Annotated in this window: 95 protein-coding genes, 1 tRNA gene and 2 pseudogenes; 54 read left to right on the top strand and 44 right to left on the bottom strand. The window is 67.3% G+C overall.

Annotated features, from left to right (window positions below; all coding sequences use genetic code 11):
* The 4 genes and pseudogenes from EVS83_RS08120 to EVS83_RS08135 form a co-directional block, all read right to left on the bottom strand.
* The coding region (locus EVS83_RS08120) for a thiol:disulfide interchange protein DsbA/DsbL (RefSeq protein WP_133500546.1) at positions 1-806 on the bottom strand (806 nt) is incomplete at its 3' end.
* A gap of 100 nt (positions 807-906) precedes the next feature.
* Positions 907-1,593, bottom strand: a complete 687-nt coding sequence (locus EVS83_RS08125) for a thiol:disulfide interchange protein DsbA/DsbL (RefSeq protein ID WP_133500547.1) — start codon at positions 1,591-1,593, stop codon at positions 907-909.
* Between the two features lie 27 nt (positions 1,594-1,620).
* Complete coding sequence (locus tag EVS83_RS08130) at positions 1,621-2,265, bottom strand: thiol:disulfide interchange protein DsbA/DsbL (protein WP_133500548.1); 645 nt, start codon at positions 2,263-2,265, stop codon at positions 1,621-1,623.
* Between the two features lie 245 nt (positions 2,266-2,510).
* Positions 2,511-3,296, bottom strand: a pseudogene (locus tag EVS83_RS08135) (c-type cytochrome); the annotation flags it as partial.
* A gap of 133 nt (positions 3,297-3,429) precedes the next feature.
* On the opposite strand from EVS83_RS08135, the gene yihA reads away from it, so the two are divergent.
* Complete coding sequence (gene yihA / locus EVS83_RS08140; RefSeq protein ID WP_133500550.1) at positions 3,430-4,074, top strand: ribosome biogenesis GTP-binding protein YihA/YsxC; 645 nt, start codon at positions 3,430-3,432, stop codon at positions 4,072-4,074.
* On the opposite strand, the gene EVS83_RS08145 is transcribed toward yihA, so the two are convergent.
* From EVS83_RS08145 to EVS83_RS08155, 3 genes are all read right to left on the bottom strand, one after another.
* On the bottom strand, positions 4,066-4,992 hold the full coding sequence (locus tag EVS83_RS08145; protein ID WP_133500551.1) for an ABC transporter permease subunit: 927 nt from the start codon (positions 4,990-4,992) through the stop codon (positions 4,066-4,068). The two genes, yihA and EVS83_RS08145, sit on opposite strands and share 9 nt — an antisense overlap.
* A 148-nt stretch (positions 4,993-5,140) precedes the next feature.
* Positions 5,141-5,836, bottom strand: a complete 696-nt coding sequence (locus EVS83_RS08150) for a VIT1/CCC1 transporter family protein (protein WP_133500552.1) — start codon at positions 5,834-5,836, stop codon at positions 5,141-5,143.
* 2 nt (positions 5,837-5,838) lie between these two features.
* A complete protein-coding gene (locus EVS83_RS08155; protein ID WP_166636840.1) occupies positions 5,839-7,506 on the bottom strand; it encodes a peptide ABC transporter substrate-binding protein in 1,668 nt (555 codons plus the stop codon).
* Between the two features lie 132 nt (positions 7,507-7,638).
* Between EVS83_RS08155 and EVS83_RS08160 the strand changes: the two genes are divergently transcribed.
* Positions 7,639-9,003 (top strand): glutamate--cysteine ligase, encoded by a 1,365-nt coding sequence (locus tag EVS83_RS08160; RefSeq protein WP_133500554.1) that lies wholly within the window; start codon positions 7,639-7,641, stop codon positions 9,001-9,003.
* Between the two features lie 10 nt (positions 9,004-9,013).
* Here EVS83_RS08160 and EVS83_RS08165 read toward each other — a convergent pair whose 3' ends face one another.
* From EVS83_RS08165 to EVS83_RS08205, 9 genes and pseudogenes are all read right to left on the bottom strand, one after another.
* A complete protein-coding gene (locus tag EVS83_RS08165) occupies positions 9,014-9,763 on the bottom strand; it encodes a tetratricopeptide repeat protein (protein ID WP_133500555.1) in 750 nt (249 codons plus the stop codon).
* 67 nt (positions 9,764-9,830) lie between these two features.
* Positions 9,831-10,811 (bottom strand): alpha/beta hydrolase, encoded by a 981-nt coding sequence (locus tag EVS83_RS08170; RefSeq protein ID WP_133500556.1) that lies wholly within the window; start codon positions 10,809-10,811, stop codon positions 9,831-9,833.
* Between the two features lie 122 nt (positions 10,812-10,933).
* Positions 10,934-11,320: a VOC family protein gene (locus tag EVS83_RS08175; RefSeq protein WP_133500557.1), complete on the bottom strand. Its 387-nt coding sequence runs from the start codon at positions 11,318-11,320 to the stop codon at positions 10,934-10,936.
* A gap of 198 nt (positions 11,321-11,518) precedes the next feature.
* Entirely contained in the window at positions 11,519-12,958 is a 1,440-nt protein-coding gene (locus tag EVS83_RS08180; RefSeq protein ID WP_133500558.1) for a dihydrolipoamide acetyltransferase family protein, read from the bottom strand.
* A 27-nt stretch (positions 12,959-12,985) separates the two neighbouring features.
* Positions 12,986-13,363, bottom strand: a complete 378-nt coding sequence (locus tag EVS83_RS08185; protein ID WP_133500634.1) for a cupin domain-containing protein — start codon at positions 13,361-13,363, stop codon at positions 12,986-12,988.
* A pseudogene (locus tag EVS83_RS08190) lies at positions 13,361-13,693 on the bottom strand (SH3 domain-containing protein); the annotation flags it as partial. The pseudogene EVS83_RS08190 and the gene EVS83_RS08185, both read right to left, overlap by 3 nt.
* On the bottom strand, positions 13,693-14,697 hold the full coding sequence (locus tag EVS83_RS08195; RefSeq protein WP_133500559.1) for an alpha-ketoacid dehydrogenase subunit beta: 1,005 nt from the start codon (positions 14,695-14,697) through the stop codon (positions 13,693-13,695). The gene EVS83_RS08195 and the pseudogene EVS83_RS08190, both read right to left, overlap by 1 nt.
* Positions 14,694-15,767, bottom strand: a complete 1,074-nt coding sequence (gene pdhA, locus EVS83_RS08200; RefSeq protein ID WP_133500560.1) for a pyruvate dehydrogenase (acetyl-transferring) E1 component subunit alpha — start codon at positions 15,765-15,767, stop codon at positions 14,694-14,696. The genes EVS83_RS08195 and pdhA overlap by 4 nt, the downstream gene beginning before the upstream one ends.
* Before the next feature lie 136 nt (positions 15,768-15,903).
* Complete coding sequence (locus tag EVS83_RS08205; RefSeq protein ID WP_133500561.1) at positions 15,904-19,449, bottom strand: lamin tail domain-containing protein; 3,546 nt, start codon at positions 19,447-19,449, stop codon at positions 15,904-15,906.
* A gap of 172 nt (positions 19,450-19,621) precedes the next feature.
* Here EVS83_RS08205 and EVS83_RS08210 point away from each other — a divergent pair, with 172 nt between their 5' ends.
* Together EVS83_RS08210 and EVS83_RS08215 are read left to right on the top strand one after the other, a co-directional pair.
* A complete protein-coding gene (locus EVS83_RS08210; RefSeq protein ID WP_133500562.1) occupies positions 19,622-20,491 on the top strand; it encodes a tryptophan 2,3-dioxygenase in 870 nt (289 codons plus the stop codon).
* 180 nt (positions 20,492-20,671) lie between these two features.
* Positions 20,672-22,183, top strand: coding sequence for a peptide MFS transporter (locus tag EVS83_RS08215; protein WP_133500635.1), 1,512 nt, complete (start codon positions 20,672-20,674; stop codon positions 22,181-22,183).
* 66 nt (positions 22,184-22,249) lie between these two features.
* Here the strand turns inward: EVS83_RS08215 and EVS83_RS08220 are convergent, their stop codons facing one another.
* On the bottom strand, positions 22,250-22,720 hold the full coding sequence (locus EVS83_RS08220; RefSeq protein WP_133500563.1) for a MarR family winged helix-turn-helix transcriptional regulator: 471 nt from the start codon (positions 22,718-22,720) through the stop codon (positions 22,250-22,252).
* Positions 22,721-22,821: 101 nt separating this feature from the next.
* Here EVS83_RS08220 and hppD point away from each other — a divergent pair, with 101 nt between their 5' ends.
* The 6 genes from hppD to EVS83_RS08250 all read left to right on the top strand — a co-directional run bounded on the left by hppD (position 22,822) and on the right by EVS83_RS08250 (position 29,146).
* Positions 22,822-23,895: a 4-hydroxyphenylpyruvate dioxygenase gene (gene hppD / locus EVS83_RS08225; protein ID WP_166636842.1), complete on the top strand. Its 1,074-nt coding sequence runs from the start codon at positions 22,822-22,824 to the stop codon at positions 23,893-23,895.
* 55 nt (positions 23,896-23,950) lie between these two features.
* A complete protein-coding gene (gene hmgA, locus EVS83_RS08230) occupies positions 23,951-25,261 on the top strand; it encodes a homogentisate 1,2-dioxygenase (protein ID WP_133500564.1) in 1,311 nt (436 codons plus the stop codon).
* Positions 25,262-25,324: 63 nt separating this feature from the next.
* Positions 25,325-26,053, top strand: a complete 729-nt coding sequence (locus EVS83_RS08235) for a lectin (protein ID WP_246022822.1) — start codon at positions 25,325-25,327, stop codon at positions 26,051-26,053.
* 9 nt (positions 26,054-26,062) lie between these two features.
* Positions 26,063-27,028, top strand: coding sequence for a sodium:calcium antiporter (locus tag EVS83_RS08240; RefSeq protein WP_133500565.1), 966 nt, complete (start codon positions 26,063-26,065; stop codon positions 27,026-27,028).
* A gap of 31 nt (positions 27,029-27,059) precedes the next feature.
* Entirely contained in the window at positions 27,060-28,283 is a 1,224-nt protein-coding gene (nhaA, locus tag EVS83_RS08245) for a Na+/H+ antiporter NhaA (RefSeq protein WP_133500566.1), read from the top strand.
* Entirely contained in the window at positions 28,283-29,146 is an 864-nt protein-coding gene (locus tag EVS83_RS08250; protein WP_133500567.1) for an NAD-dependent epimerase/dehydratase family protein, read from the top strand. Before nhaA ends, EVS83_RS08250 begins: the two co-directional genes overlap by 1 nt.
* On the opposite strand, the gene EVS83_RS08255 is transcribed toward EVS83_RS08250, so the two are convergent.
* The 3 genes from EVS83_RS08255 to EVS83_RS08265 form a co-directional block, all read right to left on the bottom strand.
* Positions 29,143-30,054, bottom strand: coding sequence for a DMT family transporter (locus tag EVS83_RS08255; RefSeq protein ID WP_166636843.1), 912 nt, complete (start codon positions 30,052-30,054; stop codon positions 29,143-29,145). The genes EVS83_RS08250 and EVS83_RS08255 overlap by 4 nt on opposite strands.
* Positions 30,051-30,527 carry an Mpo1 family 2-hydroxy fatty acid dioxygenase gene (locus tag EVS83_RS08260; RefSeq protein WP_133500569.1) on the bottom strand — a complete coding sequence of 159 codons (477 nt, stop codon included), beginning with the start codon at positions 30,525-30,527 and terminating at the stop codon, positions 30,051-30,053. Before EVS83_RS08260 ends, EVS83_RS08255 begins: the two co-directional genes overlap by 4 nt.
* A gap of 89 nt (positions 30,528-30,616) precedes the next feature.
* Entirely contained in the window at positions 30,617-31,546 is a 930-nt protein-coding gene (locus EVS83_RS08265; protein ID WP_133500570.1) for a phosphoribosylaminoimidazolesuccinocarboxamide synthase, read from the bottom strand.
* Positions 31,547-31,656: 110 nt separating this feature from the next.
* On the opposite strand from EVS83_RS08265, the gene EVS83_RS08270 reads away from it, so the two are divergent.
* The 8 genes from EVS83_RS08270 to EVS83_RS08300 all read left to right on the top strand — a co-directional run bounded on the left by EVS83_RS08270 (position 31,657) and on the right by EVS83_RS08300 (position 37,536).
* Positions 31,657-31,998, top strand: a complete 342-nt coding sequence (locus tag EVS83_RS08270) for a J domain-containing protein (protein ID WP_133500571.1) — start codon at positions 31,657-31,659, stop codon at positions 31,996-31,998.
* 11 nt (positions 31,999-32,009) lie between these two features.
* Entirely contained in the window at positions 32,010-32,162 is a 153-nt protein-coding gene (locus EVS83_RS15645) for a hypothetical protein (RefSeq protein ID WP_166636844.1), read from the top strand.
* Positions 32,162-32,839 (top strand): ribulose-phosphate 3-epimerase, encoded by a 678-nt coding sequence (rpe, locus tag EVS83_RS08275; RefSeq protein WP_133500638.1) that lies wholly within the window; start codon positions 32,162-32,164, stop codon positions 32,837-32,839. Before EVS83_RS15645 ends, rpe begins: the two co-directional genes overlap by 1 nt.
* A 302-nt stretch (positions 32,840-33,141) precedes the next feature.
* Positions 33,142-34,623, top strand: a complete 1,482-nt coding sequence (gene trpE / locus EVS83_RS08280) for an anthranilate synthase component I (protein WP_133500572.1) — start codon at positions 33,142-33,144, stop codon at positions 34,621-34,623.
* 117 nt (positions 34,624-34,740) lie between these two features.
* Complete coding sequence (locus EVS83_RS08285; protein ID WP_133500573.1) at positions 34,741-34,992, top strand: hypothetical protein; 252 nt, start codon at positions 34,741-34,743, stop codon at positions 34,990-34,992.
* Entirely contained in the window at positions 34,989-35,411 is a 423-nt protein-coding gene (locus EVS83_RS15650) for a hypothetical protein (protein WP_166636838.1), read from the top strand. The genes EVS83_RS08285 and EVS83_RS15650 overlap by 4 nt, the downstream gene beginning before the upstream one ends.
* A 103-nt stretch (positions 35,412-35,514) precedes the next feature.
* Positions 35,515-36,189, top strand: a complete 675-nt coding sequence (locus EVS83_RS08295; protein WP_133500574.1) for a winged helix-turn-helix domain-containing protein — start codon at positions 35,515-35,517, stop codon at positions 36,187-36,189.
* A gap of 3 nt (positions 36,190-36,192) precedes the next feature.
* Positions 36,193-37,536 (top strand): sensor histidine kinase, encoded by a 1,344-nt coding sequence (locus tag EVS83_RS08300; protein WP_133500575.1) that lies wholly within the window; start codon positions 36,193-36,195, stop codon positions 37,534-37,536.
* Between the two features lie 12 nt (positions 37,537-37,548).
* On the opposite strand, the gene fdhD is transcribed toward EVS83_RS08300, so the two are convergent.
* On the bottom strand, positions 37,549-38,346 hold the full coding sequence (gene fdhD, locus EVS83_RS08305; protein WP_133500576.1) for a formate dehydrogenase accessory sulfurtransferase FdhD: 798 nt from the start codon (positions 38,344-38,346) through the stop codon (positions 37,549-37,551).
* Positions 38,343-40,592: an FdhF/YdeP family oxidoreductase gene (locus EVS83_RS08310; RefSeq protein ID WP_133500577.1), complete on the bottom strand. Its 2,250-nt coding sequence runs from the start codon at positions 40,590-40,592 to the stop codon at positions 38,343-38,345. Before EVS83_RS08310 ends, fdhD begins: the two co-directional genes overlap by 4 nt.
* 406 nt (positions 40,593-40,998) lie before the next feature.
* Between EVS83_RS08310 and EVS83_RS08315 the strand changes: the two genes are divergently transcribed.
* Genes EVS83_RS08315 through EVS83_RS08335 form a run of 5 tightly spaced genes read left to right on the top strand, consistent with a single transcriptional unit; the run spans position 40,999 to position 44,465 of the window.
* Positions 40,999-41,577, top strand: a complete 579-nt coding sequence (locus tag EVS83_RS08315) for an anthranilate synthase component II (RefSeq protein ID WP_133500578.1) — start codon at positions 40,999-41,001, stop codon at positions 41,575-41,577.
* Positions 41,578-41,579: 2 nt separating this feature from the next.
* On the top strand, positions 41,580-42,611 hold the full coding sequence (gene trpD / locus EVS83_RS08320; RefSeq protein WP_133500579.1) for an anthranilate phosphoribosyltransferase: 1,032 nt from the start codon (positions 41,580-41,582) through the stop codon (positions 42,609-42,611).
* The gene (locus EVS83_RS08325) at positions 42,608-42,949 is read left to right on the top strand and encodes an antibiotic biosynthesis monooxygenase family protein (protein ID WP_133500580.1); all 342 of its coding nucleotides are present in this window, start codon (positions 42,608-42,610) and stop codon (positions 42,947-42,949) included. The genes trpD and EVS83_RS08325 overlap by 4 nt, the downstream gene beginning before the upstream one ends.
* Positions 42,946-43,734, top strand: coding sequence for an indole-3-glycerol phosphate synthase TrpC (trpC, locus tag EVS83_RS08330; protein ID WP_133500581.1), 789 nt, complete (start codon positions 42,946-42,948; stop codon positions 43,732-43,734). The genes EVS83_RS08325 and trpC overlap by 4 nt, the downstream gene beginning before the upstream one ends.
* A complete protein-coding gene (locus EVS83_RS08335; RefSeq protein WP_133500582.1) occupies positions 43,731-44,465 on the top strand; it encodes a haloacid dehalogenase-like hydrolase in 735 nt (244 codons plus the stop codon). Before trpC ends, EVS83_RS08335 begins: the two co-directional genes overlap by 4 nt.
* Positions 44,466-44,474: 9 nt before the next feature.
* Here the strand turns inward: EVS83_RS08335 and EVS83_RS08340 are convergent, their stop codons facing one another.
* The 3 genes from EVS83_RS08340 to crp are packed head-to-tail and all read right to left on the bottom strand — an operon-like array spanning position 44,475 to position 45,966.
* Positions 44,475-44,819, bottom strand: a complete 345-nt coding sequence (locus EVS83_RS08340) for a GFA family protein (protein WP_133500583.1) — start codon at positions 44,817-44,819, stop codon at positions 44,475-44,477.
* 52 nt (positions 44,820-44,871) lie between these two features.
* Positions 44,872-45,330, bottom strand: a complete 459-nt coding sequence (locus tag EVS83_RS08345; RefSeq protein WP_133500584.1) for a GNAT family N-acetyltransferase — start codon at positions 45,328-45,330, stop codon at positions 44,872-44,874.
* Positions 45,331-45,333: 3 nt separating this feature from the next.
* Positions 45,334-45,966 carry a cAMP-activated global transcriptional regulator CRP gene (gene crp, locus EVS83_RS08350; RefSeq protein WP_246022826.1) on the bottom strand — a complete coding sequence of 211 codons (633 nt, stop codon included), beginning with the start codon at positions 45,964-45,966 and terminating at the stop codon, positions 45,334-45,336.
* Between the two features lie 238 nt (positions 45,967-46,204).
* On the opposite strand from crp, the gene speD reads away from it, so the two are divergent.
* Positions 46,205-46,999 (top strand): adenosylmethionine decarboxylase, encoded by a 795-nt coding sequence (gene speD / locus EVS83_RS08355; RefSeq protein WP_133500586.1) that lies wholly within the window; start codon positions 46,205-46,207, stop codon positions 46,997-46,999.
* Between the two features lie 66 nt (positions 47,000-47,065).
* Here speD and coq7 read toward each other — a convergent pair whose 3' ends face one another.
* Both coq7 and EVS83_RS08365 read right to left on the bottom strand, forming a co-directional pair.
* On the bottom strand, positions 47,066-47,707 hold the full coding sequence (coq7, locus tag EVS83_RS08360; protein WP_133500587.1) for a 2-polyprenyl-3-methyl-6-methoxy-1,4-benzoquinone monooxygenase: 642 nt from the start codon (positions 47,705-47,707) through the stop codon (positions 47,066-47,068).
* Positions 47,708-47,716: 9 nt separating this feature from the next.
* Complete coding sequence (locus EVS83_RS08365; protein ID WP_133500588.1) at positions 47,717-48,883, bottom strand: (Fe-S)-binding protein; 1,167 nt, start codon at positions 48,881-48,883, stop codon at positions 47,717-47,719.
* A 169-nt stretch (positions 48,884-49,052) separates the two neighbouring features.
* Between EVS83_RS08365 and rplM the strand changes: the two genes are divergently transcribed.
* The 6 genes from rplM to maiA all read left to right on the top strand — a co-directional run bounded on the left by rplM (position 49,053) and on the right by maiA (position 52,667).
* Positions 49,053-49,481, top strand: a complete 429-nt coding sequence (gene rplM, locus EVS83_RS08370) for a 50S ribosomal protein L13 (protein WP_133500589.1) — start codon at positions 49,053-49,055, stop codon at positions 49,479-49,481.
* A gap of 12 nt (positions 49,482-49,493) precedes the next feature.
* Positions 49,494-49,886: a 30S ribosomal protein S9 gene (gene rpsI, locus EVS83_RS08375; RefSeq protein ID WP_133500590.1), complete on the top strand. Its 393-nt coding sequence runs from the start codon at positions 49,494-49,496 to the stop codon at positions 49,884-49,886.
* 63 nt (positions 49,887-49,949) lie between these two features.
* Positions 49,950-50,024, top strand: a tRNA-Gln gene (locus tag EVS83_RS08380).
* A gap of 74 nt (positions 50,025-50,098) precedes the next feature.
* Positions 50,099-50,845, top strand: a complete 747-nt coding sequence (locus EVS83_RS08385; protein ID WP_133500591.1) for a 2OG-Fe dioxygenase family protein — start codon at positions 50,099-50,101, stop codon at positions 50,843-50,845.
* 77 nt (positions 50,846-50,922) lie between these two features.
* Positions 50,923-51,909, top strand: coding sequence for a fumarylacetoacetate hydrolase family protein (locus EVS83_RS08390; RefSeq protein ID WP_133500592.1), 987 nt, complete (start codon positions 50,923-50,925; stop codon positions 51,907-51,909).
* A gap of 83 nt (positions 51,910-51,992) precedes the next feature.
* Positions 51,993-52,667 carry a maleylacetoacetate isomerase gene (gene maiA, locus EVS83_RS08395; protein ID WP_133500593.1) on the top strand — a complete coding sequence of 225 codons (675 nt, stop codon included), beginning with the start codon at positions 51,993-51,995 and terminating at the stop codon, positions 52,665-52,667.
* A 69-nt stretch (positions 52,668-52,736) separates the two neighbouring features.
* Here the strand turns inward: maiA and EVS83_RS08400 are convergent, their stop codons facing one another.
* Positions 52,737-53,846, bottom strand: a complete 1,110-nt coding sequence (locus tag EVS83_RS08400; RefSeq protein WP_133500594.1) for a PilT/PilU family type 4a pilus ATPase — start codon at positions 53,844-53,846, stop codon at positions 52,737-52,739.
* Positions 53,847-54,016: 170 nt separating this feature from the next.
* Here EVS83_RS08400 and EVS83_RS08405 point away from each other — a divergent pair, with 170 nt between their 5' ends.
* The 13 genes from EVS83_RS08405 (at position 54,017) to EVS83_RS08465 (ending at position 69,874) form a co-directional block, all read left to right on the top strand.
* Positions 54,017-55,213 carry an OmpA family protein gene (locus tag EVS83_RS08405; RefSeq protein ID WP_246022823.1) on the top strand — a complete coding sequence of 399 codons (1,197 nt, stop codon included), beginning with the start codon at positions 54,017-54,019 and terminating at the stop codon, positions 55,211-55,213.
* Positions 55,214-55,458: 245 nt separating this feature from the next.
* Entirely contained in the window at positions 55,459-55,677 is a 219-nt protein-coding gene (locus tag EVS83_RS08410) for an HP1242/YdcH family protein (RefSeq protein WP_133500596.1), read from the top strand.
* Positions 55,678-55,776: 99 nt separating this feature from the next.
* The gene (locus EVS83_RS08415) at positions 55,777-57,153 is read left to right on the top strand and encodes a pyridoxal-phosphate dependent enzyme (protein ID WP_133500597.1); all 1,377 of its coding nucleotides are present in this window, start codon (positions 55,777-55,779) and stop codon (positions 57,151-57,153) included.
* Positions 57,154-57,285: 132 nt separating this feature from the next.
* On the top strand, positions 57,286-58,449 hold the full coding sequence (locus tag EVS83_RS08420) for a cystathionine gamma-synthase (RefSeq protein WP_133500598.1): 1,164 nt from the start codon (positions 57,286-57,288) through the stop codon (positions 58,447-58,449).
* A gap of 83 nt (positions 58,450-58,532) precedes the next feature.
* Positions 58,533-59,297 carry an ABC transporter permease gene (locus tag EVS83_RS08425; protein WP_246022824.1) on the top strand — a complete coding sequence of 255 codons (765 nt, stop codon included), beginning with the start codon at positions 58,533-58,535 and terminating at the stop codon, positions 59,295-59,297.
* The gene (locus EVS83_RS08430) at positions 59,287-60,618 is read left to right on the top strand and encodes an ABC transporter ATP-binding protein (protein ID WP_133500600.1); all 1,332 of its coding nucleotides are present in this window, start codon (positions 59,287-59,289) and stop codon (positions 60,616-60,618) included. Before EVS83_RS08425 ends, EVS83_RS08430 begins: the two co-directional genes overlap by 11 nt.
* Before the next feature lie 19 nt (positions 60,619-60,637).
* Entirely contained in the window at positions 60,638-61,231 is a 594-nt protein-coding gene (locus tag EVS83_RS08435) for a class I SAM-dependent methyltransferase (protein ID WP_133500601.1), read from the top strand.
* Positions 61,228-62,736, top strand: a complete 1,509-nt coding sequence (locus tag EVS83_RS15890; RefSeq protein WP_208108722.1) for a class I SAM-dependent methyltransferase — start codon at positions 61,228-61,230, stop codon at positions 62,734-62,736. Before EVS83_RS08435 ends, EVS83_RS15890 begins: the two co-directional genes overlap by 4 nt.
* A gap of 2 nt (positions 62,737-62,738) precedes the next feature.
* On the top strand, positions 62,739-66,197 hold the full coding sequence (locus EVS83_RS08445) for a glycoside hydrolase family 99-like domain-containing protein (RefSeq protein ID WP_133500602.1): 3,459 nt from the start codon (positions 62,739-62,741) through the stop codon (positions 66,195-66,197).
* Complete coding sequence (locus tag EVS83_RS08450) at positions 66,197-67,375, top strand: acyltransferase family protein (RefSeq protein WP_133500603.1); 1,179 nt, start codon at positions 66,197-66,199, stop codon at positions 67,373-67,375. Before EVS83_RS08445 ends, EVS83_RS08450 begins: the two co-directional genes overlap by 1 nt.
* 242 nt (positions 67,376-67,617) lie before the next feature.
* On the top strand, positions 67,618-67,962 hold the full coding sequence (locus tag EVS83_RS08455) for a hypothetical protein (protein WP_133500604.1): 345 nt from the start codon (positions 67,618-67,620) through the stop codon (positions 67,960-67,962).
* 70 nt (positions 67,963-68,032) lie between these two features.
* Positions 68,033-68,890, top strand: a complete 858-nt coding sequence (locus tag EVS83_RS08460; protein ID WP_166636846.1) for a class I SAM-dependent methyltransferase — start codon at positions 68,033-68,035, stop codon at positions 68,888-68,890.
* 3 nt (positions 68,891-68,893) lie between these two features.
* A complete protein-coding gene (locus EVS83_RS08465) occupies positions 68,894-69,874 on the top strand; it encodes a phytanoyl-CoA dioxygenase family protein (protein WP_133500606.1) in 981 nt (326 codons plus the stop codon).
* A 523-nt stretch (positions 69,875-70,397) separates the two neighbouring features.
* Here EVS83_RS08465 and EVS83_RS08470 read toward each other — a convergent pair.
* A complete protein-coding gene (locus tag EVS83_RS08470; RefSeq protein WP_133500607.1) occupies positions 70,398-71,336 on the bottom strand; it encodes an electron transfer flavoprotein subunit alpha/FixB family protein in 939 nt (312 codons plus the stop codon).
* 81 nt (positions 71,337-71,417) lie between these two features.
* On the bottom strand, positions 71,418-72,167 hold the full coding sequence (locus EVS83_RS08475; protein WP_133500608.1) for an electron transfer flavoprotein subunit beta/FixA family protein: 750 nt from the start codon (positions 72,165-72,167) through the stop codon (positions 71,418-71,420).
* Positions 72,168-72,303: 136 nt separating this feature from the next.
* On the opposite strand from EVS83_RS08475, the gene EVS83_RS08480 reads away from it, so the two are divergent.
* From EVS83_RS08480 to EVS83_RS08495, 4 genes are all read left to right on the top strand, one after another.
* Entirely contained in the window at positions 72,304-73,716 is a 1,413-nt protein-coding gene (locus tag EVS83_RS08480; protein ID WP_133500609.1) for a mannose-1-phosphate guanylyltransferase/mannose-6-phosphate isomerase, read from the top strand.
* 79 nt (positions 73,717-73,795) lie between these two features.
* Positions 73,796-74,503 carry a CoA transferase subunit A gene (locus EVS83_RS08485; RefSeq protein WP_133500610.1) on the top strand — a complete coding sequence of 236 codons (708 nt, stop codon included), beginning with the start codon at positions 73,796-73,798 and terminating at the stop codon, positions 74,501-74,503.
* Positions 74,504-74,564: 61 nt separating this feature from the next.
* On the top strand, positions 74,565-75,203 hold the full coding sequence (locus EVS83_RS08490; protein ID WP_133500611.1) for a CoA transferase subunit B: 639 nt from the start codon (positions 74,565-74,567) through the stop codon (positions 75,201-75,203).
* Positions 75,204-75,508: 305 nt separating this feature from the next.
* Positions 75,509-77,704 (top strand): FG-GAP-like repeat-containing protein, encoded by a 2,196-nt coding sequence (locus tag EVS83_RS08495; RefSeq protein ID WP_166636847.1) that lies wholly within the window; start codon positions 75,509-75,511, stop codon positions 77,702-77,704.
* Between the two features lie 83 nt (positions 77,705-77,787).
* Here the strand turns inward: EVS83_RS08495 and EVS83_RS08500 are convergent, their stop codons facing one another.
* Positions 77,788-79,407 carry an electron transfer flavoprotein-ubiquinone oxidoreductase gene (locus tag EVS83_RS08500; protein ID WP_133500613.1) on the bottom strand — a complete coding sequence of 540 codons (1,620 nt, stop codon included), beginning with the start codon at positions 79,405-79,407 and terminating at the stop codon, positions 77,788-77,790.
* Between the two features lie 88 nt (positions 79,408-79,495).
* On the opposite strand from EVS83_RS08500, the gene EVS83_RS08505 reads away from it, so the two are divergent.
* Entirely contained in the window at positions 79,496-80,080 is a 585-nt protein-coding gene (locus EVS83_RS08505; protein WP_133500614.1) for an alpha-ketoglutarate-dependent dioxygenase AlkB family protein, read from the top strand.
* A 55-nt stretch (positions 80,081-80,135) separates the two neighbouring features.
* On the opposite strand, the gene EVS83_RS08510 is transcribed toward EVS83_RS08505, so the two are convergent.
* From EVS83_RS08510 to EVS83_RS08530, 5 genes are read right to left on the bottom strand one after another with little or no spacing between them, the layout of a single operon-like run.
* Complete coding sequence (locus EVS83_RS08510; RefSeq protein WP_133500615.1) at positions 80,136-80,477, bottom strand: antibiotic biosynthesis monooxygenase family protein; 342 nt, start codon at positions 80,475-80,477, stop codon at positions 80,136-80,138.
* A gap of 51 nt (positions 80,478-80,528) precedes the next feature.
* Positions 80,529-81,146 (bottom strand): ABC-type transport auxiliary lipoprotein family protein, encoded by a 618-nt coding sequence (locus EVS83_RS08515; protein ID WP_133500616.1) that lies wholly within the window; start codon positions 81,144-81,146, stop codon positions 80,529-80,531.
* A gap of 14 nt (positions 81,147-81,160) precedes the next feature.
* On the bottom strand, positions 81,161-82,087 hold the full coding sequence (locus EVS83_RS08520) for an MlaD family protein (protein ID WP_133500617.1): 927 nt from the start codon (positions 82,085-82,087) through the stop codon (positions 81,161-81,163).
* A 21-nt stretch (positions 82,088-82,108) separates the two neighbouring features.
* The gene (locus EVS83_RS08525) at positions 82,109-82,918 is read right to left on the bottom strand and encodes an ABC transporter ATP-binding protein (protein WP_133500618.1); all 810 of its coding nucleotides are present in this window, start codon (positions 82,916-82,918) and stop codon (positions 82,109-82,111) included.
* On the bottom strand, positions 82,918-84,033 hold the full coding sequence (locus EVS83_RS08530; protein WP_133500619.1) for an MlaE family ABC transporter permease: 1,116 nt from the start codon (positions 84,031-84,033) through the stop codon (positions 82,918-82,920). Before EVS83_RS08530 ends, EVS83_RS08525 begins: the two co-directional genes overlap by 1 nt.
* A gap of 57 nt (positions 84,034-84,090) precedes the next feature.
* On the opposite strand from EVS83_RS08530, the gene EVS83_RS08535 reads away from it, so the two are divergent.
* Entirely contained in the window at positions 84,091-85,335 is a 1,245-nt protein-coding gene (locus EVS83_RS08535; RefSeq protein WP_133500620.1) for a threonine/serine exporter family protein, read from the top strand.
* 1 nt (position 85,336) lies between these two features.
* On the opposite strand, the gene EVS83_RS08540 is transcribed toward EVS83_RS08535, so the two are convergent.
* From EVS83_RS08540 to EVS83_RS08555, 4 genes are all read right to left on the bottom strand, one after another.
* Complete coding sequence (locus EVS83_RS08540) at positions 85,337-85,732, bottom strand: YkvA family protein (RefSeq protein ID WP_133500621.1); 396 nt, start codon at positions 85,730-85,732, stop codon at positions 85,337-85,339.
* 85 nt (positions 85,733-85,817) lie between these two features.
* Positions 85,818-86,210: an H-NS histone family protein gene (locus tag EVS83_RS08545; RefSeq protein ID WP_133500622.1), complete on the bottom strand. Its 393-nt coding sequence runs from the start codon at positions 86,208-86,210 to the stop codon at positions 85,818-85,820.
* Positions 86,211-86,306: 96 nt separating this feature from the next.
* A complete protein-coding gene (locus EVS83_RS08550) occupies positions 86,307-88,022 on the bottom strand; it encodes a proline--tRNA ligase (protein ID WP_133500623.1) in 1,716 nt (571 codons plus the stop codon).
* 100 nt (positions 88,023-88,122) lie between these two features.
* Positions 88,123-88,536, bottom strand: coding sequence for a DUF4124 domain-containing protein (locus tag EVS83_RS08555; RefSeq protein ID WP_166636848.1), 414 nt, complete (start codon positions 88,534-88,536; stop codon positions 88,123-88,125).
* A gap of 82 nt (positions 88,537-88,618) precedes the next feature.
* Here EVS83_RS08555 and pssA point away from each other — a divergent pair, with 82 nt between their 5' ends.
* The 3 genes from pssA to rimI are packed head-to-tail and all read left to right on the top strand — an operon-like array spanning position 88,619 to position 90,155.
* On the top strand, positions 88,619-89,395 hold the full coding sequence (pssA, locus tag EVS83_RS08560) for a CDP-diacylglycerol--serine O-phosphatidyltransferase (protein WP_425456082.1): 777 nt from the start codon (positions 88,619-88,621) through the stop codon (positions 89,393-89,395).
* The gene (locus EVS83_RS08565; protein ID WP_133500626.1) at positions 89,392-89,676 is read left to right on the top strand and encodes a hypothetical protein; all 285 of its coding nucleotides are present in this window, start codon (positions 89,392-89,394) and stop codon (positions 89,674-89,676) included. Before pssA ends, EVS83_RS08565 begins: the two co-directional genes overlap by 4 nt.
* Positions 89,673-90,155, top strand: coding sequence for a ribosomal protein S18-alanine N-acetyltransferase (gene rimI / locus EVS83_RS08570; protein ID WP_133500627.1), 483 nt, complete (start codon positions 89,673-89,675; stop codon positions 90,153-90,155). The genes EVS83_RS08565 and rimI overlap by 4 nt, the downstream gene beginning before the upstream one ends.
* Before the next feature lie 6 nt (positions 90,156-90,161).
* On the opposite strand, the gene EVS83_RS08575 is transcribed toward rimI, so the two are convergent.
* The 4 genes from EVS83_RS08575 to EVS83_RS08590 all read right to left on the bottom strand — a co-directional run bounded on the left by EVS83_RS08575 (position 90,162) and on the right by EVS83_RS08590 (position 95,658).
* Positions 90,162-90,647, bottom strand: coding sequence for a YcxB family protein (locus EVS83_RS08575; protein ID WP_133500628.1), 486 nt, complete (start codon positions 90,645-90,647; stop codon positions 90,162-90,164).
* A gap of 3 nt (positions 90,648-90,650) precedes the next feature.
* Positions 90,651-93,566, bottom strand: a complete 2,916-nt coding sequence (locus EVS83_RS08580; RefSeq protein WP_133500629.1) for a valine--tRNA ligase — start codon at positions 93,564-93,566, stop codon at positions 90,651-90,653.
* A gap of 162 nt (positions 93,567-93,728) precedes the next feature.
* The gene (locus EVS83_RS08585) at positions 93,729-94,154 is read right to left on the bottom strand and encodes a DNA polymerase III subunit chi (RefSeq protein ID WP_133500630.1); all 426 of its coding nucleotides are present in this window, start codon (positions 94,152-94,154) and stop codon (positions 93,729-93,731) included.
* Positions 94,155-94,173: 19 nt separating this feature from the next.
* Positions 94,174-95,658, bottom strand: a complete 1,485-nt coding sequence (locus EVS83_RS08590) for a leucyl aminopeptidase (protein ID WP_133500631.1) — start codon at positions 95,656-95,658, stop codon at positions 94,174-94,176.
* A 154-nt stretch (positions 95,659-95,812) separates the two neighbouring features.
* Here EVS83_RS08590 and lptF point away from each other — a divergent pair, with 154 nt between their 5' ends.
* Positions 95,813-96,904: an LPS export ABC transporter permease LptF gene (lptF, locus tag EVS83_RS08595; RefSeq protein WP_133500632.1), complete on the top strand. Its 1,092-nt coding sequence runs from the start codon at positions 95,813-95,815 to the stop codon at positions 96,902-96,904.
* Positions 96,901-98,004 (top strand): LPS export ABC transporter permease LptG, encoded by a 1,104-nt coding sequence (gene lptG / locus EVS83_RS08600; protein WP_133500633.1) that lies wholly within the window; start codon positions 96,901-96,903, stop codon positions 98,002-98,004. Before lptF ends, lptG begins: the two co-directional genes overlap by 4 nt.
* Positions 98,005-98,096 lie beyond the last annotated feature (92 nt).

A 98,096-nucleotide genomic window follows, 5' to 3' on the forward strand; every position in this document is an offset into this window, starting at 1 on the left:
CCCTGCATCGCCGCGCGCTCCATCGCGATCAGGTGATCGGCGATGCGCAGCACGTCCTCATAGCTCTTGCCGCCGGTGACGCGGTACTTGCCGTCGACCACGATCGTCGGCGTGCCGGTCACGCCCGCCTTCGTCATCCATTGGCGTCCCTGGTTGACCTTCGTGGCCACGGCGAAGCTGTGCATCATGTCGAGGAACTGCTGCGCGTTCGCACCATACTGCGCGTAGAAGTTCGCGATCTTCTGCTCATCCGGCGGATCGCCCTCACCCGGCATCGTGTCCTTGACGTGGATCGCGTCGATCAGCGCCATGTGCGTCTTGTCGACCAGCCCGAGCTGCTCGGACACGTAGTACGCCTTCGCGTACGGATCCCACTCGGGGCCGAACGGCGCCGGCACGTAGTGGAAGTTCACGTCGGCCGGAAGCTTCATGTGCCACGGCTCGACGGTCGGCGCGAAGCGCGCGCAGGCCGGGCAGACGTAGCCGAACACCTCGACCACCTCGATCTTGCCCGGCTCCGGCTGCCACGGCTGGCCGCCGGCGATCTCTTCGTAGTCGGTGCCCAGTACCGGCGGCGGACCCTGCGGCGGCACGATCGGACCCGGCTGACGGGTCGCCGCGGGCGTCGTGGCGGCAGCCGGCGTCGCCGCGGCGTTCGCAGGCGCGGCGGCGGTCGAGGCCGGTGTCGACGACGCGGCGGGCGCGGCGGTGTCGGTGCCCTTGCCGCAGGCGGTGGCCATCAGCGCGACGGCGAGCACCAGCGGATAACGCAGCACCGCGAGGCGCGGGAACGAACGGGTCAGCATCGGGACGATCTCCTTGCGGAAGCGGCGGGCGTGCGGCCCGCCGGTCGATGGGAACAGCATAGCCGCGGGGTTCGCGGCGATTGATTACGCGATGTCGACGTCAGTGCGCCGCGCGTTCGCGCGCGACGAGGGCGTCGACGATCCGCAGCGTGTCTTCGGGCGACGCGCCGGTCACGCGGTATTTGCCGTCGACAATCATCGTCGGTGTGCCGTCGGTGCCGGTACGTTCGATGAATGCATTGGCGCGCTGCAGCTTCATCTGCACAGGAGCACTTTCCATACGCCGGGCGAACTCGGTCGCGTCGGCGCCAAAGCGTGCGTAGAACTGCGCGATCTGCTGATCGGTCGCGGTGTTCGGCGCGCCCGGCAGGCTGCGGTCGACGTGGATCGCGTTGAACATCGCGGTATGCGTCTTGTCGGCGAGGTCGAGTTCCTGTGCGGCGTAGTACGCCTTGGCGTACGGCATCCACCAGTTGCCGAACGGCGCGGGTACGGCAACGAACTTGACGTCGTCCTTCTGCTTTCCGCGCCACGCCTCGACCAGCGGCTCGAAGTGCGCGCAATGCGGGCACGTGTAGCCGAAGACTTCGGCGACTTCGATCTTGCCCGGCGCGGCTTCGAACGGCGTGCCGTCCTTGATTGCGACGTAGTCGCGGCCTTCCTCGACGTTCGCCATCAGCCATTGAGGCGCAGGCGTCGGGGTCGGCTTGGGCTTTTCGACCTTCTCGCAGCCGACGAGCGCCGCGGCTCCGACGAGCGCGAAGATGAGGATCGAACGACGAATCATGCGAAGGCTCCGAAACGAAGGCAGTGATTATCGACGTGCGGCGGACGCGATCTCGCGCTGCACCAGCCACAACGCAGTGGCGAGCTGGCCGTCGCGCGTATCCGACGTCACCTTGTAGCGCCCGGCGACGATCAGCGTCGGCGTGCCGTCGACCTGGCTGCGCACGATGAAGTCGTGCGCGCGCTTCATCTGCGCGTCGACGGCGGGCGCGTTGTACGCGGCGATGAACTTGGCCGGCGCAATGCCGTAGCGCTGGTAGAACGTCGCGATCTCGTCCGGCGCCGCGCCGCTCAGCGGCAGCGTCTCGTCGGTATGCAGCGCGGCGTACATCGCCGCATGCGTGCGCTGCGCCACGCCGAGGTTCTGCGCGGCGAAGTAGGCACGCGCGTAGGGGATCCAGTCGCTGCGGAAGTCCGCCGGCACGGCGACGAAGCGCGCCTGCTTCGGCAGCGTGCGCACCCAGCTTTCGAGCACCGGCTCGAAATGCGCGCAGTGCGGGCAGGGATAGCCGAACACTTCGGCGACTTCGACGGTGCCCTTCACCGGCTGGTAGGGCGCGGCGGTCTCGAGGACTTCGTAATCCTCGCCCTGCACCGGCGTACGCGGTGCGGCGACGGTGGCGAGCGGCAGTGCGAGCAGGGCGACGGCGGCGAAGCGGATCAGGAAGTTCATCGGGAACCCGGGAAGCGGATACGAAAACGCCGGCCGCGCATGGCACGGCCGGCGTCGAGGGTACGGTCAGCCGGTCACATCGGACCAGCCGGCCGGCGCGAAGTTCAGCCCTGCTTCGGTGTCGCGGCCGGCGTGGCGGCCTTCGAAGCCGGCTGCACCGGCGCGGTCGTCTGCGCCGGGATGCTGGTCGGCGCGACCATCGTCGGTGCCGGAGCAGCTGCGGCGGGCGTCGAGACCGTGGCCGTCGGCGCGGCGGCGGCCGAAGCCTGCGCGCCGGCGTCGTTCGCGCGGTTGTGCAGGCCCTGGATGTAGCTGGCCAGCGAACCGATCTCCTCGTCCGTCAGCTTGGACGCGATCGACGCCATGATGTGGAAGTTCTTGTAGGTCGGCGGCGCGCCGGTGCCCGTGCGGTATTCCTCGAGGCGACGCTTGGCGTAGTCGGCCTGCTGGCCGGACAGCGCCGGATACGCCGGGCCCGGGTTGCCCTGGCCGGCCGCGCCGTGGCACGCCATGCACGCCGGGATGCCGCGCGCCTTGTCGCCGCCGCGGAACAGCGTCTCGCCGACCTGGTAGTACTTCTTGCCCGCGTTCGGGCCCGCCGCGATCGCGGTGTCGTCGGCGATGCCGGCGCCGGCCTTCTGCGTCTGGAACCACGCGCCGAGGTCGCGCATGTCCTGCGCCGACAGCACGGCCGCGATCGGATACATCACCGACGCCATGCCCGTGGTGCGCTGCTGCGCCGTGAACAGCTCGAGCTGCTGGGCGACGTAGCGCTCCGGCATGCCGGCGAGGCGCGGGTAGGTCGCGACGCTCGGGTTGCCGTCGAGGCCGTGGCAGGCGGCGCAGGCGCCGGCCTTCTGCTGGCCTTTCTTCGGATCGCCCCACGTCGCGTGCTCCGCGGCGAGCGGCGCGACCTGCACCGGCGCCTTGTCCGGGACCGGGGTCACCGTGGTCTGGGCGACGGCGACGGCGGCGGCGGCGACCGCGAGGGCGGCGAGGCCGACAAGGCCGTAGACGCGGGCATGGCGCATGCGAGGAAGCTCCGGAGAAACGCAAGGGTGGCGCCGCGAACGGGCGCCGGAACCGCGGAATTATCCGCGGCGGCTGGGTAGTGGGTCAACGCGGCGACGCGGGTCCGGGCGGCCGGCATGCGATCCTTGTCGCATGTCGAACCCTTTCCAGCGCGCCCGGTACATGCTGTCGGCGCACAACATCGGCCAGCTGCCGCCCGACGGCGGCTTCGAGGTCGCCTTCGCGGGCCGCTCCAACGCGGGCAAGTCCACCGCGCTCAACGCCATCTGCCAGCAGGGCTCGCTCGCCCGCGTCTCCAAGACGCCCGGCCGCACCCAGCAGCTCGTCTTCTTCGACTTCGAGCCCAAGCGCGACGAGCCGCCGTCGAATCGCTACCTGGTCGACCTCCCCGGCTACGGCTACGCCAAGGTGCCCAAGGACCTGCAGGCGCACTGGCAGGCCTTCATCGACCGCTACTTCACGACCCGCGAGGCGCTGAAGGGGCTGATGGTCATCATGGACATCCGCCATCCGCTCAAGGACTACGACCTGCAGATGCTCGGCTACGCGGTGAACCGCGGCCTGCCGGCGCATGCGCTGCTGACCAAGGCCGACAAACTGGGACGCGGCCAGCAGACGCAGGCGCTGATGGCGGTGCGCAAGGAGCTGTCGAGCCGCTTCGGGGACACCGTCGGCGCCCAGGTGTTTTCGGGCGAGTCGAAGCAGGGTGTCGACGAGGCGCGTGGAGTCATCGCGAACTGGCTGCAGTTCGATGCGGCGCAGCCGACCTCAGGCTGACGTGGCCAGGCGCGGGTCGATCCACGCGCGCAGCGCATCGACCACCGCGTTGATCAGCACGATCGCCGCACCGACCACGAGCACGACGCCCAACACCAGCGTGTAGTCGCGATTCAGCGCGCCCTGCACGAAGTAGCGGCCCATGCCGGGGATGCCGAACACCTGTTCGACCACCGCCGAGCCGGTGACGATGTTGATGAGTGCGGGCGAGAGCCACGCGATCACCGGTAAGAGTGCCGGCGGCATCGCATGCGCGAGCAGCACGCGTATCGGCGACAGCCCGCGCGAACGTGCCGCGCGCAGATAGTCGGCCGACAGCGTTTCGAGCAGCGACGCCCGCATCAGGCGTGCGCAGTAGGCGATGTTCGGCAACGCGAGCGCGATTACCGGCAGCACGACGTTGCGCGCATCGCCCCAGCCACCGGCCGGCAACCAGTGCAGGGTGACGGCGAACAACAGAACGAGCATTGGCGCGACGACGAACTTCGGCACCGCGAGTCCGAGCCCGGCGACGGCCATGACCACGCGATCGATCGCACCGCCCGCGCGAGTCGCCGCAATTGCGCCCAACGGAATACCAAGCGCCAACGCGAGCAGCAGCGCGAGACCGCCATTGAGCGCGGACACCGGTAGCGCCTGCGCGACGAGTTGCGAGACGCGGTAGTCGGGGTACTGGAACGACGGGCCGAGGTCGCCGCGCGCGACATCGCCGAGCCACGCGCCGTACTGCGCGATCGCAGGACGATCGAGACGGTACTGCGCGGCGAGCGCGGCCTGGACTTCGGGCGGCGCGGCCTTTTCCGTGTCGAACGGCCCACCGGGCGCCGCGTGCAGCAGCACGAAGCACAGCGTCGCGAGCAGCCACAGCGTGAGCAGGGCTTCGACGAATGCGGAGACGAGGCGAGGGGCGCGGGTCATCGTGTCGTCGCCCGCGTACGCACGTAGGCGGTCGTTCGCCAATCCGCGACGGACGGCGCAAAGCAGCCCATGGCGTCCGGTTGCGATGCTGCCCCATGCATCTTTGTGCGCACCGTTTCGATGCCACCGCTGCCTGTCAGCGACACGCTCACAACGCGACGCCCGCCGCGCGCCCGATCAGCGACGCCGCGATCATCGCGGCCGCACCCCAGCCCACCACGCGCAACGCACCGCGGAGCATCGGCGCGCCGCCCGCCCACGCAGCGAGCGCGCCGGACGCCGTCAGTGCAAGCAACGTCACCGAGATCGTGACCACTTCCACACGCGATGCCGGTGCGAGCAATGTCGCGACGATCGGCAGGACGGCACCGCTGATGAACGCCGCGCCGGACGCGAGCGCCGCCTGCAGTGGCCGCGCGCGCAGCGTCTCGGTGATACCGAGTTCGTCGCGCGCATGGCTCGCAAGCGCGTCGTGCGCGGTGAGTTGTTCTGCGACCTGCTTCGCGAGTTCGCCGTCGAGGCCGCGTCGCTCCCAGATCATCGCGAGTTCGCGCAGTTCGCTCTCCGGCTCCTCCGCGAGCTCACGGCGTTCCTTTGCGAGGTCGGCCGCCTCGGTGTCGGCCTGCGACTGCACGGACACGTATTCGCCCGCCGCCATCGACATCGCGCCGGCCACCACGCCGGCGATGCCGCTCGCCAGCACGGCAGCGGGCGATGCGCCGCTCGCCGCGACACCGACCACCAGCCCCGACACCGAGACGATGCCGTCGTTCGCACCCAGCACGGCGGCGCGGAGCCAGCCCGCGCGATGACTGCGATGGACTTCGCGATGGCGGCCGCGCATGGTCACTCCGTCAGATGCATCCAGCGGCTGGCGTGATGATCGAGCGCGTTGGCCTCGAAGCCGCGCACGCGCGCATCGACCAGATGCTTGGAACTGTAGAAATACAGCGGAACCACCGCATCGCCCTGCAGCAGGCGCGTTTCCGCGGCATGCAGCCATGCATTGCGCGCGACCTCGTTCTTCGCGGCATCCGCGCGATGCAGACGATCGACGACGCCCTTGTCCTGCCAGCCGGTCCAGTTCAACGGACCATCGCTTTCGAATGCGGTGAGGAAGTTGCGCGCGTCCGGCACGTCGGCAATCCAGCCGCCGCGGAACACCTGTGTGATCACACGCTGCTTGCGGTTGCCCACGAACACCTTCCAGTCCTCATTGCGCAGGCGCACGTGCGCCCCGAGCACTTGGCGCCACATCGCGGCCACGGCGAGCGCGAGGCGTCGATGCGGCGTCGACGTGTTGTAGCGCAGCTCGATCTCCAGGGGACGCGCGTCGCTGTAACCGGCAGCGCGATAGAGCAGGCGAGCCTGCTTTTCCCGCTCGGCCTGCGACACGCGCGACCAGGTCGTCGACGCCGGCGTGTAACCCGCGATGCCCGGCGGCACGATGCCGTACGCCGCGCGCTCCCCGAGCCCGGTCACGCGGCTCACCAGCAGCTCGCGATCGATCGCCATCGACAGTGCGCGACGCAGCGCGTGGCCACGATCGAGGCAACCGTCGCGCAGGGGCGATAGGCCCCGCGATGCATCGACGCCGCGCGGTGCCGCAACGCGGGCGCAGTCACCATCCTTGAACGGCGCATGCGTGGTGTTGATGCCGAGCCAGAACGACCCGAGGTACGGCGACAGGCGCAGTCGCGATCCGAAGCGCGCGCGCAACGACGCCAGCGGCTGCGGCGGCACGACCTCGGTGAGGTGCAGGTCGCCTGCGGCGAAGCGCTGCAGTTCGGCAGCGGCATCCTCCGTCACCTGGAAGCGGACGCGGTCGATGGCGACGTTCGCGGCGTCGTGGAAGCGCGCATTGCGTTCGACGACGAGATTCGCCTGCGGCGTCCACGCAGCGAGCCGATACGCGCCGTTGCTGACGAGCGTGCCCGGTCGCGTGTGCTGCGCGCCGAACGTTTCGACCGCCGGCAGGTACACGGGAAACGCGATCGGCAACGTCAGCAGCGCGGGCAGCGGTGCGCTTCGATCGAGATGAAAGGCGACGGTGCGCGCATCCGGCGCGTCGACGCCGAGCGCGCTCGGCGGCAGGTCGCCCGCCTGCACGGCCTTCGCGTTGTGGAGCGCCTCGAACAGTTCGCCGAACGGCGCGGCCGTCATCGGCGCGAACGCGCGACGAAAGCTCGCGACGATCTGCGGCGCATCCAGCGGCTCGCCGTTGCTCCAGCGCAGGCCGTCGCGCAGCACGAAGGTCCATGTGCGGCCATCGGGCGAGGTCGACCATGTCCGGGCCATGCCCGGCACCAGCCGGCCCCCGGCGTCTTCGGTCACCAGGCCTTCGTAGAGATCGCGCAGCACATTGCCGCAGGCGACCTCCTGGCATTTGTGCGCGTCGAGCGTCGACGGCTCCGGCCCGTTGCCGCGTTCGAGCGTCGCCGCCTGCGCGCCGGTCGCGAGCAGCATGGCGAGCGCGAGGGCGGGCCACGGGCGGGAAGGTCGGAATCGGGGCATCGCGGCCATTCTAGGCGGGCGCACCGCCGCTTCATGCGCGCAACGCTGACGCCCTGCGGGCGCGACGTCCGCCGTCGCCGCCGACCGCTAGACTGGCCGCCCTCCCGCGCCGCGGGACGCGTCGAGGTGCATGTGTCCGGACCCAGCCAGGTGGCCGATGTCGAGATCGAATCGCGGGCGCAGCTCGTCGATTACCTCGCCTCCGGCGTGCGCCCGCGCGAGGACTGGCGGATCGGCACCGAGCACGAGAAGTTCGGCTTCCGCACCGACGACCTGCGTCCGCCTACCTTCGACGGCGATCGCGGCATCGAGGCGCTGCTCAAGGGCCTGACGCGCTTCGGCTGGGCGCCGGTGGAGGAGAAGGGCCGCGTGATCGCGCTGAGCCGAGACGGCGCGTCGGTCTCGCTCGAACCTGCCGGCCAGCTCGAACTCTCCGGCGCCGCTCTCGTCGACCTCCACGAGACCTGCCGCGAAACGGGCACGCACCTGCGCGAAGTGCGCGAGGTCGCCGAGCCGATGGGCCTGGGTTTCCTCGGCATGGGCTTCCAGCCCAAGTGGCGTCGCGACGAGATGCCGTGGATGCCGAAGGGCCGCTACAAGATCATGCGCGAGTACATGCCGAAGGTCGGATCGCTCGGCCTCGACATGATGACGCGCACGTGCACGGTGCAGGTCAACCTCGATGTCGGCAGCGAAGCCGACATGGTCAAGAAGTTCCGCGTGTCGCTCGCGCTGCAGCCGATCGCGACCGCACTGTTCGCCGACTCGCCGTTCACCGAAGGCAAGCCGAACGGGTATCTCTCGTACCGCTCGCACATCTGGACCGATACCGACGCCGACCGCACCGGCCTGCTCGATTTCGTGTTCGACGACAGCTTCGGCTACGAGCGTTACGTCGACTACCTGCTCGACGTGCCGATGTACTTCGTCTACCGCGATGGCACGTACATCGATGCGAGCGGCCAGTCGTTCCGCGACTACCTCGACGGCCGCCTGCCGGCGTGCCCGGGCAACCGCCCGACGCTGAAGGACTGGGCCGATCACTCGACGACCGCGTTCCCGGAAGTGCGCCTAAAGAAGTACCTCGAGATGCGTGGCGCCGATTCCGGCCCGTGGAATCGCATCTGCGCGCTTCCGGCGTTCTGGGTCGGCCTGCTGTATGACGATGCCTCGCTCGATGCCGCCTGGGATCTCGTCAAGGATTTCACGATCGAGGAGCAGCACGCGCTGCGCGACGGCGTGCCGCGCCACGCGTTGAAACTGCCGTTCCGCAACGGCACCGCGCTGGATCTGGCGCGCGAAGCGGTGAAGATCGCCGCCGCGGGCCTGCAGCGTCGTGCGCGCCTCAATGGCAACGGCGCGGACGAATCCATCTTCCTCGCGCCGCTGGTCGAGATCGTCGAATCAGGCGTCACCGCCGCCGAACGCAAGCTCGAGCTGTTCGACAGCGCGTGGGGCGGCAGCGTCGACCCGGTGTTCCGCGAGTTTGCGTACTGACGCGACCGCGTCAGCGCGTTTCCGCCAGCAGCTTCTTCATGCGTGACGTGGCGTCGCGATACAGGCGGCGCTGATACGCGGGCATGCGCTTGATGCGACGCAGCGCCTGCTCGCAGATCTCGCGCGCATGCGTCTCGTCACCCCAGCCGACCAGCGTGCTCGCGTATTCGGCATGGACGTCGAGGTCGCCGCTGTAGCTCGTCAGCGTGTCGAACTCGTGGCGCGCCTTGTCGCGATCGCCCTCGGCAGCAACCGCGCGCGCATAGGCGAGGTGGCCGCGCGGCGAGCGGTACTCGGGATGCTTGCGGATCACCTCGTCGAGCTGCTCACGCGCTTCGCGTGCGCGTCCGCAGGCGAGCCAGGCTTCCGCGAGGCGCACGCGGATGTCCGGGTCGTCCGCATGCACGCCCGTCGCCGCGCGTTCGAGATGCGCGGCGGCTTCTTCGGCGCGTCCCTTTGCGAGGAGCGCGCTGCCGAGACGCACGCGATGCGCGGTGGTCGGCGAGGCGTCGAAATCTTCCTGCGCGAACCGCAGTTCGCGATCGGGGTCGAGGATGCGCTGCACGCCCTTGGTCGCGGCGCGCACTTCGGGTGCATGACGCGCCTGCGGCAGCCAGATCGTCAGCGCGTACACGAGGCTGCCGAGCCCCGGAAACGCGAACAGGATCATCAGCCAGTAGCGGTCCTGTCCGGTGCGGACGGCATGCGTGGCGAAATACAGCGCGATGAGCACGTGCAGGCCGAGGCCGAGAAACGGCATGGCGGTGTCCCCGAATTGTCCCCCGGGCAAGGATAGGCAGGTCGGGTGGCGCTGCCAATCTCGCGCGCTAGAGGGATGCCAGCCACTGCACGGAACGATCGAGTGCGTCCCGACCGGCGGCCGTGCCGAGTGCGGACTGGTATTCGTGCGGCAGCGGCGGCTGGTAGTCGACAGGGAAGAACAGCGGTGTCACCGGCACACCGTGCCGCGTCAGCGCGTCCGCCATCGCCACCGACTGCGGCCCCAGCGGATCGGCATTGCCGGCGCTGATGAACGTGCGCGGGAAGGCGGGCGTGAGTTGCGGGGCGATGGACATCGACGCCAGGCGATCCTTGCTTCGCCCGTCGCGTTCGCCGCTGTACGCCCATGTGGTCGAACGCACGAACCAGCGCAGCAGTGCGTTGCCGCCGCGCATCGATGTGACGTCGTACACGCCGCAGTAGAGCAGGGCGCCGGCGAGGCGCCCGGGCCGTGTGCCCGGCGCGATGCCGAGCGCTCGCGCGTAAGCGGGATTGGTGACGACCGCCGCCGTCTGCGCGGCGATCTGTGCGCCGGCGCTGTCGCCGGCGAGCACGAGCTTGTTCGTGTTGATGCCGAGTCGCGCACCGTTCGCATCGAGGTAGGCGAGTGCACGGTTTGCCTGGCGGATCGGTGTCGGATACGTCGCTTCGGGCGCAATGGTGTAGTCGACGTTGACCACGGTGAATCCGCGGCCGGCGAGGATCTTGAGGTAGTTCGCGACGTCCGACCGGCGCCCCGAGACGAAGCCGCCGCCGTGGAACCAGACGATGGTGGGGCGGTCCGATCGCGACGTTGCACCGCGGTAGATGTCCAGACGCGCATCGCGGTCCGTCGTGTCGTAGACGAGGCCGGACGTAACGCGGACGTCATGCGGTACGTACGGCGCGAGCGCAGTGGACGCCTGCTCGGCGCCGCGGTCGAACACGGCGCGGATGACGAGCACGCTCGGCCATGGGCTCACGTAGGTCGCGATGACGACAACCGCGAGAACAAGGACGGCGAGAAGTGCGAGAACCTTCTTCAGCATGGCGGGTTACTCCGCAGGCTGGTTTCGGTTGCGATGTGAGCGGTCGCGTGCTGTGCGTCGTCGTCGGTACGCGTCCCGTTGCGAATCGGCCGCGTCACCGACAGCCAAACGAGCGCAGCGGCTTACGGCCACTCCTTCGCCGGATGCCGCCCCGGCTCGTCGCGCATCCGCACCACGCAGAAGCGCTGGCCCGTCGGCGATTCCATTACCCACCAGCGCTTCACGAACGCGATCTTCTTCGCGCCGAGCGCTTCGAGTCTCGCGGCTTCGGCGTCGACGTCGTCGGACTCGATGTCGAGATGCACGCGCGAGGGGTGGTCGACCTTCTGCACTTCGATGTGCAGCGCGCCGGGCGTGTCATTGAAATTGACGTATTCAGCGGTGGCGTCGCCGGCCGGTTCGGGGTCGACCGTGCAGCCGAGCGCGGCACTCCAGAAGCGCGCCGCGGTGTCGAGGTCGGGCGTGTTGCAGTCGATGATGAAACCAGCGAGACGGCTGCGATGGGCCACGGCGAATCTCCAAGTGGGGAATTCGCAGCGTAGTCCGACGGCATCGCGATGCGCGCGTCGTTCGTCGTCCTGCACGGCCGCGATACGACATACGGTCCGGCGATACGTACGCATCGCTCTCCAGCTATTGCGACGTTCCATTACCGCGAACGAAAACGGGCGCCCGAAGGCGCCCGTCCGTATTTGCCCCGTGATGCGTTACTGCGGCAGCGACAGGTCGTCGAGCAGCGCCTTGAGGAAACGGGCCGCTTCGCCGCCCGTGCAGGCCCGGTGGTCGAACGTCAGCGAGATCGGCATGCGGCGGTGCACTTCGATGCCGCCCATCACCGCGACCACGTCGTGGCAGAGCTTGCCCGCGCCGATGATCGCGACGCACGGCGGCACGACGACCGGCGTCGCGTAGCGGCCGGCGAACATGCCGAAGTTCGACAGCGAGATGGTGTAACCCGACAGCTCGCTCGGCGGGATCGAACGATCGCCGACCTGCGCACGCAGGCGCTGGATCGCCTGGCGCACGCCGTTGCCGTCGAGCATGTCGGCATTGCGCAGCGCCGGCACGAACAGGCCATCGTCGGTGTCGACGGCGATGCCGATGTCGACGTGCGGGTGCATCGTGCGCGTCAGGCTGTCGCCGTCGAACCATGCGTTGAGCGCCGGCACCGCCTTGCAGGCAGCGACGATCGAACGCACGAGGCGCGCGGTGATGTCCTGCTTGCCGATCCAGGCGTGCAGGTCGGCGTCGTCGACGAGCGTCGTCGGCACGACCTTGCTGTGCGCGTCGGCCATGACGCGCGCCATGTTGCGGCGCACGCCCTTGAGCTGTTCCGGCTGGCCGCTGGCGGTGACACCCGGCGGCTGCGTGCGCATGGGCTTGCCCGACTGCGACATGGTGCTGCGCTGCGCGGCCTGTGGCGCCTGTTGCACCGGCGCGGCCGCCATCGCGGCGCGATCGGCCGCGCGCGGCGCACCACCGCCCGCACCCGCACGCGCGGAACCATCCGCCGCGGCGCGCTTCACGTCCTCCATCGTCACCACGCCGTCGGCGCCGCTCGGACGCACGCGCGTGATATCGACGCCCATCTTGCGCGCGAGCGCGCGCACCGCCGGCATCGCCTTGACGCCGCCGACCGCGACCGCCGCTTCGCTGCGCACCGCATCCGACGACTGCATGGCACCGACGACGGTGCCCGCGTCGGCACGTTCGCCGGCCGGCTCGCCCTTCGGTGCCGGCTTCGCGTCGTCACGAAGCACGCCGCCTTCGTCGGACGCGATGACCTTGTGGCCCGGGCCCGGCGCCGCGGTTTCGGTGCCTGCGCCGCCGTGAGTTTCGGCCGCATGTCCGCCGCCGTGGTGATGGCCGGTGTCCTGGCCCTCGGCGCGCTGCGGCATCGACGGATCGATCTCGAACATCGCGAGCATCGTGCCGGTGACGACCACATCGCCCGCGCCGCCGGCGAGCTTCAGCACCTTGCCGGAGACCGGCGACGGCACGTCGACCACGGCCTTCGCGGTTTCCATCGACACGAGGTTGTCGTCGAGTCGGATCGTGTCGCCTTCCTTCACGTACCACTCGACGATGGTCGCGTCCGGCAGGCCTTCGCCGAGGTCGGGGAGCAGGAAGGTCTTCTGGTTGCTCATGTCGGAACTCGTTTCCCTGGTAATGGTTCAGACCCAGACGTCGTTGGCCGCCGTCAGGTCGCTGTCCGCGTCGCCGGTGTTGACGACGCCGCGCGGCTCGATGATGAGCGCGTGGCATTCGTCGGCGGCACGGGTGATGTGTTCGACGCCGCGCGGAATGACGACCATCTCGCCCTCGCGCAACGTCACTTCGTGGTCGCGGTACGCGACCTGCATTTCGCCGCGCACGACGAGGAAGGTTTCGTCCGTCGTGTCGTGCGCGTGCCAGACGAATTCGCCGTGCAGCTTGACCAGCTTGAACTGCACGTCGTTCATCTCGGCAATGACGCGCGGCGACCAGTGCTCGTCGATGCCGGCGAGCTTCACCGCGAGCGACAGCTTCTCGCCCTTCGGTGTGGGCGGCATGCGCAACGCGTTCTCCGGGAGCCAGCCTTCGGCGCCGTGCGCGTCGCGCGCCCAGCACCAGCCGCCGTATTCGTCGAGCAGCTCGACGTCGTCGCCGTTGTCGGCGTCGAGTTCGCGGGCGCTGTAGTCGCGCAGCGCTTCCGCGCTGCCGTCGCCGAGCGGGCGCAGCCATTCGACCGGCGCCCACCCCGCGTTGCCGTCGTTCGTCGTGGTCCACGCGAATGCGGGCCATTCGGTGTCGCAGGCGCCGAGCTGCACGACGTCGCCGCGACGGAACCCGATCGGGTTCGCGTAGCGCGTGCGGACGTCGCGCAGCAGGCGGGCCCGCATCAGCCGGCCGCCATCGCGCGCTTGGCCGCGGCGACGATGCGATCGACGCTCGGCAGGTACTTCATCTCGAGGCGGAACAGCGGGATGTGCGTGTCGTAACCGGTCACGCGCTCGACCGGTGCGAGCAGGTCGAACATCGACTCTTCCGCGAGGCGCGCCGCGATTTCCGCGCCGAAGCCGGCGGTCTTCGGCGCCTCGTGCACGATCACGCAGCGGCCGGTCTTGGCGACGGATTCGGCGATCGTCGCGAAGTCGAGCGGGCGCAGCGTGGCGACGTCGATGACTTCGCAGCTGATGCCTTCGCCCGCGAGCTTCTCCGCGGCTTCCAGCGTTTCCTTGACCTGCGCGCCCCACGTCACGAGCGTGAGGTCGGTGCCGTCGCGCAGCACGTAGCAGACGTCGAGCGGCAGCGCTTCGCCGTCGTCGGCGACCACTTCCTTGTACTGGCGGTAGATGCGCTTGGGCTCGAAGAAGATCACCGGATCCGGGTCGCGGATCGCGGCCAGCAACATGCCGTAGGCGCGCTGCGGCGACGAAGGCATGACCACGCGCAGGCCGGGCACGTTGGTGAAGATCGCTTCGTTCGCTTCGGAGTGATGCTCCGGCGCACGGATGCCACCGCCCCACGGCACGCGCAGCACCATCGGGCAGGTGAGGCGGCCGCGCGTGCGATAGCGCATGCGCGCGGCGTGGCAGACGATGAAGTCCACCATCGGATACATGAAGCCGTCGAACTGCGCTTCGGCGACCGGCTTCATGCCCTGCGACGCGAGGCCGACGGTGAGGCCGGCGATCGTCGTTTCGTCGAGCGGCGTATCGATGACGCGCATCGAACCGAACTGCGCGTGCAGGCCGGCGGTGGCGCGGAACACACCGCCGTTGACGCCGACGTCCTCGCCGAGCACGAGCACGCTCTCGTCGTTGCGCATCTCGTACGCGAGCGCCTGCGTGATCGCTTCGATCAGCGTGATCGCGTTCTCGGCGGGCTTGACCTGTGCGTTCATCGACGGCCCTCCAGGCTCAGCGCGTACTCGCGTTGCGCGCGGAGATCCTCCGGCATGTCGGCGTAGAGATAGTCGAACATCGCTTCAACCGGTTGCACCGGCGTTTCGAGGTAGGCGTTGATCTCGACGTCCACCACCTTGCCGCACTCCTCGATCCAGGCTTTTTCCATGTCGTCGTTCCACACCTTCTGGTCGACGAGGTACTTGCGCAGGCGGATGAAGGGCTCGCGCGTCCAGGCGTCCTTCACTTCCTGCTCGCCGCGGTAGCGACGCGCGTCGTCGGCCGTGGTGTGGTCGTGCAGGCGGTAGGTCATGAACTCGATGACGCTGCCACCCTGGCCGCTGCGCGCACGCTCGGTGGCGCGACGCATGGCCTCGAGCACGGCGATCAGATCGTTGCCGTCGACCTGCAGGCAGTACAGGCCGCCGGCGAGGCCCTTCTGCGCGAGCGTCTTCGCACCGGTCTGCGCACCGCGCGGCACGCTGATCGCCCAGCCGTTGTTGATGACGCAGAGCACGAGCGGCGAGGTGAACGCGCCCGACGCGTTGAGGCCGGCGTAGAAGTCGGTCTTCGACGAGCCGCCGTCGCCGCAGCAGGCCACCGCCACACGCGGTTCGTTGCGCAGCTTGAACGCGAGCGCCGCGCCGGAGGCCATCAGGCACTGCGTCGAGATCGGCACGCACCACGGATAGTCGTTCTTAGGGCCTTCGAAGGCGTTGCCACGTTCGTCGCCGCCCCAGTACATCAGGACGTCGCGCGGTTTGACGCCGCGCATGAACTGCGCACCGTATTCGCGATAGCTCGGCGCGAACACGTCCTCGGGGCGCATCGACGCGCCGATGCCGACGTGCGTGGCCTCGTGGCCGAGGCAGGCGGCGTACGTGCCGAGCTTGCCGGTGCGCTGCAGCGCGATCGCCGTGGTGTCGAACGTGCGCACGAACAGCATCTGCTTGAACAGCGGGAGCAGCTGGGAAGCGTCCCGGAAGGCCTCGGGAATTTCCGCGACGGGCGTGCCGTCGGGTCCGAGGTACTGCAGGTATTCGATTTCGAAACTCGCGGCGAGCGTCATCCGTGGGGTCCGGTGCGTCGGAAAGCGCACGATTCTACCGGGGGGGTCGTTAAGCGGCATTGCGCGCTGCGGCACGCAGATGCGCGAAAGGCGCGGCCGGAGCCGCGCCTTTCGACATTTCAACGCGTTGCGGCGGTCAGTGCGGCGAGCCGACCACCTTCACCGTCGCGGTCGACGCGTCGTTGGCCTTCGCCGGGTCGAGGCTGGCGGCGGTCACCTCCGCACGCAACACCAGCTGCGTCTGGTCCGCACGCATCGGCGCGACCAGGCGCAGGCCGAAGCCGCGCAGGGAACGGGCGGCCTGCGTAGCCGACGAGCACGTCGCACGGAAGCCCGTGGCGACGTCAGCCACGTTGCAGGTCCAGCCGGCGGCAGGCGTCATCGTCGCGGCGGCGGCCGGCACGTTGCCGGTCACCGTCAGCGTCGGCACCACCGCCGTGTCCGGGCCGAGGTTGGCGACGCTGATCGCGTACAGCACCGGGCGACCGCCGACGGCGACCGGCAGGCCGGCCAGCGTGGTGGCGAGGTCCGCCTTCTGCGTGATCGACAGCTGCGCAGCGGCCGCGTTGTTCGACGTGTCCGGATCGAGCGAACGCGCATCGGCCGACGCGACCAGCAGCAGCGGGCGGCCTCGCAGGGCGGTCGTCGGCTGCGCGCTGAGCGCGAACGCGGCATCGGCGTTGGCGGCGAGTGCGTCGGCGCGGCAGTCGACCGAGGTGTGGCCCGCGGTGACGACGCTCGCATCGCAGTTCCAGCCGGCCGGCGCGGTGACGGCCAGATCCGGCAGTTCCGCGTCGAGTTCGAAACCGATTTCCGGGAAGTCCGCCTGTTCCGGGCCGTTGTCGTGCAGCGTGACGTCGAAGCGCATCGGCTGGCCCGGCACGAATGCCGCGGCCTGCGCCGTCACCACGAGATCCGCGCGACGGCGCGGCACGAAGTAGGCGACGACCGGATCGTGGTCGGACAGGCGCGACGGCGAGTTCGCATCGTTGCGGTTGGTTTCCGGGAAGTCCGCATTGATGCGCGCGTGGTCGACCTGGATGTCGCGCGTGGCGACGACGAGGTCTTCGTTGACCAGCACGTGGTCGAGGCTCTGCGCGTTGCCGTCGAACGAGAACGAATAGCGCTCGTCCTGCGGTTCGACCGTCGTGAGGTTGACGAGGTTCGGTTCGACGAGGTCGTCGCCGTCGCCGTACACCGCGGTTTCCTCGTCGCGCGGCGGCGCACCGATCGTGGTGCCCATCGAGTCGGTGAAACCGTCGTTGAACTCGAACGCGTTGAAGTCGCCGAGCACGACGAGGCGGGTATCCGGCGCTTCGTGCTGGCGCGCGTCGAGGTAAGCCGCGAGGAACTCCGCCTGGCGCTGGCGCTTGCTGCGGATGCGGTCGCCGTCCGGCGTCGCGGCTTCCGCGCCGCTGAGCGAACGCTGGTGCGCGATGACGACGTTGATCGGGAACGTGCGGCCGTCGGCGTAATGCACCACCGCCTTCAGCGCGAGCGGCGGACGATCGTTGAGCAGCGACGTCGAGCCGTCCGGCGCAATGAATGTCGTGTCCTTGCCGATCTGCTGCACGTCGACGACTTCGACGCGCGGCGTGCCGGCGGCGGCCTCGCCCGTCTTCACCAGGAAGCCGACGTCGATGCCGCCCACGTCGTTACCTTCGACGAGGTAGGGCACGTAGTTCGGATTCGGCTGGCCCGCGGCGACGGCATCGTTGTTGACGCGATCGGCGACGCGCTGCAGCACCGACAGGTTTTCCATCTCGACCACGCCGAGGATGTCGGGCGTGCGCAGCGAGTCGCGAATGCCGAGCGACGCCTTCGACAGGCGACGCTCCAGCGCGGCGGCGGTGAGCTTGACGTCGCTCTTGCCGGCGTCGTCGACGTCGTCGAAGAAGCGCTCCATGTTGTAGCCGGCGACCGACACCGCATCGGCCGGCGCTTCCTTCGCCGCGCGCGGCGCGGGGCCCGGCGTCACCGCACCGATCGAGTCGGGCAGGATCTGCCAGCGGCGGAAGCTGTAGTTCAGCGGACCGGCGACGTCGGCGACATGCGCGCCGGCGGCGAGGTCGAGCTGCGTGCCGCCGAGCGCATCGCTGTCGACGGACATCACTTCCGGATTGAAGTCCCACTGCGGAATCGGCGGGATCGTGCCGGCGGGCGGCGCGTCCGGCGCCTGGATGCCGGGCTCGCGGAACGGACGCGGCACGCCGGCGACGGTGCCGTAGAACAGGCCGTTGCTGCTGCCCGTCGCCTGCGCTTCGTTGATGAAGCCGTCGGACGGCGCGGTCGCGACGAAGTCGTGCACGATCACGCGCATCGACTCGACGCGTTCCATCTGCTCGAGGCCGCCGTTCGGCGACGGGAACATCGTCGTCAGTTCGACCGGCGTCGGCAGCGGATACGTCGCGTCGTCGACCGGCGCGACCACGATGGCACCGCCGATTTCCGTGTAGGGCTGCTGGCCCGGATCGGTCGACGGCACGTATTCCTGCACCGTGCCGCGCGCGACCACCCAATGCCCGACTGCGGCGGAGGCCGGCGGCGCGCTGTTGGTGAACACGAACACGCCTTCCGAGGTGTTCGGATCGGTGTCCGCATCGACGTCGCGGCTCTGCAGGAAGAAGCCCTTCGACGTGCGACCGGTCACGATGCCGCGGGTCGCGACGACCTGGCCCACGAGCGGCGACTGCGCGCCTGCGCCCTGCACCTGCGAAATCGGAATGATCTGGAAGTCGTCGTTGACGATCGTGCCGAGGCCGTCGACATCGCCGGCGGTCGCGCCGGTCAGGCCGGACAGCACGACGTGCAGCGTCTCGTCGTTCTCGATCGCGTCGTCGCCATCGACGGTGACGCTGAGCGTGGTGCGATCGCTGCCGGCCGGAATCGTCGCCGCGGCATTCGACACGGCGACGTAGTCGCTGCCCGCGCTCGCGGTGCCGTCGGCGGTCGACCACGTGAACTGCACGCCGCTCGCGCCCGCCGCCTGGCTCAGCTTGACGGTGAACACCAGCGTGCGAGTGCCGGCGTTGCCTTCATTGACGGAGGCGTCGTCGATGCTGGCGAGGATCTGCGTGCCGCCGCAGAGATGCGACGCGCTCGCACGATTGCGCGGGTTCGGCGCACCGGTGGCGAAGTCGGTCGCGTTGTTGTTGCCGTCGACGCAGTCGTCGGTGCGGATCACCGACAGCGTGTTGCTCGGCGCGGGCGTGGGGCCGCTGCCTTCGGCGCAGGTGCTGCCGCTGCCGAACGCGACGACGTCGGCGGCGCCGACCGGGCAACCCGCGGGCAGCACGGCGTTATTGGTGACGAGGGCGACTTTGCCGGCGGTGCCGGACATCGCGATCGTGCCGGTCGCATCCGGGGTCGGCAGCGCGGGCTGCGTGCCGGCGCCGTCGGCTTCCTTCACCAGGTAGTACGCGCCGGCCGGGATGGAGCCCGACAGGTTCGTCTTCTGCCAGCTGGTGCCGGTGCTGGACGCGTACTGCACCGACCACGTCGAGACGTCGACCGCGGACGCGCCGGTGTTGTGCAGCTCGATGAAGTCGCTCTTGTACGGCGCGCCGGAATTGCCGCCGCCGCCGTAGACCTGGCTGATGACAACCTGCGCGTTGGCAGGCCCGACGATGAGCGCGGCGAGGCCGAAGCCCAGCGCCGCGAGGCGTCGCGATGACCGTTCCATGATGTCTCCCCAAATCGCCGGAGGGCGTGCCCTCCGCGTCCCCGCGCCAACGTCGCGGCCCCGTCCGCACGGGCGCCTGCCCGCGAAGCGGCCGGAATTGTGACCCGATTCCGTTGCGAAAGCGTGACGGCCGTCGCCTGCGCTACGCTGCCGGCCGTCACCGGGATCGCGCATGAGCATCGAGAACAACGAACGCCCGCTGGAGAGCGGGGTCCACACCGACCTGGCCGGTCGACTGACCTACGGCGGCTACCTCCGGCTGGACCGCCTGCTGTCCGCGCAGGAGCCCCTGTCGAACCCGCCGCAGCACGACGAGCTGCTCTTCATCACCCAGCACCAGGTCAGCGAGCTGTGGATGAAGCTGATGATCCACGAGCTGCGCGCGGCGGTCGGTTTCCTGCAGGCCGACGACGTCGACGCCTGCCAGAAGGTGTTCGCGCGGGTGAAGGGCATCCTTCGCCAGCTCACCGACATGTGGGCCGTGCTGGAGACGCTCACGCCGGCGGATTACATGAAGTTCCGCGACATCCTCGGGCCGTCGTCCGGCTTCCAGTCCCTGCAGTACCGCGCGATCGAATTCCTGCTCGGCAACAAGAACGCGCGGATGCTCGACGTCTTCGCGCATGACGCCGAAGCGCACTCGATGCTCGAGCAGCTCCTGCACGCGCCGAGCCTCTACGACGAGGCGCTGCGCTTCCTCGCCCGCCATGACCATGCGGTCCCGGCGCGCTGGCTGGAGCGCGACTGGTCGGCGACGCACGTCTCCGACCCCGAGCTGCTGCCCGTGCTCGAACGCATCTACGAGGATTCGGCCACGCATTGGGCGGCCTACCAGCTCTGCGAAGACCTGGTCGATCTCGAGACCCAGTTCCAGCTCTGGCGGTTCCGCCACATGCGTACGGTGATGCGCATCATCGGCTTCAAGCGCGGCACCGGCGGCTCGTCCGGCGTCGGTTTCCTCAAGCAGGCGCTGGAGCTTTCGTTCTTCCCGGAACTCTTCGAAGTGCGCACGCGGATCGGCGTCGACGTCGCGTCGCCGTGAACGGATTGCCCCGTTCAGCCTGAAGGCTGCTGCATCGCAACACGAACCCGCGGTTTGACGCCTGCGTCGACGTTCGGACATTCTCGGCCGGTTGCACACGCCCGCGACCTCCGCGGGCGTCTCTTCGACACGAGCAGGAAATCCCGAATGAGTGCGCAAGTACCCGATGCCGCAGAACCGATGGGCCCGCCGCTGCATGCGCCGGGCGGCCCGAACCAGACGCCGCCCGAATTCACGCAGGTCATGGGGCATCCCAAGCCGCTGTGGATGCTCTTCATGTCCGAGTTCTGGGAACGCTTCGCGTTCTACGGCATTCGTTGGGCCCTCGTGCTCTATGTCGTCGCGCAGTTCCACGGCGGCGATCCGACCGGCGAAAAGCCGGCCAGTGAGCTCTACGGCGCGTACCTCGCACTCGTCTATGCCGGCGCGATCTTCGGCGGCTTCATCGCCGACAAGCTGATCGGCTATCAGCGCTCGATCCTGCTGGGCGCCGTCATCATGGCGCTCGGCCTCTTCATGATCGCGGTGCCGAACGAGCAGGTATTCAAGCTCGGCCTCGCCACGGTCATCGTCGGCAACGGCCTGTTCAAGCCGATCATCTCGACGATGGTGGGCAAGCTCTATCGCGCCGAAGACCAGCGCCGCGATTCGGGCTTCACCATCTTCTACATGGGCATCAACCTGGGCGCGATGATCTCGCCGGTCATCACCCAGTTCCTCGCGCAGAAGATCTTCGGCACCGACGCGATGCCGTCCTACAAGATCGTGTTCATCGCCGCGGGCGTCGGCATGATCCTGTCGCTGCTGTGGTTCTGGGCGGGCCGCGGCCAGCTCAAGGGCATCGGCCTGCCGCCGGCGGGCAAGGAAGGCCTCGGCCGCACGATGATGGTCGCCCTCGGCGGCCTCGTGCTCGGCGTGCCGGCGTTTTTCTTCCTGCTGACGATCAGCGCGCACGCGCTGCAGTACATCCTGATGGCGCTGATCATCATCCCGGCGATCATGCTGGTGGTCGAAGCCATCCGCGAAGGCACCGTCGCACGCGACAAGGTGTTCGCGATGCTGATCATCTTCGTGTTCAACGTGCTGTTCTGGGCGTTCTTCGAACAGGCCGGCAGCTCGTTCAACTTCCTCGCCGACAAGATCGTCAACCGCCAGTTCGGCACCTGGGAATTCCCGGTCGCGTGGTTCCAGTCGGTCAACTCGGTGGCGATCATCACGCTCGCGCCGATCATGGCGTGGATCTGGGTGGCCATGGGCCGCGCGAATCCGTCGATCCCGCGCAAGTTCGGCCTGGGCCTGATCTTCAACGGCCTCGCGTTCCTGCTGCTGATGTTCGCGCTGACCAAGCTCGTCGATCCGCAGAGCCTGAAGATCCCGTTCTGGACGCTGTTCGTCGTCTACGTGATCCAGTCGATCGGCGAGCTCTGCCTGTCGCCGATCGGCCTGTCGATGACGACCAAGCTGGCGCCGACGCGCCTCGCCGGTTTCGCGATGGGTTGCTGGTTCCTGTCGATCGCGATCGGCAACAACCTCGCCGGCATCTTCGCGGGCGAAGCTTCGGGCGAAGGCGGCATGACCACCGCGTCCGCGCTCAGCGCCTACACGACCGGCTTCTGGCTGCTCGCGGGCTCGGGCGTGCTGCTGTTCCTCATCGCGCCGCTGGTGCAGCGCCTGATGCACGGCATCAAGTAAGCGCGACGCGCGATACGGAAAAGGCGGCCTCCGGGCCGCCTTTTTCTTTGCGAGATTACTGCGCCGTCAGCGGGCGCCGAGATCCGCTTCCGCGCGCAATTCCAGTTCGTCGAGGCGGTCGAGCAGGCGGAACAGCACGTCGCGCTCCTCCGCGGCCATGCCGTCGAGCAGGCGCTTCTCGAACGCGATGGCGAGCGGCGCGACCTCGTCGTGGATCGCGCGTCCCTCGGCCGACAGCCGCAGCACCGAGCGCCGGCGATCGTCGTCGTGGGTGTCGCGCTCGACGCGACCGGCCTCGACCAGGCCGGCAACCGCCCGGCTCACCGCGACCTTGTCCATCGCCGTGCGCTGCGCGACCTCGCCGGCCGAGAGGTCCGGATAGCGGCCCAGCACCGCCATCACCCGCCATTCGGTCACGCCGAGGTCGAACCGCTCCGAGTACATCTGCGCGATCGCGCCGCTGACGCGGTTGCTCAGCACCGACAGCCGGTAGGGCAGGAAATGCTCGAGGTCGAGGGTGGCGGGCTTCAGGCTCATGCTGCATCGCGCCTTGCAAGTAGTTTCATCTGAAACTATAAAGCTTCGACCCCGCGCCGCAAGCCCGGCGCGACCTTTTCGCTTCCCCTGAGGACTCCCCCATGAGCGCGCAACCGAATCTCGGCATGCAGGTCACCACGTTCGAGAACCCGATGGGGATCAACGGCTTCGAGTTCGTCGAATTCGCCGCACCCGACGGCCAGGGCGAGCGCATGGGCGAGTACCTGCGCAAGCTCGGCTTCGCCGCCGTCGCGCAGCACAAGGACCGCCCGATCACGCTGTACCGCCAGGGCGGCGTCAACTTCCTGCTGAACCAGACCACCGATTCCTTCGCGTCGAAGTTCGCCGAAGCGCATGGCCCGTCGGCCTGCGGGTTCGCGATCCGCTTCAGGAAGCCGACCACCGAAGTGCTGCAGCACGTCACCGCGAACGGCGGTGAGGAAGTCGAGTTCGACGGCGCGGTCGGCGCGCTCAAGATCAAGGGCATCGGCGACTGCATGCTCTATCTGATCGACGACGGCGCCGATCCGTACGAGGACTACGTCTTCTTCGAGAACGTCGAGCGCAACCCGCGCGGTTTCGGCCTGACGTTCATCGACCACCTCACACACAACGTGTTCCAGGGGAACATGCAGCAGTGGTCGGACTACTACGAGCGCCTGTTCAACTTCCGCGAGATCCGCTACTTCGACATCAAGGGCGCGAAGACGGGCCTGCTGTCGAAGGCGATGACCGCGCCCGACGGCATCGTGCGCATCCCGCTCAATGAATCGAGCGACGAGAAGAGCCAGATCAACGAATACCTGCGCGAATACAAGGGCGAAGGCATTCAGCACATCGCGCTGTTCACCGACGACATCTATGCGTCGATCGAAGCGATGCGTGAGCAGGGCATCGAGTTCCTCGACACGCCGGACACGTACTTCGATGTGATCGACCAGCGCGTGCCGAACCACCAGGAAGACGTCGAGCGCCTGCGTCGCAACAAGATCCTGATCGACGCCGACCTCGAGACCAAGCAGCGCAAGCTGCTACAGATCTTCACGCAGAACGCGTTCGGCCCGATCTTCTTCGAGATCATCCAGCGCAAGGGCAACGAAGGCTTCGGCGAAGGCAACTTCCAGGCGCTGTTCGAATCGATCGAACGCGACCAGATGAAGCGCGGCGTGCTGTAAGCCGACACGATCTCCGGCCCCTGCTCGCAGGGGCCTTTCGTATCAGGACATCGACATGACGATCGAATCGACCGGCTACCAGTCGGGCTTCGGCAACGAATTCGCCACCGAGGCCGTGTCCGGCACGCTGCCCGAAGGCCGTAACTCGCCGCAGCGCGTCGCGCACGGGCTGTACGCCGAGCAGATCTCCGGCACGGCGTTCACCGCACCGCGCCATGCGAACCGTCGCAGCTGGCTGTATCGCATTCGTCCCGCCGCGATGCATGGGCCGTTCGCACGCTACGAGGGTCGCGCCGCGACGACGTTCCACAACGATTTCGACACCGGTCCGGTCAGCCCCGACCAGATGCGCTGGAGCCCGTTGCCGCTGCCGGGTGACGACGCGGCGGTCGACTTTCTCGATGGGCTGTTCACGATGGCCGGCAACGGCTGCGCGGCGTCGCAGTCCGGCGTCGGCGTGCATATGTACGCGGCGAATCGCGACATGCAGGGCCGCTGGTTCTACGACGCGGACGGCGAGCTGCTGATCGTTCCGCAGCAGGGCCGGCTGCACATCGAAACCGAACTCGGCGTGCTCGACGTCGAGCCGCAGGAAGTCGCGCTGATCCCGCGCGGCATCCGCTTCGCGGTGAAGCTGCCCGACGGTGCGTCGCGCGGTTACGTCTGCGAGAACTTCGGTGCGTTCCTGCGTTTGCCGGACCTCGGTCCGATCGGTTCGAACGGCCTCGCCAATCCGCGCGATTTCCTGACGCCCAACGCGGCGTTCGAGGACGTCGAAGGCGATTTCGAACTCGTCGCGAAGTTCCAGGGCCATCTGTGGCATGCATCGATCGGCCATTCGCCGATCGACGTCGTCGGCTGGCACGGCAACCACGCCCCGTACAAGTACGACCTGCGCCGCTTCAACACGATCGGTTCGATCAGCTTCGACCATCCCGATCCGTCGATCTTCCTCGTACTGACCAGCCCGAGCGACACGCCGGGCGTCGGCAACATGGACTTCGTGATCTTCCCGCCGCGCTGGCTCGTCGCGCAGGACACGTTCCGCCCGCCGTGGTTCCACCGCAACATCGCCAGCGAGTTCATGGGCCTGATCCACGGCGCGTACGACGCCAAGGCCGAAGGCTTCTCGCCGGGTGGCGCGTCGCTGCACAACTGCATGACCGGCCACGGCCCCGACGCCGCGACGTTCGACAAGGCGAGCAACGCCGACCTGTCGAAGCCCGACGTCATCAAGGACACGATGGCTTTCATGTTCGAGGCGCGCTTCGTGATCCGCCCGACGCAGCAGGCGATCGACGCCGCGCATCGCCAGCGCGACTACCAGGCCTGCTGGGCCGGGCTGAAGAAGAACTTCGCGCCCTGACGCTTCGCGACGGGTTCACGGCCGCCCGCTAGGCTGCGGGCGATCCCGTCGGTGGAGCCGTCCATGAAGCATGTCGCGTCGCTGATTCTCGTCGCCGGTCTGTGCGCGTGTTCGGGCCGTCCGGCCGACACGGGCACGACGAACGGCCCCACGTCCGCATCGTCCGCGCCGGCAACCGACGCCTCGTCGAAGGCCGACCACGCATCCGCAGCGCAGACGACGAACGCCGAGCCGGCTGCGCCGACGCCGGACAGTACGTCGGCCGCGCCGGCGTCGGAGCATCAGGGCATCGCGGTGGGTGAGCCGAATCCCAGCGCGCCCGGCGGTTTTCGTCCGTCCGATGCGCCGCCTTCGAGCGGACTCGCGCACTTCGATGGCTACGGCGACATGAAGTTCGGCATGACGCCCGAGCAGGCCAAGCGCGCCTGGGGCGGCGAACTCAACGGCAGCGTGGTGGGCAATGCCTGCACGTACCTCAATCCCAAGGGCGACAAGACCAAGGACCATCTCGCTTTCATGTTCGAAGGCGGCAAGTTCGTGCGTTACGACGTCGGCAACGATCGCGACGTCGCACCCGGCGGTGGCCGGCGCGGCATGGTCGCCGACGAGATCAAGCGCCTCTATGCAGGCCGCATCACCGAAACGCCGCACAAGTACGTCGAGGGCGGGAAGTATCTGAAGGCGACGGGCCCCGGCGGCGCGGTGGTGTTCGAGACGGACGCGAAGGGCGGGGTCACCGAATGGCATGCGGGCGTCGCGCCGCAGGTCGATTACATTGAAGGCTGTTCCTGAGGATCGCCCATGCCTGACGTCACCACTTCCGCGCGGTGGTTCCTGCTCGCCCTCGTGCTGCTCATGCTCGGCGGCGATTCGGTGGTTCGCGGCGCGACGGGACTCGCGCGACGCTTCGGCTGGCCGCCGTTCGCGGTGGGCCTGGTGCTGGTCGCGCTGGCGACGTCGATTCCGGAACTCGTGGTCAATTTCTATGCGGTCGCGAAGGGGCAGGGCGAACTCGCGCTCGGCAACGCGGTCGGCAGCAACGTCGTCAATGTCGGCCTGACGCTCGCGGCCGCGGCGCTCGTTGCGCCGGTGCTCGTGCGCTGGCGTGCGTTGGCGCATCTGCTCGTCGTGCTGCTCGCGGCCACCGCGCTGGTATGGGTGATGTCACTCGACGGCCGCCTTTCGGTGCTCGACGGCGTGATCCTGGTCGTTGCGTTCGTCGCCGTGCTGGTCTTCAAGATCATGCGCAGCGCCGATGCGTCCCCCGAGGTGCATGCGGAGATCGAAGGCTTCACCCGCACGAGCGACGTGGTCGGGCTCAACCTGATCCGCATCGCGATCGCGGGTGTGGCGCTCTGGTATGGCGCGAAGCTGATTGTCGATCACGCACCGGTGGTCGGGCAGGCGATGGGGCTCACGCCGTTGCTGACGGGTTTGTTGCCCGTCGCGATCGGCACCGCTCTTCCGGAAGCCGCCGGTGCGGTGGGCGCGGCGCGACGCGGCCACGGCGATCTCGTCGCGGGCCACGTCATCGGTTCGAGCCTGGTCAACATCCTGCTCGTGCTCGGAGGCATGGCGCTGCTCTCGCACGGCCTGGCGATCCCCGCCTCGTTCGTGCGCTACGAGCTGCCGGCCGCGTTCGTCTTCGGCGTGCTGCTGCTGCCGATCCTGCGTGGTGACATGCGCGTGTCGCGTCGCGAAGGCGCTGTGCTCGGCGTAGCACTGCTCGGCTGGATCGTCTTCGAGATCCTGATGCTGCATCGCTGAGCCCCGCAGCGCGGCCGATATACTCGGCCGCATGGGTGGACGCCACGATCCAACGGCCATCGGGCCGCGCGCGGTGCGCGCGCTCGCCGACTTCTTCCGATTAGAAGCGGCGGGCGGCATCGTGCTGATCGCGGCGGCGGCGATCGCGATGATCCTCGCCAATTCACCGCTCGCAGGCGGCTACGAGGCGTTCCGGCAGATGCCGCTCGCCGTGCGCATCGGTGATGCGCAACTCGCCAAGCCGCTTCTGCTCTGGATCAACGACGGTCTGATGGCTGTCTTCTTCCTGCTCGTCGCGCTCGAGATCAAGCGCGAGGCCACCAGCGGCCAGCTCGCACGTCGCGACCAGCTCATCCTGCCGATGGTCTGCGCCTGTGCCGGCGTGGCCGTGCCGGCGCTGCTGTTCGCGGCGCTCAATCGTGGCGACGCTGACGCGATGCGCGGCTGGGCCGTGCCCACGGCGACGGACATCGCGTTCGCGCTCGGCGTGCTCGCGTTGCTCGGTCCGCGCGTGCCGGTGGGGATGAAGCTGCTGCTGTCCACGATCGCGGTGGTCGACGACCTGATCGCCATCCTCATCATCGCGCTGTTCTATTCGCACGGCCTGTCGTGGCTCGCGCTCGGCTTCGCCGCGGCCGCGCTCGTCGCGATGTTCGTGCTGAATCGCCTGCACGTGACTGCGCTTACGCCTTACCTGCTGCTCGGCGCGGTGCTGTGGCTGTGTGTGCTGAAGTCGGGCGTGCACGCGACGCTTGCGGGCGTCGCGACGGGACTAATGATTCCACACGTCGACAAGCGCAACGCGCTCGATGACGAAGTGGAGCATTCCGCGCTGGAAACGCTCGAGCATGCGCTGCATCCGTGGGTGGCGTACGCGATCCTCCCGCTGTTCGCGTTCGCGAATGCCGGACTCGCGCTGCATGGGCTGCGTCTGTCCGACGCCTTCGACCCTCTGCCGCTCGGCATCGCGCTGGGTCTCGTGCTCGGCAAGCCGATCGGCATCGTCGGTGCCGCGCTGGGACTGCGCGCCTTCGGGCTTGCACCGCTGCCCGACGGAATGGACGCGCGATCGACGCTCGGCCTTGGCCTGCTCTGCGGCATCGGTTTCACCATGAGTCTTTTCATCGCATCGCTCGCCTACGACGACGCGCTGCGCTACGAAGAAGCCGTGCTCGGCGTGCTGGCGGCGTCGGTGATCTCCGCGGTACTTGGGTACGCCTGGCTTCGGCCGACGCTCGCGAAGGTGCGCGCCTGATGCGTCACGCTCTGGTCTTCGGTGGGACGGGACAGATCGGCGAGCCGGTGATCGATCGCCTGCGTCACGCCGGTTGGCGCGTCACCGCGATCTCGCGCAACGCGCAACGCGACGAGCCCGGCGTGACGTGGCTGCAAGGCGCGTTCGACGCCATGCCGTTGCTGCCCGCACAGGTCGACGCCATCATCAGCTGCGGCCCGCTCGACGCGTTCTCGCACTGGTACGCACGCACGCCCATCGACGCCACGCGCGTGGTCGCGTTCGGTTCGACGAGCGTCGTGGTCAAGCAGCATTCCGTCGATCCCGATGAGCGCGACGTCGCGCAGCGCCTGCAGCTGGCGGAAGACCGTCTTACGTCAGCCGCACGCGAACGCCATGCTGCGATCACGCTGCTGCGCCCGACGCTGGTCTACGGCGCGGCGCGCGACGCCACCTTGAGCCGCATTGCGCGCATCGCGCATCGGGTGCGATGGTTTCCCTTGCCGCGTCGCGCGAACGGCCTTCGGCAGCCGGTGCACGTCGGCGATCTCGCGGGCGCAGCAGTCGACTGCATCACGGCGCAGGCCGCGTTCGATCGCGCCTTCGACCTGCCCGGCGGCGAGACGCTGACGTATCGCGAGATGGTCCGGCGCGTGCTGCGCGTACTCGATCCGCCGGCGCATCTGCTCGAACTGCCGTTGCCGGTATTCGAGTGGGCGGTGCGCATCGCGCAGTCGCGTGGCATCGCCACCGGTTTCGGCGATGCGGCGATCGAACGCATGCGTCGCGACTTGGTCTTCGATGCGACGCCGGCACAGGAGGCTTTCGGCTACGCGCCGCGCCCGTTCGTGCCGAAGACGTCGATGTTCCCGCGCGCCGGCTAGATTTCGGTCGGTTCGCGCACGACTTCTCGCGATTTCGCGAGGGCGCGCAGCGCGATGATCAGCACCCCGCCGAGCACCATCGCGCCGCCGACGAGCAGGCGCGGACCCGGGCGATCGCCCCAGAACACGATGCCGAGCACGACGGCGAGAACCGGCGAGATCAGCAGCCACGGCGTCACCTGCGCGATCGGATGACGCTTGACCAGCACGTAGAACAGGCCGTGGCCGAGCAGCGACGAAATGAACGCCGCGTACGCCGCGCCGACCCAGCCGACCCACGACACGTTCGTCAAACGCGCGATCGCACCCGGTTCGATGACTTCGCTGATCGCCAGCAGCGGCAGCACGCTGATCCATGCGATCCAGCCCTGCTGGCTGAAGACGTCGAGGCCCTTCAGCGGTTTCATCAGCACGGTGGCGAGCGCGAGAAACACCGCCGAGATCAACATCGAAATGAGCGACGCCGGATGGTCGAGCACGATCGGATCGAAGCCGAGCACCAGCACGCCGCCGAAACTCACCGCGATCGCGAGGCCGGTGCGCCAGCCGAAGCGTTCGCCGAGCATCACCCAGCCGAGCAGCGCCGTCATCGGCACGTAGCTCTGCATCACGATCGCCGGCGACGACAGATCGCCCGCGAGCTTGAGCGCGGTGAAGCTGAGCCCGAAGTGCAGCAGGCCGAGACAGATTGCAACGGCGAACAGCCGCGGCCATTGTCCCTGTGCGGGCGGCTTCATCAGCGGAATCAGCGCGAGCCCGAGGATGCCGAAGCGCAATGCGGTGAACAGGAACGGCGGGATCTCGCGCAGCGCGAGCGCCGACGTGAGGAAGTTGCCGGCCCACGCGAGGCAGATCAGCAGGACGAGCAACAGATCGCGACCCCCGAGGCCGCCGCCGCGTGTCGTCACCAGGCGATGCCCAGTCGACGGTATAGCTTGGCGAGCACCCACGCGGGGCCGATGAGCAGATAGGTGAGGTCGGTGAGGAAACTCGGCTTGCGGCCTTCGATCTTGTGACCGACGAACTGCCCGATCCACGCGACAACGAACACCGCGATCGCGAGGATCAGCAGACCCTGCGCGCCGAGCACGTTGAACAGAATGCGCGTCAGCAGCCCCAGCACGACGAACACGATCGCCATGCCCAGCCCGAGCGTGCGCGACTGGCGGTAATAGAACAGCGCAGCGAGCAACATCGCCGCACCGGCGAACACGCCGGCGTTGAACATCGAGCTGGGCGAGGGGATGCACCACAGCAGCGCGATCACGCTCCACAGGATCGCCGGCACGCAGATCACGTGGATGTGCTGGTTGGTGCCGTTGCGATGGTCGTCGCTGTAGCTCGCGAACCAGCGGTCGATGGGGCGGGCGGTGGCGTTCATGGCGGCGCTCCCGGAGGTTGCGTCCATGATGCCGCAGCAGCGCGTACGCCGCCGTTGCGGCGACGGGATGCTGTGCGCAACGCGCGGCTTCAGTCGACCGAAATGCCCGCCAGGCGATCGAGCGCTTCCGCGTACTTCGCGCGCGTCTTCTCGATGACCTCGGGCGGCAGCACCGGGCCCGGGGGCGTCTTGTCCCAGCCGATCGCTTCCAGGTAGTCGCGCACGAACTGTTTGTCGTAGCTCCGCGGGCTGGTGCCGACTTCGTAGGAATCGGCCGGCCAGTAGCGCGATGAATCGGGCGTCAGCATCTCGTCCATGACGTAGAGGCGGCCGTCAGCGTCGGTGCCGAACTCGAACTTGGTGTCGGCGAGCAGGATGCCGCGCTGCGCGGCGTAGTCCGCGGCGTAGGCGTAGAGGCGCAGCGTGGCGTCGCGCACGGCTTCGGCGAGCTCGGCGCCGCACAGACGCACGGCGGCGTCGAAGTCGATGTTCTCGTCGTGGTCGCCGACGGCGGCCGTGGTCGACGGGGTGAAGATCGGCTCGGCGAGCTTCTCGGCCTGACGCAGGCCGTCGGGCAGGGGGATGCCGGAGACGCGGCCGGTGCGCTGGTAGTCCTTCCAGCCGCTGCCGAGGAGGTAGCCGCGCGCGATGCATTCGATCGGCACGGGCTTGAGTCGGCGCGTCACGACGGCGCGCTTCGCATAGAGCGATGGGTCGACACCGTCCGGCAGCACGCTCGCGACGTCGATGCCGGTCAGGTGGTTGGGGACGATGTGCGCCGTCTTGCCGAACCAGAAATTGCTGATCTGGCAGAGCATCTCGCCCTTGCCGGGGATCGGGTCGGGCAGCACGACGTCGAACGCACTGAGGCGATCGGTGGCGACGATGAGGAGATGGTCGCCATCGCGCGCTGCGCCGTCGGGCAGGCGATCGGCCGGCACGTCGAACACGTCGCGGACCTTGCCGCGGTGGCGCAGGGGGAGCCCGGGAAGATCGGACGTCAGCAACGAATGGCGCATGGGCCTGTCGTGGGCACAGCCGCCTGACGGCGGCGGGCCGGGCAGTGTACGCCGGCCGCCGTCGTGCTGCAGGTACACTGCCGGCCCCGATCCCGGCGTCCGACGGCCCCGTGCGCACCACCCGCTGGTACGGCAAATTGCTGGGCTTCTTCGCCGGTGCCGCGCTGCTCCGGGCCGAGCCGCCGCTGGGTGCGCTGCTGGGCCTGCTGATCGGCCACGCGTTCGATGCCGACTGGTTCCGCCTGCGCGACGACCCCTACCGCGTGCTGCGGGTGCCCGACGACGCCAGCGAAGCCGACATCGACCAGGCCTATCGCCGGCTGATGTCGCAATACCACCCGGACAAATTCGCCACCGCCGCGCCCGAGCTGCGCCGCCGCGCCGAGATCAAGGCGCGCGAGATCAACACCGCGTACGACCGCATCCAGGCGCTGCGCAAGCCGCGCCGCTGACGAGAACCGCCATGCAATCGACCGTCATCGCCCCGTCCATCCTGTCCGCCAACTTCGCGAAGCTCGGCGGTGAGGCGGGGCTTTCGGGACTTGCCCCTAAGGCAAGTCACGCCGCCGAACGCACGGCCGCAGGCCGGGCCGTACTCGCCAGTGAGAATCCATGATGCAAACGACCGTTATTGCGCCCTCCATCCTCTCGGCGAACTTCGCCAAGCTCGGCGAGGAAGTGGACAACGTGCTGAAGGCCGGCGCCGACTGGGTCCACTTCGACGTCATGGACAACCATTACGTGCCGAACCTCACCATCGGCCCGCTGGTGTGCGAAGCGTTGCGCAAGCACGGCGTCACCGCGCCGATCGACGTGCACCTGATGGTCGAACCGGTCGATCGCATCGTGCCGGACTTCGCCAAGGCCGGCGCGTCGATGATCACCTTCCATCCGGAAGCGAGTCGCCACGTGCATCGCACCGTGCAGCTGATCAAGTCGCACGGTTGCCAGGCGGGCGTGGTGCTGAATCCGGCGACGCCGGTCGAAGTGCTCGACTACGTGCTCGCAGACATCGACATGGTGCTGCTGATGTCGGTGAATCCGGGCTTCGGCGGGCAGGCGTTCATTCCCTCGGCGCTCGACAAGCTGCGTCGCGTGCGTTCGATGATCGATGCGAGCGGTCGCGCGGTGCGTCTGGAGATCGATGGCGGCGTCAAGGCCGACAACATCGGCGAGATCGCGGCGGCGGGCGCGGACACGTTCGTCGCCGGTTCGGCGATCTTCAACGCGCCGGACTACGCCGACGTGATCGGCCGCATGAAGGCCGCGGTGGACGACGCGCGTCGTCGCTGAAAATAAGAAGGCCGGCGCCCTGCAAGAGGCACCGGCCGGGAATGATTGAGGCGTCCTGCCTCGTCCGTCGTCCCTGCGATGGCCTCCCATGCTCCGGGTCCGCGATGACATGCGAATGACAACCGCGTGCGTGATGTATGAATTGTTCGGAGTTCGAGGCATTTCGCACCGGCGCGGGTCAGCGGCTATAGTCGCGACCATGAACCGTCACGCGCACCTGCATGTCCTCGCCACGGGTTGGCGATGGTGGCCCTGAGCCACCGTCGTCCATCGCACCCGTCGTCTTTCCGAGGAAACACCGCGTGACATCGCTCGACTCGTTCAACCAGCAGGCCGCTGCCGGCCACACCCGTATTCCCGTCGTGCGCGAGGTGCTGTCCGACCTCGATACGCCGCTGTCCGTGTATCTCAAGCTCGCGGACGGGCCGCATACGTATCTCTTCGAGTCCGTCGAAGGCGGCGAGCGCTTCGGCCGCTATTCGATCATCGGCCTGCCGGCGCGACGCGTGTATGCGTTCGCCGGCAACCTGCTGGTGGTGACCGAGGACGGCGAGCTCGTCGAGTCGCGCACGGTCGACGACCCGTTCGCCGAAGTCGAAGCGCTGCGCAGTGCGCATTCGGTGCCGAAAATCGAGGGACTTCCCGGTTTCACCGGCGGCCTCGTCGGCTGGTTCGGCTTCGAATGCATCGATTACATCGAGCCGCGCCTCGCGGCGAGCGGGCGCGGCAAGACCGACGAGCTCGGCACGCCCGACATCCTGCTGATGCTCAGCGAGGAAGTCGCGGTGTTCGACAATCTCAAGGGCCGGCTGTACCTCATCGTGCACGCCGATCCGTCGCAGCCGCATGCGTTCGCGCGTGCGAACCGGCGCCTCGACGAACTCACCCATCGGCTACGCCAAGGCGGCCCCGGCTATCCCGAAACGCTGCACGCCGCGGCGCTCGACGAAGCCGACTTCGTATCCGGCTTCACCCGCGAAGGCTTCATCGCCGCGGTGGAAAAGTCCAAGGACTACATCCGCGCCGGCGACATTTTCCAGGTCGTGCTGAGCCAGCGCCTGTCGGTACCGTTCAAGGCGCGGCCGGTCGATGTGTATCGCGCGCTGCGTGCGCTGAATCCGTCGCCGTACATGTACTTCCTCGACGTCGGCGAGATGCAGGTGGTCGGCAGTTCGCCGGAAATCCTCGTGCGCCTGGAGGACGGCAACGTCACCGTGCGACCGATCGCCGGCACGCGTCGCCGCGGTGCGACGCCCGAGGAAGACGCCGCGCTCGAAGCCGAGCTTCTGGCGGATCCCAAGGAACGCGCCGAGCACCTGATGCTCATCGACCTCGGGCGCAACGACGTCGGCCGCGTCAGCGAAGCCGGCACGGTCGAAGTCGGCGAACAGTTCGTGATCGAACGCTACAGCCACGTCATGCACATCGTCAGCGAAGTGACGGGGCGTCTGAAGGAAGGTTTGAGTTACGCCGACGTGCTGCGTGCGACGTTCCCCGCCGGCACCGTCAGCGGTGCGCCGAAGATCCGCGCGCTCGAAGTCATCCGCGAACTCGAACCGATCAAGCGCAACGTCTACGCCGGCTCGATCGGCTACATCGGCTGGCACGGCGATGCGGACACGGCCATCGCGATCCGTACTGCCGTCATCCAGGACGGCCGCCTCTACGTGCAGGCGGGCGCGGGCATCGTCTACGACTCCGATCCCGCCGCCGAGTGGGAGGAGACGATGAGCAAGGGTCGCGCGCTGTTCCGGGCGGTGGCACAAGCGGCGCAGGGCCTCTGACGCATTAAGAAAGTTTCATGGGCGGGCCATCGTGCGCGTAGGCGCGCGGGCGCAGGTTGGGTTGGCGGGCGCAGGACGTCCGCCCGAATCGAATCCCACCTGTTCCAGGAGCCCACCATGAAGCTGCGCACCGCTCTGCTCACCGTCGCCCTGACCGCCGTGACCGGCGCCGCGTTCGCCGCGCCGCAGGCGACGCCCGCGACCCCCGCCACGCCGGCGACCCCGGCCGCCCCGGCGAAGTCGACCATGCATCATTCGACCAAGCACCACGCCAAGCATCACCACTCGACCAAGCACCACAGCGCGAAGCACGAGTCGGCGAAGATGGAAAAGGCCGAGGAGGCCAAGGAAGCCGCGTCGAAGAAGTGATCGACCGCTCGACGAAAAAGCCCCGCTTCGGCGGGGCTTTTTTGTGGGCGCGCTTCATTACCGAACTTTCAGTCCCTCGCCATCGCCGCGCCAAGCGCCGCGGCGCAATCTGGATTCCGAGGCGGCATCGACCGCCGGCCATCGCACCATCACTCGTCGAGAGGAAGACCACCATGAACATCCGCACCGCTCTGCTCGCCCTAGCTGCCGTCGCGTTCACCGGCTCGGCGTTCGCCGCTGCGCCGGCACCGGCCCCGGCCAAGACCGAAACCAAGGCCGCCGCCGCGGCCCCGGCGAAGGCCGCCCCGGCCAAGGCTGCGCCGGCCAAGACCGTCGCGAAGGCCGCTCCCGCCAAGGCCGCCCCGGCCAAGGACGCGAAGAAGCCGGCCGCGAAGAAGGACGAGAAGAAGACCGGCTGATCGAGCCCGGCGTCCCCCGGCCCCGGAAACCCCCCCGGGACCGCGATACCCCGCCGGTTCCCCCGGCGGGGTATCTTTTTTCCCGACACGCGAACTGCCTGCCATGCGCATCCTCCTCGTCGAAGACGACCCGCACACCGCCGCGTTCATCGCCAAGGGCCTACGCGAGGACGGGCACGCGGTCGACCACGCCGACAACGGCCGCGACGGCCTGTTCATGGCGACCACCGAGGCCTACGACGCGCTCGTACTCGATCGCATGCTGCCGGGCCTCGACGGCCTCACGCTGCTCAAGACCGTCCGCGGCGCGGGCAGCCAGGTCCCGGTGCTGCTGCTCACCGCGCTCGGCGATGTCGACCATCGCGTCGAAGGCCTGCGCGCCGGTGCCGACGACTACCTCGTCAAGCCGTTTGCATATTCCGAGCTCAGCGCACGCCTGGATTCGATCGCGCGTCGCGGCGCGTCCGGCGGCAGCGAGCCGACCAAGCTGCGCGTCGCGGATCTCGAGCTCGACCTGCTGAGTCGCGAAGCGCGACGCGGCGAGAAGCGCATCGAACTGCAGCCGCGCGAATTCCGCCTGCTCGAATACCTCATGAAGCAGGCCGAACGCGTGGTGACGCGCACGATGCTGCTCGAAGCCGTGTGGGACTATCACTTCGATCCGCAGACCAACGTCATCGACGTGCACATCAGCCGCCTGCGCCAGAAGATCGACGCCGGCTTTCCCAAGCCGCTGCTGCACACCGTGCGCGGCGCCGGCTATCGCCTCGGCACCTGACGCGTGATCGCGCTGACGCGATCGACCAGCGCGCGGCTCGCGATCGCGGTCACGCTGTCGTTCTTCGTCGCGTTCGTGGTGCTCGGCGTCGGCGTGCGGTTCGCGGTATCGACACTGCTCGATGGCGACACCCGCGACGTGGTGCGCGCCGACGAAGCCGGCCTGCTCGAAATCGCGCGCGACGACGGACGCCACGACTTCATCGAGGAAGTGCGCAGTCGCGTCGAATCCGACGACGACGCGGCCGTCTACGGACTGTTCGATGCCGCGGGGCGTCGCATCGCCGGGCCGCTCGCGCATCTGCCCGCGCCACACAATCCGCGCGGCTGGGTCGAGTTCGCGCAGAGCGATGACGGCGGCGACGTGCGCGTCATCACACACCAGCATCGCTTTCGCGACGGCCTGACGCTCGTCACCGGCCAGCGCACGCGGTCGCAGGATCGATTCCTCGCGCTGATGTTGCGCACCGCGCTCGCCGCTGCGCTGGTGGCGGCCACGCTCGGAGGACTCATCGGTTGGCTGACGTCGCGTTGGGTGTCGCGGCGCCTGAGCGATCTCGACGAAACCGCCGAGCGCGTGGGTGACGGCGAACTCGGGCTGCGCGCGCCCGTCGATGGCAGCGATGACGCGTTCGATAGGTTGTCGCGACGCTTCAACGCGATGCTCGACCGCATCGAAGACCTGCTCGGCGGTGTGCGCCACGCGACCGACCACATCGCACACGACCTGCGCACGCCGCTGACGCGCCTGCGCAACCGTCTCGAGGAGGCGCGTCACCGCGACGACGAGGCCCGCACACGCGCGCTCGACGCCGCGCTCGTCGAAACCGACCAGCTGCTGCAGGCGTTCGGCGCACTGCTGCGCCTTGCCCGCATCGAAGCGCAGCCGGCGGTCGCGGATGAGCCGGTGCTCGACCTCGCCGAACTCGTCGACGACGCCGCGGAGCTCTACACGCCGAGCGCGCTGGAACGCGGCCTCGACCTCGAATCGCATGCCGTCTCGTCCCGCGTGCGCGGCGATCGCGACCAACTGTTCCAGGTGATCGTCAACCTTCTCGACAACGCGCTGAAGTACGCACCGGAAGGCAGCCGTGTGCGCATCGAATTGTCGCGCGACGACGGCAGTGCACTGCTGCGCGTCGACGATGAAGGGCCGGGCGTGCCCGAGTCCGAACGCGAGCGCGTGTTCGATCGGTTCCAGCGTCTGGAGACGCATCGAGGCTCGCCGGGCATCGGCCTCGGCCTGAGTCTGGTGCGTGCGATCGTGCTGCGCCACGGGGGACAGGTGCGACTCGTCGATCGCGGCCCGGGTCTGGGTGTGTGCATCAACCTGCCGCTTGCGGGCTGAGTACGCGCCGCGTCAATCGGCGATGCGCCACGTGTTCGAATAGACGTTCATCTGCTCGCCGCGCACGAACGCCACCAGCGTGATGCCGCTGCGTTCGGCGAGATCGATCGCGAGCGTCGTCGGCGCGGAAATCACCGCGACCACGCCCATCCCGGCGCAGGCCGCCTTGTGTACGAGTTCGTACGAGGCGCGCGAACTCAGCGCGAGGAAACCCGATGGACGCGCAGTTCGGGCGAGCGCGCCGACCAGCTTGTCCAGCGCGTTGTGCCGGCCGACATCCTCGCGTACGAGAAGGTCGCGCCCGGATACCCACGCCGCAGCGTGCACACCGCCACTCTCGCGATTGAGCGGTTGCGCCTCCTGGAGGCGACGCATGCCGTCGACGATATCGGTCGCACGCACGCGCGTGTCGTCGCGCACCGCCGGCGGCTCCCGCAGCGTCTGCTGCAGCGATTCGAGCCCGCAGAGCCCGCAGCCGCTGGCGCCGGCGAGATGCCGCCTGCGCGACGCCAATCGGTCGAAACAGTCCTGCGACACGGCGAGTTCGAGCGCGATGCCCTGCGTGCTGCGTTGCACGTCGACGAGCCGTAGCTGCGACGCCTCGTCGACGATGCCTTCGTTCAGCGAGAAGCCGAGCGCGAAATCGTCGAGATCGGCGGGCGTCGCGAGCATCACCGCATGCGCGAGGCCGTTGTAGGCGAACGCGATCGGCTGTTCGGCGATGACGGCATCGTCGAACGCGTGGCGGCCGGCACCATCGACCCGCAACGCGGCACGGCGACCCAACGCGTCGGAAGGCAGCCCGCTCACGCGGCGACGGTGCCGGCCGCGCTCGGCGTCAGCCGCACGTCGATGGCCTTTGACGTCGGCGTGCCCGCGCGCTCGGCCACGCTGTCGAGCGGCACCAGCGGATTGGTTTCGGGGAAGTAGCTCGCGAGGCAGCCGTCGGGAATGTCGTACTCGACCAGCGTGAAGCCGCGAACGGTACGTTCGCCGTCGTGCCAGACCGACGTGATGTCGACCAGCTGCCCCGACTGCAGGCCATGCTTGGCGAGATCGCGCGCATTGATGAAGCAGACGCGGCGCAGGCCGAGCACGCCGCGATAGCGGTCGTCGAGGCCGTAGATCGTCGTGTTGTACTGGTCGTGCGAGCGCACGGTCATCAGCTTGAACGGCGTGATGTTCGCGTCGTCCTGCAACGCGTGTACGAAGAACCCCGCGCGGCCGCTCGCGGTCGGAAACGCGCGCTCGCGGCCGGGATGGTGCAGGTGGAAACCACCGGGACGACGAACGCGTGCATTGAAGGCTTCGAAGCCCGGCACCACGCGCTCGATGCGCTCGCGGATGCGGTCGTAATGCGACACCAGCTCCATCCACGGCACCACGCTGTGCGGCAGCGTTGCCACGGCGAGATGCGCGACGATCGCCGGCTCCGACATCAGGTGCTCCGACGCCGGCGCCTTCAGGCCGGACGAGAGATGCACCATGCTCATCGAGTCCTCGACGCTCACCGCCTGGCGTCCGCCCGCCTGCTCGTCGATCTCGCTGCGTCCGAGGCAGGCGAGGATGTAGGCCTCGCGCCCGTGCACGAGATGCGATCGATTGAGCTTGGTCGACACATGCACGGTGAGATCGCATCGACGCAGCGCCTCGGCGGTGCGCGCGGTATCGGGGGTCGCGGCGGCGAAGTTGCCGCCCATCGCGAACAGCACCTTCGCGCGGCCGTCGAGCATCGCTTCGATGCCGGATACGACGTCGTGCCCATCCGCGCGCGGCGGTTCGAACCCGAACTCGGCCTGCAGCGCATCGAGGAAAGCTGTCGACGGCTTCTCGTAGATGCCCATCGTGCGATCGCCCTGCACGTTGGAATGTCCGCGCACGGGGCATGGCCCGGCGCCGGGCTTGCCGATGTTGCCCTTGAGCAGCAGCACCGCCATCAGCATCTGGATCGTCGCCACGCTGCGGCGATGCTGGGTGATGCCCATGCCCCAGCAGAAGATCGTGGCGTTGCTGGCGTCGTAGATGGCTGCAGCCTCTTCCAGCTGCGCGCGCGTCAGGCGCGACTGCGCTTCGATCAGCGGCCACGACTGCGCGGCGAGATGCGCGGCGAACGCGTCGAAGCCGGTCGTGTAGGTCGCGATGAAGTCGTGGTCGAGCGTGCCGCGCTCGACCAGCGCCTTTGCGACGCCCGTCAGCGCGGCGAGATCGCCGCCGATGCGCGGCGTGTAGTAGTCGGTCGCGATCTTCGTGCTGCCGCCCGTGAGCATCTCGGTCGGGCTCTGCGGATGCGCGAAGCGCTCCAGCCCGCGCTCGCGCAACGGGTTGAACACGACGATGCGGCAGCCGCGGCGCGCGGCCTCGCGCAGCTCGCCGAGCATGCGCGGATGATTCGTGCCGGGGTTCTGGCCGAAGATGAAAATTGCTTCGGCGTGTTCGAAATCCTCGAGCAGCACCGAGCCCTTGCCGCTGCCGATCTGCTCGGTGAGCGCGACGCCCGATGCCTCGTGGCAGAGATTCGAGCAGTCGGGCAGGTTGTTGGTGCCGTACTCGCGCACGAACAGCTGGTAGAGGAACGCCGCTTCGTTCGACGTTCGACCCGACGTGTAGAACAGCGCCTCGTCCGGGCTGGCCAAACCGTTCAGGTGCTCGGCGATGCGCGCGAATGCCTCGTCCCACGCGACGGGTACGTAGCGATCGCTCGCAGCGTCGTAGCGCATGGGCTCGGTCAGTCGGCCCTGCGCTTCGAGCCAGTGATCGGTCTGCGCGGCGAGTTCGGTGACCGTGTGCTGCGCGAAGAAGTCGCGCGTGACGCGATGCGCCGTCGCCTCGGCCGCCACGGCTTTGACCCCGTTCTCGCAGAACTCGAAGGTCGAGTTCGGATTGCGATCGGGCCAGGCGCAGCCGGGGCAGTCGAAGCCGTCGTCCTGGTTCGTGCGCAGCAGCGCCCGCGTGCCGCCCGCGACGATCCCTTCCTCGCGCAGCGCCTGCCACGAGCGGCGCAGCGAGTCCCAGCCGCCGGCCGGTCGCGTATAGGGCTTGAAGGTGCGGTCGGTCATGGCGGCGATCGTCGAACGGACGGTGATTTAAGCATCCGGCGCGCGACCTGGCTGCATCGTGCGCGCGTCGCGCCACGGCGGGCGCGACGTTCCATCCGCGCGGTCGCGCCGCCCGCGGCGAGCCGGTACAGTAGGCGCATGCACCGCCGCGCGACCCTCCCGTTCCCGCATGCCGACGCCGCTTGGCGATGGTGGCCCCGCGCCATCGTCCGTCCTGCCCCGTCGCCGTCCGAGGAACACGCGCGTGCCGTTCGCTCCACGTCCTGATTCGAATCCCGCCTACCTTGCCCTGATCGACCGCCTCGCTGCGGCCGGCCAACGCGCAGCCGTGGGGACTGGACAACGATGGCGACGAACCGCATGCGGTTTCGTCGACCTCGCTGACCCCTATTACGTGGATTGACCCATGCTGTTGATGATCGACAACTACGACAGCTTTACCTGGAACCTCGTGCAGTACCTGCAGTCGCTCGGGGCCGAGGTGAAGGTGGTGCGCAACGACGAGCTGTCGGTCGCGGAGATCGATGCGCTCGCGCCGGAACGCATCGTGATTTCGCCGGGCCCGTGCACGCCGAACGAGGCGGGCGTCTGCGTCGACGTCATCCGCGAACTCGGGCCGCGCATTCCGACGCTCGGCGTCTGCCTCGGCCACCAGTCGATCGGTCAGGCCTACGGCGGCGACGTGGTGCGTGCGAAGACGATCATGCACGGCAAGACCTCGCGCATCCGGCATGAAGGGCAGGGCGTGTTCGCCGGCCTGCCGGACGCCTACGAAGCGACCCGCTATCACTCGCTCGTCGTCGCGAAGGGCACGCTGCCCGCATCGCTCGAAATCACCGCGTGGACGGAAGATGACGCGGGCGGCTTCGACGAGATCATGGGGCTGCGCCATCGCGAGCACCCGGTCGAAGGCGTGCAGTTTCATCCCGAATCCATCCTCACGCAGCACGGTCATGCGCTGCTGAAGAACTTCCTGGAGCGCTGACGATGCCGATCACGCCCCAGCAGGCGCTGCAGCGCACGATCGAGCACCGCGAGATCTTCCACGACGAGATGGTCGAGCTGATGCGCATGATCATGCGCGGCGAGGTCAGCCCGACGATGACGTCGGCCATCCTCACGGGCCTGCGCGTCAAGAAGGAAACCGTCGGCGAGATCGCCGGCGCCGCGCAGGTGATGCGCGAGTTCGCGATGCCGGTCGACGTCGCCGACCGCACGCACATGGTCGACATCGTCGGCACCGGCGGCGACGGCGCGAGCACGTTCAACATCTCGACGGCGAGCATGTTCGTGGTTGCGGCGGCGGGCGCGAAGGTCGCCAAGCACGGCGGCCGCAGCGTGTCCTCCAGTTCGGGCAGTGCGGACGTGCTGGAGTCGCTCGGTGCGCATATCGAGCTGCAGCCGGCGCAGGTCGCGCAGTGCATCGAACGCACTGGCATCGGCTTCATGTTCGCGCCGCTGCACCACCCGGCGATGAAGGTCGTCGCGCCTGTGCGTCGCGAGATGGGTGTGCGCACGTTGTTCAACATCCTCGGGCCGCTCACAAACCCCGCGGGCGCGCCGAACATTTTGCTCGGCGTGTTCCATCCCGACCTCGTCGGCATCCAGGTGCGTGTGCTGCAGGAGCTCGGTGCGCAGCGCGCGATGGTCGTCTGGGGCCGCGACGGCATGGACGAACTCTCGCTCGGTGCGTCCACGCTGGTCGGGGAACTGCGTGACGGTGTGGTGCGCGAGTACGAGGTGCATCCGGAAGACTTCGGTATCGCGATGGCCGCGAGCCGCAATCTGAAAGTCGCCGATGCGATGGAATCGCGCGCGATGCTGATGCTCGCACTCGACGACACACCCGGCCTGCCGCGCGAGATCGTCGCGCTCAATGCCGGTGCCGCGCTGTATGTCGCCGGTCTCGCCGAATCCGTCGCCGACGGCATCGCGCTGGCGCGTCGCACGATCGCGTCGGGCGCGGCGCGCGACAAGCTGCACGAATTCGTCGCGACGACGAAGGAGTTGGCCGGATGAGCACGGGATTCGCCAAGACGCCGGCGCCGCCGTACTGGCTGGTGTCGTTCACCTCGCAGCGCAACGACGTCAGTGCCGACGCCTATGGCGAAGCGGCCGAACGCATGATCGCGCTGGCGGCGACGCAGCCGGGTTTCCTCGGCGTGGAGTCGGTGCGTGGCGACGACGGCTTCGGCATCACGCTGTCGTACTGGAAGGACGAGGCGTCGATCGCCGCGTGGCGCCAGCATGCGGAACACACACCGGTGCGCGAGTACGGTCGCGCCCACTGGTACGACCATTTCGAAGTGCGCGTCGCCAAGGTCGAGCGCGCCTACGGACTCAGGACTCATCGATGAGCGACATCCTCGCCACCATCCTCGCGCGCAAGCACGAGGAGGTCGAACAGCGCAGTCGCGTGCGCTCGCTTGCGGATCTCAGGGCGCGTGCAGCCGACATGCCGCCTCCGCGCGGCTTCGTGGACGCGATCCGCGCGAAGCACGCGGCCGGATTGCCCGCGGTCATCGCCGAAGCGAAGAAGGCGAGCCCGTCGAAGGGGCTGATCCGTCCGGATTTCGATCCCGCCGAAATCGCACGCAGTTACGAAGCCGGCGGCGCAGCCTGCCTGTCGGTGCTGACCGATGTCGACGTCTTCCAGGGCAGCAACCTGTATCTCGGCCTCGCGCATCGCGCGTGCTCGCTGCCGCTGCTGCGCAAGGATTTCACCGTCGACCCGTATCAGGTCTACGAGGCGCGTTTCATCGGCGCCGACGCGATCCTGCTGATCGTCGCCGCGCTGGAGGATGGCCCACTGGTCGAGATGGCGAACCTCGCGCACGAGCTCGGCATGGACGTGCTCGTCGAAGTGCACGACATCGACGAACTCGAGCGTGCGCTGCAGACCGATTGCCCGCTGATCGGCGTCAACAACCGCAACCTGCGCACGTTCGAGGTGTCGCTCGACACCACGCTCGAACTCAAACAGGCGGTGCCGACCGATCGCATCCTCGTCACGGAGAGCGGCATCGCGACGACCGCAGATGTCGCGAAGATGCGCAGCGCCGGTGTCGAGACCTTCCTCGTCGGCGAGAGCTTCATGCGCGAGAAGGATCCGGGCGCGGCCCTGCAGCGGTTGTTCGCATGACGCTGGACGCGCCGCGCTATCCGTCGCCCGCGAGCGACGCGCCGCTGATCGTGTTCGATTTCGACCACACGCTCTACGACGGCGACTCGGGCAGTCATCTCTTCGCATGGCTGATCCGGCGAAGCGCGTGGCGCATGCTGCTCGCGCTGCTGATCGCGTCGATCGCCGGGCCGATGATCGCGTTCCTGCCGACGCGTCGGCACGGCATCGGCGCGTTCGCGTGGGCGGGCACGGTGTTCGAGCGCGAGTCGTTCGACGCGCTGATCGATCGCTACGTCGCCGAAAACGTCGACGGCATCCGCGCGCGTCTTCTTCCAGTGGCGCTCGACGTCTTCCATCGCCATCGCCTCGCCGGCGACAACGTCGTCGTCGCGACCGGCGCACCACCGCGCCTCGCGCGCGCCATCCTCGCGTTTGCCGCGCATGAGGACGTGCCGGTCATCGGCACCGAAGTCGAACGCGTGTTCGGCGGCATCCGCGCGGCACGTCATTGCCACCATGCGATGAAGATGACGATGCTGCGCGACGCCGGGTTCCGCGGCGACATCGCCGCCGCCTATTCCGACAGCACCGCCGACCTGCCATTGCTGCAGGCGGCACGGCGTCCCGTCGTCGTCAATCCGAAGGAAAAGGGCGTCGCGTTCTTCCGCGAGCGCCTGCCCCCGGGAACGCCCATGCTCAACTGGGGTTGCCCGGGCCGCGCCGGCGACGCGGTGTCCGCCGACGCCTGAGGCGTTCGCTCAGCGCGATCGCCCGTCGAACGGCACGCGCTCGATCGTGTCGAGGTCGACGTCTTCGAGGCAACGCACATTGATCGCGGCCATCGCCTGGCCGGTCGGCCCGGTGCCGCGACCGAACGGCTGGCAGCCGCACGCCGGGCAGAACAGGTGCTGGATCACGTGCTTGTTGAAGCGGTATTCGCTTAACGACGCTTCGCCTTTTTCGACGTGCAGCGCATCGCGCGGCACGAACCACAGCAGCATGCCCTTGCGCTGGCAGTGCGAGCAGTTGCACTCGATCACGCGGTCGATCGTGCCGTCGACGCGATAGGCGACCGCGCCGCAGTGACAGCTTCCCGTATGCATGACGTCTCCTCGGGCGACGCGAAGTGCGGTCGCGATGCGGTGGAAGTTGGTGTCAGTCGCCGAGCAGCTTGGCGAAATGCAGCGAGGCGTCGCTGTAGCCGCAACCTCGGTAGAAGGACTGCGCGCTGTCGCGGCTCGAGGCGGTCGTCACTTCGATGCGCGCGGCACCTGCCTGACGCGCGATCGATTCGACCTCGCGCAGCAGCCGGCGGCCGACGCCTTGGCGCTCGCACTCCGGCATGACGACCAGCGCGGTGATGCGCGCCTGCTCGGCGCCGCGGGCGAGGGAGTAACGCAGTTCCAGCCCGGCCAGCCCGCAGGCGTGGCCGCCGATCTCGGCGAGCAGCAGCCGCTGGCGCGGATCGGCGAGCACGACCGTGATGCGCTCGGCCGCTTCGTCGCGGTTGCAGGGGTAGCCCAGTACTTCGAGGAGGTGGGCGACGTCGCTGGCGTCGCCGATCCGCGCGTCACGCACGCGGATCCCGTCGGGCGCCTCCTCGTAGAGGCCCATCGTTCAGCGGGTACCGTAGAGGACGACGGTCTTGCCGCGGGCGTGGAGCAGGCCGTCGGCCTGGAGCTTCTTGAGGACGCGGCCGGCCATTTCGCGCGAGCAGCCGACCAGGCGCGACAGCTCCTGGCGCGACACGCGGATCTGCGTGCCCTGCGGATGGCTCATCGCCTCCGGCTCCTTGGCCAGGTCGTGCAGGGTGCGCACGATGCGGTCGGTGACGTCGAGGAAGGCCAGGCGGCCGGCCTTGCGCGAGGTGTCGAGCAGGCGGCGGGAGATCTGGGCGCCGATCGAATAGAGCAACTTGGGCGCGTCGGTCGACAGCCGGGTCATCAGCAGGTCGTAGAAGCGCTCGTGGCCGATCTCGGCCAGTTCGGTCGCGGTGCGGGTCCGCAGCGTGACCTCGCGCTTGTCGCTCTCGATGAACAGGCCCATCTCACCGACGAACTGGCCCGGGCCGAAGTAGCCGAGGACCAGCTCCCGGCCGTCCTCTTCCTCGTTGATGATGCTGACCGAGCCGGAGATGACGTAGTACAGCGTCGTTGCGGCGTCGCCCGGGCGGAAGACATCGGTGCGGGACGGATAGCGACGGCGGTGGCAGTGCGCCAGGAACCGGTCGATCGCCGCTTGATCGGGCATCAACGGGCTCTGCGGACGACGCGCCGTGTGCTGGTGAGCCAGGTCGGGGGACATGGGCAGGATCCAGAGGAATTAACCGACTATATAGACCATCACGGGGAAAGGGCCAATCCCGTCACTGATTGCTTTTGCCCACCGTTCCAGCCCCGATCGCATGGCGTTGCCGGGTGTTCGTTCCCCCATCACCCCGCTTGCCCCATAATTCCGCGCCTTCGTCCAACCACCGGGATCCACGCACGTGGTCAAGCCACTGCCGCGCCTGCGGCTCCAGGGATTCAACAACCTGACCAAGGCGCTGTCGTTCAACATCTACGACATCTCCTATGCCGCGTCCGAGGACGAGCGTCAGCGGTATATCCAGTACATCGATGAGGCGTACAACGCGGACCGGCTGACGCAGATCCTGACGGACGTCGCCGAGATCATCGGCGCCAACATCCTCAACATCGCGCGCCAGGACTACGACCCGCAGGGTGCGTCGGTGACGATCCTCATTTCCGAGGAGCCCGTCATCGACAAGCGCGACGCCGGCAAGGAGCTGATCTCCGACGCCGTGGTCGCGCACATGGACAAGTCGCACATCACGGTGCACACGTATCCGGAAACGCATCCGGACAACGGCATCGCGACGTTCCGCGCCGACATCGACGTCGCGACCTGCGGCGTGATTTCGCCGCTGAAGGCGTTGAACTACCTGATCGAGAGCTTCGAATCCGACATCGTGATCATGGACTACCGCGTCCGTGGCTTCACGCGCGACATCAAGGGCAAGAAGCACTTCATCGACCACAAGATCAATTCGATCCAGGACTACCTGGCGAAGAACATCCGCAATCGTTACGAGATGCTCGACGTCAACGTCTACCAGGAAAACATCTTCCACACGAAGATGCACCTGAAGGAATTCGACCTCGACACCTACCTGTTCGAAGAGAAGGCGAAGAACCTCTCGTTCAAGGACCGGATGAAGATCGAGGCGCGCCTCAAGCGCGAAATCGAAGAGCTCTACCACGGCCGCAACCTCGTCGACTGACGGGGGCGACCGAAACGAAAAGGCCGGCGTAATCGCCGGCCTTTTTCATTGCCCGATGTGTTTGGGTCACACGCGATAGGCGACCGTCTTCATCACCTTCGACGCCGCCGCCATCAGCTGCGGAATCGGCATCGGCAGCACGCGTGCACCCGCGGCTTCCGCGTTGTCGGCGTGGCGCGCTTCGTCGTCCTTCATCACCTCGAGGATCGCGCGGCTGCGCACGTCGGCCGGCGGCAGCGACGACAGGTGTTCGTCGATGTGCGCTTCGACCTGGCGTTCGGTCTCGACGACGAAGCCGAGATTCCACCCGTCGCCGCGCAGGCCGGCGGCGAGGCCGATCGCGTACGAGCCGGCGTACCACAGCGGGTTGAGCAGGCTCGGCTTACTGTCGAGTTCGCGCAGTCGCTCGGCGCACCAGGCGAGGTGATCGGTTTCCTCCTGCGCGGCGTGCAGCAGGTGATCGCGTGTGCGCGCATCGCGGGCGACCGACGCCTGGCCGACGTACAGCGCCTGCGCGCAAACCTCGCCGACGTGGTTGATGCGCATCAAGCCGGCGGCGTGTCGGCGTTCGGCATCGTCCAGGACGATATCGGCGTGATGCTCGGAGGGATTCGCGCGCAGCGCCGGCGGATCGCCCGCCACGGTTTCCAGTGCGCGCTGTGCGGTGTCGATCCAGCGATCGAGCGGCGAAAGGCGTCGGGTCTGCATGCGCGCAGTCTACTGCGGCGCTGCATCGGCCCCGTCGAGATGGTCCGCCAGGAACTCGAGCGGATGACGGACGGGCAAGGTCGTGCCGTTCGCAAGGTGCAGGCGGCAGCCGATGTTCGCGCTCAGGATCTCGCGCACATCAGTCGCCTCGGCCTGCGCGACGAGCGGCGCGCGGAACGACGCGGCGCGTTCGGCGTCGGTGAGCATCGCGGTGCCGGCTGCGCCGCAGCAACCGAAGCCGGCGTCGAGATCGATGACGTCGAGCTGCGGCACGCGGGAGAGCAGGCGTCGCAGTGCGGGGCTGCTGCGCACGACGTTGCGCTGCGTGCACGGCAGATGGAGTGCAACGCGCGCCGTTGCGGGGCGGAAATGCAGGCGATCGGCATGTCGCGCGAGCAATTCGATGGCATCGATCGTTTCGGTCGACGCGGGGAGCGCGGCGGCGATTGAATCATGGCAGCCGCTCGCCAGCGTCACGACGAGCGGGGCGTCTGCGAAGGCATTCGCGTTCGTGCGGGCGAGTTCGGTTGCGGTATCCGTCGCGCCGGCGTGCGCGTGCAGTGCGCCGCAACAGGTTTGGTTCTTGGGAATGGCGAGGTCGATATGGCAGGCCGCGAGCAGTCGCCGCAGCGCATCGCGGGTCGTCGCTTCATATGTGCGTGCGACGCAACCCACGAAGAGGGCCGCGCGCGTCCGGGTCGGCGCGGAGGATTGAGGCGATGCCTTGCGACCCGGAGCACTGACGGGGCGTGGCAGCGGTCGCAGCGCTGCGGGCAACATCGAGTACGTCAGGCGATAGATTGTCAGCAGAACCGACAGCGCGCGCGGACGCCGGGCCAGCGCCTCGATCGCCCGCTGAGGCCAGCTGGCGCCGCGGCGCTCGCGTTGGCGGGTCCGAGCCGCCTGCAGAAGTGCTCCGTACCGCACCCCGGCCGGACACACTGCCTCGCAACTTCGGCATGCGAGGCAGTGATCAAGGTGGCCATCGCCTGCGGGCGTCGGCTCCAGCGCGTCGAGCGCCCAGCCCCGCGCGAGCGCGATGCGGCCTCGCGGCGACTCGGTCTCCAGCCGGTCCCGCCGGTAGGTGGGGCAGGCCGGCAGGCACAGGCCGCACTGCACGCACTGGTCGGCCAGCGCGACCAGCGGGTCGGCCGAGGGCGGTCGGGGCAGGGGCATGGCGGGCGATGCTAGCGCGGTCTTGACGCGGCTTGCACGCGCTGGCCGGGGCCGCTAGAATTCCGCTTCTTTGTTCGCGGGACTCCGGTCCCCCACAACGCGCGGCGAAGTTCGGACGCCTTCCGGCGCTCCCAATCAGCCCGACCAGGCACCCACCAAGAGTTTTGTCATGAAGACCTTTATCGCCAAGTCCGAGACCGTCCAGCGCGACTGGTATCTCGTCGACGCCTCCGGCAAGACCCTGGGCCGTCTGGCCTCGGAGCTCGCCCGCCGTCTGCGCGGCAAGCACAAGCCCGTCTACACCCCGCACGTCGACACCGGCGACTACCTCGTCGTCGTGAACGCCGACAAGATCGCGGTGACCGGCAACAAGCTGGCCGACAAGAAGTACCACCGTTTCACCGGCTACGTCGGCAACCTGAAGACCGAGACCCTCTCGCAGGCGCTTGAGCGCCATCCGGAGCGCGTCATCGAGATCGCCGTCAAGGGCATGCTGCCGAAGGGCCCGCTGGGCCGCGCGATGTATCGCAAGCTCAAGGTCTACAAGGGTGCCGAGCACCCGCACGCCGCGCAGCAGCCGCAGCCGCTCGATATCTAAGGTCCGACGAACATGGCAACCCAGCAGAATTACGGCACCGGCCGCCGCAAGTCCTCCACCGCCCGCGTGTTCCTGCGCAAGGGCACGGGGCAGATCACTGTCAACCAGCGTCCGCTGGACGAGTTCTTCGGCCGCGAGACGGCGCGCATGATCGTGCGCCAGCCGCTCGAGCTGACGAAGTCGAGCGAGCAGTTCGACGTGATCGTGACCGTCGCCGGCGGCGGCATCACCGGCCAGGCCGGTGCGATCCGTCTCGGCATCGCGCGCGCTCTGGTCGAGTACGACGAAGGCCTGAAGGGCGACCTGCGCCGCGCCGGCTTCATGACGCGCGACGCCCGTGAGGTCGAGCGTAAGAAGGTCGGTCTGCACAAGGCCCGCCGCGCCACGCAGTTCTCGAAGCGCTAATCGCGTTTCACCGGATGCTGGCGGTCTTGCCGTCAGCATCCATCGCGGTAAAATTCGCGACATAGCCCCGTCGCCAAGCGGTAAGGCACCTGACTCTGACTCAGGCATTCGGTGGTTCGAATCCATCCGGGGCTGCCATACACCGACCGGTTCACCGGTCACCCGAAGACCCGCCGCGTGCGGGTCTTCGCGTTTTCGGGACAGGAGCCGCCATGGTCGCCCGCTTTCCGCCGCCGGTCGTGCCGCTCGAGATCGCCGGCGAACGTCTGCGCGAACGCGGCTATGCGGTGATCGAGCCGGATTCGATCGCGACGCTCGCATCGTCGAACGTCGACGCCCTGCAGACGCTCGCGCCGACGTGGGACGCGCTGCCACCCGACACCTACCTGCGAGATGGCGGACGCTACCGTCATCGCCGGCATTCTTGCTTCGTCGTCGAAGGCGATGCGATCCAGCTGGCGCCTCATCGCGCGCACTGGCAACCGCTCGACTACAACGCACTGCACGGCGGCATGCATCGCTGGTTCGAGCCGATCGAATCCGATGTCGCGAACGACCCCGCATTCGGTGGACTGCTGCGCGGCCTCGGTGCCCTGTTCGCGACGATTCGTCCGGAGCCGCGTTGGTACGTCGAAGCGCACCAGTTCCGTATCGACACCGCCGGTGGTGTCGGTCGTCCCACGCCGGAAGGCGCGCATCGCGACGGCGTCGACTTCGTCGCCGTGGTGCTGGTCGGGCGACACGGCATCAAGGGTGGCGAGACGCGCGTGTTCGACGCGAACGGCCCCGCGGGCGAGCGCTTCACGCTGGACGCGCCGTGGTCCGCGCTATTGCTCGACGACACCCGCGTGATCCACGAATCGACGCCGATCCAGCCGGACGACGGACGCGACACGCCCGGCCATCGCGACACGCTCGTTCTCACCTATCGCGCACGAGCATTCCAGGGCGACGACTGATCGCGACGCCACAGCTCCGGAAGCGACGGTTACAATTGAAACCATCGCGCCGCGGGCGCCGATCTCTGGAGCATCCGATGAAGCTGGGATCCCTCAAGGAAGGCGGCCGCGACGGCACGCTGATCGTCGTCTCGCGCGACCTGAGCCGCGCCGTGCGCGCGGACGGCATCGCGCCGACGATGCAGCGTGCGCTCGAGGACTGGTCGAACACGGCGCCGCGCCTCAATGCGCTGTACGAAGCGCTCAATGCCGGCACTGCCGACGGCGCGTTCGACGTCGACTTCGCCCAGCTCGCCGCGCCGCTGCCGCGCGCCTACGAATTCGTCGACGGCTCGGCCTATCTGCCGCACGTGGAGCGCGTGCGTCGCGCCCGCGGTGCCGAAGTGCCGGCGAGCTTCTACGTCGATCCGCTCATGTACCAGGCGACGAGCGCCGGCTTCTACGGCCCTCGCGACGCCGTGCGCGTGCCGAGCGAGAGCTACGGCATCGACCTCGAAGCCGAAGTCGTAGTGATCACGGACGACGTGCCGATGGCGGCGACGCCCGAGGAAGCGGCCGGCCACATCCAGCTCGTCGGTCTGGTGAACGACGTTTCGCTGCGCAACCTGATTCCGGACGAGCTCGCCAAGGGCTTCGGCTTCCTGCAGTCCAAGCCGCGCTCGGCGCTGAGCCCGGTGTTCGTCACGCCGGACGAGCTCGGCGACGCCTGGCAGGGCAACAAGGTGCATCGTCCGCTGGTGACCCACATCAACGGCCAGTGGTTCGGCGCGCCCGAGGCGGGCGTCGACATGCAGTTCGACTTCGCCCAGCTCGTCGCCCACGCGGCGAAGACGCGCCCGCTGTCGGCCGGCACGATCGTCGGCTCGGGCACGGTGGCGAACCAGGACACCTCGCTCGGCGCCTCGTGCTTCGCCGAGAAGCGCACGGTCGAAACGCTCGAGCACGGTAAGCCGTCGACGCCGTTCATGAGCTTCGGCGACACCGTCCATATCGAGATGCTCGACGCCGACGGCCGCAGCATCTTCGGCGCGATCGAGCAGCGCATCGAAGCCCATACCCGCTGACCGGCGACGGACGGTGCACCGCCGGCACGCCGCCTTCGCGGCGGCCGGTTAAGGTGGGCGCCCGTCCTTCGTGGAGACGTGCCGTGAGCGAGCCGCTGCGCCTCTACTCCTACTGGCGATCCAGCGCCGCTTACCGCGTGCGCATCGGCCTCGCGCTGAAGGAACTGCCGTACGAGATCGTGCCCGTGCACCTCCTGCGCGATGGCGGCGAGCAGCACACCGACACGTACCGCGAAACGAATCCGCAGGAACTCGTGCCGGTGCTGCAGCACGGCGTGCGGCTGTATCGCCAGTCGATGGCGATTCTCGAATACCTCGACGAGACGTGGCCGGAGCCGCCACTGTTGCCCGCGCTCGCGCGCGACCGTGCACGCGCTCGTGCGCTCGCGCAGCTGATCGCCTGCGACGTGCATCCCCTCAACAACCTGCGCGTGCTGCAGTACCTCGAGCACGAGTGGAATGCGCCGCAGGCCGAGCGCGACGAGTGGGTACGGCACTGGATCGTCAAAGGCCTCGACGCGATGGAAGCGTCGCTGGTCGATCATCCCGCGACCGGCGAGTTCTGCGAGGGCGACGCGCCGACGCTCGCCGACTGCTGCCTGATCCCGCAGCTCTACAACGCGCGGCGCTTCGGCGTCGACGTCGAACGCTGGCCCACGATCGCGCGCATCGAGAAGGCCTGCCTCGCGCTGCCGGCGTTCGACCAGGCGCGGCCGGAGAACCAGCCGGACTGCCCGGAGTCGCAGCGCGCGGCCTGATCGAACGCGATGAAACGAAAACGGCGACCCGAAGGTCGCCGTTTTCGTGTCCAGCATCGTGAGGCGCGATCACATCGCCGGGTTGTACATGTCCGCGTACGGATCGTGCTCGGCACCCGCGCCTTCGGAGAGACGGAACTTGAGCGCGAGGCCGTCGCGCGAGTCGGCCGCACGCAGCGCGCTCTCCATGTCGATCTTGCCTTCCTTGTAGAGGCGGAACAGGCACTGGTCGAAGGTCTCCATGCCGTCCTCCAGCGACTCCTCCATCGCCTGCTTGATCTCGTGCACCTGGCCACGACGCATGAGGTCGCGCACGTGCGGCGTGTTGATCAGCACTTCGGTCGCTGGCAGGCGGCGGCCGTCGACACCGACGACGAGTCGCTGGCTCACCACCGCGCGCAGGTTGAGCGCGAGGTTCATCAGCACGTTCTTGTGCGCCGATTCCGGGAAGAAGTTGAGGATGCGCTCGAGCGTCTGGTCGGCGTTGTTCGAGTGCAGCGTCGCGAGGCAGAGATGGCCGGTTTCGGCGAACGAGATCGCCGCTTCCATCGTCGTCGCGTCGAGGATTTCGCCGATGAGGATGACGTCCGGCGCTTCACGCATCGCGTTCTTCAGCGCGTTGTGGAAGCTGTGCGTGTCGAGGCCGACCTCACGCTGGTTGACGATCGACTTCTTGTGCTTGTGCAGGAACTCGATCGGATCCTCGATGGTGAGGATGTGGCCCGCCATGTTGTTGTTGCGGTGGTCGATCATCGACGCGAGCGTCGTCGACTTGCCCGAGCCGGTGCTGCCGACGATGAGCACGAGACCGCGCGGCGACGTGATGATGTCCTTCAGCGCCGACGGAAGCTGCAACTCCTCGATCGAAGGAATCACGTTCTTGATCGCGCGGATCACCATGCCGACTTCGCCGCGCTGCTTGAACACGTTGACGCGGAAACGCCCGGAATCCGGGATCGCGTACGCCATGTTGAGTTCGAGGTTCGTTTCGAACTCGGGAACCTGGCCTTCGTCCATGAGCGAATACGCGATCTTCTTGACCATGCCCGACGGCAGGCCCGTATTGCCCAGCGGCTGAAGCTTGCCTTCCACCTTGATGTAGACCGGAGCCCCCGTCGTCAGAAACATGTCCGACGCATTCTTCTCCGTCATCAGCTTCAGGAAGTAGCCGATGTCCATGCAGTCTCCTCGTATGGCATGCAGGTTTGCGCCGGTACAGCCGGCATGGCCACAATGACCGCGCGTCCCCAACGCCACGATCCGGGTCCCCAATGCGTCCAAGCTTCGCATATCCGCGCAACGCGCTTTTTGCTGCCGTTCTCACCACGACGATGAGCGGGTGCGCAACGATGCCGCCGCCAACGAGCGAGCTCAGCGCCGCGCAGCAGGCGGTCGCGAGGGCAGGCCAGGCCGATGCGGACCAGTACGCAGGGGCCGAACTCGCCGCCGCGCAACGCGAGTTGTCGCAGGCGCAGGCCGCGATATCGGCCGGTAAGGATGACGATGCGCGCCGCCTCGCCCTGCAGGCCGCGGCCGATGCGGACCTCGCGATCGCGCGCAGCCGGGTCGCCACGGTGACCGCCGCCCGGGCGCAGCGGCAGGCGGAAGTCGCCGAGCTCCAGGCCCGTCTGCAGGTCGAACCGGATGCCGGGGCGTCGCTGCCCGCGGCCCCGGCCGACGCCGTCGGCAACTACGCCGGTCGCCTGCAGATGCTGGCCGCGGATCCGCGTCTTGCCGATACGGCCCAGCTGGAGCGTTCGCTGGCGCAGCAGGCGGTCGACGCGCTGGCGACAGTCAAGGGCAAGCAGCGCCCCGCCGCCGAGGCGCTGGCCGAGCGTCGGGTCCGCGCCGCCGAGCTGGCCGCCTACGCCCAAGCCCTCCAGCGCGACACCGACCGCCTCGAACGCACCTATACCGAACTCCAGCTCGAAGCGACCCGGCGCGACGCCGCTGCCGCCCGCGCGGAGGCCGACCGCCTGCGGATGGAAGCGCAGATGCAGGCCGAGGAGGCCGAGCGCCTCCGCCAGGCCGCTGCCGAGCAGGAGCAGGCCCGCGTCGATGCCGAAACCGCGCTGCAGGGCGCGGCCACCCAGCAGGCCGCCAAGCTCTCCGCCGCCCGGGAAAAGGAGCTCAAGCTCGCCCGCGAGGAGGCCGAACTGGTCGCCGACGCCAAGCTGCCACCGATGAAGCGCGACAGCCGCGGCGAGGTCTTCACGCTCGCCGGCGATGCCTTCGCCTCCGGCCAGGCGACGCTCACGCCGGCCGCCAGCGGCACGCTCAAGGCGCTGGCGCACTACATCGACGTCTCGCGTGCCGCCGCCGTCCGCGTCGACGGCTTCACGGACAACCAGGGCAATGCCGCCGACAACCAGGCGCTGTCCCAGCGACGTGCCGCGGCGGTCCGCCAAACACTTGTGGCGGCCGGGGCGGGCAGTGTCCGAATCGACGTCAGCGGCCATGGCGCGAGCAATCCCGTTGCCGACAACGGCAGCGCCGCCGGCCGCGCGAAGAACCGCCGCGTCGAGATCGTCGTCACGCAGAAATAGCGGCTTTTTAGCGGCTTTAACGGCGTTTTGTCGCCGTCTTCAGGCATGTGACGACCGGCTGTCGGCGTCGTCCTAGTGCTGCTTGCCGCGTTCCGGATGCGGGAGTACGGTCGATTCGTCGGGGCGGTTCGGCCCCGTCGTAACGCCGGGTCGCGCACCGTCGGCAGAGCATGCGGTCGAGCGACCTGGCCATCACCGTTTCCGGCGGTCGATGCCCGCCGGATGCATGTGCCGAGGAGGTTTGCATGTTCGAAGACCGGTCCGCGAATGAGCTCGACAAGCTGATGAATGGCAGTTCCGAGTTCAAGCAGCTCTATCAACGCCACCAGGATCTCGACCGACGCGTCATGAACGCCGAACTGGGCATCAGTCCCGTCGATGATCTCGAGCTCACGCGGATGAAGCGCGAAAAGTTGCACGCCAAGGACCGCTTGGTCCGCATGGCCGACACGCTCTTCCACTGAAGACGCCGCCGCGCCGTCGCCGACCCCGGTTGGCGACGGCGCCAGGGCGTGCACCGACGCCCGCTAGAATGGCGCGATTCCCGGCAGCACGGATCCGCCATGCCCCTGCATCAATCTGTCCTCGAGCTGATCGGCGCGACGCCGGTCATCAAGGCCCAGCGCCTCGACACAGGCGTCTGCGAGCTCTACCTCAAGCTCGAAAGCCAGAACCCCGGTGGATCGATCAAGGACCGCATCGGCCTCGCCATGATCGAGGCCGCCGAGAAGCGCGGTGACATCAAGCCCGGCGACACGCTCGTCGAGGGCACCGCCGGCAACACCGGCATCGGCCTTGCGCTGGTCGCGCAGCAGAAGGGCTACAAGCTCATCCTCGTCGTGCCCGACAAGATGAGCCGCGAGAAGATCTTCAACCTCAAGGCGATGGGCGCGCAGGTGGTGCTGACGCGCAGCGACGTCGCCAAAGGCCATCCCGACTACTACCAGGACATGGCCGCGCGCATCGCCGCGGAAACGCCGGGCGCGTACTTCATCAACCAGTTCGGCAACCCCGATAACCCGGCTGCGCACGAGTTCGGCACCGGCCCGGAAATCCTCGCGCAGATGGCCGAGGTCGGCGGTGTCGACGCGATCGTGTTCGGTTGCGGCAGCTCCGGAACGATGACCGGCCTCTCGCGTTGCTTCGCCGAGAAGTCGCCGCATACCGAACTCGTGCTCGCCGATCCGGTGGGTTCGATCCTCGAGGAATACATCAATCGCGGCACGCTGTCGGAGAAGTCGGGCAGCTGGATGGTCGAAGGCATCGGCGAGGACTTCCTGCCGCCGATTTCCGATTTCACCCGCGTCAAGAAGGCCTACGCGATCGCCGATCGCGAGAGCTTCCTCACCGCGCGCGAACTGCTGGAAAAAGAGGGAATTCTGGGCGGTTCGTCGACCGGCACGCTGCTCGCCGCCGCGCTGCGGTACTGCCGCGAGCAGACCACGCCGAAGAAGGTGCTGGTGTTCGTCTGCGACACGGGCAACAAGTACCTGTCGAAGATGTACAACGACTACTGGATGCTCGACAACGGCTTCATCCAGCGCGAGCAGCACGGCGACCTGCGTGACCTCATCCTGCGTCCGTACTCGCAGCGCGACACCGTGGTCGTCGGTCCGAAGGACCTGCTGGTCACTGCGTACCAACGCATGAAGCTCTACGACGTCTCGCAGCTTCCGGTGATGGACGGCGACGAGCTCGTCGGCATCGTCGACGAATCCGACGTGCTGCTGCATGTCTACGGCGACGAACAGCGCTTCCGTGACCCCGTATCGACCGCGATGGTCAGCAAGCTCGACAAGGTCGACGTGCGGTCGCCCATCGAAGCGCTGCTGCCTGTCTTCGACCGCGGGCATGTTGCGATCATCAGCGACGGGCAGCGCTTCCTCGGGCTGATCACGCGGATCGATCTGCTGAATTACCTGCGTCGCCGCGTCCAGTAATCACGCGGGTCGTCGGTCGGAGTCGGCCATCGTTTCGGCGTGCCCGAAGTGCGCCGAACGCCTTGAAACTGAACGCTTTAGGCCTGCGGCGCGATGCTAAAATCCGCGGCCGCCAAGAAGGACCCCGGGTCGATGCAGAACGAGAGCAAGCCCCACGGGCTCGGCACGCTGGCCATCCACGCCGGCCAGTCGCCCGACCCGAGCACCGGCGCCGTGATGACGCCGATCTACGCGACGTCCACCTACGTGCAGTCGAGCCCTGGCGAGCACCAAGGCTTCGAGTACTCGCGCAGCCACAACCCGACCCGCTTTGCGTACGAGCGTTGCGTCGCGGCGCTGGAAGGCGGCACGCGCGGCTTCGCGTTCGCGTCGGGTCTCGCCGCGACGTCGACCATCCTCGAGCTGCTCGATTCCGGCAGCCACGTGATCGCGATGGACGATGTCTACGGCGGCACGTATCGCCTGTTCGAGCGCGTGCGTCGCCGCAGCGCGAACCTCGATTTCAGCTGGGTCGACCTCACCGATGCCGCCGCGTTCGAAGCCGCCATTCGGCCGGAAACGCGCATGGTCTGGATCGAGACGCCCACCAACCCGCTGCTCAAGCTCGTCGACATCGAGCAGATCGCCGCCATCGCCCGCAAGCGCGGCCTGATCGTGGTCGTCGACAACACCTTCTGCTCGCCGATGATCCAGCGCCCGCTTTCGCTCGGTGCCCACATCGTCATGCATTCGGCGACCAAGTACCTCAACGGCCACTCCGACATCGTCGGCGGCATGGCGGTTGTAGGCGACGATGCGGAACTCGCCGACAAGATGGCGTTTCTTCAGAACGCGGTCGGCGGCGTGCAGGGGCCGTTCGACAGCTTCCTTGCATTGCGCGGGTTGAAGACGCTGCACCTCCGGATGAAGGCGCATTGCGAGAACGCGATGGCGCTCGCCGAATGGCTGCAGTCGCATCCGGCGATCGAGCGCGTGATCTATCCGGGGCTGGCGTCGCATCCGCAGCACGAGCTCGCGAAGCGCCAGATGGATGGCTTCGGCGGAATGGTCACCATCTTCGTGAAGGGCGGCCTCGACGCAGCGAAGCGATTCTGCGAACGCACCGAACTGTTCGCGCTCGCCGAGTCCCTCGGCGGCGTCGAGAGTCTCGTCAACCATCCCGCGAGCATGACGCATGCGTCGGTGCCGCCGGAGCGGCGCGCGCAGCTCGGGTTGTTCGACAACTTGGTGCGGTTGAGTGTCGGGGTCGAGGATCTTGGCGACCTGCGACGGGACATTGAACAGGCGCTTCAATGACTGCTCCGGCCCTACACAGCAGCATACGCGGCTACCCCACGAGCCCAGGCAGCCTCCTCGCCGGTTTCGTGCACGATCGCCGATTGATCGGCCAACTCACGCAACGGGAAGTGGTGGGGCGCTATCGCGGTTCCATGATGGGGGTGGCATGGTCGTTCCTGCATCCCTTGCTGATGCTGGCTGTCTATACGTTCGTCTTCAGCGTTGTGTTTCGGGCGCGCTGGCCGGGCGTGATGGCGGAGCAGGGGCGGGCGCGGTTCGCGCTGATGCTTTTCATCGGCGTCATCGCACACGGTTTGGTGGCCGAGGCGATTACCAAGGCGCCCGCGTTGATTGTTGGCAACGCCAGCTACGTGAAGAAGGTCGTCTTTCCACTTGAAGCGCTGGTCTGGAGTTTGGTCGGCTCCGCGACGTTCCATGCGGTCGTCAGCTTGAGCATTCTTCTCTTGGTCAAGTGGACTACTGAGCACTGGGTGCCCGTGACGGCATGGTGGTTGCCGGTAACACTGTTTCCGCTCGTCATGTTTTCTCTGGGGATCGCCTGGCTGTTTGCGGCACTAGGCGCTTTCCTGCGCGACATCGGTCAGCTTGCCGGTCTTCTCGCAACAATCCTGATGTTCATGGCGCCGGTGTTCTATCCGATCGCATCGCTGCCGGAGCCTTATCGCGCATGGATCCAGCTCAATCCCCTGACCGTCGCGATCGAGCAGAGCCGGCGCATCGTGTTCGACGGACTACCGCCGGATTTTAAGGCGCTAGGTATCTATTACATCGCGGCATTCTTGGCCATGGCGTGCGGCTACGCGGTCTTCCAGAAGTTGCGTCGGGGGTTCGCGGATGTCCTCTGACGATGCGGTCGCTATCCGGGTCACTGATGTCGCTAAGTGCTACCCGCTTTACGACCGGCCTGAACACAGGTTGCGGCAGGCTGTCATGCCGCGTTTGCAGCGGCTGTTCGGTCTCAGAACGAAGTCCTATTTCCGCGAGTCATGGGCGTTGCGCGGCGTGTCATTCGAGATCGCGCGCGGCGAAACCGTGGGCATCATTGGACGCAACGGCTCGGGGAAATCGACTCTGCTGCAGGCGATCTGCGGGACGCTGGTGCCCACCCGCGGCGACGTGCGCACCGGCGGCCGAATCGGCGCGCTGCTGGAGCTCGGCAGCGGTTTCAACCCGGAGTTCACTGGGCGTGAGAACGTTTACATGAACGCGGCGATTCTCGGCATGGAACGCGACGAGATCGATGCCAAGTTTCAGCGCATCGTGGACTTCGCTGATATTGGCGATTTCATCGACCAACCCGTGAAGACGTACTCGAGCGGAATGTACGTGCGACTCGCGTTCGCGGTGATCGCGCACGCCGAGGCCGACATCCTCGTCGTCGACGAGGCGCTGTCAGTAGGCGACGTCTTTTTTGCCCAGAAGTGCATGCGGTTCCTTCGCGATTTCCAGCAGAACGGGACCGTGCTGTTCGTGAGTCACGATGCATCGGCCGTGATAAATCTTTGCGATCGGGCGATCTGGCTCGACAAAGGCGAGCTGCGACTCGACGGTCCCGCGAAGACGGTATGCGAGGCATACCACGCCAGTGTCTACGGCCACGCGGTACACGCGCCGGTCGCGGTGCGCACCGACCGCGACACACCGGCCGACGCTTGCGTGGACGTCGATGAAAGCAGTTTCAGAGTCCTACCGTTCGATCGGAATGCGGCATCGTTCGGCGATGGGGGTGCTGCAATCACGGAGGTCGTGTTCGAAAGCGCGTCCGGTGCGCCTCTGTCACAGTTCGAGGGCGGAGAACTCGTCCGTCTCAAGGTCATTGCGCGGATCGAGCGCGACGTTCGGAGTCCGATCGTCGGCTACTTCATCAAGGACAGGCTCGGCCAGCAGATTCTCGGCCGTCACACGTATCTCGATGAAGCGCCGCCGCCCGCGCGCCCGGGTGACATCGTCGAGGCCGTGTTCGAGTTCCGGATGCCATGCCTACCGCGCGGGCGTTACACCGTCGACGTTGCATTGGCCGACGGCACCCACCATGACCACGTGCAGGCCGTGTGGATGTACGACGTTCTGGCGTTGGAATCGGTTCCGTCGACGGTGACGATCGGTCTCGTCGGCCTTCCCTACCGTTCGATCACACTTGACGTTCGCGCCGCGAGCGCTGTCTAGCCACCCTTCGAGGCGCCCCATGCACGCCAGTTCCTACGAGCATATGCGGCGACTTGTCGACGCCCATCTGCAGCCGTCGAGTCCTTTGGCCGTCGTCGACATAGGGTCGTACGACGTCAATGGATCGTATCGAACGCTGTTCACCGACCCGGCATGGCGCTACACCGGCGTCGACCTCGAGTCCGGCCCTGGGGTCGACGTCGTTCTGCACAGCCCGTATCGATTGCCGTTCGCCACCAGTTCGGTCGACTTGGTCGTGTCCGGGCAAGCATTCGAGCACGTGGAATTCTTCTGGCTGAGCTGGCTCGAGATGCTGCGTGTACTCAAGCCTGGCGGTCGTGTGTTTCTCATTGCGCCGTCCCGCGGGCCGGAACACCGGTATCCGCAGGATTGCTGGAGGTTCTATCCCGACGGATATCGTGCGCTTGCCAAGTTTGGGAGCTGCGATCTCCTCCAGGTCAGCACCGACTGGGAGCCGGACTCCGATCCCGGCAGCGCGGCGTGGGGTGACACCGTCGGCGTTTTCGTGAAGCGCCCGCTGCGTCCACGCGAGTACGCGTTCCAGACTGCGATGCGCCTGGCCGGACGGCTGATACCTGGAGGCGGCCGATGATCTTCAGGCCCAACGGTGGGATGACGCTGGTGCCCGACCGCGTGCCTCCGAGCGCGTGGACCGGTCACGTACCGTTCGCCGGTTGGATCGTGGAGGCCGCGCGGCCGCGGTCCATCGTCGAGTTGGGGACACACAACGGCACGTCGTACCTCGCACTCTGCCAGGCGGTCGCGCGCCTGCAGCTCGACTGCCGATGCGCCGCGGTCGACACCTGGCAGGGCGACGATCATGCCGGCCATTACGGCGAGGAGGTGTTCGCGACTCTGTCGAGCTATCACGGCCCACGGTACGGCGCGTTCTCACAACTCCTGCGCATGACTTTCGACCAAGCGCTGCAGCAATTCGAGGACGGATCGGTAGACCTCCTGCACATCGACGGTCTCCACACGTACGAGGCGGTCTCGCACGACTTCACAAGCTGGCTGCCCAAGCTCAGCCGACGGGGTGTCGTGCTGTTTCACGACACCCAAGTGCGGGAACGCAACTTCGGTGTGTGGAAGCTGTGGGGGGAGATCAGCTCACAATATCCGGCGTTCGAGTTCAGCCACACTCACGGGCTGGGCGTGCTTGCGGTCGGCGAGGAGGTCCCGGCGCCGGTGCGTTCACTTACATCCACCGCCGGCACGGCCGAGGGCGTGTTCGTCAACGACCTATTCGCCAGGTTGGGCGAAGCGGTGCGTTGCAGAGCTGAACTCGAGACATGTCGGGTGACGCTTGACGCGCGCGAGTCGGCTTTGGCCGAGTACGTGTCAGCACATGCAGGGTTGACGCGACAGGTGCAAGAGCTCGAGTCGGCGGTTGCGGCGGCGTCGACGCGGGTGTCCGATGCGGAAGCTGCTGCCGCGTCGGCCCAGGCGGCGAACGCCGCGAATGGAGACATTCGCGCCGCGATCGACGCGGGTTCCTCCGCCACTGCTGCCGGCCTGGTCGAACTGCGCGGCGCCAATGCAGACATTCGCGCCGCGATCGATGCGGGTTCCGCCGCCACCGCTGCGGCCCTCTCGCAACTGCGCGACACCATGTCCGACGCGATGTCGCAGCTCAGCGAAGCGCTCAACGAGCGTGGGCAAGAGGTTGCGCGGCTTCGCGACGACATCGCCGAGGCCGAGCGTGCACGCGTGTCGCTGGAGGCGGCGCGCAGCGCCCAGGCAATCCAGCTGGACGACGCCCTTTCGCAGCTCGCACAGTCGCGCGCAGCGCATGCGGTGGTTGAGGAGCGTCTGCTCGTCGAGCAACGTCGTTATGGAGATTTGGCGGACGAAATGTCACGTATCGAGGAACTGCTGCTCGCGTGGAGCGAGCCGTCAGGCGCTACCGATGGCGTGACAGCGGCGTCAACTTCTAGCCGGATCGATCTGCAATTCGCGTTGCTTCGAGCTGAAGCCGCTGACTGCCGCGAACGGGTGCAGGCCCTCGACGCCCAGCTGCAGGTCATCCAAAAGTCGAGGAGTTGGCGTTGGACAGGTTTTTTGCGTCACGTCAATCGCATGATTCAGGGAAATTGAGCATGATGGGAGTCAAAGCCAACATCGGGCGCGCGTTGCGGGCGCTTTACCTCGCGCTGCCTGTCGGCTGGGATGCCCGACTTGCCTTTAAGGCGTTCGTGTTCCGCAACTTTCCGGGAGTGTTCGCACGTACGAACAGCTACCGACGCTGGCGCGCGTTCCAAGCGCCGTCGCGTGACGCCGCCGCACCGTTCGTCGCAAGCGCAGGTCCGAGGGTGGAGTCGCCTGAACCGAGGCTGCTTCCGCCCGCGCCGTCGCCATCGGCGAGTGCCGAGCGCTACATTCGCGACCTCGTCGGCTACAGCGTATCGGGCCGTGCGCCGTCTTACGTGCCACTGGACGACACCCTCACCGCGCCGGTCGCGTGCAAGGCGAAGGCGATCGCGTTCTATCTGCCGCAATTCCATCCGATCGCTGAGAACGACGAATGGTGGGGGCGCGGGTTTACCGAATGGACCAACGTATCGCGTGCTGTGCCCCAGTTCGTCGGCCACTACCAGCCCCGTCTGCCGGGTGAACTGGGCTTCTACGACCTGCGGCTGATTGACGTGATGCGTCGTCAAGTCGACCTAGCGCGCCTTTTTGGCGTCCACGGGTTCTGCTTCCATCATTACTGGTTCAATGGACGCCGTTTGCTGGAACGTCCGGTCGATCAGTTCGTTGCGAGCGACATCGATTTCCCGTTCTGTCTGAGCTGGGCCAACGAGAACTGGACGCGTCGCTGGGACGGCGCCGAAAGCGACATTCTGCTGGGCCAAACCTACAACGACGACAACGACGAGGCATTCATTCGCGACCTCGTCCCGTACTTGCAGGATGCGCGATACATCCGCGTCGACGGAAGGCCGCTCATCATCGTTTACCGGCCTTCATTGTTGCCCGACTGCCGTCGCACACTTGAGCATTGGCGAACGTACTGTCGCGAGCACGGGATCGGTGAGATTTTGCTCGGAATGGTGCAGTTCGACGTCGACGATCCGCGCACGTATGGCTTCGATTTCGCTGTCGAGTTTCCACCGCATAAAGTCGCGCGCGGCCTGCCCTGCATCAACGACCGGCTGGACGTCGTCAATTCCGAGTACGAGGGCTACGTCGTGGACTACGCCGACGTCGTTCGTTCGGCGGTCGGCCAGCCGGTGCCAGACTATCCACTTGTGCGCGGTGTTTTCCCGTCCTGGGACAACGAAGCGCGCAAGCCGGGTCGCGGATACACCTTTGCCCATTCGACCCCGGAAGCGTACGCGGGATGGCTGCGCGATGCTGTCGACTTTGCGCAGGAAAGACCCGTTGCCGGTGAGGCGATGGTTTTCATCAACGCATGGAACGAGTGGGCAGAAGGCGCGCATCTCGAGCCGGACCGCCGTTTCGGTTATGCGTACCTCCAGGCGACCCGTGATGTCCTGGCCGTAGAACAGGTCATTACCGTTCCGACGCCACCGTGTCGCGTCGCGGTCTTCACGCATGACGGTCATCCGCACGGTGCGCAGTACCTCGCCTTGAGCATCGTCCGCGAACTCGTGTCGATGGGAATTGCCGTCGAGGCCGTGTCACTGGGGGAGGGGGCGCTGCTTCCAGAATTCGAGCGACTCGCGCCGCTGCGACGCGCCGCCTTGGCCATAGACGATGTCGAGCTCCTCATCAGCTCGCTAGTCGCAAGTGGCGTGACGCACGTGATCGCGAATACAACGGTCTGCGGACCAGTGGTCGAGCGCTTGAGCGTCGCGGGAATCCCCGTCGTGGCGCTCGTGCATGAGCTGCCCGGTGTCATCCGCCAATTCGGTTTGCAGGAGAGCGCGCGGGCGATAGCTCGATCCGATGCTCGTATCGTGTTTGCCGCGACCGCCGTGCGCGACGGCTTCTGCTCGATGCAACCCCTCGACGAGGCACGCTGCATCATTCGTCCGCAGGGGCTCTACAAGCGCAATCGCTATTCGGTTGATGAAATCGACGCCGCTCGGCGGGAGCTGCGGGAGCATCTCGGCATCAATGCTTCCGCTCGCATCGTGCTCGGCGTCGGGTATGCGGACCTGCGGAAGGGTGTCGACCTCTTCGTCGAGGCGGGGCGAACGTTGATGGCGGCAGACCCCGAAGCTCACTTCGTCTGGCTCGGCCATCCGGATCTGGCGATACAGGCAGAGATCGAACGGCAGGTCAGTGCCAGCGGCTTCAGACAGCGTTTCCATTTTGTCGGCCGCCGGGACGACACCGACGTGTTCTACGCGGGGGCGGACGTATTCGCGCTGACGTCGCGAGAGGATCCTTACCCGACCGTGGTCATGGAGGCGTATGACGCCTGCCTGCCGGTCGTCGCCTTTGCTGGCTGCGGTGGTTTTGAAGAATTGCTGCGCTCGGTCGAAGGCGTTTTGGTAGACGCGTTTGACACGCAGGCGTTTGCGTATGCCTGTCGCGACTTGCTGACGGACACAGCACGCGCCTCCGAAATGGGGCGGCGCGCTCACGAGTTTGTCGAATCGGAGCGCTCGTTCCGGGCATATGTCTTCGATCTGCTCGGGTACCTTGGTATTCAGCTTCCTCGCGTCAGCGTCGTGGTGCCGAATTACAACTATGCGCACTATCTGCCCGAGCGCATTTCAACGATCGACGCGCAAACCGTTCCGCTATTCGAGATCATCGTTCTCGACGACGCATCGACCGACGACAGCCTTAGCGTGCTCAGGGCACTACGACGGAAAACACGAAATCCTCTGCGTATCGTCGATAGTCGGACGAACTCCGGTTCGGTATTCAAGCAGTGGCATGAAGGCGTCGCGCGCGCGCGCGGTGATTTGGTGTGGATAGCCGAGGCCGACGACAGTGCGGAAGCGGACTTTCTCGCAACCGTCACCGCCGCATTCGCAGATGCGTCGGTGGTAATGAGCTACTGTCAGTCGACCCAGATTGATGCGCGAGGAGCGGAACTCGCGCCCAATTACCTGGACTATGTGGCCGAGTTTGGGCGTGAGCGCTGGGTGCATCCATTCGTTGCATCGCTCGACGATGAGCTCGCGAATGGCTTGGCTGTGAAAAATACGATCCCCAATGTCAGTGCGGTCGTCTTCCGTCTTAGCGCGCTGCGTGCGGTATTGCAAGCGCACATCGCCGACATCGCGGCGTTCCGCATCGCGGGTGACTGGCTTCTTTACCTTCGTATGCTTGAGCGCGGGTCGCTCGCGTTCACCCCCAGTTCCCTCAATCGTCATCGCCGGCATGGCGGCAGTGTGACGTTGGGTGGTGACAACGCACCGCATCTCCGCGAAGTGCTGCAGGTCCAGAATTGGGCTCGCGAAACGTATCCTGGTGCGGTCGCAATGGGCGAGTGCAGCGACACCTATGCACAAAAGCTGTACGAGCATTTCGGGCTCGGTGTGGCTGCGATTGACATCTATCGGGATGAACGTTTCCGCGCGCTTCTTGCTGGACCTCCCAGGTCACGGATGGGCGAAATGAGTCGGAGCGCGTGATGGGCGTCGCAGCAAGCACATTGGAGAAGTCCCGCCTGCATTTCCTCGACGCAGCACGTGGCTTAGCAGCGGCTTACGTCGTCCTCTACCATATGGTGCTCATCCCTGAGCCAGACCTCGCGATGCCGCGATGGGCTTCGCTGGTCGTCGGCAACGGTGGGATGGGCGTGACGCTCTTCTTCATCGTGAGTGCGTTTTCGCTCTGCTACACGATGCCCGCGCGCCGTCGCGAGCCCGCGCCGTGGGTCAGCTTCTTTGTGCACCGATTCTTCCGAATCGCGCCGCTCTTCTACGTGTGGATTGCGCTTACCCTGTATCGAGACATGAAGCTTTTCAACGCGTCCCACTCGCCCGTTGAAATTGCGCTCAGTGCATCGTTCCTGTTCAACCTCGTGCCGAACATGCAGGGCGGCTTTGTCTGGGCGAGCTGGACCATCGGTATTGAGATGGTCTTCTACGCCATGTTTCCCGTATTCCTCGCATTCGCTAAGAATCGGAGCCAGGCTGCGGCGTTCGCCATCGCCCTGCTGCTAGGCTGGTGGGCGCTGCGCGGTCTCGCGCCGTATTGGCCCCTCGCGATGGATGCGCGTGACTCCATTCTCCAGTGGAGCGTTCTGCGCCACTTGCCGGTTTTCGCCTGCGGCGTGGTCGCGTATTACGTCTTCATGGATGCGGCGTCGGACAGCGGCCTGCTTGATCGAGGGCGACTGCTGCTGGTAGCGGGTTTAGCGGTTATCGCCGCGCTTCTCAATGGTTGGCTGCCCGACATTTACGGTGACCTCTACTACTGGCAGGCTGTCGGATTCACGTTCGTGCTGCTGGGGCTCGCGTACTGCCCGGCGCGCATCTTCGTCAATCGAATCACTCGCTATCTCGGCCGGATCAGTTATTCGCTCTATCTCAACCATCCTACGATCGTGCTGTTGCTCGCCCCGATCTACGCGTCGTTATTCCGCCAAGTACCAAATGCGACGCTCGCATTCCTGGCCTGCATCGTCGTGACGTTCATGGTGACCATCGTCGCGGCCGAACTGACCTTCCGCCTTGTTGAGCAGCCGGGCATCAATCTCGGAAAGCGCGTCAATCGTTCGATACAGAATGCGATTTTGGATCGTCAGCGCGACGACGAATCCCGACAGCGTACGACATCCCTTCCTAACGTCTCGGAGAAGCCCTGATGAACCACACATACCGTTCTTTTGCGTTGGCCTGCGCAGCTGTCATGGCCGTCTCGGCGTGTAGCGAGCCGACAGCACCCGCTTCCGCCCCATCGTCGACGTCCGCACCCGCGGCCGCGTCCGGAGCCTCGGCGGGGGCTCCCGAGGCCGCAGCGAGCGCGCCAGGCGCCACTCCGACGCGCCTTCCTGTGGAAGCGCTCCAAACCTCCCTCACGCCTTCGTCCAGCTGCAACCTGGAATACATGGACGACGTGCTGCTTGGCAGCGAAGTCGTCAAAGCACCCAGTCGTCAGTTCAAGGTAACCGGCTGGCTCGGCAATGAAGGTGGGGCGTTGACTCGCCCGGCCCTGCGCTTCGAAGCCGCTAATGACAAGAGCGTCGTGTGGTCGGTACCGTTGACCGTCGACCGCGCTCGCGCCGACGTGGTGCAGTCCACGGGTCAGTCCGCCTTCGCGAACACCGGATTCCTCGTCGAGCTCAACGCCGCATCACTCCCCGCGGGTCAATACCACCTCTATCTCGTTGAGGGGGACGGCGCCGCGATGCGAGCGTGCGACAACGGCCGTCACATCGAACTCGGCTCTTAATGCGTCGGCGGGTCCGTCCGTGACGGTTCCGCGCCGCGAAACGCGTATTTCCCGAATAATGGAGTCAGTAATGGAAGTGGGACACGAAACCAACGCGCCGACGATTGATGCGTGGATTGATCAAGTCATCGCGAGTCAGATCACGCCACAGCGCAGCCCGCAGGGCGACCCACGTCCCGCGTTTCCGGACGCGACGTTGCAGGTCAATACCACGAGCCTGTCGGGGGAGTCCGCAATCCGTCAGGCGGGCGCGTTTTACGAGGATGTTACCCGGGCGCTGCAAGCCGGAGGAACGCCTCTCGGCGTGCGCGATCGTGTGCTCGACTTCGGCTGCGGATGGGGTCGGGTCGGACGTATGTTTCTGCGCGACGTCGCCTTGGCCTCGCTCGACGGGCTGGATGTCGATCCTTCCTTCGTCGCGATCTCGTCGCAGCTGTTCGGCACGTCCAATTTCCGTGTATGCCCGCCGGCGCCGCCATCGGGACTGGAGACGGATCGCTACGCACTGATCGTGTCGTATTCGGTGTTTTCGCATTTGTCCGAGGCGACCACGCGCGCATGGCTGGAGGAGTTTCATCGGCTCCTTCGTCCGGGCGGGCATGTTGCGTTCACTACGCGGCACGACACGTTCTTCGACTACATCCTTTGGGCGCGGACGGCAAATGGAGTGGGGGATTACACGGCTGCGCTAGGTCAGCTGTTCGACGACATCGAAGCACCGCGCGCCGCGCTTCGAGCTGGGCAGTTCATCCATGCAACGTCAGCCGGCGTCAGTGGCGGCGGTGTTCGCGACGAGTCGTTCTACGGCGAGACCTGGGTACCGGCGCAGTGGCTTGTTCGCGAGTTCGGTGAGAAGTTCGACGTGGTCGCGACATGCTTCAACCCGGAGCGCTACGACCAGGTCGCCTACGTCCTGCGGAAAAGGTGAGTGATGAAAGTAATCGACCGCAACGACTGGATGGCCAGCCGGCCTTGGCTTGATCTTGATGACGCCGACGTGGCGGGTTACGTGGCTAAGGTGTCGGACGAAGCCGACTTCGATCTGGAGTCGGCTCTTCACGCTTGGCGGCGGGACGGCGTCGTGCTGTTCGAGGATGTTGTTGACCGTCACCTGATCGATGCACTGGTCGAAGATGTCGCCTACCTACGACGTCACCACCGGGACTTCGACCTGCTGGTGGAAGTGCGCGGTGAGCAGAAGCATATCCGCGACCTGACCGACGAGGAGCTCGAGTATTCCGGGCTAAAGTTCAACAGCATCCACGCGATCTCGCGGGCCGCGGCGCACCTTAGTCTGACGCCGCGCGTCGCAGTGTTCTTGCGACATGTATTCGGGGATGCGCCCTGCGCCATGCAGTCGCTGACCTTCTATAAGGGCAGCCAGCAGCCCATTCACATCGACTATCCCTACGTCCGGTGTCAGTCACAGCTCGCGCACTTGGCCGCCAGCTGGATACCGCTGGAGGACATCGCGCCAGCGTCAGGACCATTGGCGTATTACCCCGGCTCGCATCGGCCGGAAGTGTCTGATTTTTTTGACTGGGGCGGTGGCTCGGTGCTGCTCGAGCCCGATAGCACGCGCACGCCGATCGAACTCAGTGAGCACCTTGCCGATCGTATGCGGGTTGCGTCGATCGAGCCGCGCGTCTACTGCCCGCGGAAAGGTGACGCGCTCGTTTGGCATGGCAATCTTTCCCATGAAGGCACGGCCATCGCGGATGCGTCGCTGACTCGGAAGTCCTACGTCACGCATTACACGTCGCTGTCCGCCTACCCGCGGGCGCACCTAAAACCCGGCGCTCCCGAGCAGGGCTGGATCGCGCGAGAGAACGGCGGATACGTGTTCGAGTACTCGTGGCTTGACGGCTTGCGTCAACTCCCGAGTGAGCGTCTCTTCACGCAAACGAGTTGAGGCAGGTATGCGACGCCGAACCCGGCCCCGGATATCGGGACCTCAGCGGCAGGCTCCATTTTCATTGTTGCCGGCTGTCCCTGCACGCAGGCGACGGGGGAAGCCGTTGTCGGGATGGGATGGGGCCTCGCTCGGCGCTCGGCGCAATCTGCAAGAGCGCTGCAAAGGAAGCGCGCCATGAAGACCGCGCCGGTCGAATGAGCTCGGCCGGTGCGCGCAATCTATTGGTACTGGTTGCAGACCTTCGATTCAATTCGCTACGGAGCCGGCATTGACCGGGACATAGCCGGCCCGGTCGCCTTGCAGGTGTGCACCTATGGTAAGGCTTGCTAGCAAGCTAAAAGAAAGACGACCGGCAGCGCGCTCGTCGCGTAAGTGGTGAAGCCGTTAAGTGACAGATCCACGTGACGCGGCGCCGCAACCGTCGTCACTGCATCTCAACGCCTCGGCGCATTTGAGCATGCGCTTCGTAAGGCCGAACTGATGCCACTCCAAAAAAATGCGAATGCAGTTCTCGACGCTTTTAGAGCGCGCGTTGCAGCTGCGGCAAAATCTGGAACAAATCGCCGACCAAGCCGATATCCGCGATCTCGAAAATCGCTGAGTCCGGATCTTTGTTGATGGCCACGATTGTCCCCGCGTCCTTGATGCCAGTCAGGTGCTGGATCGCACCAGAAATGCCAACCGCGATGTAGAGCTCTGGCGCGATGATCTTGCCGGTCTGACCGACCTGCATTTCGTTCGGCACGTAGCCGGCATCGACCGCTGCACGCGACGCGCCGACCGCTGCGCCGAGCTTGTCGGCGAGGTCGTAAATGATCTTGAAGTTCTCCGCAGACCCGACGCCGCGGCCCCCCGAAACAACGCGCTTGGCGCTCTGCAGGTCCGGACGGTCGCTCGAACCGGCGGCGAGGCCGACGAAGCGTGTATGCGCTGGCAATGAGGCGTCGACAGCGATCGCTTCGATCGGCGCATTGCCATTGCGTGTCGTTTCCGCAAACGACGCAGTGCGGATCGTCGCGACGACGATGACGCCTTCCGGCACTTCGACGGTGACGATCGCGTTGCCCGCATAGACCGGACGCTTGAACGTGCGTGCGCCTTCGACGGCCATCGCATCCGACACCTGCGGCGCGTTCAGCAGCGCCGCGACGCACGGCATCAGGTCCTTGCCGAACGTCGTGCTCGGACCGAACACGTGCGTGTAGTTCGCGGCCACCTTCGCGACCTGCGGCGCGAGCACCTGTGCGATGGCGTTGGCATTCGCGGGGTTCGAAACGGTGAGCACGCGCGTCACGCCGTCGAGCTTCGCGGCCTCGGCTGCGACCGCGGACACGTCATCCGCGAGCACGAGCACGTCGATCGCTTCAGGCGACAGCGCCTTCGCGGCGGTGACGCACTTGGCAGTGGAGGCGTTGAGGTGGCCGCCCAGGTGTTCGGCGACGATCAGGACCTTCGACATCGGAATTTCCTCGGTATACGACGTTCCCGCGGGAACCTTCGTACCGGACGGTCGCGCCGTGCGCGGTCCGCCCGGTGTGCGTTACAGCAGGCCGCGCTGCTTGAGCGTGGCGACGAGTTCGGCGGCGTCTTTGACCATGATGCCCTTCGAGCGCTTGGCCGGCGGGGCGTAGGACGTGGTCTTCAGGCCTGCGCCGATGTCGACGCCCAGTTCGGCGAACTGCAGCGTCTCGAGCGGCTTGCTCTTGGCCTTCATGATGTCCGGCAGCTTGATGAAGCGCGGCTCGTTGAGGCGAAGGTCGGTGGTGACGACGGCGGGCAGGTCGACCTCGAGCGTCTCGAGGCCGGCGTCGACTTCGCGCGTCACCGTGGCCTTGCCGTCGGCGACGTCCAGCTTCGACGCGAACGTCGCCTGCGGACGGCCCCATAGCGTGGCGAGCATCTGGCCCGTCTGGTTGGCGTCGTCGTCGATGGCCTGCTTGCCGAGGATCACGAGATCCGGCTGCTCGCGCCCGACGAGCTTGAGCAGCGCGCGGGCGGCGGCGAGGGGCTGCACGTCCTGGCCGTCGACGACCACGTGGATCGCGCGGTTCGCGCCCATGGCGAGGCCGTTGCGCAGGTGCGGCTGGGCGTCGGCCGGGGCGATGGTCGCGACGATCACTTCGGTCGCGATGCCCTTGTCGCGCAGGCGCAGCGCTTCTTCGAGGGCGATCTCGTCGAACGGATTCGGGGAGAGCTTCACGCCCTCGGTGACGACGCCGGTGCCGTCGGGCTTGACCTGGATGCGGACGTTGTAGTCCACCACGCGCTTGTAGGCGACGAGGATCTTCATCAGCGGATTTCCATGATCGTGCGCGGCGGGCGCGCTGAGGACCGGCGATTTTAGCCGACTGCGGCCGCTTTGGCCGTTAGGCGAGAGTGATGGCGGCCGGCGGTATCCTGTCGCGACGCCGATTCAGGACGATCCGATGCTTCAGTCCGTGGTGCTCAGTGGCGGTAGCGGAACCCGGCTCTGGCCGCTCTCGCGGCAGAACCAGCCCAAGCAGTTCCTGGCGCTGCTGGGGGACCGCTCGCTGTACCAGGAGACCGTCCTGCGCGCGAGCCGGCTGCCGGGTGCCGAGGCGCCGGTGACGGTCTGCGCGGGCGACCATCGCTTCATGGTCGGGGAGCAGCTGCAGGCCGTCGGGCTGGCCAACGGCGGGATCCTGCTCGAGCCGACCGCGCGTAACACGGCGCCCGCCATCGCCATCGCGGCCCTGCATCTGCTCGGGAGAGACGCCAACGCGTTGATGCTGGTGCTCCCGGCGGACCACCTCATCGAAGACGAAGCGGCCTTCCGAGACGCTGTCGCGCGCGCGGTCGGGCTTGCAGACGATGGATGGCTGGTCACGTTCGGCATTCGCCCCGACTACGCCGAGACCGGTTACGGCTACATCCTTGGCGGTGCACCGCTCGGCGATGCGGGCTTCGCAGTCGCGCGGTTCGTCGAAAAGCCGGACCGCACCACCGCCGAGGAGTATGTCGCGCACGGCGGTTACTCGTGGAACTCGGGAATGTTCCTGTTCCGCGCAGCGCGCTACCTGGAGGAGTTGCAGCGCCATGCGCCAGCGATCGCCGATGCGGCCCGCCGTGCGTATGAGCAGTCGACGCGCGACCTCGACTTCATCCGTATCGATCCCGACGCATTCGCACAGAGCCCCAACGACTCGATCGACTACGCGGTGATGGAGAAGACCGATCGGGCCGCGGTCGTGCCGGTGAGCTGCGGCTGGAGCGATATCGGATCGTGGTCGGCGCTCTGGTCCGTCGCGGAGCGCGACGCCGACGACAACCGCCACGATGGCGATGTCATGTCCGTCGACAGTCGCGGCAACCTGGTTCGCGCGGCCGAACGGCGCATGATCGCGACGCTCGGCGTCGACGACCTCGTCATCGTTGACACGCCCGACGCGACGCTGGTGGCACGCAAGGACCGCGTGCAGGACGTCAAGCTGCTCGTCGACCGCATGAAGGCCGACGCGCGCACGGAGCATCTGAGTCACCGGAAGGTGTATCGCCCCTGGGGCAGCTATGACTCGCTGGCCGTCGGTGCGCGCTTCCAGGTCAAGCGCATCGTCGTGAATCCGGGCGCGTCGCTTAGCCTGCAGAAACACGCGCATCGCGCCGAGCACTGGATCGTCGTTTCGGGCGTCGCCGAGGTCACATGCGACGAGCGTGTCTTCGCGCTGCGGGAAAACGAGAGCACGTTCATTCCGCGGGGCAGTGTGCATCGCCTGCGCAACAATGGCGCCGAGCCGGTCGAGCTGATCGAGGTGCAGTCCGGCCACTACCTCGGCGAGGACGACATCGTGCGGCTCGAGGACGTCTACGGGCGGTCGTGAGCGCGGCATCGGCCGAAGGTACGGTGCGGCGCAACATGGGCGCCGCTAGAATCCGCGGGTCCCGTACAGGAGTACCCGCATGGCCGCGCGCAGCAAGGTCTATCCCGACGCGAAAACCGCGCTCGCGGATCTCGTCGCCGACAACCAGACGCTCGCTGTGGGCGGGTTCGGTCTCTGCGGCATCCCGGAGGCGCTGATCGCCGCGCTGCGCGATTCCGGCGTCAGCGGTCTGACCGCGATCTCGAACAACGCGGGTGTCGATGGATTCGGCCTCGGCCAGCTGCTGGCCACGCGCCAGATCCGCAAGATGATTTCGTCGTACGTCGGCGAGAATAAGGAATTCGAGCGCCAGTTCCTCGCCGGCGAGCTGGAGCTCGAGTTCAACCCGCAGGGCACGCTGGCCGAACGCTTGCGTGCCGGGGGTGCGGGCATCCCCGCGTTCTTCACTCGCACGGGTTACGGCACGGTCGTCGCCGAGGGCAAGGAAACGCGCGAGTTCGACGGCCACATGTACGTCATGGAAACCGCGCTGCGCGCCGACGTCTCGCTGGTGAAGGCGTGGAAGGCCGACAAGGCCGGCAACCTCGTGTTCCGCAAGACGGCGCGCAATTTCAACCCGGCGTGCGCGATGGCGGGCAAGGTCTGCGTCGCGGAAGTCGAGCAGCTCGTCGAAATCGGCGAGATCGATCCGGACCACGTGCACCTGCCGGGCATCTACGTCGATCGCATCGTCGTGAATGCGACGCCCGAAAAGCGCATCGAACAGCGCACCACCCGCGCCGCGTAAGCGACGTTCGGCCTACATGAATTCACCGGCGGGCGTTGCGCTCGCCGAACGGAGAAACGACATGCCCTGGACCCGCGACGAGATGGCGCAGCGCGCCGCCCGCGAACTTACCGACGGCGCCTACGTCAACCTCGGCATCGGCCTGCCGACGCTGGTGGCGAACTACATCCCCGAAGGCATGGACGTCTGGCTGCAGAGCGAGAACGGCCTGCTCGGCATCGGCCCGTTCCCGACCGAGGCCGAGATCGACGCCGACCTCATCAATGCCGGCAAGCAGACCGTCACCGCGCAGCCGGGTGCGAGCTTCTTCGGCAGCCACGACTCGTTCGCGATGATCCGCGGCGGTCACATCGACCTCGCGATCCTCGGCGCCATGCAGGTCACCGACAAGGGCGACCTCGCCAACTGGATGGTGCCCGGCAAGATGGTGAAGGGCATGGGCGGGGCGATGGACCTGGTCGCCGGCGTCAAACGCGTGGTCGTGCTGATGGAGCACACGGCCAAGAGCGGCGAGCACAAGATCCTGCCGGAATGCACGTTGCCGCTGACCGGCGTCGGTGTGGTCAATCGCATCATCACCGAGCTGGCTGTGATGGACATCACGCCGGATGGTTTGCGGCTCGTCGAGCTTGCGCCGGGCGTTTCTGCGGACGAGTTGGCGGTTAAAACGGGCGTGCCTGTCGCAGCGGTAAGCGGCTGATCGGAGCGTATTGCCGCAGGACGGTGGCGGCCTTACGGTAGCGACTTCAGGAGGGGCTCGGGGAGAGCCGCCTGCTCCCTTTCCGATTGGGCTCCGTCATGCGCAAGGTTCTGCCTTTCGTCGCTCTGGCCGCCGTGCTGGCCGGCTGCGTTCGCTCCGATGATTCCAAGACCGTTGCCGGCTCGATGAAGCCGGCGGCCTCGGTCCGTACCTCGCGCCTTGCTGCTCCGACCGGTCTTGCAGCGATTCGCGCCCGGGTCGTGCACGGGCAGCGATATGCATCGCTTCCCGACCGCGGTGAACTGGTGGCGTATACCGCCGGCGTGCAGGAAGTCCGGACGCGCGCGTACACCTGGAAGCAGGTCCGCCTCAGCGAGGCGCATGCCCTCGATGCCATCGGCGGCACGATGACGGTGCAGGCGCCGGATGGTCATCTCGTCCGCCTGCGTTACGACCATCACATCGAACACCCGAACGGCGACTGGACCTGGGTGGGTCGTCCGGCCGGCGCGCAGCCGGGCACGGAAGCGATCATCACCTTCGGCGAGAAGGCCGTGTTCGGTTCGATTCCGGAAGGTAAGGGTCCGCCGCTGCGCCTGATGCAGGCCAATGGCGTGTCGTGGATGGTGCAGACCGACGCCGCTGCACTGGCGTCGATTCCGGGTGCTCATCCGACGAAGCCCGACGCATTCCCGGTGCCGCGCGCAGCGCAGCGTCCGGCGAGCGACGCTGCGTCGCGTTCGTCTGCATGGGCACCGACCGCCGCGGCCGCGGCGGCAACCGCATCGACGACGGTCGATCTGGTGCTCGGTTACACGAGCACATTCGCAAGCCGTCTTGGCGGCCAGTCGCAGGCGAACACGCGCCTGAACAACATGGTCGACTTCGCCAATCAGGCGTACCAGAACAGCGGCATTGATGCGCGCGTCCGCCTCGTCAATACGGTGCAGGTGGACTACGCCGACAACACGGACAACGATCAGGCCTTGTATGACCTGACCGGTTACGACTGTTCCGGCAGCTCGTGCGTCAAGCGCGCGATTCCTGCGTCTCTGCAGCCGCTGCGCAATGCGCGTGACCAGTACGGCGCCGACCTCATGTCGCTTGTTCGCAACTTCGACAACGGCACCAATGGCAGCTGTGGCGTCGGCTGGATCCTCGGTGGCGGTCAGCAGCCGATCGACAGTTCGGATGCTGCGTGGGCGATGTCAATCGTGAGCGACAGCAACGGCCGCGGACCGGGCTCGTTCCCGAGCGGTGGCTACGTGTGTCGCGACGAAACGCTCGCACATGAAATGGGCCACAACATGGGCGCGCAGCACGACGTCGCGACCGCAAAGGGGGACAACGGCGTATTGGATGCAGATGAGTACGGCCGGTACCCGTATTCGTTCGGGTTCAAGACGGATGCGAATAACGGCAACTTCTACACGACTATGGCGTACGGCGACACCGGACAAACCCCGTATCGCGTGTTCTCCAATCCGCGTGTCGCTACCTGCAATTCGTCGTCAGAAGCGCCGCGCCCTTGCGGAACGAACGATGCGGACAATGCGCGAACGTTGAGTCAGACGATGCCCGTCATCGCGACGTTCCGGGCGACCGTCGTGCCGTCTGGGCCGGTGCGACGTCCGCGAAACGATATGGATGGCGACGGGCGATCGGACCTTCTATGGTGGAACGCCGGTTCCGGCGTTGTCGCCTACTGGGTCATGAACGGCTCGCAGTTCCTTTCCGGTGCGAACTACGGACTGGGCAGCGGCCTCCAGCCTGCGTCCAGCGGTTACACCACCGCTGGTGCTCGTGCAGATCTGCTGTTCCGGCGTCCCGCCGACCGCATGCTCATCAATTTCGCGAACTCAGGCTCCGGCTTCCAACCGACCGCGATCGGCAATTATGCGAGCGACTGGAACGTCGCCGGCCAAGGCGATGTCGATGGCGATGGCAAGGACGACATTTTCTGGCGGCATCCCACCGCAGGCTATTTCGCCTATTGGCTGATGGACGGCGCCGTCTACAAGGGAGGTCAGACGTACGCACCGCCGCCGGCCTACCTCATTGCCGCGATTGCGGATTTCAATGGTGACGGGCGAGCAGATATCGTGTGGAACGCCCCGTCCACACGCACAGTTTCCATGTGGGTCAGCGACGGCGGCGGCTTCGCCGTGTACCAGATTGGCCAGTACGGTAGCGATTGGTCGCTGATCGGTGCCGCGGATGTCACCGGCGACGGCAAGGCGGATCTGCTATGGCGGAATACTGCGTCCACGTATCTGGCGTACTGGAAGATGGACGGCCCGTCGTTCGTGAGCTCACAGGCGCAAGGCACCCCGACCGCGTACACGTTCGCGACTACGGGCGATTACAACGGCGATGGGCGCGACGACATCGTGTGGCAGCGCCCCAGCGACCGCGCCCTAATCATGTGGCTGGGCAACGGCATCGGCTTCCAGGAGCAGGTGGTGGGTAACTACGGGGCGGACTGGTCGCTATTGAAGTAAGTCGCGCGCCTGACACTAACCCGTCTGCGGGCCACGTCCGCGGCGCGTAGACGGGGTAGTAATGCGCAGCGCTGCGCCCAAAATTACAACATCTGATAATTCGGCCCCGAACCACCTTCCGGCGTCACCCAGTTGATAATCTCGTAGGGATCCTTGATGTCGCAGGTCTTGCAGTGCACGCAGTTCGCCGCGTTGATCTGCAGGCGCCGGCCGACATCCGCCTCCTCGACGATTTCGTAGACGCCCGCCGGGCAAAAGCGCGTGCACGGGTTGCCGTATTCCTCGGTGCAGCGCGACACGCAGATCGAGGTGTCGAGTACCTTCAGGTGCACGGGCTGGTCTTCGTCGTGTTCGGTGGCGGCGAAGTAGACGCCAGCGAGGCGGTCACGCGGCGCGAGCGTGCGCTCGCCCCAGTGGCGATCGGGTGATTCGTACTCGGCCAGCTTCTCCATCTGGCACCAGTCCGGCTTGTTGCGCAGCGTCCACGGCGACTTGCCGCGCGTGACGGTTTCCCACGCGGCGTTGAGCAGGCCGAACCACATGCCGCGTTTGAACGCGGGCTTGATGTTGCGGACTTCGCGCAGCTCGGCCATTGCGTCCGATGCACGCAGCTTCGCGTCCCAACCGTTCGGCAACAGCTGCGTCGACGCGAGATGTTCGGCCGCCAGCATGCCCGACCTGATCGCCTGGTGCGTGCCCTTGATCTTCGGTACGTTGAGCAGGCCGGCCGTGTCGCCGATGAGGATCGCGCCCGGCATCTCGCACGTCGGCAGCGACTGGTAGCCACCGGTGACGATCGCACGCGCACCGGCCGACACGATCGATCCGCCTTCGAGCAGCGGCTTCACCGAGGGATGGTTCTTCCACTGCTGGAAGGCTTCCCACGGCTTGTAGTTCGGATCCTTGTAATCGAGGCCGCTGACATAGCCGAGCGCGATGCGACCCTTGTCGAGGTGATACAGGAAGCTGCCGCCGTACGTCGCGTTGTCCGCGGGCCAGCCGAGCGTGTGAACGATCTTGCCGGGCGAGACGCGCTCTTCCGGCACCTGCCACAGCTCCTTGATGCCGATCGAATACGTCTGCGGGTCGTGCCCTTCGTCGAGCTTGAATTGCTTGACGAGTCGCGTGGTGAGATGACCGCGCGCGCCTTCGGCGAGCACGGTGACCTTCGCGCGGATGTCGATGCCCGGCGTGTAGCCCGGCTTGTGCGAGCCGTCCTTCGCGACGCCCATGTCGCCGATGCGCACGCCGATCACCGCGCCGGTCTCGTCATGCAGCGTTTCGGCTGCTGCGAAGCCCGGATAGATCTCGACGCCGAGCGCTTCCGCCTGCGGCGCGAGCCACGCGCACATCGCCGACAGGCTGACGATCACATTGCCATGGTTGTTCATCCCCGGCGGCACGGGGAGCTTGCGCGCACCGCTCTTCGACAGCAGCCAGAACTCGTCGTCCTTCGCCGGCACGCACACCGGCGGTGGGTTGTCGCGCCAGTTCGGCAGCAGCGCGTCGAGCGGGCCGGTCTCGATCACCGCACCGGACAGGATGTGCGCGCCGATCGTCGACGCCTTCTCGATCACGCAGACCGAGATCTCCGGGTTCAGCTGCTTCAGGCGGATCGCGAACGCCAGGCCCGACGGCCCCGCGCCGACGGTGACGACGTCGTACTCCATGACGTCGCGTTCGATCTCGATGGTCTGGCTCATGAGGCTCTCCGCTGCTGACCCGTCATTGTCGCGGTTCGCGCCGTGCGAGCCAATCAGAGGGCCGCGGCCCGCGTGCTAGCGTCGCGCGATGCTCGAGCGCCTGCCCTTGCCCGACGCCGACGTTCGGCTCGACCCCGCCTGGTTGCCGGCCGAGGAGGCCGCCGCGCTGTTCGACGTGCTCCGCGACCAGATCCCGTGGGAAAACCATCCGGTCCGCCTGTTCGGCCGCGCGCACCCCGCGCCGCGCCTGAGCTGCTGGATCGGCGACGCCGAGGCCGCTTACCGCTATTCGGGCCTGCTCCGCACGCCGCATCCATGGCGGCCCCCGCTCGACACGCTGCGCGACCGTCTCCGGACGACGCTGGGCGTGCCGTTCAACAGCGTTCTCGCCAATCTCTACCGCGACGGCCGCGACGCGATGGGCTGGCACGCCGATGACGAGCCTGAACTCGGGCCTGAACCGGTCATCGCCTCTCTGAGTCTCGGCGCGGTGCGACGCTTCGTGCTCAAGCATCGCCGCGAGGACGCGCGCCTTGCCCTCGATCTGCCATCGGGCAGCCTGCTGGTGATACAGGGCGCGACCCAGGCGAACTACCGGCATGCATTGCCGCGCACGGCGCGCCCGGTCGGGCCGCGGATCAACCTGACGTTTCGTGAGGTGCGGCGCAGGTAGCGGATCGCGAGCATTCGCGCTCGTCGACGTGCACGTCCCGGCCGCGACCCGTCGATCAATCGACTCGGCCGCGCGGGATCACGGCGATTGCGCCATCGACCTCGTCGAACACGCCGAGCGCCTGCTCGCGGAGCGTCAGGTGTTCGCATTCGCGATCGAGCTGCTCGTACTCCGTCGCGAACGTCGTGCGGAATGCATCGAACGCCGCTTCGTCCCGCCAGCGGTCGATGGTCACGTAACGCCCGGACGTCGATGGATCCATCAACAGCAACGTCCCGATGTAGCCCGGGGCCCGAAGGAACAGTCGCGCCCATGTGCCCTCGGGTCCGTAATGCCGTTCGAATTCCGATGCGTTGTCGGCAACGACATCGAACGCCCACATGTAGACGTACGCCATCGTCGTCTCCGATGCGCCGCTATGCGGCGCACTGCCGGGATGAGTCGAAACTCAGCGTCGCCCGCTCAGCGACGTCAACGTCCACCCCGCGACATCGTGATCGAGCTTCACCAACGCGCGGTCGAATGCGTCCACCACGTTCGGAACATCCGTCGACGACGCCGGTTCCGCGACCACGAACGTGCGCGACGCCAGCACATCGGCGGCTTCCGGACGGAGCAGCTTCGCGCTGACTTCGATCGTCGCGTTCGGCAGGGCACCGCCCGCGTAGTCGGCTTCGAAGCGCCGCACGTCGAGCAGCAGACGGTAGTCGCCGTTGACGCCGCTTCCCGCGCGCGCGACCGCGCGCAGGCGGCCGGAATCCTCGAACGTGCGGATCAGCGAGGCGAGCAGCATGTCCGACGGACGCTGAGCCCACACGCCGCCCTTGTACACCTGCAGCTCCTGCGGCGTCGGCCGTACGGCGATGCGCATGCTGTCGTACGGGCGATCGATCTGCACGGGGCCGACGGTCAATTGCGCATCGACCTGCGGCCAGCTCGGATCGGGCGCCGCATTCGCGCGTGGCGCGAACTGCTGCGGCGGTTCCTTGCTGCCCCCGATGATCGAACACGCGGGAAGCGCGAGCACGGCGACGAGCATCGCGGTGCGGGCGAGGGACGTCGTCATGGAGATGCGCGGCTTCATTTGGGTTCGAATTCCTTCGGACGTTCGCGGCCGAGCAGATAGCTGGTCGGGCCGCTGTCGAGTCGGTCGGTGACCTGGCGCAGGTCGCGCACGAGCGAGCGCAATTCGGTCAACGTCGGGCCGACCTGGCCGAGCCCGTCGTTGGCGAACGAATGGATCGCCGCGCGGTTCTCGTTGACGATGCCGTTCGCGCCTTCGGCCGCCGACTGCAGCTTGTCGAGCGTGCCGTCGAGCTTGGCGACGAGGCCGGGCAACTTGTTCGCGAGATCGCGGTCGACGTCGTTCACCACGCCGTGCGCCTGCACCAGCGTCGCGTTGAGTTCGGCGCTCGACGCCTTCGCGTTCGCGATGATCGCGCGCATGTCCTCGCGCTGCGAGGCGATGGAGTTCGTCAGCGCATCGATGTTGTTGAGCGTGTTCGACACGTGCTGGATGTTCTTCTCGCTCAGCACCTGGTCGAGGCGCGCGACGAGCCGGTTCGCCGTGTCGGCGATGTTCTGCAGCGCGCTCGACTCGGTGAGGATGAGGGGCTTGTCGCGATGGTCGACGCTCACCAGCAGCGGCGCCTTCGGGCTGCCGCCCGTGAGCTGGATGAACGGCGGGCCGGTGATGCCGCTTTGCGACATCTTGGCGCGCGTGTCGGTCTTGATCGGCGTGTCGGCCTGGATGCGCAGCGTCGCGAGCACGCGGCGCGGATCTTCCGGTGCGAGGCGGAGGCTCTCGACCGTGCCGACCGAAATGCCGTTGTACTGCACCGAGCTGCCCTCGCTGAGGCCGGTGACCGGCTCGTTGAAGACCACCGAATATTCCTGCCAGTCCTTCTCGGACGAGTACTTCGCGGCCCACAGCGCGAACAGCAGGAGGACCGCCGTCACGATGATGGTGAAGGCGCCGATGAGGACGTAGTTGGCCTTGGTTTCCATGGGCGCGGTCCTGTCGTGCGGTCAGTCGTGGCGGGTGCGGTCGCGACCGGCCTGCGCTGCGCGTGCGCGCGGGCCGTGGAAATACTCCTGCACCCAGGGATGGTCGAGCTGTTCGATTTCGGTGATCGGCGCCGCGGCGACGACCTTGTGATCGGCGAGCACGGCCACCCTGTCGCAGATAGCGTAAAGCGTGTCCAGATCGTGTGTGATGAGGAACACCGTCAGGCCCAGGGCCTGCTGCAGCGTGCGGATCAGGTGGTCGAACGCGGCCGCGCCGATGGGATCGAGGCCGGCGGTCGGCTCGTCGAGGAAGAGCAGTGGCGGGTCGAGCGCGAGCGCCCGTGCCAGGCCCGCGCGCTTGCGCATGCCGCCGGAGAGCTGCGAGGGCAGCTTGTCGATCGCGTCGGCCGACAGCCCGGCGAGCTTCACCTTCAGCAGCGAAATCTCGTGGCGGAGCGAGTCGGGCAGGTCGCGGTGATATTCCTTGAGCGGCACCTCGACGTTCTCGCCCACGGTCAGCGACGAGAACAGTGCGCCGTCCTGGAACAGCACGCCGGTGTTGCGCTCGATCTCGCGTCGCGCGGCGATGTCGGTGGTGCGTGCATCGACGCCCAGCACTTCGATCTCGCCTTCGTCCGGCTCGCGCAGGCCGAGGATCGAGCGCATCAGCACCGACTTGCCGGTGCCCGAACCGCCGACCACGCCGAGGATTTCGCCCGGCATCACGTCGAGGTCGAGGCCGTCGTGCACCACCTGCTCGCCGAAGCGATTGACCAGGCCGCGCACGCGGATGATGGGCGAGGGCGCGTCGCGCGCGTCGTCGGTCGCCATCAGACGTCCATCACCATGTACCAGAGAGCGGCGATCGCATCGAGCACGATCACCAGCGAGATCGCCTGCACGACGGCGGACGTCGTGCGCTCGCCGACGGATTGCGCCGTGCCTTCCACCTGCAGGCCTTCGAGGCAGCCGACCAGCGAGATCACCATCGCGAAGAACGGCGCCTTCGACAGGCCCACCCACAGATGCCGCACTTCGATGGTTTCCTGCATGCGCGAAAGATATTGCTGCGGCGGAATGTCGAGGGCGTATGCGCCGACGGTGAGGCCGCCGAGCAGGCCGGAGATCATCGCGACGAACGTCAGCAGCGGAAGCATCGTCAGCAAGGCGAGCACGCGCGGGATGACCAGCAGGTCGATCGGGTCCATGCCCAGCGTACGGATCGCATCGATCTCCTCGCGACTCTTCATCGCACCGATCTGCGCGGTGAATGCGCTCGCGGTGCGGCCGGCGAGGATGATGGCGGTCAGCAGGATCGCGAACTCGCGCAGGAACGAGACGTCGACCAGTTCGACGACGTAGATCTCCGCGCCGAAATCGCGCAGCACGTTCGCGCCGAGGAACGCGACCACCGCGCCGACGAGGAACGAGAGCAGCGCGACCAGCGGCGTGGCATCGAGACCGACCTGCTCCATGTGGTGCACCAGCGCGATCGGCCGGAACCGCGACGGTTCCTTGATCGTGCGCAGCAGCTTAGCCAGCACTTCGCCGAGGAACGCGACGAGCGCCATGGCCTCCTTCGCGTTGTCGTACATCGCGAAGCCGAGTCGGCCGATCGCCGCGACGAGGCCGTATTCCTTCTTGCGCTTGGGGCGTTCGTCCGCGACGTCCTCGATGGCGGCGACCAGCGCGCGGTGCTCGTCGCGGAAGTCGAAGGTGTCGAAGTCGACACCGCAGCGGCGCGACCAGCGCAGCAGTTGCAGCACGCCCAGCGAATCCAGCCGCGCGATGCCGCGGGCATCGACGTGGGCGAGGCCGCAAGGTGCGGCGGCGAGCGTGTCGCCGATCGACACCGCGTGCTCGAGCGTCCAATGGCCCGCGAGACGAACGGTGCCGGCGCCGGTATCGGCGTCGAGGGTCGGCGGGGCGGACGTGGAATCGGTCATGTTCGCGGCGGAGCATACCGGCTCGGCCGTGCGTGCAAGGCATGCGATCCTTCACCCATGACCGCGCCCCTCAGCGAAGCCGCCTACGTCGCGCGAATCGACTTCATGGTCGAGCTCGCGTCGCGCCTGCACCGCTATGGCACCACGGCCGAGCGCTTGGAAGGCGCGATCACGGCCGTGGCGACGCGGCTGGGTGTGGGCTGCGAGCCGTGGTCGAACCCGACGGGCCTGATCCTCACGTTCACCGATCCGGCCCGCGCCACCGGCCTGCGCGACATCACGCGCGTGCTGCGCCTCGCCCCGGGCGACGTCGACCTGCATCGGCTCGTCGAATCCGACCGCATCGCCGAGGAAGTGCTGGAAGGCCGCCTCGACCTCGCAGATGCGCAGGCGCAACTGCGTGCGCTCGACGCACCGGCACCCCCGGCGGTCCGTCGTGCGGAGATCGTGGCCTTCGGCCTCGCGGCCGCGGCGGTCGCCGGTCTCCTGCGCCTGCCGTGGCTCGACATCGGCGTCGCCGGCGTGACCGGGCTGTTGATCGGCGTGCTCGATCACCTGGCCGAGTCGCATCCGCGCGTGCGTGCGGGCTTCGAGGCGCTGTCGGGCATGGTCGCAGCGACCATCGCGGTGCTCGTCGGTTCGTTCATCGGGCCACTCAACCAGAACACCGTGATCATCGTGTCGCTGATCGTGCTGTTGCCCGGCCTCACGCTGACGAATGCGGTCAACGAACTCACCGGTCAGCAACTCGTTTCCGGTACTGCGCGCTTCGCGGGCGCATTGACGACGATCCTGAAGCTCGCGATCGGCGTGCTCGTCGCGGTGTACGCGCTCGAACTCATGGGCCTCGATCCCGTCGTGCGGGGCTCGCGTCCGCAACCGGCGTGGATCGAGTGGGTGTCGCTCGCGATCGCGTCGTTCGCATTCGCCGTGCTGTTCCGCGCGAGCGTTCGCGACTATTTGCGCGTCATGGGCGCCGCCGCGGCGGGCTACATCATTTCGCGATTCGTCGGCGAGGCCGCGGGCGCGCCGGCCGGCGTGTTCATCGCCGCGCTCACGATCACCGCCACCGGCAATGCCTATGCACGCTGGTGGCAGCGCCCGGGCGCGATCATCCGCGTGCCGGGCATCATTACGCTGGTGCCCGGCAGCACCAGCATGCGCGGGTTGCTCAGCCTGATGCAGAGCCACGACGTCGGCGCAGGGCAGAGTGCGGTGATCGCGGTGACGAATGCGCTCGGTGCGCTCGTCGCGGGGCTGCTGTTCGGCAACCTGCTGCTGCCGTCGCGCCGCAACCTGTGACTCAGGCGCGGCGGGCACTCCACAGCCCGTAGCCCCACCACGCGAGCAGTGCGATCACGACGACCCAGATCGCCACGATCACCGCGGCCATGCCGCGACTGGTCGGTCGCGTCGCCGCCACCGCGGCGCGTGCGTGCGCATCGGCTTTGACGTCGGCCGGCGTCCAGCGCATCACCAGCGCGATGCCGAGCGGCACGATGATCACGTCGTCGAGGTAGCCCAGCACCGGAATGAAATCCGGGATCAAGTCGATCGGGCTCAGCGCATAGGCCGCGACGGCGAGCGCGGCCAGACGAACGGCCCAGGGCGTGCGCGGATCGCGCGCCGCGAAGTACACGACGAGCGTCTGTTGCTTGAGGCTGCGGGCCCAGCCGCGCAGGTGCGTCGTCCACGACATGCGGCAAGCCTCGCGGCGAGGGAGTGACGGGGCCGAAAACGACGACGCCGGCGCAAGGCCGGCGTCGATGCGATCCGCGGTGCGATCAGCGGATCAGGAAGCTGTCGAGCGCGTGGCCCTTGCTCGTATACGCCTGCAACCAGCGGGGCTGCTTGCCGCGACCACTCCAGGTCTCGTTCGCGTTGTCCGGGTTGCGGTACTTCGGCGCGACCTTGGTGCCGGCGAACTTCGACGGGCCGCGCTTGGCGCGCGTGCGCTTGGCGGGTGCGGCGTCCGAGTTCGCGGACGACGACGTCGACGCGCCACGCGCACCGAACAGTTCGCCGATCGAATAGCCCTCGGCGCGGGCGAGCTGCTCGAGGCGCTTGCGAACGTCCGCAATCGGCTTGCGCTTCTTCAGCACCGCGCGACGCTTGTTCGCCTGGGCGATGAGCGATTCGAGCTCCTTCGCCGACATGCTGTTGAGATCCAGGGCCATGCTGCCTCCGACCAATACCGAAAAGAAAATGGGCCGCCCGATCGCGGACGGCCCATCGTAACCAGCGAAGCTAATCGCGTAAATGCGCGGAGATAATCAGCCCGCGATGACGCGCGCGATCGCGGCGTCGCGATCGAGCTGTTCGGCCTCGCTCGCGCGGCGATGGCGGTATTCGTACGTGCCCGCCTGCAGGCCGCGCTCGGACACCACGATGCGGTGCGGGATACCGATCAGCTCGATGTCCGCGAACATCGCGCCCGGGCGCAGGCCGCGGTCGTCGAGCACGGCGTCGATGCCCTTGGCCTGCAGGTCGCGATACAGCGCCTGCGCCGCTTCATTCACCGACTCGACGTTCTTCGGGTTGATCACGCAGACGGCGACCTGCCACGGCGCGATCGAGTCCGGCCAGATGATCCCGTTCGCGTCGTGGTTCTGCTCGATCGCCGCGGCGACGATGCGCGACACGCCGATGCCGTAGCAGCCCATCGTCGGCGTCATCGCCCTGCCGGTTTCGTCGAGCACCGTGAGCTTCATCGCCTCGGCGTACTTGCGGCCGAGCTGGAATACATGGCCGACCTCGATGCCGCGCGCGATGCCGAGCGTGCCCGCGCCGTCCGGCGACGCATCGCCTTCCACGACGTTGCGGATGTCGGCGACGAGGCTCGGTTCCGGCAGGTCGCGGCCCCAGTTCACGCCGGCGATGTGGAAGCCGTCCGCGTTCGCACCGACGACGAAGTCGGCCATGGCGGCGACGTCGCGGTCGGCGACGACGAAGATGTCCTTGGCCGGCGCGATCGGGCCGAGGAAGCCCGGCGACGCGTTGAGGTGTTCGCGGATCTCGTCCTCGGTGGCGAGGCGGTACTCCGTCATGCCTGGCAGCTTGGCGAGCTTGATCTCGTTGACGACGTGATCGCCACGCACCAGCGCGAGCACGAAGCGCGGGTTGTTCTCGGGATCGACGCCCATCGCGGCGACCGACTTCACCGTGCGCGACAGCGGAATGCCCATCAGCGCGGCGACGTCCTCGCACGTCTTCTGCGTCGGCGTGTCGATGCGGCGCATGGTTTCGGTGGCTGCCGCGCGCGGCGCCGGCGCGGCGGCTTCGGCGCGCTCGACGTTCGCGGCGTACTCGGAGCCCGTGGAGAACGCGAGCGCGTCCTCGCCCGAATCGGCGAGCACGTGGAACTCGTGCGACATCGCGCCGCCGATCGCGCCGGTGTCGGCGACGACCGCGCGGAACTTCAACCCCAGTCGCGTGAAGATGCGGCCGTAGGTGTCGTACATGTTCTGGTATTCGCACGTCAGATCGTCGTCGTTCGCGTGGAACGAGTACGCGTCCTTCATCAGGAACTCGCGCGCGCGCATCGCGCCGAAGCGCGGGCGGATCTCGTCGCGGAACTTGGTCTGGATCTGGAAGAAGTTGACCGGCAGCTGCTTGTACGACGACAGCTCCTGGCGCGCGAAGTCGGTGATGACTTCCTCGTGCGTCGGGCCGTAGCAGTACCAAGCGTCCTTGCGGTCCTTGATCTTGAGCAGCTGGCCGCCGAACTTCTCCCAGCGCCCGGTCTCCTCCCACAGCTCGCGCGGCTGGATCGACGGCATCAGCACTTCGATCGCACCGGCGTTCGTCATTTCGTCGCGGACGATGCGCTCGACCTTGCGCAGTACGCGCAGGCCCAGCGGCGACCACGTGTACACGCCGGCGGCGAGCTTGCGCAGCATGCCCGCGCGCAGCATCAGCTGATGGCTGACGACTTCCGCGTCGGCGGGCGTTTCCTTGGTGGTGTGGAGATGGAACTGCGACAGGCGCATCGGCGGCTTTTCGAACGCGGAAAAACGGCATTCTGCCACGCGATGCGCGGCGCCCGGTCCGATGCGATGTCGGGCGCGCCGCGCTCGCAGCGCGCGCGGATCAGCCCTGCTTGGTCGTGGCCGCGTTCGCGGTCGTCGGACCGGCGCAGTACAGCTCGACCTGGCCCTCGGCCACCTTCAGGCGCGCCGCTCGCTCGGCTGCCGTGAGTTCGCGGTCGGCCTTGCCGTCCTTGTCGTCGTCGACGCCGACCTTGCCGGTGCCCTGCAGCAGCGTCAGGTTGCTGCGGGCGTTCGTGCAGTCGGCATTCGCGACGGCCTTCGGCGCGGCCGGCGTGGTGACGCCGTGGTTGCCGAACTCGCGCGGCTTCATCTTCTGGCCGGCGGGCGGCGCGTCCGAATAATGGGTCACGCCCTTCGCGTCCTTCCAGGTATAGACCTGGGCGGCAACGACGGGCAGAGCCGCCAGCAGGGCGAGCGGCAGGACGAGGCGGGCGAGGGTCGAGGGCCGGCGCATGTCGGCAGTCCAATGGAAGACGGGGGATCCCGTCCCGATTCGACCACCGCCGGGGCGACGGGGCAAGCGATACACTGAACAAATGGAATCCATGTCTCCGGGTGCCAAGGCCCGACCGCGCGCCCGCGGCATCTACCTGCTGCCGAACCTGTTCACGACGGGCGGCATGTTCGCTGGCTTCTTCGCCATCATCTCGGCCGCCCAAGGCCGCTTCCCGGACGCCTGCGTGGCCGTCTTCGTGGCGGCGATCCTGGACGGGCTGGACGGCCGCGTCGCCCGCCTGACCAACACCCAGAGCGAGTTCGGGGTGCAGTACGACTCGCTGGCGGACCTGATCAGCTTCGGCCTGGCGCCGTCGCTGGTCATGTACCACTGGGCGCTCTCGACGCTCCGGCTGGACGGCGCGACCCCCGGCAAGATCGGCTGGATCGTGGCCTTCCTCTACGCCGCCTGCGCCGCGCTGCGGCTGGCGCGCTTCAACGCGCAGGTGGGGCAAGTCGACAAGCGCTGGTTCATCGGGCTCGCGAGCCCGGCGGCGGCGGGGCTGGTGGTCAGCTTCGTGTGGACCTGCGTCGAGTTCCAGTTCAGCGGGCGCGACCTGCGCTATCCGGCACTCGGCGTGACGATCGCGGCCGCGCTGCTGATGGTCAGCCGCATGCGCTACTTCAGCTTCAAGGGTGGCGGTCCGCGCAACGATCGCGTGCCGTTCCTCGCGATCATCGTGGTCGTCGCGGTGCTCGTGGCCGTCGCCATCGACCCGCCGATCGTGCTGTTCGCGGTGTTCGCGCTTTACGCGTTGTCCGGCCCGGCCTACTGGACGTGGCGACGCATGCGTCGACCGGCGGAGGTCGCGGCGTGAGCCTGCCCTGGAGCGCCCAGCAGATCGAATGGCTGCAGGCGATGGGGCTCGAGGTGTTGCAGCGCCCGGGGCAGGGCGCGCTGCCGGGCGACACGACGAGCGTCGCGTCGTCACAGAGCGCAACGCGCGAAGGGGATGTGCCCGCCGGGCTCGCCCGCGCCGCTCGTGGTGTCGATCTTGGGGCGTTGCTCGCGGCCTACGGCACGCCGCGCGACGTCGCCTCGCGTCGTGCGTTCTGGCGCGCGCTGCGCGCTGCACGCAAGGCGGCGCGTCACGCATGAGCGCGCAGCCGTCCGCGAGCGGTCGTCCGGCCTCGCTGCGGCCGATGCGCGAGGCGGATGTCGACGCCGTGTACTCGGTCGAACGTCGCGCCTACGAATTCCCGTGGACGGCCGGCATCTTTCGCGACTGCCTGCGCGCGGACTACCTCGCCTGGGTGCTCGACATCGACGGCGTGATCGCCGGCTACTTCCTGCTCAGCCTCGCCGCCGGCGAAGCGCATGTGCTGAACATCTGCGTCGCACCCGAGTTCCAGGGCCACGGCCACGGTCGACGCCTGTTGCGATCGCTGGTGCAGCTCGCGCGCTCGCGCGGCGCACAACGCATTTTCCTCGAAGTGCGTCCGTCGAACCGCCACGCGATCGTGCTGTACGACCAGGAAGGCTTCAACGAAATCGGCCGTCGACCGCGCTACTACCCGGCGAAGGACGGCCGCGAGGACGCGATTGTGATGGCGATGGAACTGGTGTTGCCGGAATGACGCGCGTCAACCGGCCGGCCCGACACGCTGGCTGAGCTTCGCGCGCAACGCAGCGAGATCCGTATCGGCGAAGTCGCGCTTCGGCAGCACGACCATGAGCGCATCGGTTTGCATCAGCACCACATGCTCGGGGCCGTCGTGCCAGCGGCGCACGTGCGCCCACGGCAGCGTCGACGTCGCGTGCGGGGTCACGACGTGGACGCCGTCCTCGACGACGCTCACGTCGATGGATTCGTGCAGCGCCCGATGCTGGGCATGCAGGCGCTTGATGCGGGCCGGGATCCACAGGTAGTCGATTCCGAGCTGGATCAGTTCGCCGACGACGACCAGTGCGACGCACAGAGCGATCCACGGGCGCATGTCGCTCGGCACAACGAACAGGAGTGCGATGCCGATCCCCGCGATGACGAGGTTGATCGTCCGGCGCGTGCGACGGTGGCCCGAGCGCGTCAGGCGATGCGCGGCGAGAACGTCCTGCGCCGTGACCCGCATGGTTCAGCCCAGCTTTGCCCGCTGCGCGGCCAACGCCTCGCGCTGCGAGGTCCAGTCGACGAGGCGCTTGCGCTCCTGTTCGACCACCGCGGCCGGCGCGTTGCTGACGAACGTGTCGCTCGCAAGCTTGCCCTGCGCCTTCGCGATCTCGCCATCGACGCGCTTGAGTTCCTTATCGAGGCGCGTGCGTTCGGCGCCGAGGTCGACGAGGCCTTCGAGCGGCACCAGCAACTTCAGATCACCGACGACGCCCGCGGCCGACGCTGGCGCGGACTTCGCGTTGTCGAGGTAGTCGATCGCCTCGAGCTTGCAGAGGAAGCGCAGCTGCGAGTCGAAACGCGACGCGCGTTCGCGGTCCGCGGCGTCGCCTTCCGCCATCAGCAGCGGCACCTGCTTCGACGGCGCGACGTTGAGTTCGCTGCGGATGCGGCGCACGGTGGAGATCACGGCCTTCAGCCATTCGACCGCGGCTTCGGCCTGCGCGTCGCCCTGCGGCAGTTCGGCCGCGCGCGGATATGGGCGCAGCATGATCGTCGTCTCCGCAACGCCGAGCTTCGGCGCGACCGCCTGCCACAGCTCCTCCGTCACGAACGGAATCAGCGGGTGCAGCAGCGAGAGCAGGCGCTCGAGCACGAACAGCAGCGTGTGGCGCGTGCTGTTCGCGGCGTCCACGTCGTCGCCGTTGAGCGCCGGCTTGGCGAGTTCGACGAACCAGTCGCAGAACTGGTTCCAGGCGAATTCGTACAGTGCCTGCGCGAGCAGGTCGAAGCGGTAGTCGGCAAGATGTTGCTCGGCTTCGGCGGAGACGCGCGCGAGCTGCGCGAGGATCCAGCGCTCGGCATCCGTCTGCGGCTGCGGCACGCCGGAGGCGGTGAAGCCCTCGGTGTTCATCAGCACGAAGCGCGTCGCGTTCCACAGCTTGTTGCAGAAGTTCTTGTAGCCCTCCGCGCGGCCGAGGTCGAACTTGATGTCACGGCCGTGCGTGGCGAGCGCGCTGATGGTGAAGCGCAGCGCATCGGCGCCGAACGCGGGAATGCCGTTCGGGAATTCCTTGCGCGTGGCCTTTTCGATCTTCTCGGCCATCTTCGGCTGCATGAGGCCCGACGTGCGCTTGGCGACGAGGTCGTCGAGCGAGATGCCGTCGATGAGATCGAGCGGGTCGAGGATGTTGCCCTTCGACTTCGACATCTTCTGGCCCTGCGCATCGCGCACGAGGCCGGTGATGTAGACGTCCTTGAACGGGACTTCGCCCGTGAAGTGGTCGGTCATCATGATCATCCGGGCGACCCAGAAGAAGATGATGTCGAAGCCGGTGACGAGCACGCTCGACGGCACGTAGCGATCGAAGCCACGCTGCTTCATGAGCTGTTCGTTCGGCCAGCCCTGCGTGCTGAACGGCCACAGCGCGGAGGAGAACCATGTCTCCAGCACGTCGGTGTCCTGCGTGAGCGGCATGGACGCGTCGATCGAATGCGTGGCGCGCACTTCGGCTTCGTCGCGGCCGACGTAGACGCGGCCCTGCGCGTCGTACCACGCGGGAATGCGATGGCCCCACCAGAGCTGGCGCGAGATGCACCAGTCCTGGATGTTCTCCATCCAGTGGCGGTAGGTGTTGATCCAGTTCGGCGGGACGAAGCGCACGTCGCCGTTCTCGGCGAGTTCGAGGCCGCGCTTGCCGAGTGTGTCCATCTTCACGAACCACTGGTCCGTGAGGTACGGCTCGATCACCTGGCCCGTGCGATCGCCGCGTGGCACCTGCAGCTTGTGCGGCTTCGTTTCGACGAGCAGGCCCTGCGCTTCGAGATCCGCGAGCACCGCCTTGCGCGCGTCGAAACGATCGAGGCCGCGGTAATGCTCAGGAATCTGATGAAGCCACGTGCCGTGGCGAACACCCGCTTCAACCGCCTCAAGAGGGTGCTTAGCGATGATTCCTGCTGAGGGCGTATCGCCGCCGATGATTTTTGCTTCTGGCGTAAAGATGTTGATCAGCGGCAGCGAATGGCGCTGCCCGACCGCGTAGTCGTTGAAGTCGTGCGCGGGCGTGACCTTGACCACGCCGGTACCGAACGCGCGGTCGACGTAGTCGTCGGTGATGACGGGGATGCGGCGGCCCGTCAGCGGCAGCACGACGAACTTGCTGTGCAGCGACGCGTAGCGCTCGTCGTCCGGATGCACCATGGCGGCGGTGTCGCCCAGCATCGTCTCCGGGCGCGTGGTCGCGACGACGAGGTAGTCGCGCGTCTCGCGCAGCGTCTCGTTGCCTTCCTCGTCGCGTTCGACGTATTCGTACGTGGCGCCGTCGGCGAGCGGATAGCGGATCGACCACAGCGAGCCGTCTTCCTCCTCGTTGACGACTTCGAGGTCGGAGATCGCGGTCTTCAGCACCGGATCCCAGTTCACCAGGCGTTGGCCGCGATAGATCAGGCCGTCCTCGAACAGGCGCACGAACGCCTCGCGCACCGCGTCGGCGGCCATCGGATCCATGGTGAAGACGCTGCGCGTCCAGTCGCCGGAGGTGCCGAGGCGGCGCATCTGCCGTTCGATCGTGTCGCCCGACTTCTGCTTCCACTCCCACACTTTCGCGATGAAACCGTCGCGGCTGAGCGTGTCGCGCGATTCGCCCTTGCCTTCGAGCGCGAGGTTGCGCGAGACGACCATCTCGGTCGCGATGCCGGCGTGGTCGGTGCCCATCTGCCACAGCACGTCGAAGCCGCGCATGCGGTGGTAGCGGATCAGCGCGTCCTGCAGCGTGTGCTGGAATGCGTGGCCCATGTGCAGCGTGCCGGTCACGTTCGGCGGCGGCAGCAGGATCGAATAGGGCTCGCCGGTGCCGCGCGGCTTGAAGACGCCGCTCGCCTCCCATTGCTGGTAGAGGCGCGTCTCGAACTGGGTGGGGTCGTAACCGGGGGCGAGGGACATGGCGGTATCGAGGGAAACGGCCGGCCGGCGGCGCGTGCGCACCGGCGAGGCGTGGAAAAGGGATCGGGCAGGGCCCGCGGTCTCAGGATACCGGGGCCGAGGCGCGAACCGCGAGCCGCGGAGCGCCTGTGGGACGCGAGAGCGACGGCATGCGCCGCCGCGTCACATGTCGTGCTTCTTCAGCTCCAGCCCGCGCGACTGGTACTGCTTCCAGCGTTCGCGCAGCGGGCCGCGTGCAGATTCGTCAGCCGGCACCACTTCGAGCACGCGGTCGAACGCGCCGTCGACGGCCGCATCGCGCAGGTTGATCACCAGCGGGCGCAGTGGCGTATCGACGTCGGGCGAGGCGATCAGCACTTCGGCTTCTTCCTCGTCCTCTTCGGCACCCGCGATCTGGTGCGGGATGTAGACCTCGTCGCCCATGTCCCAGAGCAGGTCGTCGAGTGCCTCGGCCTGCTCCTGCGAGCGGGCGAGGACGAGCGTCGGCAGGCCGGCGTCGAACGCCTTGCGCGCCAGCTCGCACACAAGGCGCAGCGGCTCCGAGCGGAACCGCGGCGTGGTGATCAGGTAGAAATCGGCACGGGCCATGGGGCAGCGACTGTCCGGATCACGCCTGCGCGGCGCGATCCATCAGCCACTGCGACAGCAGGCCGACCGGGCGGCCGGTCGCCATGCCGCGCTTGCCTTCGTCGTTGGCGACGCCGGCGATGTCGAGGTGCGCCCAGCGCTGGCCTTCGGTGAAGCGCGCGAGGAAGCAGCCCGCCGTGATCGCGCCGGCCCAGCGGCCGCCGATGTTGTAGACGTCGGCGAACGTGGATTCGAGCTGCGACTGGTATTCGTCCCACAGCGGCAGGCGCCACGCGCGGTCGAACACGTTCTCGCCCGCTTCGAGCAGTTCGGCGGAGAGGTCGTCGTCCTTGGACATCAGGCCCGTCGCGTACTTGCCGAGCGCGATGACGCAGGCGCCGGTGAGCGTGGCGACGTCGAGCAGCGCGGCCGGCTCGAAACGCTGCGCATAGGTCAGCGCGTCGCAGAGGATCAGGCGGCCTTCGGCGTCGGTGTTGCCGACTTCGATGGTCTTGCCCGACATCGACGTCAGCACGTCGCTCGGGCGGTAGCTGTTGCCGTCCGGCATGTTCTCGACCGCCGGCACGATGACCGTAAGGTTCACCGGCAGCTTCAGCCCGACTGCGGACACGAACGTGCCCATAACCGTCGCCGCGCCGCACATATCGAACTTCATCTCTTCGACGCCGCCCTGCACCTTGAGGTTGATGCCGCCGGTGTCGAACGTGATGCCCTTGCCGACCAGCACGTACGGCTTGGCGTCGCCGCCGCCGCTGTACTTGAGGACGATCAGCTTCGGGGGATTGGCCGAGCCGCGCGCGACGGACAGCAGCGAGCCCATGCCGAGCTGCTCCATCTGCTCGCGATCGAGCACCTCGCACGAGCACTCCGCGAAGCGCGACGCGAACTCCTGCGCCTGCTGCGCGAGGTAGGCGGGGTTGCAGATGTTCGGCGGCAGGTTGCCGAGCTCGCGCGCGAACTGCACGCCGGCCGCGATGGCCTGGCCCTGCGCGAGCGCCTGTGCGTCGTCGGTGGCGATGGTGAGGCGGGTCAGGCCCGGCTCGATCTTCGCGCGCGACTTCTCGCCAAGCGTCGCGGTGTAGCGGTAGGCGATGTGATCGGTGCAGGTGACCGCCTGGCGCACGGCCCACGCGGTGTCGCGGCCCTTCACCGGCACCTGCGGCAGCGTGGTCACGGCATGCGAGATCGGGCCGACCTTCAGCGCGCGCGCGGCGTCGCCGACGGCCTTGATGTACTGCGGCACCGCGAACTTGGCCTGGTCGCCGAGGCCGACCACCAGCACGCGCGGCGCCTTCACGTCGGCGAGGTCGTGCAGGAGCGCCGTCTTGCCGGCCTTGCCGCTGACGTCGCCGCGTTCGATCAGCGCCGACAGGCGCCCGCCGCAGGCCCGGTCGATCGCCGACGCCGCATCCGTCAGGGTCTTGTCAGCGAAGACGCCGACGATCACGCAGTCCGCGGCAACGGATGCGGGGGCGTCGGAGGTCAGGTCGAATTCGAGGGCCATCCAAGGTTCCGGAAAGGTGTGAAGGGGGATTTACGTACAATCGCCGACCCTTGAGGGCCGAGGACGCCGGCGATGGCCGGGTCGCGCACCCGACCGCGCCGAAGCGCCGGGCCGGGCCGTTGAACGAACGACGAGTCTAGAACAGCCCGTGCGAATGCTGAAATTCGACCGTTATCTGCTTTCGGAATGTGTACAGGCCACGCTGGCGACCACGCTGGTGCTGCTGATGGTGGCCTTCGGTGCGGTCTTCGCCGACGTGCTGCGCGACATCGCCGAGGGCCGGGTCCCCGCCGACATGCTGCTGCCGCAGCTCGGCCTGCTGTTCCTCAACTGGCTGCCGATCATCCTGCCGCTGGCGCTGATGCTCGGCCTGATGCTCGCCCTGGGCCGGCTCTACCGCGATTCGGAAATGCCGGTGCTGGCGTCGGTGGGCATCGGGCCGCGACGCATGGCGAAGCCGCTGTTCGGCCTGATCGGGCCGGTCGCGGTGGTCATCGCGCTGTGCTCGCTGTGGCTGGCGCCGTGGGCGGAGCGGACGTCGAAGGAAATGGTCAACGCGGCGACCCGCAACCTGCTCGTCGCCGGCCTCGAACCCGGGCGCTTCACCCCGATCGGCAACGGCGGCGTGGTGTTCGTCAGCCGCATGTCCACCGACGGCACGCACTTCGAGCGCGTCTTCATCTACCGCCAGAAGAACGACCGCCTCGACGTGACGACCGCGAAGACCGGTCACCTCGAGGTCGATGACGAAGGTCATCGCATCCTCGTGCTCGACGACGGCTTCGAGGTCGAAGGCCCGCGCGAAGGCGTCAACCGCGACTACCGCCTGATGCGCTATCGCGCCAACGAAGCCGAGATGCCGGCCACCAAGGGCCGCTACGACGCCAACGACCCGCGCATGTTGTCGACGCCGACGCTGCTCGCCGACGCGCGTCGCGAAGCCAAGGCCGAGCTGCATTCGCGTATCGCGCCGCCGTTGCTCGCCGTCGCGTTCGCGCTGCTCGCGGTGCCGCTCGCGCGCAGCTCGCCGCGCGAAGGCCGCTTCGGCCGCATCGCTGTCGGTTTCCTGATCTATCTCGTCGGCACGATGCTGTCGCTGGCAAGCGTCAACTGGATCACCAAGGGCAAGATTCCGGTCGCGCTCGGCCAGTGGTGGCTGGTGCTGCCGCTGCTCGCGCTCGGTGCGTGGATGTACTTGAACGACGGCCGCGTGCGCGCGCCGCGCCTGCGCGGAGCACGTCGATGAAGCCGTTCCCGAAGATCCACGACACCTACGTCGCGCGTGCCGTGCTCGGCACCGTGCTGCTGACGTGGATGGTGCTGCTCGGCCTCGACCTGATGCTCGCGCTCGTCAACGAGATCGGCGAGATCGGCAAGGGCGACTACGGCTTCGGCAAGGCGGTCGCGCACGTCGCATACACCGCGCCGCGTCGTGCCTACACGCTGTTCCCGACCGCCGCCGTGATCGGCGCGCTGATGGGCCTCGGGCAGCTCGCGTCGTCGTCGGAGCTGACGGCGTTGCGTGCCGTCGGCCTGTCGCGACGCCGCCTCAGCATCAGCGTCGCCGGTGCGATCGCGTTCCTCACGCTGCTGATGGTCGTGAACGGCGAGACGCTCGGCCCGTGGGGCGATCGGATGTCGAACGTGGTCAAGCAGACCGCGACGAACCGCGACACCGTGGTGGCGCGCTACTCGGGCCTGTGGGCGCGCGAGGGCGAAGTCATCCTCAACGCGCAGGGCGGCCAGGAGCGCAGCGACGGCAGCGGCAAGACGTGGCTCGAACTGCGCGACGTGCGCCTCTACGAATTCGGGGCGGACGGTCGCCTGAAGTCGATCTCGCATGCGCAGGTGGCCGAGCACCGCCCCGGCAGCTGGCTGCTCCGCGACGTCAACCGCACGCTGTTCGACGCGAAGTCCGTGCGCACCGAGCGGATTCCGGAACAGCAGTGGGCGTCGAAGCTCGACACCGCCGCGCTCACCGCCGATCTCGACAGCCCGCGCTATCTCGCATCGAACGAGCTGCGCGACGCGATGGAATACCGCGAACGCAACGGCCTCGACGCCAACGAGTTCGAAGAGCATTACTGGGGCCGCTGGTTCTATCCGCTCAACGTGCTCGCGCTGTGCCTCGCGGCCGTGCCATTTGCGTTCGGAACGCTGCGCAGCGGCGGCCTCGGTCGACGCCTGTTCGTCGGCATCGTGTTCGCGCTGGGCTTCTGGCTCGCGCAGATCGTGTTCGTCCGCGCCGCGAAGGCGTTCCAGCTCGACTACCGCATCGCCTACCTCGCGCCGACGCTGTTGATGCTCACGCTGTCCGGCATGCTCTTCCGCCGGCGATCGGGGTGAGGGCAGGCCGCTACGCGGCACCGCCGCGTGGCCTGCCCGAACGCCCGCCGCGCTGCGGCGGGCCGGGAGTTCGTAGCGCCCGGGTCGCGACC

The sequence above is a fragment of the Cognatilysobacter terrigena genome, assembly GCF_004361065.1.
GTDB lineage: Bacteria > Pseudomonadota > Gammaproteobacteria > Xanthomonadales > Xanthomonadaceae > Cognatilysobacter > Cognatilysobacter terrigena.

Coding starts and splice junctions, on each gene's coding strand:
- EVS83_RS08125 (WP_133500547.1), bottom strand. CDS start 1,593: ATGATTCGTCGTTCGATCCTCATCTTCGCGCTCGTCGGAGCCGCGGCG.
- EVS83_RS08130 (WP_133500548.1), bottom strand. CDS start 2,265: ATGAACTTCCTGATCCGCTTCGCCGCCGTCGCCCTGCTCGCACTGCCG.
- yihA (WP_133500550.1), top strand. CDS start 3,430: ATGTCGAACCCTTTCCAGCGCGCCCGGTACATGCTGTCGGCGCACAAC.
- EVS83_RS08145 (WP_133500551.1), bottom strand. CDS start 4,992: ATGACCCGCGCCCCTCGCCTCGTCTCCGCATTCGTCGAAGCCCTGCTC.
- EVS83_RS08150 (WP_133500552.1), bottom strand. CDS start 5,836: ATGCGCGGCCGCCATCGCGAAGTCCATCGCAGTCATCGCGCGGGCTGG.
- EVS83_RS08155 (WP_166636840.1), bottom strand. CDS start 7,506: ATGCCCCGATTCCGACCTTCCCGCCCGTGGCCCGCCCTCGCGCTCGCC.
- EVS83_RS08165 (WP_133500555.1), bottom strand. CDS start 9,763: ATGCCGTTTCTCGGCCTCGGCCTGCACGTGCTCATCGCGCTGTATTTC.
- EVS83_RS08170 (WP_133500556.1), bottom strand. CDS start 10,811: ATGCTGAAGAAGGTTCTCGCACTTCTCGCCGTCCTTGTTCTCGCGGTT.
- EVS83_RS08180 (WP_133500558.1), bottom strand. CDS start 12,958: ATGAGCAACCAGAAGACCTTCCTGCTCCCCGACCTCGGCGAAGGCCTG.
- EVS83_RS08185 (WP_133500634.1), bottom strand. CDS start 13,363: ATGCCGCCCACACCGAAGGGCGAGAAGCTGTCGCTCGCGGTGAAGCTC.
- EVS83_RS08195 (WP_133500559.1), bottom strand. CDS start 14,697: ATGAACGCACAGGTCAAGCCCGCCGAGAACGCGATCACGCTGATCGAA.
- pdhA (WP_133500560.1), bottom strand. CDS start 15,767: ATGACGCTCGCCGCGAGTTTCGAAATCGAATACCTGCAGTACCTCGGA.
- EVS83_RS08205 (WP_133500561.1), bottom strand. CDS start 19,449: ATGGAACGGTCATCGCGACGCCTCGCGGCGCTGGGCTTCGGCCTCGCC.
- EVS83_RS08210 (WP_133500562.1), top strand. CDS start 19,622: ATGAGCATCGAGAACAACGAACGCCCGCTGGAGAGCGGGGTCCACACC.
- EVS83_RS08215 (WP_133500635.1), top strand. CDS start 20,672: ATGGGCCCGCCGCTGCATGCGCCGGGCGGCCCGAACCAGACGCCGCCC.
- EVS83_RS08220 (WP_133500563.1), bottom strand. CDS start 22,720: ATGAGCCTGAAGCCCGCCACCCTCGACCTCGAGCATTTCCTGCCCTAC.
- hppD (WP_166636842.1), top strand. CDS start 22,822: ATGAGCGCGCAACCGAATCTCGGCATGCAGGTCACCACGTTCGAGAAC.
- hmgA (WP_133500564.1), top strand. CDS start 23,951: ATGACGATCGAATCGACCGGCTACCAGTCGGGCTTCGGCAACGAATTC.
- EVS83_RS08235 (WP_246022822.1), top strand. CDS start 25,325: ATGAAGCATGTCGCGTCGCTGATTCTCGTCGCCGGTCTGTGCGCGTGT.
- EVS83_RS08240 (WP_133500565.1), top strand. CDS start 26,063: ATGCCTGACGTCACCACTTCCGCGCGGTGGTTCCTGCTCGCCCTCGTG.
- nhaA (WP_133500566.1), top strand. CDS start 27,060: ATGGGTGGACGCCACGATCCAACGGCCATCGGGCCGCGCGCGGTGCGC.
- EVS83_RS08250 (WP_133500567.1), top strand. CDS start 28,283: ATGCGTCACGCTCTGGTCTTCGGTGGGACGGGACAGATCGGCGAGCCG.
- EVS83_RS08260 (WP_133500569.1), bottom strand. CDS start 30,527: ATGAACGCCACCGCCCGCCCCATCGACCGCTGGTTCGCGAGCTACAGC.
- EVS83_RS08265 (WP_133500570.1), bottom strand. CDS start 31,546: ATGCGCCATTCGTTGCTGACGTCCGATCTTCCCGGGCTCCCCCTGCGC.
- EVS83_RS15645 (WP_166636844.1), top strand. CDS start 32,010: ATGCAATCGACCGTCATCGCCCCGTCCATCCTGTCCGCCAACTTCGCG.
- rpe (WP_133500638.1), top strand. CDS start 32,162: ATGCAAACGACCGTTATTGCGCCCTCCATCCTCTCGGCGAACTTCGCC.
- EVS83_RS08285 (WP_133500573.1), top strand. CDS start 34,741: ATGAAGCTGCGCACCGCTCTGCTCACCGTCGCCCTGACCGCCGTGACC.
- EVS83_RS08295 (WP_133500574.1), top strand. CDS start 35,515: ATGCGCATCCTCCTCGTCGAAGACGACCCGCACACCGCCGCGTTCATC.
- EVS83_RS08310 (WP_133500577.1), bottom strand. CDS start 40,592: ATGACCGACCGCACCTTCAAGCCCTATACGCGACCGGCCGGCGGCTGG.
- EVS83_RS08315 (WP_133500578.1), top strand. CDS start 40,999: ATGCTGTTGATGATCGACAACTACGACAGCTTTACCTGGAACCTCGTG.
- trpD (WP_133500579.1), top strand. CDS start 41,580: ATGCCGATCACGCCCCAGCAGGCGCTGCAGCGCACGATCGAGCACCGC.
- EVS83_RS08325 (WP_133500580.1), top strand. CDS start 42,608: ATGAGCACGGGATTCGCCAAGACGCCGGCGCCGCCGTACTGGCTGGTG.
- trpC (WP_133500581.1), top strand. CDS start 42,946: ATGAGCGACATCCTCGCCACCATCCTCGCGCGCAAGCACGAGGAGGTC.
- EVS83_RS08335 (WP_133500582.1), top strand. CDS start 43,731: ATGACGCTGGACGCGCCGCGCTATCCGTCGCCCGCGAGCGACGCGCCG.
- EVS83_RS08340 (WP_133500583.1), bottom strand. CDS start 44,819: ATGCATACGGGAAGCTGTCACTGCGGCGCGGTCGCCTATCGCGTCGAC.
- EVS83_RS08345 (WP_133500584.1), bottom strand. CDS start 45,330: ATGGGCCTCTACGAGGAGGCGCCCGACGGGATCCGCGTGCGTGACGCG.
- crp (WP_246022826.1), bottom strand. CDS start 45,966: ATGCCCGATCAAGCGGCGATCGACCGGTTCCTGGCGCACTGCCACCGC.
- coq7 (WP_133500587.1), bottom strand. CDS start 47,707: ATGCAGACCCGACGCCTTTCGCCGCTCGATCGCTGGATCGACACCGCA.
- EVS83_RS08365 (WP_133500588.1), bottom strand. CDS start 48,883: ATGCCCCTGCCCCGACCGCCCTCGGCCGACCCGCTGGTCGCGCTGGCC.
- rplM (WP_133500589.1), top strand. CDS start 49,053: ATGAAGACCTTTATCGCCAAGTCCGAGACCGTCCAGCGCGACTGGTAT.
- rpsI (WP_133500590.1), top strand. CDS start 49,494: ATGGCAACCCAGCAGAATTACGGCACCGGCCGCCGCAAGTCCTCCACC.
- EVS83_RS08385 (WP_133500591.1), top strand. CDS start 50,099: ATGGTCGCCCGCTTTCCGCCGCCGGTCGTGCCGCTCGAGATCGCCGGC.
- EVS83_RS08390 (WP_133500592.1), top strand. CDS start 50,923: ATGAAGCTGGGATCCCTCAAGGAAGGCGGCCGCGACGGCACGCTGATC.
- EVS83_RS08400 (WP_133500594.1), bottom strand. CDS start 53,846: ATGGACATCGGCTACTTCCTGAAGCTGATGACGGAGAAGAATGCGTCG.
- EVS83_RS08405 (WP_246022823.1), top strand. CDS start 54,017: ATGCCGCCGCCAACGAGCGAGCTCAGCGCCGCGCAGCAGGCGGTCGCG.
- EVS83_RS08410 (WP_133500596.1), top strand. CDS start 55,459: ATGTTCGAAGACCGGTCCGCGAATGAGCTCGACAAGCTGATGAATGGC.
- EVS83_RS08415 (WP_133500597.1), top strand. CDS start 55,777: ATGCCCCTGCATCAATCTGTCCTCGAGCTGATCGGCGCGACGCCGGTC.
- EVS83_RS08420 (WP_133500598.1), top strand. CDS start 57,286: ATGCAGAACGAGAGCAAGCCCCACGGGCTCGGCACGCTGGCCATCCAC.
- EVS83_RS08430 (WP_133500600.1), top strand. CDS start 59,287: ATGTCCTCTGACGATGCGGTCGCTATCCGGGTCACTGATGTCGCTAAG.
- EVS83_RS08435 (WP_133500601.1), top strand. CDS start 60,638: ATGCACGCCAGTTCCTACGAGCATATGCGGCGACTTGTCGACGCCCAT.
- EVS83_RS15890 (WP_208108722.1), top strand. CDS start 61,228: ATGATCTTCAGGCCCAACGGTGGGATGACGCTGGTGCCCGACCGCGTG.
- EVS83_RS08445 (WP_133500602.1), top strand. CDS start 62,739: ATGATGGGAGTCAAAGCCAACATCGGGCGCGCGTTGCGGGCGCTTTAC.
- EVS83_RS08450 (WP_133500603.1), top strand. CDS start 66,197: ATGGGCGTCGCAGCAAGCACATTGGAGAAGTCCCGCCTGCATTTCCTC.
- EVS83_RS08455 (WP_133500604.1), top strand. CDS start 67,618: ATGGACGACGTGCTGCTTGGCAGCGAAGTCGTCAAAGCACCCAGTCGT.
- EVS83_RS08460 (WP_166636846.1), top strand. CDS start 68,033: ATGGAAGTGGGACACGAAACCAACGCGCCGACGATTGATGCGTGGATT.
- EVS83_RS08465 (WP_133500606.1), top strand. CDS start 68,894: ATGAAAGTAATCGACCGCAACGACTGGATGGCCAGCCGGCCTTGGCTT.
- EVS83_RS08470 (WP_133500607.1), bottom strand. CDS start 71,336: ATGTCGAAGGTCCTGATCGTCGCCGAACACCTGGGCGGCCACCTCAAC.
- EVS83_RS08475 (WP_133500608.1), bottom strand. CDS start 72,167: ATGAAGATCCTCGTCGCCTACAAGCGCGTGGTGGACTACAACGTCCGC.
- EVS83_RS08480 (WP_133500609.1), top strand. CDS start 72,304: ATGCTTCAGTCCGTGGTGCTCAGTGGCGGTAGCGGAACCCGGCTCTGG.
- EVS83_RS08485 (WP_133500610.1), top strand. CDS start 73,796: ATGGCCGCGCGCAGCAAGGTCTATCCCGACGCGAAAACCGCGCTCGCG.
- EVS83_RS08490 (WP_133500611.1), top strand. CDS start 74,565: ATGCCCTGGACCCGCGACGAGATGGCGCAGCGCGCCGCCCGCGAACTT.
- EVS83_RS08500 (WP_133500613.1), bottom strand. CDS start 79,407: ATGAGCCAGACCATCGAGATCGAACGCGACGTCATGGAGTACGACGTC.
- EVS83_RS08505 (WP_133500614.1), top strand. CDS start 79,496: ATGCTCGAGCGCCTGCCCTTGCCCGACGCCGACGTTCGGCTCGACCCC.
- EVS83_RS08510 (WP_133500615.1), bottom strand. CDS start 80,477: ATGGCGTACGTCTACATGTGGGCGTTCGATGTCGTTGCCGACAACGCA.
- EVS83_RS08515 (WP_133500616.1), bottom strand. CDS start 81,146: ATGACGACGTCCCTCGCCCGCACCGCGATGCTCGTCGCCGTGCTCGCG.
- EVS83_RS08520 (WP_133500617.1), bottom strand. CDS start 82,087: ATGGAAACCAAGGCCAACTACGTCCTCATCGGCGCCTTCACCATCATC.
- EVS83_RS08525 (WP_133500618.1), bottom strand. CDS start 82,918: ATGGCGACCGACGACGCGCGCGACGCGCCCTCGCCCATCATCCGCGTG.
- EVS83_RS08530 (WP_133500619.1), bottom strand. CDS start 84,033: ATGACCGATTCCACGTCCGCCCCGCCGACCCTCGACGCCGATACCGGC.
- EVS83_RS08535 (WP_133500620.1), top strand. CDS start 84,091: ATGACCGCGCCCCTCAGCGAAGCCGCCTACGTCGCGCGAATCGACTTC.
- EVS83_RS08540 (WP_133500621.1), bottom strand. CDS start 85,732: ATGTCGTGGACGACGCACCTGCGCGGCTGGGCCCGCAGCCTCAAGCAA.
- EVS83_RS08545 (WP_133500622.1), bottom strand. CDS start 86,210: ATGGCCCTGGATCTCAACAGCATGTCGGCGAAGGAGCTCGAATCGCTC.
- EVS83_RS08550 (WP_133500623.1), bottom strand. CDS start 88,022: ATGCGCCTGTCGCAGTTCCATCTCCACACCACCAAGGAAACGCCCGCC.
- EVS83_RS08555 (WP_166636848.1), bottom strand. CDS start 88,536: ATGCGCCGGCCCTCGACCCTCGCCCGCCTCGTCCTGCCGCTCGCCCTG.
- pssA (WP_425456082.1), top strand. CDS start 88,619: ATGGAATCCATGTCTCCGGGTGCCAAGGCCCGACCGCGCGCCCGCGGC.
- rimI (WP_133500627.1), top strand. CDS start 89,673: ATGAGCGCGCAGCCGTCCGCGAGCGGTCGTCCGGCCTCGCTGCGGCCG.
- EVS83_RS08575 (WP_133500628.1), bottom strand. CDS start 90,647: ATGCGGGTCACGGCGCAGGACGTTCTCGCCGCGCATCGCCTGACGCGC.
- EVS83_RS08580 (WP_133500629.1), bottom strand. CDS start 93,566: ATGTCCCTCGCCCCCGGTTACGACCCCACCCAGTTCGAGACGCGCCTC.
- EVS83_RS08585 (WP_133500630.1), bottom strand. CDS start 94,154: ATGGCCCGTGCCGATTTCTACCTGATCACCACGCCGCGGTTCCGCTCG.
- EVS83_RS08590 (WP_133500631.1), bottom strand. CDS start 95,658: ATGGCCCTCGAATTCGACCTGACCTCCGACGCCCCCGCATCCGTTGCC.
- lptF (WP_133500632.1), top strand. CDS start 95,813: ATGCTGAAATTCGACCGTTATCTGCTTTCGGAATGTGTACAGGCCACG.
- lptG (WP_133500633.1), top strand. CDS start 96,901: ATGAAGCCGTTCCCGAAGATCCACGACACCTACGTCGCGCGTGCCGTG.